This is a genomic window from Aequorivita sinensis, assembly GCF_006346335.1.
GTDB classification, from domain to species: Bacteria; Bacteroidota; Bacteroidia; order Flavobacteriales; family Flavobacteriaceae; genus Aequorivita; species Aequorivita sinensis.
This window is the reverse complement of record NZ_VDMC01000006.1, coordinates 57,672-151,815: the sequence shown is the minus strand read 5'-3', so window position 1 is coordinate 151,815 and position 94,144 is coordinate 57,672. Positions and strand designations below refer to the sequence as shown.

At 35.0% G+C, this 94,144-nt stretch carries 81 protein-coding genes and 1 tRNA gene (1 of these 82 running past the window's edge); 30 read left to right on the top strand and 52 right to left on the bottom strand.

The window, feature by feature from the left end; all coding sequences use genetic code 11:
- Positions 1–94: 94 nt before the first annotated feature.
- Together FHP04_RS08860 and FHP04_RS08855 are read right to left on the bottom strand one after the other, a co-directional pair.
- A complete protein-coding gene (locus tag FHP04_RS08860) occupies positions 95–1,405 on the bottom strand; it encodes a RagB/SusD family nutrient uptake outer membrane protein (RefSeq protein WP_158319130.1) in 1,311 nt (436 codons plus the stop codon).
- A gap of 82 nt (positions 1,406–1,487) precedes the next feature.
- Positions 1,488–4,487 carry a SusC/RagA family TonB-linked outer membrane protein gene (locus FHP04_RS08855; RefSeq protein ID WP_139855737.1) on the bottom strand — a complete coding sequence of 1,000 codons (3,000 nt, stop codon included), beginning with the start codon at positions 4,485–4,487 and terminating at the stop codon, positions 1,488–1,490.
- A gap of 571 nt (positions 4,488–5,058) precedes the next feature.
- On the opposite strand from FHP04_RS08855, the gene FHP04_RS08850 reads away from it, so the two are divergent.
- Entirely contained in the window at positions 5,059–5,538 is a 480-nt protein-coding gene (locus FHP04_RS08850; RefSeq protein ID WP_139855736.1) for a helix-turn-helix domain-containing protein, read from the top strand.
- Between the two features lie 430 nt (positions 5,539–5,968).
- Here the strand turns inward: FHP04_RS08850 and FHP04_RS08845 are convergent, their stop codons facing one another.
- A complete protein-coding gene (locus FHP04_RS08845; protein WP_139855735.1) occupies positions 5,969–6,712 on the bottom strand; it encodes a nucleotidyl transferase AbiEii/AbiGii toxin family protein in 744 nt (247 codons plus the stop codon).
- A gap of 2 nt (positions 6,713–6,714) precedes the next feature.
- Positions 6,715–7,002 carry a DUF6922 domain-containing protein gene (locus FHP04_RS08840; protein WP_139855734.1) on the bottom strand — a complete coding sequence of 96 codons (288 nt, stop codon included), beginning with the start codon at positions 7,000–7,002 and terminating at the stop codon, positions 6,715–6,717.
- Between the two features lie 252 nt (positions 7,003–7,254).
- Here FHP04_RS08840 and FHP04_RS08835 point away from each other — a divergent pair, with 252 nt between their 5' ends.
- The 4 genes from FHP04_RS08835 (at position 7,255) to FHP04_RS08820 (ending at position 10,075) form a co-directional block, all read left to right on the top strand.
- On the top strand, positions 7,255–7,614 hold the full coding sequence (locus FHP04_RS08835) for a hypothetical protein (RefSeq protein WP_246051408.1): 360 nt from the start codon (positions 7,255–7,257) through the stop codon (positions 7,612–7,614).
- Positions 7,615–7,915: 301 nt separating this feature from the next.
- Positions 7,916–8,146, top strand: a complete 231-nt coding sequence (locus FHP04_RS08830; RefSeq protein WP_139855733.1) for a DUF2188 domain-containing protein — start codon at positions 7,916–7,918, stop codon at positions 8,144–8,146.
- 2 nt (positions 8,147–8,148) lie between these two features.
- Positions 8,149–8,367 (top strand): hypothetical protein, encoded by a 219-nt coding sequence (locus FHP04_RS08825; protein ID WP_139855732.1) that lies wholly within the window; start codon positions 8,149–8,151, stop codon positions 8,365–8,367.
- A gap of 475 nt (positions 8,368–8,842) precedes the next feature.
- Positions 8,843–10,075, top strand: coding sequence for a hypothetical protein (locus FHP04_RS08820; protein WP_139855731.1), 1,233 nt, complete (start codon positions 8,843–8,845; stop codon positions 10,073–10,075).
- Positions 10,076–10,402: 327 nt separating this feature from the next.
- Here FHP04_RS08820 and FHP04_RS08815 read toward each other — a convergent pair whose 3' ends face one another.
- Entirely contained in the window at positions 10,403–10,942 is a 540-nt protein-coding gene (locus FHP04_RS08815) for a phage integrase SAM-like domain-containing protein (RefSeq protein ID WP_139855730.1), read from the bottom strand.
- A gap of 215 nt (positions 10,943–11,157) precedes the next feature.
- Positions 11,158–11,231: transfer RNA gene (locus tag FHP04_RS08810), tRNA-Pro, on the bottom strand.
- Between the two features lie 236 nt (positions 11,232–11,467).
- On the opposite strand from FHP04_RS08810, the gene trxB reads away from it, so the two are divergent.
- Positions 11,468–12,439 (top strand): thioredoxin-disulfide reductase, encoded by a 972-nt coding sequence (gene trxB, locus FHP04_RS08805; RefSeq protein WP_139855729.1) that lies wholly within the window; start codon positions 11,468–11,470, stop codon positions 12,437–12,439.
- A 72-nt stretch (positions 12,440–12,511) separates the two neighbouring features.
- On the opposite strand, the gene FHP04_RS08800 is transcribed toward trxB, so the two are convergent.
- The 5 genes from FHP04_RS08800 to FHP04_RS08780 form a co-directional block, all read right to left on the bottom strand.
- Positions 12,512–12,943, bottom strand: coding sequence for a hypothetical protein (locus FHP04_RS08800; protein ID WP_139855728.1), 432 nt, complete (start codon positions 12,941–12,943; stop codon positions 12,512–12,514).
- Between the two features lie 127 nt (positions 12,944–13,070).
- Positions 13,071–13,790 (bottom strand): head GIN domain-containing protein, encoded by a 720-nt coding sequence (locus tag FHP04_RS08795; RefSeq protein WP_139855727.1) that lies wholly within the window; start codon positions 13,788–13,790, stop codon positions 13,071–13,073.
- Positions 13,791–13,840: 50 nt separating this feature from the next.
- A complete protein-coding gene (locus FHP04_RS08790) occupies positions 13,841–15,535 on the bottom strand; it encodes a PspC domain-containing protein (RefSeq protein ID WP_139855726.1) in 1,695 nt (564 codons plus the stop codon).
- Positions 15,532–15,870, bottom strand: a complete 339-nt coding sequence (locus tag FHP04_RS08785) for a PadR family transcriptional regulator (protein WP_139855725.1) — start codon at positions 15,868–15,870, stop codon at positions 15,532–15,534. The genes FHP04_RS08790 and FHP04_RS08785 overlap by 4 nt, the downstream gene beginning before the upstream one ends.
- A 166-nt stretch (positions 15,871–16,036) precedes the next feature.
- Positions 16,037–16,537, bottom strand: a complete 501-nt coding sequence (locus tag FHP04_RS08780; RefSeq protein ID WP_139855724.1) for a DUF4870 domain-containing protein — start codon at positions 16,535–16,537, stop codon at positions 16,037–16,039.
- A gap of 363 nt (positions 16,538–16,900) precedes the next feature.
- Here FHP04_RS08780 and FHP04_RS08775 point away from each other — a divergent pair, with 363 nt between their 5' ends.
- Both FHP04_RS08775 and FHP04_RS08770 read left to right on the top strand, forming a co-directional pair.
- The gene (locus tag FHP04_RS08775) at positions 16,901–17,353 is read left to right on the top strand and encodes a DUF4442 domain-containing protein (RefSeq protein ID WP_139855723.1); all 453 of its coding nucleotides are present in this window, start codon (positions 16,901–16,903) and stop codon (positions 17,351–17,353) included.
- Positions 17,354–17,542: 189 nt separating this feature from the next.
- Entirely contained in the window at positions 17,543–17,740 is a 198-nt protein-coding gene (locus tag FHP04_RS08770) for a hypothetical protein (protein ID WP_139855722.1), read from the top strand.
- A gap of 58 nt (positions 17,741–17,798) precedes the next feature.
- Here FHP04_RS08770 and FHP04_RS08765 read toward each other — a convergent pair whose 3' ends face one another.
- Positions 17,799–19,193, bottom strand: coding sequence for a S41 family peptidase (locus FHP04_RS08765; protein ID WP_139855721.1), 1,395 nt, complete (start codon positions 19,191–19,193; stop codon positions 17,799–17,801).
- A 192-nt stretch (positions 19,194–19,385) separates the two neighbouring features.
- Between FHP04_RS08765 and FHP04_RS08760 the strand changes: the two genes are divergently transcribed.
- From FHP04_RS08760 to FHP04_RS08745, 4 genes are read left to right on the top strand one after another with little or no spacing between them, the layout of a single operon-like run.
- Positions 19,386–19,892: an RNA polymerase sigma factor gene (locus FHP04_RS08760; RefSeq protein ID WP_139855720.1), complete on the top strand. Its 507-nt coding sequence runs from the start codon at positions 19,386–19,388 to the stop codon at positions 19,890–19,892.
- The gene (locus tag FHP04_RS08755; protein ID WP_139855719.1) at positions 19,879–20,319 is read left to right on the top strand and encodes a hypothetical protein; all 441 of its coding nucleotides are present in this window, start codon (positions 19,879–19,881) and stop codon (positions 20,317–20,319) included. The genes FHP04_RS08760 and FHP04_RS08755 overlap by 14 nt, the downstream gene beginning before the upstream one ends.
- Before the next feature lie 41 nt (positions 20,320–20,360).
- A complete protein-coding gene (locus tag FHP04_RS08750; protein WP_139855718.1) occupies positions 20,361–20,900 on the top strand; it encodes a DUF4252 domain-containing protein in 540 nt (179 codons plus the stop codon).
- A gap of 1 nt (position 20,901) precedes the next feature.
- The gene (locus FHP04_RS08745; protein WP_139855717.1) at positions 20,902–21,441 is read left to right on the top strand and encodes a DUF4252 domain-containing protein; all 540 of its coding nucleotides are present in this window, start codon (positions 20,902–20,904) and stop codon (positions 21,439–21,441) included.
- 76 nt (positions 21,442–21,517) lie between these two features.
- Here the strand turns inward: FHP04_RS08745 and purB are convergent, their stop codons facing one another.
- The 13 genes from purB to FHP04_RS08680 form a co-directional block, all read right to left on the bottom strand.
- A complete protein-coding gene (gene purB / locus FHP04_RS08740) occupies positions 21,518–22,861 on the bottom strand; it encodes an adenylosuccinate lyase (RefSeq protein ID WP_139855716.1) in 1,344 nt (447 codons plus the stop codon).
- Between the two features lie 197 nt (positions 22,862–23,058).
- Positions 23,059–24,702 carry an acyl-CoA carboxylase subunit beta gene (locus FHP04_RS08735; protein WP_139855715.1) on the bottom strand — a complete coding sequence of 548 codons (1,644 nt, stop codon included), beginning with the start codon at positions 24,700–24,702 and terminating at the stop codon, positions 23,059–23,061.
- A 150-nt stretch (positions 24,703–24,852) separates the two neighbouring features.
- Entirely contained in the window at positions 24,853–26,001 is a 1,149-nt protein-coding gene (gene ribB, locus FHP04_RS08730) for a 3,4-dihydroxy-2-butanone-4-phosphate synthase (RefSeq protein ID WP_139855714.1), read from the bottom strand.
- Between the two features lie 114 nt (positions 26,002–26,115).
- Positions 26,116–27,555 carry an LptF/LptG family permease gene (locus FHP04_RS08725; protein WP_139855713.1) on the bottom strand — a complete coding sequence of 480 codons (1,440 nt, stop codon included), beginning with the start codon at positions 27,553–27,555 and terminating at the stop codon, positions 26,116–26,118.
- A gap of 10 nt (positions 27,556–27,565) precedes the next feature.
- A complete protein-coding gene (locus FHP04_RS08720; protein WP_139855712.1) occupies positions 27,566–28,204 on the bottom strand; it encodes a LolA family protein in 639 nt (212 codons plus the stop codon).
- Between the two features lies 1 nt (position 28,205).
- Positions 28,206–30,587, bottom strand: coding sequence for an FtsK/SpoIIIE family DNA translocase (locus FHP04_RS08715; RefSeq protein ID WP_139855711.1), 2,382 nt, complete (start codon positions 30,585–30,587; stop codon positions 28,206–28,208).
- Between the two features lie 160 nt (positions 30,588–30,747).
- Positions 30,748–31,107, bottom strand: a complete 360-nt coding sequence (locus FHP04_RS08710) for a diacylglycerol kinase family protein (protein ID WP_139855710.1) — start codon at positions 31,105–31,107, stop codon at positions 30,748–30,750.
- On the bottom strand, positions 31,107–31,607 hold the full coding sequence (tpx, locus tag FHP04_RS08705) for a thiol peroxidase (RefSeq protein ID WP_139855709.1): 501 nt from the start codon (positions 31,605–31,607) through the stop codon (positions 31,107–31,109). Before tpx ends, FHP04_RS08710 begins: the two co-directional genes overlap by 1 nt.
- A gap of 180 nt (positions 31,608–31,787) precedes the next feature.
- Positions 31,788–32,036, bottom strand: coding sequence for a DUF6952 family protein (locus tag FHP04_RS08700; RefSeq protein ID WP_139855708.1), 249 nt, complete (start codon positions 32,034–32,036; stop codon positions 31,788–31,790).
- A complete protein-coding gene (locus FHP04_RS08695) occupies positions 32,017–32,331 on the bottom strand; it encodes a thioredoxin family protein (protein ID WP_139855707.1) in 315 nt (104 codons plus the stop codon). The genes FHP04_RS08700 and FHP04_RS08695 overlap by 20 nt, the downstream gene beginning before the upstream one ends.
- Before the next feature lie 3 nt (positions 32,332–32,334).
- Positions 32,335–32,970: a peroxiredoxin gene (locus FHP04_RS08690; protein WP_139855706.1), complete on the bottom strand. Its 636-nt coding sequence runs from the start codon at positions 32,968–32,970 to the stop codon at positions 32,335–32,337.
- A 151-nt stretch (positions 32,971–33,121) separates the two neighbouring features.
- Entirely contained in the window at positions 33,122–34,615 is a 1,494-nt protein-coding gene (nhaC, locus tag FHP04_RS08685; RefSeq protein ID WP_139855705.1) for a Na+/H+ antiporter NhaC, read from the bottom strand.
- Between the two features lie 110 nt (positions 34,616–34,725).
- Positions 34,726–35,928: an aminotransferase class I/II-fold pyridoxal phosphate-dependent enzyme gene (locus FHP04_RS08680; protein ID WP_139855704.1), complete on the bottom strand. Its 1,203-nt coding sequence runs from the start codon at positions 35,926–35,928 to the stop codon at positions 34,726–34,728.
- Between the two features lie 168 nt (positions 35,929–36,096).
- Here FHP04_RS08680 and lpdA point away from each other — a divergent pair, with 168 nt between their 5' ends.
- Positions 36,097–37,500 (top strand): dihydrolipoyl dehydrogenase, encoded by a 1,404-nt coding sequence (gene lpdA / locus FHP04_RS08675; protein ID WP_139855703.1) that lies wholly within the window; start codon positions 36,097–36,099, stop codon positions 37,498–37,500.
- A gap of 95 nt (positions 37,501–37,595) precedes the next feature.
- Here the strand turns inward: lpdA and FHP04_RS08670 are convergent, their stop codons facing one another.
- Positions 37,596–38,180 (bottom strand): superoxide dismutase family protein, encoded by a 585-nt coding sequence (locus tag FHP04_RS08670; protein ID WP_139855702.1) that lies wholly within the window; start codon positions 38,178–38,180, stop codon positions 37,596–37,598.
- 130 nt (positions 38,181–38,310) lie between these two features.
- Entirely contained in the window at positions 38,311–39,525 is a 1,215-nt protein-coding gene (locus FHP04_RS08665) for a bifunctional alpha/beta hydrolase/OsmC family protein (protein ID WP_139855701.1), read from the bottom strand.
- Between the two features lie 178 nt (positions 39,526–39,703).
- On the opposite strand from FHP04_RS08665, the gene FHP04_RS08660 reads away from it, so the two are divergent.
- Together FHP04_RS08660 and FHP04_RS08655 are read left to right on the top strand one after the other, a co-directional pair.
- On the top strand, positions 39,704–40,825 hold the full coding sequence (locus tag FHP04_RS08660) for a vWA domain-containing protein (protein WP_139855700.1): 1,122 nt from the start codon (positions 39,704–39,706) through the stop codon (positions 40,823–40,825).
- A 74-nt stretch (positions 40,826–40,899) separates the two neighbouring features.
- A complete protein-coding gene (locus FHP04_RS08655; protein ID WP_139855743.1) occupies positions 40,900–42,363 on the top strand; it encodes a magnesium chelatase in 1,464 nt (487 codons plus the stop codon).
- A 62-nt stretch (positions 42,364–42,425) separates the two neighbouring features.
- Here the strand turns inward: FHP04_RS08655 and FHP04_RS08650 are convergent, their stop codons facing one another.
- The gene (locus tag FHP04_RS08650) at positions 42,426–42,803 is read right to left on the bottom strand and encodes a LysM peptidoglycan-binding domain-containing protein (RefSeq protein WP_139855699.1); all 378 of its coding nucleotides are present in this window, start codon (positions 42,801–42,803) and stop codon (positions 42,426–42,428) included.
- 191 nt (positions 42,804–42,994) lie between these two features.
- On the opposite strand from FHP04_RS08650, the gene FHP04_RS08645 reads away from it, so the two are divergent.
- Entirely contained in the window at positions 42,995–43,627 is a 633-nt protein-coding gene (locus tag FHP04_RS08645) for a fasciclin domain-containing protein (protein ID WP_139855698.1), read from the top strand.
- Positions 43,628–43,840: 213 nt separating this feature from the next.
- On the opposite strand, the gene FHP04_RS08640 is transcribed toward FHP04_RS08645, so the two are convergent.
- From FHP04_RS08640 to FHP04_RS08630, 3 genes are all read right to left on the bottom strand, one after another.
- The gene (locus tag FHP04_RS08640; protein WP_139855697.1) at positions 43,841–47,131 is read right to left on the bottom strand and encodes an amidohydrolase family protein; all 3,291 of its coding nucleotides are present in this window, start codon (positions 47,129–47,131) and stop codon (positions 43,841–43,843) included.
- A gap of 44 nt (positions 47,132–47,175) precedes the next feature.
- Positions 47,176–48,798: a M1 family metallopeptidase gene (locus FHP04_RS08635; RefSeq protein WP_139855696.1), complete on the bottom strand. Its 1,623-nt coding sequence runs from the start codon at positions 48,796–48,798 to the stop codon at positions 47,176–47,178.
- Positions 48,799–49,059: 261 nt separating this feature from the next.
- Positions 49,060–49,926 carry a TolB family protein gene (locus FHP04_RS08630; RefSeq protein WP_139855695.1) on the bottom strand — a complete coding sequence of 289 codons (867 nt, stop codon included), beginning with the start codon at positions 49,924–49,926 and terminating at the stop codon, positions 49,060–49,062.
- Between the two features lie 206 nt (positions 49,927–50,132).
- Between FHP04_RS08630 and FHP04_RS08625 the strand changes: the two genes are divergently transcribed.
- On the top strand, positions 50,133–51,281 hold the full coding sequence (locus FHP04_RS08625; protein ID WP_139855694.1) for a cysteine desulfurase family protein: 1,149 nt from the start codon (positions 50,133–50,135) through the stop codon (positions 51,279–51,281).
- A gap of 235 nt (positions 51,282–51,516) precedes the next feature.
- Here the strand turns inward: FHP04_RS08625 and acs are convergent, their stop codons facing one another.
- The 5 genes from acs to FHP04_RS08600 form a co-directional block, all read right to left on the bottom strand.
- On the bottom strand, positions 51,517–53,424 hold the full coding sequence (gene acs / locus FHP04_RS08620) for an acetate--CoA ligase (RefSeq protein ID WP_139855693.1): 1,908 nt from the start codon (positions 53,422–53,424) through the stop codon (positions 51,517–51,519).
- Positions 53,425–53,633: 209 nt separating this feature from the next.
- Positions 53,634–54,047, bottom strand: a complete 414-nt coding sequence (locus FHP04_RS08615) for a DUF6691 family protein (protein ID WP_139855692.1) — start codon at positions 54,045–54,047, stop codon at positions 53,634–53,636.
- A 3-nt stretch (positions 54,048–54,050) separates the two neighbouring features.
- Positions 54,051–54,608, bottom strand: coding sequence for a YeeE/YedE family protein (locus FHP04_RS08610; protein ID WP_139855691.1), 558 nt, complete (start codon positions 54,606–54,608; stop codon positions 54,051–54,053).
- Positions 54,609–54,907: 299 nt separating this feature from the next.
- Positions 54,908–55,495, bottom strand: coding sequence for a hypothetical protein (locus FHP04_RS08605; protein WP_139855690.1), 588 nt, complete (start codon positions 55,493–55,495; stop codon positions 54,908–54,910).
- Positions 55,496–55,586: 91 nt separating this feature from the next.
- Positions 55,587–56,483 (bottom strand): helix-turn-helix transcriptional regulator, encoded by an 897-nt coding sequence (locus tag FHP04_RS08600; protein ID WP_139855689.1) that lies wholly within the window; start codon positions 56,481–56,483, stop codon positions 55,587–55,589.
- A gap of 318 nt (positions 56,484–56,801) precedes the next feature.
- Between FHP04_RS08600 and FHP04_RS14510 the strand changes: the two genes are divergently transcribed.
- A complete protein-coding gene (locus FHP04_RS14510) occupies positions 56,802–56,972 on the top strand; it encodes a hypothetical protein (protein WP_158319129.1) in 171 nt (56 codons plus the stop codon).
- An 87-nt stretch (positions 56,973–57,059) separates the two neighbouring features.
- Here the strand turns inward: FHP04_RS14510 and FHP04_RS14640 are convergent, their stop codons facing one another.
- The 16 genes from FHP04_RS14640 to FHP04_RS08520 all read right to left on the bottom strand — a co-directional run bounded on the left by FHP04_RS14640 (position 57,060) and on the right by FHP04_RS08520 (position 79,312).
- Positions 57,060–57,950 carry a hypothetical protein gene (locus FHP04_RS14640; RefSeq protein ID WP_218937256.1) on the bottom strand — a complete coding sequence of 297 codons (891 nt, stop codon included), beginning with the start codon at positions 57,948–57,950 and terminating at the stop codon, positions 57,060–57,062.
- Positions 57,951–57,953: 3 nt separating this feature from the next.
- Entirely contained in the window at positions 57,954–61,034 is a 3,081-nt protein-coding gene (locus tag FHP04_RS08590) for an ATP-binding protein (RefSeq protein WP_139855688.1), read from the bottom strand.
- Positions 61,035–61,481 carry a hypothetical protein gene (locus FHP04_RS08585; RefSeq protein WP_139855687.1) on the bottom strand — a complete coding sequence of 149 codons (447 nt, stop codon included), beginning with the start codon at positions 61,479–61,481 and terminating at the stop codon, positions 61,035–61,037. It abuts the gene before it with no gap.
- Between the two features lie 3 nt (positions 61,482–61,484).
- Positions 61,485–64,724 (bottom strand): dynamin family protein, encoded by a 3,240-nt coding sequence (locus FHP04_RS08580; RefSeq protein WP_139855686.1) that lies wholly within the window; start codon positions 64,722–64,724, stop codon positions 61,485–61,487.
- Between the two features lie 12 nt (positions 64,725–64,736).
- The gene (locus FHP04_RS08575; RefSeq protein WP_139855685.1) at positions 64,737–64,946 is read right to left on the bottom strand and encodes a DUF6140 family protein; all 210 of its coding nucleotides are present in this window, start codon (positions 64,944–64,946) and stop codon (positions 64,737–64,739) included.
- 767 nt (positions 64,947–65,713) lie between these two features.
- Positions 65,714–66,292, bottom strand: a complete 579-nt coding sequence (locus tag FHP04_RS08570; protein WP_139855684.1) for a cytochrome b/b6 domain-containing protein — start codon at positions 66,290–66,292, stop codon at positions 65,714–65,716.
- 194 nt (positions 66,293–66,486) lie between these two features.
- The gene (locus FHP04_RS08565) at positions 66,487–67,653 is read right to left on the bottom strand and encodes an efflux RND transporter periplasmic adaptor subunit (protein WP_139855683.1); all 1,167 of its coding nucleotides are present in this window, start codon (positions 67,651–67,653) and stop codon (positions 66,487–66,489) included.
- Positions 67,654–67,663: 10 nt separating this feature from the next.
- On the bottom strand, positions 67,664–71,995 hold the full coding sequence (locus FHP04_RS08560; RefSeq protein ID WP_139855682.1) for a CusA/CzcA family heavy metal efflux RND transporter: 4,332 nt from the start codon (positions 71,993–71,995) through the stop codon (positions 67,664–67,666).
- A 137-nt stretch (positions 71,996–72,132) separates the two neighbouring features.
- A complete protein-coding gene (locus tag FHP04_RS08555; protein WP_139855681.1) occupies positions 72,133–72,513 on the bottom strand; it encodes a hypothetical protein in 381 nt (126 codons plus the stop codon).
- Between the two features lie 168 nt (positions 72,514–72,681).
- The gene (locus tag FHP04_RS08550) at positions 72,682–72,984 is read right to left on the bottom strand and encodes a hypothetical protein (protein WP_139855680.1); all 303 of its coding nucleotides are present in this window, start codon (positions 72,982–72,984) and stop codon (positions 72,682–72,684) included.
- A 22-nt stretch (positions 72,985–73,006) separates the two neighbouring features.
- On the bottom strand, positions 73,007–74,083 hold the full coding sequence (gene cydB / locus FHP04_RS08545) for a cytochrome d ubiquinol oxidase subunit II (protein WP_139855679.1): 1,077 nt from the start codon (positions 74,081–74,083) through the stop codon (positions 73,007–73,009).
- A gap of 2 nt (positions 74,084–74,085) precedes the next feature.
- Positions 74,086–75,420, bottom strand: a complete 1,335-nt coding sequence (locus FHP04_RS08540) for a cytochrome ubiquinol oxidase subunit I (protein ID WP_139855678.1) — start codon at positions 75,418–75,420, stop codon at positions 74,086–74,088.
- Between the two features lie 123 nt (positions 75,421–75,543).
- Positions 75,544–76,887, bottom strand: coding sequence for an MBL fold metallo-hydrolase (locus tag FHP04_RS08535; RefSeq protein WP_139855677.1), 1,344 nt, complete (start codon positions 76,885–76,887; stop codon positions 75,544–75,546).
- Between the two features lie 328 nt (positions 76,888–77,215).
- A complete protein-coding gene (locus FHP04_RS08530; protein WP_139855676.1) occupies positions 77,216–77,485 on the bottom strand; it encodes a heavy-metal-associated domain-containing protein in 270 nt (89 codons plus the stop codon).
- A 317-nt stretch (positions 77,486–77,802) separates the two neighbouring features.
- The gene (locus FHP04_RS08525) at positions 77,803–78,612 is read right to left on the bottom strand and encodes a sulfite exporter TauE/SafE family protein (protein ID WP_139855675.1); all 810 of its coding nucleotides are present in this window, start codon (positions 78,610–78,612) and stop codon (positions 77,803–77,805) included.
- Positions 78,613–78,679: 67 nt separating this feature from the next.
- Positions 78,680–79,312 (bottom strand): Crp/Fnr family transcriptional regulator, encoded by a 633-nt coding sequence (locus FHP04_RS08520; RefSeq protein ID WP_139855674.1) that lies wholly within the window; start codon positions 79,310–79,312, stop codon positions 78,680–78,682.
- Positions 79,313–79,625: 313 nt separating this feature from the next.
- On the opposite strand from FHP04_RS08520, the gene FHP04_RS08515 reads away from it, so the two are divergent.
- The 12 genes from FHP04_RS08515 to FHP04_RS08460 all read left to right on the top strand — a co-directional run.
- Entirely contained in the window at positions 79,626–81,977 is a 2,352-nt protein-coding gene (locus FHP04_RS08515; protein WP_139855673.1) for a patatin-like phospholipase family protein, read from the top strand.
- Positions 81,978–82,059: 82 nt separating this feature from the next.
- Positions 82,060–83,133 (top strand): saccharopine dehydrogenase family protein, encoded by a 1,074-nt coding sequence (locus FHP04_RS08510; protein WP_221442770.1) that lies wholly within the window; start codon positions 82,060–82,062, stop codon positions 83,131–83,133.
- A gap of 111 nt (positions 83,134–83,244) precedes the next feature.
- A complete protein-coding gene (locus FHP04_RS08505; RefSeq protein WP_139855672.1) occupies positions 83,245–83,517 on the top strand; it encodes a hypothetical protein in 273 nt (90 codons plus the stop codon).
- Complete coding sequence (locus tag FHP04_RS08500; protein WP_139855671.1) at positions 83,517–83,894, top strand: hypothetical protein; 378 nt, start codon at positions 83,517–83,519, stop codon at positions 83,892–83,894. The genes FHP04_RS08505 and FHP04_RS08500 overlap by 1 nt, the downstream gene beginning before the upstream one ends.
- A gap of 471 nt (positions 83,895–84,365) precedes the next feature.
- On the top strand, positions 84,366–84,782 hold the full coding sequence (locus FHP04_RS08495; RefSeq protein ID WP_139855670.1) for an HYC_CC_PP family protein: 417 nt from the start codon (positions 84,366–84,368) through the stop codon (positions 84,780–84,782).
- A gap of 147 nt (positions 84,783–84,929) precedes the next feature.
- A complete protein-coding gene (locus FHP04_RS08490) occupies positions 84,930–88,742 on the top strand; it encodes an efflux RND transporter permease subunit (protein ID WP_139855669.1) in 3,813 nt (1,270 codons plus the stop codon).
- A 75-nt stretch (positions 88,743–88,817) separates the two neighbouring features.
- Positions 88,818–89,183 carry a four helix bundle protein gene (locus FHP04_RS08485; protein WP_139855668.1) on the top strand — a complete coding sequence of 122 codons (366 nt, stop codon included), beginning with the start codon at positions 88,818–88,820 and terminating at the stop codon, positions 89,181–89,183.
- Positions 89,176–90,444, top strand: coding sequence for a TolC family protein (locus FHP04_RS08480; protein ID WP_246051407.1), 1,269 nt, complete (start codon positions 89,176–89,178; stop codon positions 90,442–90,444). The genes FHP04_RS08485 and FHP04_RS08480 overlap by 8 nt, the downstream gene beginning before the upstream one ends.
- A gap of 66 nt (positions 90,445–90,510) precedes the next feature.
- A complete protein-coding gene (locus FHP04_RS08475) occupies positions 90,511–92,892 on the top strand; it encodes a multicopper oxidase domain-containing protein (protein ID WP_139855667.1) in 2,382 nt (793 codons plus the stop codon).
- Between the two features lie 52 nt (positions 92,893–92,944).
- Positions 92,945–93,559 (top strand): DUF3347 domain-containing protein, encoded by a 615-nt coding sequence (locus FHP04_RS08470; RefSeq protein ID WP_139855666.1) that lies wholly within the window; start codon positions 92,945–92,947, stop codon positions 93,557–93,559.
- Positions 93,560–93,626: 67 nt separating this feature from the next.
- Complete coding sequence (locus FHP04_RS08465) at positions 93,627–94,082, top strand: heme-binding domain-containing protein (protein WP_139855739.1); 456 nt, start codon at positions 93,627–93,629, stop codon at positions 94,080–94,082.
- A 26-nt stretch (positions 94,083–94,108) separates the two neighbouring features.
- Positions 94,109–94,144: the beginning of a heavy metal translocating P-type ATPase gene (locus FHP04_RS08460; protein ID WP_139855665.1), read on the top strand. It continues 2,007 nt past the right edge of the window; 36 of the gene's 2,043 nt are visible here — the first part of the coding sequence; the start codon lies at positions 94,109–94,111; its stop codon lies beyond the right edge, outside the window.

Below are 94,144 nucleotides of genomic sequence, written 5' to 3'. Positions count from 1 at the left end.
CTACATTCATCTCTAGGGTATATTTCCCCTCTAGAAATGGAAATTAAATTAAGAGGGAAAACTAATAAAGTGGCTTAAAAAAAATGTCACAAGATTAGTAGGAATTCCAGAGTTCGTTTGCAGGCAATGGGAAAAGCACATCGGTTGCCTTCCAGCCCGGTTTCACGGGGCCTAATATTTCATTGGCGCTGTCTGATCTTTTAAGGTAAAACCATCGATGGCCTTGCTCTGTAAAATATTCATACCTCCATTGGTTTTGTACCTCTTTTCTGATTTCTTCCTGTGTATTTGCCGTTGTTGGTTCCAGCCCGGCGCGAAGCCTAATTACATTAATATCATCCCTTGCTTCCTGTAAATTTCCCAGCTTCAGTGATGCCTCAGCTCGTATAAGAAATTGTCCTGCCAAACGGAAGAGAATAGAATATTCTGTACTGCTACCACCATAATAATTTTGCTTGTATTTATAGGCGTGGTGCCAACTTTGTACTCCGTCCGTTAGCGCTCGGGTCCAAGACTCCTTTCGGAGGTCTCCTGTTTCAAAATCTTCGATAAATCGATCCGTAAGTGCATAAAGGGAAGGTGGGCCAAAGTCGAAGATTAAGGTTTCCCCTTCCTTGGTACCCGAACCTTCAAATTCTGGTTTCAACTGCCAAATGGTGGCGGGGCTCTCTTTTAGAAAGACCGAATTTAAATCGGGTTGCCAAGTATATGTTCCCTCCGTAATGACTGCCGTACTTTCACCAATTGCCTTTTCCCATTGTTGTGTAACCAAGTACAATTGTGCGAGCATCGTACTGGCCACACCTTTTGAAACTTTAAGCCTTTCCCCACTGGGTTCCACAACTGGCAACAGGTTCTTGGCAGCAAGTAAATCAGATTCCATAATTTGGTATACCTCCGTAAGCGGCATTCGGGAAACCGAAGCGTTTTCATTATAATCGGTACTTTGTATATAAGGTATGTCCCCAAACAATTGTGTAAGATAAAAGTGTAAGTAAGCCCGAAGAAATAGCGCTTCCCCCATAAAGCCATTTCGCTGTTCTTCTTCCAATGGGCAATCTTCAAGCCCTTCCACAATTTTATTTGCACTGTAGATAAGCGAATAACTATTGTTCCAAAAATTGCCCACCGCAGTATTATTGGGAAGTATCGTATGATTATAAAAGGCATTGTCAATTGGAGCATTCTCGCGATAATAAGATAGTTCATCTGCATAGAGTCCGAGGAGCACACCCATTCCGTCAACGCCTCCTGTAACCGGACTGTTGTCTCTAAGTCCAGCATATATATTGGCAAGGGCAGCATTAACTGTAGATTCGTTTTCAAAAACCGCTTCTTCCGATAGCAGGAAGTCTGGGTAATCTGGTTCCAACGCTTTTTCGCAACTGGATAATAATACTCCCACTAGCACCAAGCGTATTAGCCGTAGTAATAGCATTGGGGAGCGGGAATAGTATTTCTGTATAAATGTTTTCATAATTTAAGTATTAAAAGGTTACTGTTACGCCAGCACCCAACCATCGTAGGGCAGGGATAAAGCCCTGCGTCTGTTCAGGGTCCTGGCCTTTATATTCCGTAAGGGTGTAAAGGTTTTGTCCTTGGATAAATACCTTAGCATTTGATGTACTATGGAGAAAATTTGGAATGTTATAGGAAAGCGAAACATTCTTTAGTCGCAAATAGGTAGCATCACTGAAAGCGGCATCACTTTGCCCCAAATTATAGGCGGCTATTGAACGCTCATAGTTTCCGCCTGCGGTATAGCCTTGGGTATCTGTTTGGTCGCCGGGTGCATTCCAGGCATCCAAAACTTCAATGGGCTGATTTGCCATGGCGCCGGGGGTGGTGCCCCAACGGTTGATATTTTGCGCCATCTGTTTGCTGAACTGGAGGAAGATATCCAACTCCAGATTGCCATAGGCAATGGTATTGGACAAGCCTCCATACCATTTGGGAGCGGTGTCTATTATTGCCTTTCTATCCTCAGGCGCACTTATTTGCCCATCGCCATTATAATCCTCAAAAGTATATATACCAGTTTGGGGGTCAACCCCCGTAAAATGCAGTACCCTAACAATGGTAATGGGTTCTCCAATTACATAGCTGTTGGCATAGGTGCTGTTGGCAAGATTGGGAAACTCAATCAGCTCATTTTTTGGAAGTGTAAAATTGAAGGAGGTATTCCATTTCCAGTTGCTTGAATTAATATTTACTGTGTTCAATTCAAACTCCAAGCCTCTGTTTTCGACAAGAGCATCTAGATTGCCCAAAATCCCAGAGAATCCTGTTGTGGCAGGTAGCGGAATTTCCACTAGTTGATTTGAGGAACGGTTACGGTAAAAGTTTATGGTGGTAGTTACTCTGTTATCAAACACTCCCAATTCCAGCGCCAGTTCTGCCTTTCGGTTTTCCTCCCATCCAAAATTGGGGTTATAGAGGGCGGTGGGGTAGAGCCCAATAGTATTGTTATAGGAAATGCCCGTACTGCCATAGGAATTATAATAGCGGTAGTCGCCAATCTGGTCGTTGCCCGTACTGCCATAACTGCCCCTCAGCTTTCCATTGGAAAGAAATGGCAAGACATTCTTAACTCCCGCCTCTTCCGAAAACAGCCAAGCCACACCCACCGCCCCGAAATTGGCAAACCGGTTGTTGGGGCCAAAGCGACTAGAGCCGTCCCTACGGCCGGTAAGGTTTAGGATGTAACGATTGTTATAGGTATAATTGAAACGGCCAAAGATTGCCTGATATTTATAGATGGATTCAGCATCGCTCATCACTTTAATATAATTGGCCGTCGCCAGATTCATTATTTGGGAATTCGTGGCAAAGCCTTCAGCATATTGGGAAAAGACACTAGATGTTTCATTCTGTGCGGAATATCCCAATAGCACATCCAATCTATGGCTCCCACTGTTGTATTTGTAGTTCAACTGCGGTTCCACGATCCACGAACTTCGGGTACCATCGTTAGTATAAATGCCAGAAAAATTACTATCAAACCCATATTGGGGAGGGTAGATGGTGTGGGGGCTGGTTCGGTATTCAGATAGTTTGGTATTCTGATATCCCATGGTGGTGCGTAGCGTAAGATTGTTTAGTAGCTTAAATTCAATTAAACCATTTACTAGCAGGCTGTTTCTTTTAGACAACAGCTCCCCTTGCAACGATGCCAACGGATTGTTAAACGTTCCCTCCTCCCAATTGAGCGTCCCGTCCTCATTGTATAATTGGGGAGCATTGGGTGGCAAGATCAAGGCCTGATAGCTTAAATCGGTACTCGGGAGCTGATTGCTTTCATGGGCATAAGCAGTGGATAACGTTATTTTAAATCCATCATTTGGGGAACTGTGGGACAGTTTGGCAAGGCCATTAGCACGCTGGTAACGGTCGTTGGTGGGAAATACAGTGGTCTGCTTATGGTAATCCCCACTGAGAAAAAAGGAGGTGGAATTGCTACCCCCTGCTACCGAAGCCTGATATTCCCGTATATAGGCAGTGCCACCCAATAGTTCCTCCTGCCAATCGGTATAACGGTTTCGGTCCCAAGTGCCATTAATATCATAGGCATAGGGCGGATACTCAGTGAATCCATCATTGCTAAATGCCTGCTCCCGTAGCTGCAGATATTGTTCCGTATTAAGAAGTTTTTGTTTTTTTGCTATCTGCCCCAAGCTACTCTTTGCCGTAATGGAATATTGGGTAGTGCCAGTCTGCTTCCTTTTTGTGGTAATCAAGATGACCCCATTAGCACCACGGGAACCATAGATGGCAGTGGCATCGGCATCCTTTAGCACCTCGATACTATCAATATCGGAAGGACTTAAAAAACTAAAAGGGCTATAGTCTGCCGCGGGCAGGATAGTGCCGGAAACGTTACGACTACCCATTCCATCGGAACTAAAGGGAATGCCATCAATTATATAGAGGGGTTGGTTGCCGGCCGTAAGGCTGCTCTTTCCCCGTAACTGTACTATAAAGCCACTTCCCGCAGAGCCCGAATTTTGGACCACCTGTAAGCCAGAAATCCTTCCTTGGAGTGCTGCTATGGGATTCTGTATTATTTGACTTTCTATAGCTCCCTCAGTTATCCTCGATATACTCCCAGTCTTCTCCTTATCTGAGACTTTGTAGTAGCCCGCATTAATAACCACTTCATCCAAGGCAGTGGCGTCTAGCTGCATCGTTACGTTTAATATATTACCACTGCCAACTGCCACGTCGCGCAACTTATAGCCCACATAAGTAAATACCAGCGTATCGTTTGCAGAGGCACTTAGGGAGTACCGCCCTTCCAGATCACTAATGCTCCCCCTGGCGGTGTTTTTTACCAGTACATTGACTCCGCTTAGTGGGCCATCGGCATCGGTAATAATGCCACTAATGTTTTTAAGTGGCAGGTTCTGTGAAAAAATAGGGGAGTTGTAGGTTAAAAAAAAGGCAAAAATACCTGTAAGCGCAAAGCTGCGCCTGTAATTATTTTTCATAATTTTGCATCAGTTAAGTGTTATACAATTATTTAACTACTGGCCTGCTCCACCGGTCGTCGAAAACTGGGAGCGGGTCATTTTTTTTGTAGTGAGACGTTGGATGTGAGACGTGAGGCTTAAGACGTAAGACTTAAGACGTAGGACTTTGGACGTAAGACTTAAGACGTAGGACGGCTCTCCATACTCAATACTAACTACTGATTTACATAGTTGCGAAGCTTCTGGGTGGAAGAAACAGTTGCCTTGAAAGAAAGTTGCGGAAAGAAATACCGACCAAGCCCAATACAAAAGGGCGCGGAACTCAACTTATTGTTATCGGGGCACTGGCGGTGCCTTTACCACATATAAGAGAGTACTCACGCCCCGGGCCGTGAGCATCTTGCTTATCTTCTCGTGGTTATTTTAAACGCCAGTTTTCGATAACGAGGTTCAAAGCGAGTGCTTCAATATTTTGATTTGAAGAATCGCAAATTTAATATTCTAATTCAAATATATAAAATCTTTAGTTAACAACAAATTATAATTTTAATATATTTTTTGTTGTTGTTGATATTATTCTTTTTAAACTATGGAAGTTGACACTCTTAAAACGCTCTTAGCGACCATAGGTAAAAGAATTGAAGAGCAACGCATAAGTCAAGATTTGCAGCCAGAGGATGTTGCCGAAATGACTGGTTTAACAGCTGCTACCATTCGTAATATTGAAAATGGCAAAGAAACTTATCTTTCTACTTTTTTTGCCGTGTGCCTAGCCATTAATATGCATCCAAAAGCTATGCTCGATATTGAGATTAAGCTCAAGCCTCTTTTTGAACTTTCTGAACCAAGACGAGAGAAAAGTAGAATTACCCCAAGAATAGATAGTTTATTGGAAACTGAGTTCTTCCAGATAGACCGGACAACTAAAGATGTAGTAGAAGAACTTGCTGCGGTTTATAAAATAAAAACGAATACACCCATTGTATCTGTAATATTAAATAGAAAAGTTGATGAGGGGAAGTTGAAGGTCAGTAAGAAAGGACGGGTTAATTTTTACAAGAAGCGTTGAGCATTTGGATTAATCTCACTTTCTTTCCCATTAATTTATTACCAACATGAGGTTTTTTATAATGGGTGGGTCTGAGTTTATTTTTACAAAATAATGGCTCATAAGCAAGCTAAAAGAAAATAATGTAAACTAGCGTTCAGCCTGCTGGTTTTATTTAATAGCCATTGAAATAGTATCTTCGAACGTATTAACCTTAATTTGCATGATTATAACGCCAAAAGGTAATCCTAAAGAATTTAATAACTCTTTGAAAGTTTTCCGACCTCAAGCGCAACTAGATTCATTATTTTGTTTTGCGTTGTATTAAACTCCCTTTCGACAAAAATCCTAAATAATGCATATAATGCGACCGGGTATTTCGATTTAAATAATAGTTAATAACATCTCCTTTTGTAAAAACAAGGTCATATTGCTGGTGTTGTGAACGATTTTATAGCGGATACTTTATACCTAAAGACTGATACAAACGCCTAACCTTCATTCGCCAATGGATACTTGCTAAATGCCACGATTTACTACCTTTTATGTTTAAAATATTATCGTGAGAATGACGCAGTTTTTGTTTTGTTGCCATTCTCTTATCAAAGAGGAGTAAGAGATAAGGATCATCTATTGGGTCTGGATCCTTATCTAAATCAAAGATGTTTCTGTCTATATCCTTATTGAATTTATTTTTTTTAGATTTTAATAAATTATATAATTCAATTAAATTTTCTGTTTCAGTAATGTATTCTAAATCATAAATATCTTTTTTGGCAGGACGATTGGAACAGCTTATTAATTTAAACAAGGCAATGTCTTTTACATTGTAACAACATATATCTTCAATCATTTCAAAATCATAGAGCGCTTTCATATTTTGAAGAATATCTACTTTAATAACGACATTATCCTTTTTAACAAAAAAACGCAAAAACACAAATTGGTCATTCTCTTTCACGGGATATATGAAGTTTATAATTTTCTCACCGTATATCGCCTTTACTTCAGATTCAATTTTCTCGAATCCTTCGACACCAATTATACCTGTAGAAAATAAGTCTATATCTTCTGAAATGCGATGATTATAACGTAGCGCCAAATTTGTGCCACCGGCCAATGCAAAAGTTGATAGGCTGGGTAATTGTTGTAATTCCTTAATAGTTTGAAGGAGGGCAGGAGAAACTGCGTGCATGTTTATATAGCGTAACGGTAGAAAGGTTTCGTATTGTATCTTTTACTTACTAATGCACATACTTGATTACTAATATTTTCTTTAGTATGTTTTAGCACAGTTACAATTTCTTTTTTAGAATAATATTCCTCTAATAGCTTAATATCTTTAGAGAAAGAATCTTTATCAGTAGCATATAAAGCTCTGGGAATAATAATATCCATATCTCTTTTAAGAGATAGTTTACTACTATCCATATCCCAAAAAACATATTTAGGGAATACTTTTGATATGTCTATTCTTTTTTGCAAAACTTTTTTAACTACTTAATGTAAGAGAGAATCAAGACACAAATATATAAAATAGTATTTAATTCATTATTTATAAGTGTATTATCTTAATCTATATAATCAAGATTTATACCATTTAAAATATTATTTGTTCTACTCATACAATTATAGTTAGAGGTCTATAAATTATATGTTGCTCAATTTTTAATATTTATCCTATAGCTAGCGCCTTTCTTTTCGTCAATAAGTGAACCTAACCATAAAATAGGAAACATGGTTGAAACAGCAATTCTTTTGCAATGGATGCATCGAGAGCAACTATATTTAACCTATGCCAGATGGAAAGACGGCAGAAATGAAGGAGAAGTAGACCTTGTCTTAGTAGATGATAAGAGTTACAAACCTGTTTGGGGAGTAGAAACTAAGTGGAGTAATCGATATTTTAATAAACCACACGAATTGAAAAGTTTAATTAAATTTTGTGAAGCAAATAAACTTAAAGCTGCAGTGGTAACTTCAATTGATCAAATAGGAATGAAAGAAGCACAAGGCGTGAGATTTACTTTTTCACCAGCTTCTATTTATGCGTATAATATTGGAGAAATCACACTTAAAATGAAAGCTACTAATTAAATAAAAAACGATAGCACAACCATAGTAGCCGTGGCAGAACTCTTTAATTTTTAAATACCGAACTTATATAAGCAGTTTTAAGCGGCTTTGTTTTTTGGGTATCTTCTAAGAATGAAACAGATAGCGGTAATAATATGCAATAATTATTATACATGATATTGTTCCCAAGTAAAATTTGCTTTTAAGTAGTATTAAGTTTCACATCTGGCTATTGTTCATATCTTGTTTATAAGATGTTGTTAGTAAACATTTTAAACATAATTAATAGAGTTATATTTATGTGTAATCAAATTTTAAGAAGATGGGAAAAAATCAGCATGTTGTAAAGAATAATGATGGTTGGAGTGTAAGAGGAGAAAATAATTCAAAAGCAACTTCTAACCATACTACGCAAAAAGAAGCAATCGAACGAGCCCGAGAAATTGCCAAAAATCAGAAATCTGAAGTGGTAATTCACGGCCGGGATGGAAAAATAAGAGATAAAGATAGTTACGGGAACGATCCTAACCCACCTAAAGATAAGAAACATTAAAAATGGAAAAAATTGATTATAATTCTGTAAAAAGGAAAATTGAAAGAGAACTTTGCGTTACACATAATCAGCATCCTAAATTTGAAAAGACACATAAGGGATTTAATATTTCTGCTTGTTGTGAAGCCTTTCAAGCAAAAATTGTGAAAAAGACGGAAACTATAATGGCGGATGAGACTAAGGTAGCTATAGAAAAAATGTTATCAAAAGCGTTTCGTTGATTTTTAAGAGCCCACTCATTTAATTAAAAATTACTAGATAAGTCAATGGGAGTTGCTTTGTATATTTTGTTTATCTGAAAATAGATAGCTTATACAATTAAGTAATAAACATTGTTTCTGGTACTCTCTCCAATTAAAACCTACTTTTTTGGTTTTCCGTAATGGGTGGGTTTTTGATTGTTTTATATTTACCCAATAACGTAGCAATATAGTACTAAGCATGACCAATGGGTTGAATAATGGAACTAAAGTAGCCTATATAATCAAGTTGTAACCAATGCCGAAAAAGTGAATGGTAAGAATATATTTTGACAAACAAATCTTCAGTCACCTATTCAAACAGGAAAAAGCTCAATATGTCAAACTATTGAATCAAATCAGGAAACAAAAGGCAAGTTTATTCTGTTACTCTCATGCACATCTTCGAGATTTAAAAAACGATAAAACGAATATTAAATATTCCGAATTAGAATTTATGGATTCAATTGTGAATGATAATTACCTATCATACCACGCAATTGAAAAGAAAACTTCTTGCTATTTAGCAAGGCCTTTAGAGGCATTTGCAGATGTTGAAAAAGAAACAGATGACATTGACTTCACAAGCATCTTTGATTTTGACACGAGCGACCTAAATCCAGAAGACCAAGAAAAATTTGAAAATGCAAAAACTCTCTTAACCGAAACAAAATTAGACTTCAACTTCCCAGAAATGGAAAACTTGGACCCTTCAATAACTGACCCATTACAAAACTTTCTTCCTTTTGGTAAAGAACCCATGAGTATAATGCAATGGAGCGAACATCTTATGGGAATGCTTAAAAATATGCAGGAGGATAAATCTGTGTATAAAGGATTGAGAAACGTTACAGACAAGCATATTAACAATGGAAAGTTTACTATTGACTATGACGAGATAGATTTCAATGAAGACTTGAAAGATTCTCATCTTCAAAAGACGTTTATAGAATATGTGAATAGTAATTTAAACCCAAATGGAGACAAGGAAATATCAAAATATGACTTTTTTACAAACGCATACTTTACTCTTGACCTTTTAGGAATAAGTAAAGAACCATCTAAAAGTGTGAGATTCTATAATATGCTTAATGATGGGATTCACAGTTATTATGGAACTTACTGCGATTGTGTTGTTTCAGACGATAATGGTTTTCTGAAAAAAACCAGAGCACTTTATAAGTTACTTGGAATTGACACAAAAGTTATTCACGCTGATGAATTCATCCAATCATTTGACTTTATTGTTGAAAAGGAAGAAAAAGACCAAAATACTTTTTCCGAGCTTTTAGTGAATGATTTGAAAAATGGATTGATTGTGGATTCTTATAAATCTATTGATATTAATAGAGAGACAAATACAATTAAGCCTGTTCATAATTACTTGGGATTCTTTAATAGAATTGACAAAATCCTAGAGGATGGTAAAAGCTACCTTTTTTTTTATCGAAAAACCAATAACTATTCAAACTTTACTTTTATAAGAGAGTATGAATTAGTTGTTAATAATGCGGTTGAAATTTTTGGAGCGGATAAATATTTTAAAGAAAGATTTGAATGGGAAAAAGAAAAGGATTTGATTCAATCTAACAAATGGTATGGACGAATATGGGACTTTGAAACTTTTACGTTAAAAATTGAGACGAATAAAGGTTCGGGAAAATTAAGTATATTAATATCAATGAAATAAAAAGCACTGGTTACGACAATGGTAACCGTTGAACAACCCCATAATTTTTAAATACCGAACTAAAATAAGCCGCTTTGAGCGGCTTTGTTTTTGTGGAATCTTCTAAAAATGAAATAGATAGCGATTCTTTATCAAAAAACTTTATATTTGGTATTCTCCCTGATTTAAAAGCCCACTCTTATGGTTTTCCGTAATGGATTAATACTGCATTGACTTATATTTGAAATTATAAACAGATAGTTGCGCCCAAGTGCAATATTTAACCAATAAAGGCTGTAGTATATATTCTGCTGCACACAATTTAAAATCAAATGAATGTTTAAAAATTTATTTTCTATAAAAGAATATAACAGTAAGACAGGTTTCTTCAAAGTCGATTATAAAAGCATAATCGAGGTGCTCTAGATATATGTCATCGGTATTTCTTTGAATCTCTAGAAATCTCTTAATATAGGTTTCTGTTGTGTAATAGTTTTTTAGGGTTCCTGGTTTTAATACAGACTTCATATTGAATTTGTGGTATTCTGACCACTGGATGAGTGTTTTCCTTATTTGATCTTCCCCTCGATATCTTGCTATTACGGTTTGGGGGGTAATTAATTTTCGTTCTTTTTTAAGCTCTCTGTATGCCTCATCGATTTGGATTAGAACCTGATTTATGTGATTGTTGATTTGACGGGCCTCCGCGCTGTTTCCCTTGAGCCTAGAAACAGAAGGTTCCCACAAATCTGTAGTAAATTTTATTTGAATACTAAACCTCTTAAACTTGCCATTGACTGTTATTCTTGCATATAGAGGTGTTTTTCCTTTAGATTCTTTTTCAAATCTTGGTAGGAGCATTACAGAAAAGGTGTCGGATTTCCTCATAATATTTTACGTTTTCTAATTAATAAATCTTTGAAAACGAAGGTCAAATCAGAGGTTTCGCGAAATAATCCTTTTTAAAAAGGGTGTCCGATTAGGGTACATTTTATATGATTTCGAACCAAATTTAATGGTTTTTTGCTATGAATTCGAAAACTAAAAAACCCTGTAAACCATATGATTTACAGGGTTTTAGTGTTGTTTTGTGTTTTTTCTTGTCGAGATGACAGGATTTGAACCTGCGACCCCACGTCCCCCAGACGTGTACGCTACCAGACTGCGCTACATCTCGATTATGAGAGCACAAAAATACCCAAAATCTAAATCTTTACAAGAGGTGAGGTTTAAATTCCATAGAACACTCAACTTAATTCAACCTTTTTAAATTGAAAAGGAGTTTCAATGTTATTTTATATTAGGCACAATAGTAGTTTCCAATACTCAGATAACAAATCTTAATAAAAATTAAACGTCTTTTCCTTTAAAAGTTGCTATTTTTACCGTTCGAAAATTATTGAAGAGAATATCATGAGCGAAACTATTGAAAGAATTAAATGCCTTATCATTGGGTCTGGGCCGGCAGGTTATACGGCAGCGATTTATGCTGCTCGCGCAGACTTGAAACCTGTTGTTTACACTGGGATGGAACCAGGTGGACAGCTAACTACAACTACAGAAGTTGATAACTTCCCAGGATATCCTGAAGGTATTGATGGACCTACTATGATGGTGCAGCTACAACAACAAGCTGAGCGTTTTGGAACTGAAGTTAGAATAGGAATGGTTACTAACGTAGAGTTTAGTGATAAAGTTGGAGGAATTCATAAAATTACTGTAGATAATAGCACTCAGTTAGAGGCAGAAACAGTTATTATTTCAACTGGTGCTACAGCTAAATATTTAGGTCTTCCAAGTGAACAGAAATTACGCGGGGGTGGAGTATCTGCTTGCGCAGTTTGTGACGGATTTTTCTACAAGGGGCAAGACGTTGCAATTGTAGGAGCCGGAGATACTGCTGCTGAAGAAGCTACTTATTTATCTAATATTTGTAATAAAGTTACAATGCTTGTTCGTAAGGACTATATGCGTGCTTCAAAAGCGATGCAACACAGAGTAAACAACACTAAAAACCTTGAAGTACTATATAATACTGAAGTAGACGAGGTACTAGGAGATTCTGTGGTTGAGGGATTAAGAGTAGTAAATAATCAAACTGGAGAGAAATCTGATATAGAAATCACAGGTTTGTTTATTGCAATCGGACATAAACCTAACACTGACATATTCAAAGGACAAATTGATATGGATGAGACAGGTTACATCATCACTAAAGGAAAAACTACTAAGACAAATATCCCTGGAGTTTTTGCGAGTGGAGATGTTCAAGATAAAGATTATCGCCAAGCAGTAACAGCTGCTGGAACTGGTTGTATGGCCGCGTTAGATGCAGAGCGTTACCTTGCAACAATTGAAACAGAATCTGAAGTTACTGCAGAGTAATTTACAAACTATATAAACATAAAAATGCCGCAATTGTTGCGGCATTTTTATTTATAATGATAAGCAAACTATTTAAATTTTAGTAAAAGTTAAGAGTTCAGTGTCTCCATCCCCACCACTTATATCTGAAAGTTCTATTTTTACATTACTCACCGAAACTATATCCCAGTCGTCATTTAATTCGTCAAAAGGTTCCATTTCACTGAATTGAAGCACCAATTCTTCGCCACTGTTAGATGAGCTCTGATATGCCCAAGTTCCTGGCTCGGTTAAAATATCGTTTTTAGCGGTTACTGTACCATCTTCATTAAATGTAAATGTAAAACTTTGAAAGTCGGACGTGTGATCTGATGTACCATCAACCATTTTGGTTATTTTCCATTTTCCTTGCGGAAGCGTGGTTCTAATGTTTTCAAATTCATCTGTTTTTACGTTACCTGCATCATCATCAGAATTGCAAGAAAATAACGTTACTACTGCTAATATTAAAAGGAGTTTTTTCATAATTGATTTTTTACAAATTTCGGTTTTTATGAATAAAGAACGCTTAAAATTGTATTAAATTTTAAAAACCTAACAAATTCTTGTGAAAATGTTAGGTTTTTGATTATAATATGCTGTTTTTCAATTCTTATATCTTTTTCACACTACCTGAATGACTTTTATTACTTTCTATAGAAGATGGATCGCCGTGGTAGTTAATTTCACCTCCGCTACTTACATTCGTTTTTAAATTTTCTCGAACATTAACAATTACTTCAGCGCCACTTGATGCTTCAGCTTTACAGTTAATTACTAATAGTTTTTTCGCATTCAATTCACTGCCACTAGAAGCATCGGCGTTTAAGAAGGAAGCTTTTCCGGAAACTTCCATATCTGCCCCACTACTAGTTTTAGCATTTACCTCCTGTGCAAACACTTCTACTTTCAAATCGGCGCCGCTACTGCTTTTTAAGGTGAGGTTTTGACTTTTTATAATAGAATTTCCAACTACGTCGGCACCGCTACTAGCTTCAATAGTATTTAACTCTTTAAAAGTAACGTATACTTTTTTAGCTTTAGAGCTTCTGATATTTTCTGAAGTGGTAATGTGAAGTTTTCCATTTTCAATATCGGTTTCAATATACTGATGAAGATTTTCATCGGCTTCTACTACAATTTTGTTTTCACTACCTTCAGTAAGATACACATCTAATCCAGCACTGCCGCGAACTTCTTCAAAATTTTCTGAAACACTACGTTCTTTAGTTACAATATTTCCATTTCCTTTTTCACCTATATCGATATTAAAATTACATGCGCTTAAAAGCAATGCAATTCCAAATAAGGTGATTATTTTTGATATTTTCATAATTGATTAGTTTAATTGTTTAAAAATGAAATAGTCGTTGAATTACACTATTATATGTTTTTAAAATCTTCTTTCACCTCTTCCTCCCAGTTTTTTTGAGGTGCTGAAACAGAGTCTATTTCAATATTTATGATTTTAGTTGAATCGGTAGCATTCTTAGATTCTTCAAATGATTGACAGTCCAAGCATTGAAATGAATCTTTTAATACTCTGAAATAATGTTCATCATTACTCCATTTTTTTATCTCGTTTAACTCTGTATTGTATTTTATGTAAGAATTAATTGTTTCATCTGGATTTATTACAGTTCCTTCAGGTAGATAAATAGTTATATCAATTTCTTGATCACGAAATTTATTTGCCGTATCTGTAGTAAAATAACCATCAAGAATTAAATTGTTGTTTTCAATAGTATAATTGTATGAAATAGCTTCGGCTCGCTTTTTTGCATTCAGGTGGTTACTACCTTCTGCAGCTTTTTCGATTACTATTTTACCAATTGAATCTTTTGAAGTTTTAATGTTTAAAGAAATATCAGTCGAATAGATAATCTGCTTCTCATTCTCGTCGTACTTTAATTCCCAATCGCTATCCTGCCTAACTTCATAACTAAAAGCTTTATTAGCTCGCATTGATATCTGTAAGGTATCGTTTGATTTAATTAATAGGGCTTGCTCTTGAATAAAATTACCATCATACGCTTTTTCGGTTGCCTGCTTGATGCCGATTACTGCCAATCCAATTATCGACAATGCCCAAACTACAATAAGTAGTATTTTAACTGTTGAATTCATTGATTTCAAGTTGCTTATCAACAACTTTAATCCCAAAACAAAGAGTGCAAAAAACGGTATCCCAATAGCGAGTAATGATAATAGTGCTACTAGCCACATTAATCCATTTGTAGTGTCGACCATAGTAATGTATTCTGCTATTTCATTATTCCCCCAATAATCGATAGACCCGAAGGTAAAAAATCCAATTATTAAGCTGATAAGTGTGAATAATGAAACTATGATTATCATAATTCCGATAAACTTTACGAATACTTTAAAAAGACCGACGAATACGTTTCCCAAGGAATCGAAAAAACCTGTGGTACCCGTTTTTATTTTATTTCCATATTTGTCATAATCGACGTTTTTTACGCGATCTGCCACATTATCGAAACCCTCTTTAAACTTTCTTTCGATATTTGAAATGTTTACCGGCTCGCCTTTCATCTTCAGTTTATCAGAAGTTGTAACTGCCGCAGGAACTAATATCCACAATAAAATATATACTAATATTGGAGATCCTAAGCCTGCAACCACCAACAGGACCCAAAGCAGTCTAATCCATATAGGGTCTATTCCTATATAATGACCTATTCCTGAGGATACCCCCGATATATACTTATTGTCTATATCTCGAAATAGTTGTTTGCGTGTATTGCTATTGCTGTATGAAGCATCGGAATTTGCATCTTCAAAAATCTCATCGTCAACCTCATAATCTTCTGGCTGTCCCATAATGGCAATAACTTCATCTAGCGTTTGCTGAGTAATAACCTGAGTTGGACTCTTGGTTTTTTCAAAGAAAAGTTCTCCAATACGTGCTTCAATATCCTGCATTATTTCTTCTCTTCCATCAGCACCTTTTAGCGACTTTCTAATGGCGTCTAGGTAGCGTGAAAGCTTCTCAAAGGCATCTTCATCTATATAAAAAGAAGTGCCTGCCAAATTTATGTTTACTGTCTTGTTCATTTTTTGTTTTTTTCGCTGGTTACTATGGTTACGGCCTGTTGCAGTTCGCTCCAGGTGTTGTTCAATTCGGTTAAAAATAATTTACCTTTTTCTGTAAGGCTATAATACTTACGTGGTGGTCCGCCGGTAGATTCTTCCCAACGGTAAGCAAGTAATCCAGCATTTTTAAGCCTTGTGAGCAGCGGATATATTGTACCTTCCACGACAAGCATTTTTGCGTCTTTTAAGGTTTCAAGAATATCTGAAGTATAAGCCTCACCGTCCTTTAAGATGGATAGGATACAAAACTCCAAAACCCCTTTTCGCATCTGCGCTTTTGTGTTTTCGATTTTCATTTCTTAATTATTTGTTTTGTGTAACTCATGTTCGTTATTGATGATTATTGAATAGGGGAGTGCGCTAGTTTGTTCTTGGCATTGTTGATTAGTCAATGCACTATCATACTCCTTATGTATTGGCGTACTTATTCCCAAAAATTGAATCGTAGCAGCCAAAAGAAAATTAACTATTGTGCTCATATTGATTTATTTTTTGGCTGTCAGTTTTTATAAATGGAATGTTAAGTGGGTATTTATATAATTGGCCGCGCGATGCGTGAATAGAAGCATTTATTACAGCGTAAATTTCAAAAACAAATAATGCCAGAAATAATATTATTACAAGACTAATCAATACAAGGTATCCCGATAAATTTTGAATGTTGTTTATGGAGAACATTCCGTCATTAAGGTTGATACTTTCTGCTAACGAAATAATATCTGAAGCAAAAATTATGATAAAAGGCAAACATAACAGTCCAATTAGTATAGTATATAATAAAGTACTTAACTGAAAATTGATGGCTTGCTTTCCATGATCATCTATAAAAGCTTTTTCCTTATTAAAAGTCCATATTAATAAAGGAGCTATAAAGTTCGCAAAAGGGAAAAAGTATTTTAAGAATGTTGATAAGTGTATAAAAACACTCGTATTTTTTTGATTTTCTGTTATTGTAGTTTCCATAGCTTGATATTGTCTTATGCAAATATATGTCTAAAAGACAGTAGTATGTTACACATAGTACTATAATTAACTTTTTTTTAACATTTATAGTTTTTGTTTTTAGATGTTTAAATAAGCTTATATACTATTGAATTATAGGAGATTGGAGGTGTTTTTGTTTTCTTGAAGTTAATATATAGAGGTATTCATAAAATATCAGATGTATGAAGTGTCCTAAAAGAATAATTGACTGTAAGGAATTTAAACTCATGGGTTGCGATAAATAAAACCACCAGATATTTTTAATGGACCAAGACTTTGTTTTTAATTTTACTGAACTTTAAAACTATTATTATGAATATATTCGTGTAAAATATTCAACTGATGAAATTATCACCTAATAAAATCAACACATTTTTATTATTTAAATTACCATCTGCATACTTTACAGGTGTAAGAGTAAAATCGATTACAAATACTACTTGTGTCACCTCTGTAAAACACAGATGGATAAATCAAAATCCTTTTAATTCAATGTTTTGGGCTGTGCAAGGTATAGCTGCCGAATTGAGTACTGGTGCAATGGTGATGGATAAAATTAAAAAAAGCAATAAAGGAATTTCTATGTTAGTGCTAAATAATAAAGCTACTTTCACCAAGAAAGCAAAGGGTAGAATTATGTTTTATTGTAATGATGGTGATAAAATAGACGACGCAATAAAAAAAACGATTGCGACAGGTGAAGGTCAAACTATATGGATGAAATCTGAAGGAAAAGACTCGAACGGAGATACGGTTTCAATATTCGAATTTGAGTGGACACTAAAAGTAAAATAATTTAATAGCCCGAATGGTAAAGGGTTAGTCATGTGATTCTTTAATTAACAAATCTTTAACAGTGTTAATCTCCTTTAGAATCAATTTTAGATGACTTATAATTCTTATATTTAGATTGAATTTAAAAATAAACCCTTTGCGTATTGATTAAACTTCTACCTAATCTAATTTATTAAATTTTAATTAGCTATGGCAAGAGCAATGTTTGATTATACCAAAGCTGTACTAGCAAAAGTCAGTTTTGATGTCAATTTGTTCTGCAAGGAATTGAAAAAAGCGTTAACCCGTTTACTTCCTTATGAAATTGAGGAATTAAAACTGTGGATTGATTCGCTTATCAAGCAGAACCCCCAACTGGATAAATGTTTAATGTATTTAAAGACATGAAAATGAAAAATCCCTCTGAACTTCAGAGGGATTTTTCATTTTAGTATTTCAATTTGGCTTAATTTTCAATCATCCTACCATATATAGGAGAGCCAACTTTCCCATCGGTAAATTCATTTAATTCAATCTCATTTTTTTGAAGTGGCGCAGGTCTTCCGGCTATCTCTTGCAACGCTTGTGCTAGTAAAGGTTCGTTCAAATCACCAAGTTGTCCTAAGTTAAAATAATTTTCTTTCAAATAAATATCTGGAGCTAATCCATCAATAAAATCGGTATGGCCGTTTTTATTAGCAGTTTTAAAAACTAGTGGTAGCATGCAATAAGTATGACTTGGGTCTGAAAGTTGTTTACTAAAGCTTGGCGCCGGAGCATCATAAAGTAAGAACGAAGCTTGGAATTTTCCAGTAGTGGTATCGCCTATTTGTACAGTATTAATATATGGGTCAAGTCCGTTTAAAACCAATTCACTTGCCGAAGCAGAACGTTTCGTTGTTAGGATATACACCTTGTTTAGATTTAAACTATTAGTGTTAGAACCATTACTAATTTTGTTGTCGAATAAGCCATTTTCAGCTCTTTCATCTTGTCTGTCCTCATTCCAAAACTCCTGATAAAACAATTCACCATCAAACTGACCTGTAATCATACTGGCCAGATCTGTTGCAGTTTCTACAGAACCTCCGCCGTTATAACGCAAGTCTAAAACTAAATCGGTAACTCCTTCGGCTTGAAATTCACCAAAAGCATTATTCAGTTCTACATCATAATTTTTGGTAAAGGAATTATACATGAGATAACCAATTTTTCGGCCATTTACATCTAAGGTTGTTGCTTTATAAACTGGGTTTTCGGTGTATTGATTTTTTATTAATTGAACAGTTTCACCGGTTGGTAAAAATTCGGTTCCATTATAAGTTGCTAAGCCAATAGTATAACTTTCAGTTGATAATAATTCTTGGTAGTTGTTGTCGTTTAATTGTTGCCCATCAATTGTGGTGAAGATATCTCCTCTCTTTAGTTCCTTGTCTTCGGCATCCGTATTAGGAAGTATATACCGTACATATCCAAATACATTACCACTGCCATCCGGATAATATACTAAGCCGTATTCCATTCCATTGCTCAATGAAATTCCATTTAAAGCATTTTCGATAACATTATAGTCGTCGAAAAGGTTGCTGAAACGATCTTGTGAAGATTTTAAATAGGCAAATAAAGATTCAGGAGAGTCGTATGTTTTTAAAAAATTGTTTCTCTCTGTATCATTTACAAAGGCGTTATTCGCTAATTCTGGTGTATCCTCTTTGTAGAGATAGTAGTAATTAAGTCCACGGTACACAAAGTTTTGAATATCTAGCGAAGTAGCTGTTTGTAACGTGTCATCCATATCTTTAAAGCAAGAAGCTAAAAGAAACGAACTCATTAGGACTGCTGCAAAATGTTTTATTTTCATAAAAATGGTTTAAAGGCGTAGTGCTATAAAAACTAATAAATTAAGAATTATATTGTAATGATAAAAATAAACATTTAAGACTGATGTGTATTAAGCATATATAATATTTTAAAAATACATTATTAAAATAGAGTAACAATTGTTCAATTGACTCGTCTTTTAAATAGAGCGCCAAAATACTAAGCTTAGATTATGAATCAGGTAGAATTTTTAGAAATCGTTTCCCCTTTTAAGGATAAGCTCTATCGCTTAGCTAAAAGAATCTTGATTTCTACTGATGAAGCCGAAGATGCGGTACAAGAAGTGTATTTAAAATTGTGGAAAGCAAAGGCAAACATTAAAAGTTATAGCAATGTTGAAGCTTTCGCAATGACGATGACAAAGAATTTTTGTTTAGATAGGTTGAAGTCTAAACAAGCTTCTAATTTGAAATTGGTGCACACCAATTTTCCTACAAGTGGAAATATTGAGCGAAACTTAGAAGCAAATGAAGGTGTGGCTATGGTTTTAAAAATTCTTGAAGATCTACCAGAACAACAGCGAATTGTTATTCAGTTACGAGATGTAGAGCAACTTGAATTTTCAGAAATAGCGAAAATATTGGATAGTAACGAAACAGCAATTAGGGTAGCGTTATCCCGAGCTCGAAAAACGGTTAGAAATTTGATGATTAAAAAATATAATTATGGAATTAGCTAAAATAGAACAGCTACTTGTTGCCTATTTTGAAGGTGAAACAAATTTACAAGATGAAAAAACTCTTAGAGATTATTTTCTCAATGAAAATGTGCCAACGCATTTGCTTCAATACAAACCGATTTTTATAGGCTTAGAGGCAGCTCGGAAGGAGCGTTTTCAGAAAGAAATTGATTTGCCAAAACCTGAAACAGCTGCATTTACAAACTGGAAATATATAGCTGTAGCATTATTGGTTTTATCTTTCTTGGTTGGAGGAGTTTATTTTTCTCAATCCAATAAGTTAACACCTGAAGAAAAAGAAGCTTTAGCCGCTTTTGAAGAGAGTAAAAAAGCAATGTTGCTGCTGTCACAGAATCTTAACAAAGGAACAGAGCGACTTACTTTAGTAAATCAATTTAGCACTGCGAAAAATAAAGTATTTGAATAAACGATAAACAATTTAGAACAACAATCTTAAATAAATAAGCAATGAAAAAAATAGCAATATTAATAGCACTAGTTATAGCGCCTTTTATTTCGGGAGCTCAAAGCACATTCGACTTTCTAGAGGATGAGAAAAATGTTACATCTGTAATTGTAACTAAAAATATGTTCAAACTATTGAGTAAAATGGATTTAGACTCAAGCGATCCTGAAGCGCAGGCGTATTTAAAAATGGTTAACGATTTAGACTATATTAAAATCTATACTACCGACAATCCAGCAACGGCAAAAAAGATGAATGAAACTGTTGCGAAGTACATAAGTAGCTCAAAAAACCTAGGTGAGCTTATGCGCGTAAAAGATGAAGGAACAAATGTGAAATTCTATAGTAAAGAAGGAAAAAATGAAAACTATGTTAGCGAACTTCTTATGAATCTTGACGGAATCGTAGATGGAAAACCAACTACTGTAATAATGAGTATTACTGGGAATATCGATTTAAAAAGAATTTCAAAACTTACGCAGGATTTAAAAGTTCCTGGAAGTGAATTATTGAAAGACCTTGATAAAGCTAAAAAACAATAATATGAAATATCTTAAATATTCATTATCTATAATTTTGGTTGCTTTAACTCTGGTTTCGTGCTCGGAAAAATCACTTCAGAAATACCTTGTAGAAAAGCAAGACGATGAGCATTTTGTAAAAATGGATCTTGCAGCAAGTTTATTACAAGGAAAGGAGAACACTTTTACCGATGATGAGAAAAAGACTTTAAGTACAATTAAGAAAGTAAATATTGTAGCTTATCCATTATCTAGTGGAGATTCTGTAAATTATGAAAGTGAGCGTATTGAGGTTAAACAAATTCTTCGCCAAGACCAATATAAGGAGCTTGCGAGGTTTAATAACGATCAGTGGGATGCAACTATAAAATTTACGGGAGAAGAAGATGCTATTAATGAATTAATAGTTTTTGCAAGCGACGACAATCGTGGATTTGCAGTTTTGAGAATTCTAGGGGATGATATGCGTCCAGATGAGATTTTTGAACTTGTAAAAGGGGCTGATAAAAATGATTTAGACTTTTCGAAGTTTGGTGGTTTAGGTGAAATATTTAAAGACTAATTTTCAATAAATTAATAAAACAAAAAGGCTTCATCGCAATAGTGATGAAGCCTTTTTTTAATTTTTAGGTATAATACTAAATTCCAGTATAGTTACTTGGAGTAATTTGTCTCATCTCTTCTTTAACGCTTTCAGGAACATCTAAAGTTTCTATAAAGTTGGCCATAGAATCTTTATTTATTTGTTCGTTGGTACGTGTCAATCCTTTCAATGCTTCGTAAGGATTAGGGTACCCTTCACGTCTTAAGATTGTTTGAATCGCTTCAGCAACTACAGCCCAATTGTTTTCAAGATCTTGTTTAAACTTAGGTTCGTTTAGTAATAATTTATTCAGACCTTTAAGTGTAGATTTAAATGCGATAAAAGTATGTCCTAAAGGAACACCAACATTGCGCAACACAGTGCTATCGGTTAGGTCACGTTGAAGTCTACTAACAGGTAACTTAGCTGAAAGGTGTTCAAAAATTGCGTTTGCAATTCCTAAGTTTCCTTCGCTATTTTCAAAATCGATTGGGTTTACTTTATGTGGCATTGCGCTACTACCCACTTCACCTTTTTTAATTTTTTGTTTGAAGTAGTCCATAGATACATAAGTCCAGATATCTCTATCCAAATCGATAACTATCGTATTAATTCGTTTTAAACAATCAAATAGACCAGCCATATGGTCGTAGTGCTCAATTTGAGTGGTTGGGAAAGAATGGTGTAGGCCTAGAGTATCTTGAACCAATTTGTTTCCAAAGGAAAGCCAATCTGTATTTGGATATGCTACTTTATGAGCATTGTAGTTTCCTGTAGCACCACCAAATTTAGCGGCGTTTTTAATATTTTTTAGTATTTCAAACTGCTCTTCAATCCTAACAACAAAAACATCTAGTTCTTTCCCTAAGCGAGTAGGTGAAGCTGGTTGTCCGTGAGTACGGGCAAGCATAGGTACATCAGCCCATTCTTTTGCAAGTGCTTTAAGTTTGTCTATCACTTCGTTTAAGAGTGGAGTATAGGCCTCTACAATCGCATCTTTAATAGAAAGTGGGATAGCAGTGTTGTTTATATCTTGAGAAGTTAGTCCAAAGTGAATAAACTCCTTATATTTTTGAAGATTGAGATTGTCAAATTTTTCTTTTATAAAATATTCAACAGCTTTAACGTCGTGGTTTGTTACTTTTTCTGTCTCCTTGATTTTTAGGGCATCTTCAACCGAAAAATCTTTATAAAGTGCACGAAGCTCCTTAAAAAGAGATTTATCAAAATCTTTTAGTTGCGGTAGATCTAATTCTACTAACGCGATAAAATATTCAACTTCAATAAGAACGCGATAACGAATTAATGCCTCTTCAGAGAAATAAGGAATAAGACTAGATGTTTGATTTGTATATCTACCGTCAATAGGTGAAATAGCTTGTAGTGCCTTGATGTTCATGGGTTAAAAAAATTTAAGTTGCAAATATACAAAATGCAAGGATGTTTTTGTTGTGAGTTTATCGATTAAGATTCTTTAAATCAAAGACTAAAAGCTCACTTCGCTGTTATTAATTTAAATAGAAGACTCCGATTCAATTTTATGCGAATCGGAGCCAGTATGTATATAATGTTTAGTGCTATAGTTAAACCAGATTCTTATACTTGAAGTACTCCAAGATTAAATGGTTTTGTAATAGGTGAGTGGTCTGCTGCTTCAATTCCCATAGAAATCCATTTTCTTGTATCTAAAGGATCGATTACAGCATCTGTCCACAATCTTGCAGCTGCGTAATAAGGAGAAATTTGCTTGTCGTAACGCGCTTTAATTTTATCGTAAAGCTCTTTTTCTACTTCTTCAGTAATTTCTTTTCCTTGTTTTTTTAGTGAAGCGGTTTCAATTTGTAAAAGTACTTTTGCTGCACTATTACCACTCATTACTGCTAATTCAGCACTTGGCCAAGCAACAATTAATCGAGGGTCGTAAGCTTTTCCACACATAGCGTAGTTTCCTGCACCGTAACTATTTCCTATTACTATGGTAAACTTAGGAACAACACTGTTACTTACAGCATTAACCATTTTGGCGCCATCTTTAATAATTCCGCCATGCTCGCTTTTACTACCAACCATAAATCCTGTTACGTCTTGTAAGAAAACTAATGGAATTTTCTTTTGGTTGCAGTTAGCGATAAAACGAGTTGCTTTATCTGCACTATCACTATATATAACTCCACCAAACTGCATTTCGCTAGGTTTAGTTTTAGCTTTTGTAGTTTTTACCAAGGTTCGTTGATTAGCCACTATACCTACTGCCCAGCCATCAATTCTTGCGTATCCGGTTAAGATAGTTTGTCCGTAGCCTTCTTTGTATTCTTGAAAATCACTATCGTCTACAAGGCGTTTAATGATTTCACGCATATCGTATTGCTCACTTCTAGACTTAGGTAAAATACCGTATATATCTTGAGGGTTTTCTTTTGGTTTTACAGCTTTTTCGCGATTAAAACCAGCTTTTTCAAAAGAACCAATTTTAGACATAATATTTTTAATAGTGTCTAAAGCTTCTTTATCATCCTTCATCTTGTAATCTGTAACTCCACTAACTTCACAGTGAGTAGTAGCACCTCCAAGAGTTTCATTGTCGATGCTTTCGCCTATTGCAGCTTTTACAAGATAACTTCCTGCTAAGAAGATACTTCCAGTTTTATCTACGATTAAAGCTTCATCGCTCATAATTGGAAGATAAGCACCACCAGCAACGCAACTTCCCATAACAGCAGAAATTTGAGTAATACCCATACTACTCATTACTGCGTTGTTTCTAAATATACGGCCGAAATGCTCTTTGTCTGGGAAAATTTCATCTTGCATTGGTAAGAATACTCCTGCGCTATCCACTAAATAAATGATAGGAAGTCTGTTTTCTATTGCAATTTCTTGTGCCCGTAAGTTTTTCTTAGCTGTAATAGGAAACCAAGCTCCAGCTTTTACAGTAGCATCATTGGCAACAACTATACATTGTTTTTTCTTTACATAACCAATTTTTACAACTACACCAGCACTTGGAGCACCGCCGTATTCTTCATACATTTCATCACCGACAAATGCACCAATTTCAATACTTGGGCTGTTTGGGTCTAAGAGGTAGTCAATACGTTCGCGGGCGGTCAACTTACCTTGGGCGTGTTGTTTTTCTATTCTCTTTTTACCACCACCAAGCTTTACTTTGGCAAGTTTATTTTTTAAATCTGAAACCAGTAATTTATTGTGGTCTTCGTTTTTATTGAAGTCTAAATCCATTTTTTAATTGGTGTTTTGGCTAAAATACAAAATGCCTTTAAAATGTTTTGAATACTCTGAAAACTTTATTTTGAAGTGATTTAATTTAATGAAATCGAACTTTAAAATAGGTGGACAGCTCTATTTGTTGGTTTTATGTAAATGAAGGGTTTAGTATGAAACGTATTCTTTGATTTCTAAACCGTAACCAATCATTCCTACACGTTTAGTTTGTTCGCTATTTGAAATCAAACGAATTTTATGAATACCTAAATCGTGAAGAATCTGTGCGCCAATTCCGAAATCTTTGTTGTCCATTTCAATTCTTGGAGCTTTAGCAATTTCATTTGGTTTTTGCTTTTCTTTTAAATCTTTCAAACGGCTTAAAAGGTTTAAAGATTGGCTTTGCTGATTAATAAACACAATAGCACCTTTCCCTTCCTTATTAATTACATTGAACATGTCATCCAATTTTTGCTCTGCATTGTTGGTTAAGGTTCCTAAAATATCACTGTTTACTAAAGTAGCATTTACTCTAACCAAAACAGGTTCGTTTTCTTTCCAGTTTCCTTTGGTAAGTGCAATATGTATTTGATCGTTTGTTGTTTGTTTGTAGGCTCTAAGTCTAAATTCTCCAAACCTAGTATTGATTTTAAAATCTTCTTTTTTCTCAATTAAAGAATCGTGCTCCATTCTGTACTTCACTAAATCTTCAATAGAAATAAGTTTTAAATCAAACTTTTTAGCAACTTCCATAAGTTGTGGAAGTCTTGCCATTGTGCCGTCTTCATTTAAGATTTCAACTAAAATTCCTGCAGGTTTCAAGCCAGCAAGTCTAGCTAAATCTATAGCAGCTTCAGTATGTCCAGTTCTTCTTAATACACCACCTTCTTTAGCGCGCAAAGGGAAAATATGCCCTGGTCTGCCTAAATCGTGACTCTTAGTATTTTCATCTACTAAAGCTTTGATAGTTTTTGCTCTGTCGTGAACCGAAATTCCTGTAGTACAACCGTGACCAATTAAATCTACAGATACTGTAAATTGAGTATGATGTAAAACAGTGTTGTTTTCAACCATCATATTCAATTCAAGTTCGTTACATCTTTCTTCAGTTAAAGATGCGCAAATAAGCCCTCTACCGTGAGTGGCCATAAAATTTATCATTTCTGGCGATACCATTTCGGCAGCGGCAATAAAATCACCTTCATTTTCTCTGTTCTCATCATCAACAACAATAATTATTTTACCCATGCGGATATCCTCAATGGCTTCTTCTATAGTGTTGAGTTGAATTGAATTTTCTTTATTTGTAGAAATCATAGCTTAAAATTGTGAGTGCAAAGATAATGGAAACGCCCATAAATAAACATGAGAATGAGGTATTCTTTATTAGGTTTAAAAAAGATGTAAATCCTAATGGAATTTGTAAAAAATCTACTTCTTTTTCTTAATAAAATTGAACAAACGTCCAATTCGTTGGATGAATGAATCGAAGTCGAATATCCCTTGATCGGTAGTGGCTCTATAGGTTAGCCAAATGCTCAATGGGAACATAATTGCGGTACTTAACCAAGTAGCAATAAATGGGTGCATCGTTCCATCTTCGGCACTGTTTTTAGCAAAAATACCTATAAAATGATAGGTTAAAAACAGTAGAATAGCCACTACCATCGGCAGTCCCATTCCACCTTTTCGGATAATAGCACCAAGCGGGGCACCTACAAAAAAGAGAATGATACAAGCGAATCCTAAAACATATTTTTCGTGTAAGGCTATTTCCGTTTTATTAAGTCGCTTTGTTTTGTTTCTGAATTCAACCTTCTTAGCATCTATCGCTTGAACAGTACCTTTGGCATTGTTTAAAGCTAATTTTATAATTTGATGTTGATGAGTAGGATTGTAAATTTCTAATATGCTATTAATGGCAGGAGGTACAGAAGAGTCGTCAACCTTGATATCATTGAATTTTTCAATTCCACTCCGGTAGTACATATTTTTGGTGTACGATTCAATATCTTTTGAATAACTCTTAGAAAGCGAATCTATTTCAACTCTTAATTCGCTACTGTTATACATATTCTGATTGTCGATATTATTGTCCTTATCAATATCTTTTTCATTCAACTCGGTAAGGTCAATATTTATTGAGTATTCTTCAAAGTAGCTTTTAGCAAAAGGTTCTCTCTTTTTGGTAGCAGGTTTTTTTGATTGAATTTCTTCGTAATAGTTTCCTTCTTTCAGAATTAAGGAAAGTGTGTTACTACCTTCTTCACTTGCTAACTCACCCTTATTCGCAATAATAACAGTAAAGTTACCCGTAGGTCTATCTTCATTCTTCTTATGAATTACAACGTCTTCTAAAAATTGGCCACGGTCACCAGTTTTCTTTTCCACCTTTATGTTAAACAAATCTCCAATCTGACTAAATTGTCCTTCAGCAATAACCATAGAAGGTTTAAACTGAGAAATATTTCGTCTTAGATTTTGCCATTTATATTCAGAATATGGAATAACATTGTTAGCGAAGAAAAATGCGGTAATAGCAAGGATTCCTATAAAACCTATCACACTTCCCATAGCTCGCTGCAGAGAAATCCCAGTAGATTTCATGGCGGCAAACTCATACTTTTCAGCAAAACTTCCAAAAACCATTAAAGAGGTTACCAAAACAGTTAGTGGAAGAACTAAGGGTATTAATCGTGGAGATACGAACCAAAGAAACTTCATTACAATCCAAAAGTCAAGGTCTTTACCTGCAAGTTCGGAAATGTAGAGCCAAATGGTTTGTAGTACAAAAATGAACATTAAAATAATGAAGACGCTTATAAACGTCTTCAAAAATGTTACTAGTATGTACCTGTCAAGTATCTTCACTTATAAGGGCTTATAGGTTGTTGATGTAGTAGCCGTCTTTTTTGTACTTAGCCTCGTCAAAAGTAAATAAGGTTTTTGAAACAGGTAGGTTTGTCTTAAAAGAATTTACTGTAAGCGTGTATTTTGTTCCTTGGTTATCTGTTTGTATCAATTTGTAGATGTGTTTTGTCTGCACATCAATCCCTAATAGAATGTTTTTAATTTCTGCGTTAGAGTCGATTGGCATCAACTTTACATATTGAATTTTTCTTCCTTTTACATTTTGAACAATGTCCATTTTGTAGTTGTAACCGTTTTCGTAAAAAGTCAACATTTTTGAAGGAGTAATTTCCTTGTCATCTTTTGGGTTGTAAGAAGAAATAGTTACTTCTTCATCTTCAGGAACGATAGTATATATTTTTTTACCGTCGAAAATTCGGGTTGTCCCTAACATATTCAAAACGTATTTGTCTCCCTGTAGTGTTACGTCGCCACGAGTGTCTTGATTTACGTTTTCTTTTGAATTGTTTAAGTTGTATTTGAAATCTATTGCTATGTTATCATAGCTTTTCACTTTATCAGAAACCTCTTTAAGTAAAGATTTAGCATCTTGTGCTTGTGTGAATGTAGTGATAAAAAGAGCTATTAAAATAATGCTTAATTTTTTCATTTTAGATATTTTTTGTTTCGTTTTCTAATAATTGATTTAATGCGTCAATAGTTGGAACTAAAACTGATCTTGCTTTGCTGCCTTCAAAAGGGCCAACAATTCCAGCCGCTTCTAATTGATCTATAATTCTACCAGCTCTGTTATACCCCAACTTTAGCTTTCGCTGTAGTAATGAGGCGGAACCTTGCTGGGCAATTACAAGAACTTCGGCTGCTTCACGGAACAGTTTATCGCGTTCCTCTATGTCATTATCAAGAGTTGTGCCACCTTCCTCTCCAACGTATTCAGGAAGTAGGTGAGCATCTGGAAATGCTTTTTGCGAACCGATAAAATCTGTAATATCATCTACTTCTGGTGTATCAACAAATGCACACTGTAAACGAGTTAGCTCATTACCTTGAGTGTACAACATATCCCCACGACCAATAAGCTGATCGGCTCCAGAATTATCTAGAATGGTACGGGAGTCTATTTTACTTGTTACTCTAAAAGCAATTCTAGCAGGGAAGTTTGCTTTAATAATACCAGTAATAACATTTACAGATGGTCGTTGTGTAGCTACAATTAAGTGAATTCCAATAGCACGAGCTAACTGAGCAAGTCGAGCGATAGGAGTTTCAACTTCTTTTCCTGCAGTCATAATTAAATCTGCAAACTCATCGATTACTAATACGATATACGGTAAAAATCTATGCCCGTCATTAGGGTTTAGTTTTCTGTTTTTGAATTTAGTATTGTACTCTTTAATGTTACGCACCATTGCATCTTTTAGCAAATCGTAACGAGCATCCATTTCAATACAAAGGGAGTTTAAAGTATTGATAACCTTAGTTGTATCGGTGATAATTGCTTCTTCTGAATCTGGGAGCTTAGCTAAAAAGTGACGTTCAATTTTGTTGAAAAGCGTAAGCTCAACCTTTTTTGGATCTACTAATACAAATTTTACTTCAGCTGGATGCTTCTTGTATAAGAGGGAGGTAAGAATTGCGTTAAGTCCAACCGATTTACCTTGACCTGTAGCCCCTGCCATAAGTAAGTGAGGCATTTTTGCAAGATCAACTACAAAAGTTTCGTTGCTAATAGTCTTTCCGAAAGCAATTGGCAGTTCCATTTCAGCATTTTGAAATTTTGCCGATCCAATTACAGAACGCATTGAAACTATTTTAGGGTTTTTATTAGGAACTTCAATACCTATGGTACCGCGTCCTGGAATAGGAGCAATAATTCTAATTCCTAAGGCAGAAAGTGAAAGTGCAATATCGTCCTCTAAGTTTTTAATTTTAGAAATTCGAACTCCAGCATCAGGTACAATTTCATAAAGCGTTACAGTTGGTCCAACAGTAGCTTTAATATTTGCAATACCTATTTTATAATTGTTAAGCGTTTCTACAATTCTATTCTTGTTTTCTTCAAGTTCTTCTTGGTCAATGGTAATTGCTCCGCCTATAGTATGGTCGCGTAATAACTCTAGCGTTGGAAATCTGTATTTACTCAATTCCAATCTTGGGTCGAATTCCCCATAGTCTTTTACAAGCTTTTCACTTAAAGTGTCAACCTCTTCTTCTTCAGCTGCTTGTTCGACCTCCATTTCAACATCTCCTTCTGTTTCAGATTTTAAAATAAGTTTTTCTGAAGGAGGTGAGGGTGGAGTAGGAGTTGGCTTTTCCACAACCTCAAAAGATTTTTCTTCTGTTGGTTTTGACACTTCTTCTGAATTAGAAGTGTTTGTGTTTATACCTTCTTCAGAAATCTTAGCTTTTGGCGTAGATTCGGTTGATTTGAATTCTGAAATTATCTCATTTTTAGATTTTTTAATCGCACCAATTACTGTCTCAGGAGTAAGTTTAAGGCGGACAACTAGATAGATGATAAGGATAAATGTCATCACCAATATAGTTCCGATTAACCCTAAGTAATCTTGCATATAATCATTGGCCTCGTAACCAATGATTCCGCTTAAAAGTGTTGTTTTTTCATTGAAGAATCCGAAGAAAATGGAGAACCATAGCATTAATAATAATCCCCAGAACCAGAATCTTAACAATTGTTTTTTGGCAAAATCAAAGAAGTAATACACTCCTGTAAGACCAATGAGAATGGCTAGAAAATAGGCAGCTATTCCAAAACCGTCATATATAAAAAAGTGAGCTATGTTAGCTCCAAACTTATTTAATAAGTTTTCTGTTTGAAGTTCACGTTCGTTAAAAATACCAATTTCGCTTTGATCGATTTTCCAAGTAAAAAAATACGAGGTAAATGAAATCAAAAGAGCAGCCCCTAACAAAAATAAAAAGCTACCTAAAATTATTTTTTGTTGTTTAGATAACTTAAAACTTATTTTTTTACGCGGTGTCTTGGCGGTTTTTTTCTTTTTCTTGGCCATTAATGGAACAGTTGTCTTTTTTGCAAAAATACAAATATAGAACTTGTATTTTTCAAAATGTAAACTTCAAATTTTTAAATCGTTTTTAAATATTAAATATTAGAAGTTTATACTTTTTGCGAGTATAAACTTCTAAAATAAAGGAAACTAATCTGAATTTTTAAAATTTCGGAATATAAATAATGCATCCTATAATTACTGCTGTAATTGCAGCAAAGAATACTGCACCTGCAGCAATGTCTTTTATAAAGCCAATTTTAGTGTGAAAATTAGGATGAATAAAATCTGCTATTCCTTCAATTGCCGAATTTAGCCCCTCTAAACCTAAAACTAACCCTATCGCAAAAACCTGAAACATCCACTCCGTAGTGGAAATTTCAAAATAGAAACCTGCAATAGTCATTAATACACCTATTGTAGCTTGAACTTGAATGCTTGGTTCAGTGCGAAGCAATAAGTAAGCACCTTTTATAGCATAGCCAGCTCCTTTAAGGCGTTTACCTAAAAAGGTTTCCCACATTATAAAAGTGTTTTTAGTGCAGAAAGATAATCTGGTTCTTCTCCAATCTCTGGAACTAGTTGACTATGGATTACTTTTCCTTCTTCATCTAAAACAACAACTGCTCTTGAATGAAGACCTTTTAAAGCACCAGTAGTCATCTCCACTCCATAATTTTTTCCAAACTCTCCAGTGCGAAAGTCTGATAGGTTATTTACGTTTCTCAATTCTTCTTCACTTACAAAACGCTTATGAGCGAAAGGAAGGTCTTTTGAAATGCACAACACTTTTGTGTTGTCTAAGCCTGTAGCTTTTTCGTTGAACTTTCTTACTGAGGTAGCACAAACGTTAGTGTCAATACTCGGGAAGATGTTCATTACAACTCGGGATCCTTTGTAGTCTGATAACTTCTTAGCGCTTAAATCTTCTGAAGTTAATTCAAAATCTGGAGCCGAATCTCCAACTTGTGGTAGACTTCCAATTGTTTCGATGTCTTTTCCACCTAATTTTATATGTGCCATATTATTTCTTTTTAAATGAGGGATAAAGATAAGAATTCGTTTTTTGTTAATCTATCAACAAGTTCTTAAAGAAAAGAGTTTTTTGCTCGATTGTTAAAATAGATGTGTTTAGTATACTATATACAAAAGAAAAGGCCGTCTAAATTTAGACGGCCTTTATTGTAATTATAAAATGTAAAATTATCGGTCTATAGAGCCTATTACTTTTTGTGCAAATGCATTAGCAGCATCGCGCTCAGGCATTCCATCTTCAATCATTTTATGAACTTCTACTGCACCACAAAGGTTAGTGATAAGCTCTCCAATAACGTCCAATTCTTCATCTGTAATCCTATTGTATTCGCTAAACGATTCTAAAACTTCAATACAGCTTTCTATCTGTTCTGATGAATTGTTTCGCTGAATATGTCTAATTACCGGTAACTTCATCTATAAGACTCTTTAAAGGTTCAACTTTATTCGTTTGAACTTGGTTTACTAATTCGCCATTTTTGAAAGTTGCGAAAGTTGGTAAATTATTCACATTAGCCATCTTTCTGCTTTCAGGAAACTTCTCAGCATCTACCATAACGAATTTGTAACCTTCAGTTTCTGTCGCCAATTTTTTAAATTTTGGCTTCATCAATCTACAATTGCCACACCATCCTGCAGAATATTGAACTATTACGTTCTTTTCTTCAGATACAAATTGCTGCAGGCTATCATCTTTTAGCTCTACTACCATATCTTAATTTCTTAAATATGTAGCAACTCCTTCGCGGTTAGCAACCATTGCTTCTTTACCTTCTTCCCAGTTTGCTGGACATACTTCACCGTTTTTCTGAACGTGAGTATAAGCATCAACTAATCTTAGGTATTCGTTTACGTTTCTACCAAGTGGCATATCGTTTACACTTTCGTGGAAAACCTTTCCTTCCTCATCAATTAGGTAAGTTGCACGGTAAGTTACATTATCACCTTCTACTGTGTAAAGACCAGTTTCTTCATCGTACTTTTCATTTTTGATATCAAGGATACCTAAAGCGTTAGATAAGTTACGGTTAGTATCTGCAAGTAATGGGTAAGTAACACCTTCAATTCCACCTTCATCTTTTGGGGTGTTTAACCAAGCAAAATGAACTTCTGGAGTATCACAAGATGCACCAATTACCATTGTGTTTCTATCTTCAAATTGTGAAAGTACTTCTTGGAAAGAATGAATTTCAGTTGGGCAAACAAACGTAAAGTCTTTTGGATACCAGAAAAGTAATACTTTTTTGTTGTTCTTTTTTGCTTCTTCTAGTACATTTAACTTAAAAGTATCTCCCATTTCGTTCATTGCGTCTACTGCGATGTTTGGGAAATTTTTTCCTACTAATGACATAATTTTATTGTTTATTAAGGTTAATAATTTTCTTGTACAAAGATAAGAACTACCTTAATAATTAATAGAAATACTCAATGGATTAATTTATAATCCGATAGGTTTTGTCGATAGGTTAAAATTTTAACAATAAGAAAAAGCTATGAGTGAATTATGCGGTTTCGGTTGTAGCTAACTGTCTGATTTTTATTCTGAATGCTGCAAAAAGCAAAGTAGTAAATGGACTCAGCCAATTGAAAATAGCATAACCTGCATAATGAAGCGTGTCAACACCTAAAACGCCACTATGGTAAGCACCACAGGTATTCCAAGGGATTAATACTGAAGTTACAGTACCACTATCCTCGAGAGTTCTTGATAGGTTTTCTGGTGCCAGACCTTTATCTTTAAATGCCTGTGCATACATTTTTCCAGGAACAACAATAGCTAAATATTGATCACTTGCTGTTAGGTTTATAGCTAAACAGCTTGCAACAGTACTTGCAAAAAGTCCGAAGGTAGTGTGAAACAACTTCAACAACGCTCTACTAATTGCGGATAACGCACCAATTGCATCCATAATTCCTCCAAATGTCATGGCACATATAATTAACCATACAGTATTTAACATTCCAGACATTCCTCCGGCTGAAAATAAATCCTTTAATGATTCATTGTCCGTCGCAATAGAACTGTCAACGGTTATTGCGTTCATTATCCCTTTATAGCCAGATTCAAAAGTTAAAGAAGTTCCTCCTCCAACAGAGGCTACAATGTCTGGCTGAAAAATTAATGCGGCTACACCTCCAAGCAAGGAACCAATTAATAAGGCAATAAGTGGAGATGTTTTTTTAACAATCATAATAATCACTGCGATTGGAACTACAAACAACCACGGACTTACATTTATAGATTTTTCTACAGAAGCCAAAATAGCTTGTGTGTCTGCTGTTCCTGAAGTATCAATATTAAAGCCTAATATTATAAATACAATTAAAGTTACAGTTAATGTAGGAACGGTAGTATAGAGCATATATCTAATATGAGTAAACAAATCTGTTCCTGCCATAGCAGGAGCCAGGTTGGTGGTATCACTTAAAGGTGAAATTTTATCGCCAAAATAAGCTCCAGAAAGAATTGCTCCAGCCGTCATTCCAAGTGGAATGTTCATAGCATCTGCAATACCTATCAAGGCAATACCTACCGTTGCAGACGTTGTCCAACTACTTCCAGTTGCCACCGAAATAATAGCACATATTATAACACAAGAAGCTAGAAATATTGTCGGGTTTAATATCTGTAGTCCATAATAAATCATTGTTGGTATAATCCCGCTAATTAGCCAAGTTCCTGCCAATGCTCCAACCATTAATAAAATTAAAATAGCCCCAGCAGTCGATTTAATGTTGGAGGCCACTTCTTCTATCATTTGGTCGAACTTAACTTTGTTGAAGAAGCCAACAATAGCAGCTACAGCACCTCCCATTAAGAGTATAAACTGGTTACTTCCACTTAATGCATCATCACCATAAGCTACAAATACATTGTAAAAAAGCATTATTATTAATGCAAATACAGGTATTAAAGCCTCCCATATATTTAATTCAAAATTATCAACAACGTCATCGTTTTTTGGGTCGGTAGGCTTAATGTCTTGGCTTTGCATAGTGTAATTTATTTTTAGGAATGTAATGTTACGATTTTGAAAAAACTTACGCAAATTAAAAAAGGGAACAGATTATCTGTTCCCTTCCAAAATTATAAACAAATAAGAATTTATTTTAATATTCCAACTTTAACCATACACTCACGCATCATAGTGTAGGTGCGTTCAATGTCGTTATCTAAACCTATGCTAAAACGAATTAATCCATCGCTTAATCCCATTTCTTTTTGTTCGTCTTCTGGAATTTCAGAAGAAGTAGAAGATCCTGGAGCGCTAAACAATGTTTTATAAAATCCTAAACTTACAGCTAAATAACCAAGATTGCGTTCTTGCATTAACTCCATCAATTCATTAGCTTTATCAATGCTGCCAGCATCAACAGTTAGCATTCCACCAAAGCCGTATTCTTTGTTCATCATTTTTTTATAAATCTCGTGTCCTGAATGCGATTTTAATCCTGGATATACGGTTTTTAAGCCGTCAGCCTCAAATTTTTCAGCCAAATACAAAGCGTTTTCGCTATGTTGCTTGATTCTTATATGAAGTGTTCTAAGGTTTTTTAAAATTGAAGCGGCACGCAAACTATCCATTGCAGGACCTAGAAGCATATTTGCACCGTCGTTTACATTTCGTAAACTATCAATAAATTCTTGGGTACCACAAGTAACGCCACCCATGGTATCACTACTTCCATTTATGAATTTTGTTAAACTGTGAAGTACAACATCGGCCCCTAGTTTTGCTGGAGATAGGCTTAACGGTGAAAAAGTGTTATCTACTAATAATTGAAGGTTGTGTTTTTTTGCAATTTTTGAAAGTCCTTCAATATCGGCAACTTCCAAAAGTGGATTGCTCACTGTTTCGCAGTAAAGAACTTTAGTGTTTTCAGTAATTGCGTCTTCAACCTGATCTAGTTCAGTAATATCTACAAAAGAAGTTTCAATATTTAGTCTCGGTGCAAAGTTTTTAAGAAATGCATAAGTCCCACCGTAAATTGTACGACTAGAAACTATATGGTCTCCAGCTTTACACAGTTGTAGTAGTGCAGGAGTGATAGCGCCCATTCCGCTTGCAGCAACATTTGCTGTTTCTGTGCCTTCCATTGCAGCAAGTGCTTGCCCTAGGTATAAGTTTGATGGACTTGTGTGTCGCGAATAAAGATAACATCCGTCTGCATTTCCTTCAAAGGTATCGAACATAGTTTTTGCTGAAAGAAATGTATAAGTAGAAGAATCTGATATAGAAGGATTAACGCCTCCAAATTCGCCAAAGTATTGTAAATCTTGAATTTTATCTGCTGGTTTAAATGCCATGATTGTCTTTTTATTGTTGTTTCACAAATTTGCGAAAATTTATAGGAGTGGTCAAATTATAAAAGCAATTAGTTTTTAATGATAAAACTTTAACTTTTAAACCGCTAAACTTTTAAACTATTAAGCAGTATTGTACCTTTGCATCTTCAAATAAAAAACACATACAAGATGTCAAAATATGATGTAGCAGTAATAGGTTCTGGTCCTGGTGGCTATGTAGCAGCAATTCGTTGCGCACAATTGGGTATGAAAACCGCAATTATAGAAAAGTACGATGTATTAGGAGGTACTTGCCTTAACGTTGGCTGTATTCCTAGTAAAGCCTTATTAGACTCTTCACATCACTACGAAGATGCTATGAAGCACTTCGAAGATCACGGAATTGAAATTCCTGGCGATATTAAGCTTAATTTCAAAAAAATGATCGAGCGCAAAGCCTCTGTTGTAGATCAAACTACCAAAGGGATTGTTTATTTGATGGATAAAAATAAAATCGATGTTTATACGGGAATGGGGTCTTTTAAAGATGCTACTCATATCGATATAACCAACGGTAAGAAAACCGAAACCATCGAAGCAAAAAATACAATTATTGCCACTGGAAGTAAACCTTCAACGCTACCTTTTATTAAGTTAGATAAAGAAAGAGTAATTACTTCAACTGAAGCATTAAGCTTAAAAGAAGTGCCAAAGCACCTAGTTGTTATTGGTGGTGGAGTAATTGGTCTAGAATTAGGCCAAGTTTACCGTCGTTTAGGTGCAGAAGTTTCTGTTATTGAATATATGGACAGAATTATTCCTACTATGGACGCTGCTCAAAGTAAAGAGTTAACTAAAGCAATGAAGAAACAAGGGGTTAAATTTTATTTATCTCACAAAGTTTCTGATGTTTCTAAAAAAGGAAAAGAAGTTGTAATTACCGCAACCGATAAGAAAGATAAAGAAGTTACTTTTAAAGGTGATTACTGCTTAGTTTGTGTAGGTAGAAAACCTTATACAGATGGACTGAAAGCTGAAAACGCTGGGGTAAAAGTTACTGAGCGTGGAATGATTGATGTAAACGACCAACTTCAAACAAACATTAGCAACATTTACGCTATTGGTGATGTTGTTAGAGGTGCAATGTTAGCTCATAAAGCTTCAGAAGAAGGAACTTTAGTGGCTGAAATTATAGCGGGTCAAAAACCACATATCAATTACAACTTAATTCCAGGTGTAGTTTATACTTGGCCGGAAGTTGCTTCTGTAGGTAAAACAGAAGAGCAGCTAAAAGAAGCTAAAGTAGAATACAAAGCAGGACAATTCCCGATGCGTGCGTTAGGAAGAAGCCGTGCAAGTGGTGATATTGATGGTTTTGTAAAAATTCTTTCAGATAAAAATACAGATGAAGTGTTAGGTGTACATATGGTAGGAGCCAGAGTTGCCGATTTAATTGCTGAAGCTGTAGTAGCTATGGAATTCCGCGCTAGTGCAGAAGATATTGCTAGAATGAGTCACGCACACCCAACGTATGCCGAAGCAGTAAAAGAAGCTGCACTTGCCGCGACTGATGACAGAGCTATTCACGTATAGAAAAAGTGAATATCGATAAATGGTGAGTAACCATATAAAAAAAGCATCTTGAAATATTTCAAGATGCTTTTTTACTTTATTAGATTAATTGTGGATTATTCAATAATTCCTCCACAAGAAACACGTCCACCAGCATCACCTGTTGGTTGTGAAACAAAATCGTCTTCACCGTCGTGAACTATAATAGCTTTCCCAACAATGTTTTTGTTTTCATCATCACATCCAATACACCATTCGTCAGTTTCCATAGAAATTTTTGCCATCCCATTAGCATCAGCAACCATATTTCCTATGTCACCTTTATGGTATCCTTCGGCATCTCCCCACTTACCGTGTCTTTGATGAGTTGGGTTCCAATGACCTCCTGTTGAAGTTCCATCATCTGCACTACAGTCTGCTTTTTCGTGAATATGAATCGCGTGAGTACCTTCAGTTAAGCCTTCAAATTTTGCATCCATTTTTACTACTCCATTTTCTTCAGTAAAGACAACCTGACCAATAGCATTACTTCCACTTTTAGACTCCATCATTACTGATAGCGTTTTCGGAGCTTCCTTTACTTCTTCCACTTCAACCGATTCGGTTAATTCTTCTAAAGAATCAGTGTCTTTTTTTTCGTTTTTACAACCTACAAAAGCTAACATTGCTGTTGCTGTAAGTAATAGTCCTAATTTTTTCATTTAAAAAGTTTTTAGTTTGTGTTGATTAATAATTAATCACTAAAGATAAGATTTCACCATCCCACAAACAAGAATTTAAAAAAATCTTAGCAGTTTTTATGAATAATGAAATTCTATCAATATTTAAATACTATTCTACAAGCTTAGTGATAATTTGTGTTTTGCTATGAAGCGTTTTATGAACAGGGCATTTATCTGCAATTTGCATCAATTTCGCTTTTTGCTCATCGGTTAGATTCCCAACCAATTTAATTTCACGTTTAAAAGTGTCAATTTTTGAAGAATCTTTTTCGCATTCTTGACAATCTATAGCGTGTTCTTTTGAATAATCTATAGGCACGGAAACATTCCCTACATTCCAATTTTTTCTTCTCGCATACATTTGTATTGTCATAACTGTACAAGCAGCAAGTCCTGCCGATAAAAATTCGTAAGGCGAAGGACCGAAGTTGTTTCCGCCGAAAGATTTAGGCTCATCTGCAATTAAATAATGATCGCCAACTTTTAAATTAGTTGTAAACTTCTCGTCTTGCCCTAAACTAGCAGCAACCTTACTTTTACTTTTTATTTCTTTGGCAGGAGGTATTTCTACATATCGCGAAGCCCATCCAGCAATAACCTCACCTACATACTTAGAATCTTCTTTTTTCGAGAGTAAATGATCTACGCCGTCTAATGATACAAAACTTTTAGGATGATGAGCGGCAATGTATATTTTTTCAGCATTTTTAATACCAACCGTGTTATCTTGAGGAGAGTGTAAAATTAACAGTGCTTTTCTAAGATCACTTACAACATCTTTTAAAGTATTGTTTTCTAGATCGTCTAGAAATTGTTTTTTTATGGTGAAATCTACACCGCCTAAATTAACTCTAGCTTTTCCATTTTTAGTTATTTCTTGTTCGCTATCCTTTAATAAATGCATAACGTGCGATGGATCACTAGGAGAATTGATTACTGCAACAGCTTTTATAGATTCAAGTTTAGAAGCCGCAAAAATAGCCGCAGCCCCTCCAAGCGAATGCCCAATAATAAGTGTAGGTGCTTGATAATTTTCTTCTAAAAAGTTCGCTGCCTCTATAAGGTCATCAACATTTCCTGAGAAGTTGGTATTCTCAAAATCTCCTTCGCTTTCACCCAAACCAGTGAAATCAAATCGCAAAACTCCAAACCCTGCATTCGTTAATGCCCGACCAACATTTTTTACAGCAGTTAAGTTTTTGGTGCAAGTAAAACAATGCGCAAATATTACAAAGTTATGTGGCTTCTGATCTAATGGTAGTTCCAAACGACCAGCTAATTGCTCTTTATCTTTATTAGTAAAGGATACCTTATGGATATTCATAAAAATCGTTTTTGATTAAATTACAAATTATAAAAAATATGTAGCCTTAAAATTAAGTATTTTATAGAGGATAAACAGAAGTTTCCATGAATTAATTCAACAGCTTTCATTAGTAGTTTTAATGCTAGTTTAACGTTTACTTGTTTTATTTAAACAACAAATCCGTTACATTTATAAGATGAACAAAAAAGGACTTAAAAGCGGATTTGTCTTCACCAAGCACACTCCCAAAGAACTGTCTCCTTTCGAAAAACTCTTAGATGTTTTCCAAGAATTAATAACGCATACTTCTGGGGATGTTGATGAAGCTTTAGAGTGGTTAAAGCAATTGGATGACGAATATAAACTTACTACCGATGACTACACCTTAGATGATTTTGTAGAAGACCTTAAAAAGAAAGGTTATCTGCGTGAAGAAATTAAAGTGAATGGGAAAGGAGGTTTAGCAATTACCGATAAAACTGAAAGAGCACTTCGAAAGAGAGCTTTAGAGCAAATCTTTGGAAAACTGCGAAAAAGTGGCGCTGGAAACCACCGCACCAAACAAACAGGGAGAGGAGACGAGCAAGCAGGAGAATTTCGCTCCTATCGATTTGGGGACTCATTAGAACAGATTTCAATGACCGAGAGTTTTAAAAATGCTCAGATTAATCACGGTTTGGGTGAGTTTACACTGTCTGAAAACGATTTGATTGTTGAAGAAACGATGTACAAAACCCAGATGAGTACCGTGTTAATGATAGACATTAGCCATAGTATGATTCTTTATGGTGAAGATAGAATCACCCCCGCTAAAAAAGTGGCAATGGCTTTATCCGAATTTATAACAACGCGTTACCCAAAAGATACTTTAGATATTTTAGTATTCGGAAATGATGCTTGGCCAATTCAAATTAAAGATTTGCCTTATTTAAATGTAGGCCCTTACCATACAAATACAGTTGCTGGATTGCAATTGGCAATGGATTTGTTGCGAAGAAAAAGAAATACTAATAAACAGATATTTATGATAACCGACGGAAAACCAAGCTGTGTACGACTTCCCGATGGGCGTTATTATAAAAATAGCAATGGTTTAGATAGGTATATCGTTAATAAATGTTACGCAATGGCATCCCAAGCTAGGAAACTTCACATTCCAATAACAACCTTTATGATTGCTGAGGATCCCTATTTAATGCAGTTTATCGAACATTTTACAGCAGCAAACCAAGGGAAGGCATTTTATACAGGGTTGAAAGGATTAGGAGAAATGATTTTTAGTGATTATGAATCTAATAGAAGAAAGAGAATAAGATAAAAAGTCCTTTTCAAAGAGGTAGAAATGAAATTACCTAGGTGGTTTAAAAATTTAAGAAAGAAAAAGATATGAATATAGATATTACTAAAATAAAGACATTAGGCGACCTTCAAAAGTCAGGTTACGAATCAAAACCTGTAAAGGAGGAACTACGCAGGAACCTTCTTCAAAAAATTATGAAGAAAGAAAGTCCGTTTGTGGGAATTCACGGATATGAATTAACAGTAATTCCAGCGTTGGAAAGAGCCATATTGTCTAAGCATAATATCAACCTACTCGGATTACGCGGACAAGCAAAAACGCGGTTAGCACGACAGATGGTTGGGCTATTAGACGAGTATATACCTATTGTAGAAGGTAGCGAAGTAAATGACGATCCTTATAGCCCCATATCTCGTTATGCTAAAAATTTGATTAAAGAAGAAGGGGATAATACTCCTATAAGTTGGTTGCATCGAGATAATCGTTTTTTTGAAAAACTTGCCACACCTGATGTTACTGTTGCTGATATTATTGGTGATGTGGATCCAATTAAAGCGGCCAATTTAAAACTAAACTATGCAGATGATCGTGTAATTCATTTTGGGATGATACCGCGAAGTAATCGATGCATATTTGTAATTAATGAATTGCCAGATTTGCAACCGCGAATTCAAGTGGCATTATTTAATATTCTTCAAGAAGGAGATGTTCAAATTAGAGGTTTTGCTTTGCGATTACCATTAGATATACAATTTGTATTTACTGCAAATCCAGAAGATTATACCAACCGTGGTAGTATTGTTACACCATTAAAAGATAGAATTGGGTCGCAAATCCTCACCCATTACCCAGAAAGTATAAAAACAGCTCGTGCTATTACTGAGCAAGAGACCGACCAAGCTACAAAAGAAAAATCTGATGTTTATGTTCCTGATTTGGCAAAAGATGTTTTAGAACAAATTAGTTTTGAAGCACGAGAAAATGATTATATAGACGTTAAAAGTGGTGTAAGCGCTAGATTAAGTATTACAGCGTTTGAAAACTTATTGAGCACCGCGGAGAGAAGAGCATTGCATAACGGAGTGCAGAAAACTTCTGTTAGGTTAGGTGACTTTGTAGGAATTATACCTGCAATTACAGGTAAGATTGAATTGGTGTACGAAGGAGAACAGGAAGGAGTAAATCAAGTTGCACAGCAGTTAATAGTTGATGCAGTTGACACAACTTTTAAAGAGCGTTTTCCAAAAATTGAGAAACTTACCAAAGAAGGAGATGACGATCCGTATTCTGAAATTGTTTCTTGGTTTTTTGAAGAAAGTGATTTTGAATTGTTGGATTCTTACTCCGATGAAGAATACAGAATGGAACTTGATAGGATAACTCCTTTACAGGAATTAATAGAAACATATCAACCTGATACTTTAAAAGAGGATATTTACTTTTTAAAAGAAGTAATACTATGGGGACTGGCAGCCAATAATAAGCTAAGTAAATTTAGCATTGGTAACGGACTTCATTTTAAAGATGTTTATGGTGGTTATATAAGTGGACTATAGCTTATAAATAAAAAAGGCTGTCAAAATTTTGACAGCCTTTTATTATAAATTCTTACAGAATATTAAATGTTCGGGATCACCAACTCATCACCAGGATGAATAAGATCTGCAGACTTTAATTTACCTTTATTAGCTTCAAAGATAGCATTGTATTTGTTTGCATCACCATAGTATTTCTTAGCTATCTTACTTAAAGATTCGCCGCTTTGTACAGTGTGATGTGCAAAAACAGAACTATCGGCAACTTTAATGTCAGCCATAATGTCTGTAGGGTTTTCACCACCAACTCGCTTAATTTCATCCCAAATTAAATTTTTGTCGTATTGAGTCTTTGCAGTACCCCAAACTTTAAGTTGACCATTTTCTTCTTTTACATCACCCTCTTGGATGTTAAGTTTTTCTCCTAAATCCAGAACACTCTGGTATTTTGACTTAATCATTTTTTATAGTTTTAGTGTTAATTTCTATAAAGATACAATTTTACCCAAAATTAAATTTAACATTTAGAAAAATTTAAGACAAAAGTGTAACTATTTCATTATCAGCTAAATTTAACTAAATGTTAATGATAATTGGTAAAAACTTCACAGTTTGAACGATACCTTTGATACAAACTAAAAAACACACTATTATGAAGTTTAAACAAATTGTACTATCAATTGCAGCCGTTGGAATTCTATTGGTTGGTTGTAATGATTCGAAAAAGAAAGAAGCCGAAGCTCAAGCTCAGGCGGAAGAATTGAGAATGGAACGTGAAGCCGACTCTATATTGAAGTTAGAAGAAGAGAAAATGGCTAGAATGGAAGATATGGAAGCTAATTCTATTTCGGCTAAAGCAATGGGTAACGACAACTTATCTACTTTAGTTAGTGCGCTTCAAACTGCAGATTTAGCCGATACCTTTAAAAGTGAAGGCGAATACACAGTTTTTGCACCGACAAATGATGCATTTGAAAAAGTTTCTAAAGCAACTTTAGATAATTTGATGAAACCGGAAAACAAAGAAAAACTACAAAGTTTGCTTAAGTATCACGTGCTTCAAGGAAAATTGCCTTCAGTGGATGTCTTAGCGAAAATTAATAATGCTAATAACAAATTGGATGTTACTACCTTAAATGGAGAGATTCTTACTTTATCGGAAAAGAATGGTAAAGTAATGATTAAAGATGCTAAAGGAAATGTTGCTACTGTTACAAATGTAGATATCGATGCCTCCAATGGAGTAATTCATACTTTAGATAAAGTATTGATGCCAAAAATGTAAATCATCTTATTTTCTATTATTAAAAACCTCTGAAAAGAGGTTTTTTTATGTCTATTCTTTTCCTAAATAAGCCCAAGCATATAAGTCCTCCTTAGAATTTATGGAGTGTGAAACACTATGTTTTATTAGGTTATTTTTAGGAATAATAAAATAGGATTGGAATATATTAATTAAAAAAGGTCAGTAAAATTAGTTTACTGACCTTTTCGATTCTTAATGACAAGTACAACCGCCATCCATAAATCCTTGGGTTTCTTGATGCCAAGGGAATGCCTGGTTATAACCATCTAACTCCCAGAAAAAAGGTAGGCGCTCTTTAGGATTGTTACCTATTTCATTCATAGTTTCAGTATCGTACAATCTACCATTTACCATAACCATATTTATAGATAAGGTGTTTTCGATATCTTCTAATGGGTTTTTATCCATCACGATTAAATCTGCTAGTTTACCAACTTTTAATGAGCCTATATCTTCACCTGCACCAATATATTCAGCAGAGTTAATAGTAGCGGCTTTTAAGGTTTCAAGATTGCTAAGTCCACCTTGATTAATCATCCAGGTTTCCCAATGTGCCCCAAGACCTTGTAATTGACCGTGAGCCCCCATATTTACTTTTACGCCTGCTTCACTTAAATCTTTTACCGTTTCAGAAACTAAAATATGCCCGTTTTGGTACTCTTCCTGTGGAACTTTAATTCTATGACGAGAACGACTGTCTATAACGCCACGCGGAGTAAAGTTGAGTAGTTTTTCGTTTTCCCAAACATTGTCTCTTTCATAAAAATACATTTCTCCATTCATCCCACCATAATTTACAATAAGAGTAGGAGTGTAGCCAGTATTGCTTCTGCTCCAAACTTCTCTAATATCCTTATAAATAGGTGCTATAGGAATGTTGTGTTCTATTCCGGTGTGTCCGTCAATAACTTGCGTTATGTTGTGATAAAAAGTTGAACCTCCTTCAGGCACCACGTTAATTCCCATTTCACGCGCTGCTTGTAAAACTTGCTGACGTTGATCGCGACGCGGTTGGTTGTAACTCTTTACACTTTTAGCGCCAAAGGCTTTTGTACGGCGAATACTGCTTCTAGCATCTTCTAAATTGTTTATCACAGCTTTAAAATCGCCATCACCACCGTATAAAATAAATCCAGTAGAATATAATCTCGGCCCTACCAATTGGCCACTCTTTTGAAGTTCAGATAGTGTAAATACCGTTTCTGTATTCGCCGAAGGGTCATGTGCTGTAGTTACACCAAAGGCTAAATTGGCCATAAACGACCATTTTTGTTGCGTAGGCAATCCATATCGGAAAGCACCAACGTGAGCGTGTGCATCTACCATTCCTGGCATAATAGTTTTTCCTTCAGCAGCATAAATCTTTGTACCTGATGGAATAGAAACTTTATCTGCAGCTCCTACAGCTTCAATTTTATTACCATTAATTAATATAGTTCCGTTTTCAATTACCTTATCGCCCTCCATTGTGATGATTCTTGCATTTGTGAATGCAATTCTACCGTTAGGAATATCTACTGGAGCTTCTAAGTTAATTTTGGTTCCGGTTAATGTTACCTCTGGTAATTCATCTGGTGAACCAGGTAAAAAGGTAAATCTGTTTTTTAATTCATTACTAAAGTATTCATCTCCAAGTGTCCACATTACATTCTTACTGTTTGCTGACCAATGTATGTTGATGCCAGCATCTTTTGCAAGTTGAGAAACAGGTAATGCTTTTGTTTTATCGTCTAAGTCAATTGTTTGTCCGTTAAGCAATAAAGGCGCAACATATAACTTATGAAGATTTGTAAAAGCAACCCATTTATTGTCCGGACTTGGAACTAATCTATTTGCATATTTTGAGGTAATGTGTGTTTTTTCTTCGTTTCCTTTAAGGTTTACGCTAATTAATTTCTTCTCAATGCTCCCAAAATATGTGCCGCCCGTTTGTAAGAAAATACGTTTTCCATCTGCGCTAAACATTGGGTAATCACCTTTGTCGGTTACAAAAGTTTCATTACCTCCATTAGCATCCATTATATAAATCCCTTCTTTCTTTGTATAAGTAAAACCTTGATCGGTATTTCCACTTTCTTTTTTAAAGATAATTTGTGTTCCGTTAGAAGAGAAAGAAGGCATTCGGTAAATTCCTTTATTTGAAGTAAGTTTTACAGGATTTCCGCCGTTTACTGAAATCTTGTAAATAGCTCCTTTATCAACGTCGTTCCAAGTAACGTAAATTATTTCAGTACCATTAGGAGAGAATGTAGGTTCGAATTCAAAATTGGTACTGTTTGTTAAACGTTGAGGTTTTCCGTTAGGTAATTCTTTTTTGTATAAATGCCCTAAAGCACTAAAAACAATATGTTTTCCATCAGGTGAAGTAACCGTATGACGGATCATTTTTGGGGTGAACTTTTCAGTTTCAATTCTATTGTCAAAATGAACAGTTTCGGCTAAATCTATATTTACATTAGCTGTAAAAGGGATGTTTGTAACTTCCAATGAGTTAACATCAATCTTATTAATTTTTCCACCACTCCAAAAGATGATTTCGTTGTTATTTGGCATCCAATTAAAATTTGGATAGACTCCAAAAATCGCCCAAGCTTCTTGCTGATCTTTATTCAACTTGTCGTAGATAGGAAACTCTTCTCCTGTTTCTAGGTTGTGGATAAATAAAACACTTTTGGTGCGCACTCTTTTCACAAAAGCTAATTTTTTACCATCAGGAGAAACTGTTGGTCTTGCTGCTCCACCAGGTCCACCTGTAATAGTTTCGGTTTCTCCGGTTTCAAACTCGTAGCGTTTTATAACATAAATCTGACTGTTTGGATCTTTATTATATTGAAAATATCCGCCAGGGTACACATCTTCACTGTAGTACAAATACTTTCCATCTGAAGAAACGAAGGGTTCGTTTACGTCTTGTTGGTCATTTTTTCTTTTGGTAAGCTGAATGCCGGAGCCTCCTGTTTTGTGGTATTGCCACATCTCTCCAGCTCCTAAACTTCTACCTGATGTAAAGTGTTTTCTAGCAATTAAATAATCGCCATCTGCACTCCAAACGGCATTGTTAAGTAGTCTTAAATCTTCTTTGGTAACTTGTTTAGCATCGCTGCCATCAACATTCATTACCCAAATATTATCACCACCACCTGCATCGCTGGTAAATGAAATTTTTGTCCCATCTGGACTAAATCTCGGTTGAATTTCAAAAGGAATTCCAGTTCTAATAGCTTTGGCTGTACCTCCGGTAATTGGTAACGTATAAATATCGCCCACCATATCAAAAACTATGGTTTGCCCGTCGGGGCTAACATCAAGGTTCATCCAAGTTCCTTCATCGGTAGTAAAGGAATGTGTTTTGTAGTTAAAATCTTTACCAGGATTTGCAACTTCCCATTTTGCTTCGGATTTTTCACTGTCTTTTTTCTTTTTCTTCTGTGCTGTTAGCGTTAGTGAAATTGTAAAAATGAGGAGTGTTGAAAGTAGTTTCATATTCAATGTTTATAAATTTCGGTGTAATTATAATTGGGTGTACGTTATTCTATTTCTTCAGTAATAACATAAAAATCTTTTTTAATTTCAGCAGTTTCAATGGATGATGAAAATTCTTTTGTTTTCCATTCCGAAGTAGGTTCTACCCATTCTTCTTTTCCATTAATTATTGCAATTACAGGCATCTTAAAGTTTTTAAGGATGTCGGTATAGCGAAATTTTAACTTGTTGTCTTCAACTTTATATTCCACCTTAGGAATCATAGTTGTTCTTAGGTATTGGTTAAAAAACACATTGAGATCTAAGCCACTTTTCTGCATTATATAATCTTCAACCTGTTTGCTGCTTACAGTTTGGTGATAAAAATCTTTATTCAAACCGATTAAAATTTGTCGCCACTTTTCATCATTATCAATTAGTTGTCTAATGGTGTGGAGCATATTTGCACCTTTGTAATACTTATCGCTGCTACCTGAATGACTAACATTATAATTTCCAATTATTGGAATATCATTTAAAATACTACGGCGAAGTCCAACAACATATTCTGAAGAAGCTTTTTTTCCAAAGTGATAATCGAGATAGATATTTTCAGAATAGCAGGTAAATCCTTCGTGAACCCACATATCTGCCACATCATTATTAGTAATATTATTTGCAAACCATTCGTGACCACTTTCGTGAATTATTATAAAATCGAATTTCATTCCCCAACCCGATCTAGATAAGTCGCGGCCTAAATATCCGTTTTCAAACTGATTGCCGTAGGTAACACTACTTTGATGTTCCATTCCTAAATATGGTGCTTCCACAAGCTTGTATCCATCTTCGTAAAAAGGGTAGGGGCCAAACCAGTGTTCAAACGCTTCCATCATCATTGGGGCTTGTTTGAATTGTTCTTTGGCTTTTTCTTCATTTTCTCTAAGCACGTAGTAATCCATGTCTAAAGTTCCATTTAAACCTTGATACTTTTCACTCCAATGTACATAATCACCAATATTAATATTTACTCCGTAAGCATTGATAGGATTTACAACTTCCCACACCCAAGTTTTTGTGGTGTAGTTTTCAATTACTTTAATAAGTCGTCCGTTGCTTACATCCATTAAATGTTTTGGTGCCGTAACTGAAATTTTCATGCCATTATCAGGCTCTTCGGAAGGGTGATCTTTTAACGGCCACCAAACACTTGCCCCAATTCCTTGGTTAGCAGTGGCGATAAAGTCGTTGCCATTGCTATCCTTTGTCCATGTAAATCCACCATCCCAAGGCGCACGTCGCGCTACAGTTGGTTTTCCAGAAAAGTAAATAGTGATTTTATTCTGCTTACCTTTTTTCTGTTTCTTTTTAAGTTTTAAAAAATGCGCATTTCCTTCTGAAGTGAATGAAATCTCTTCATTGTTTTGAAGAATTTTGTCAATTTTCATCGGAGCCTGCAAGTCGATTTGCATAATGTTGTTGCGCTCTAAAACCTCATAAGTTATGGTGTTACTACCTTCAATAAATTTTTCTGAAGGATTTACGGAAACTTTTAAATCGTAATGTGTAACATTCCACCAAGCTCTTTCAGGAGTAATGCTACCTCGAAGCGTATCTGCACGTGAAAATTCTTGTGCAATGGAAACAAAATTAATGCTTAGGAATAGTAGAAAGAAAAGATTTTTCATTGAGGAGAAATTTTTGTCTAAAAATACCAAAAAAAAGACTTGAAGCTATTAGAAATACTGAAAAGTAGCTGAGTTTTATAAAAGAGAAATTATTCAGTTAGTTCAATTGAAACATTCGGTTTTGCTATAAAAAAAACTCAAGCTGTCTGAAACTTTAAAGCAAAAGGATTCATTTCAAGACTGTAATACTGAAGAATCTTCTTTTTATTTAGCCTCCGAAATAAGGCAATTAAACTTTCAATTAAAAATTGATTTCCTAATTTAATTTTCTTCAACAACTAGGGCTATTTTTTTACCATTCGGACTAATTGCCATTCTAGTTATATTTTCTATTCCGTAGTCTTCAAGTGATGCTACACGATTCCATTCGGGTTCACCCAGAGTGTCGTACATATATAGTTTATTACCGCTACCAACAAGTATTTGGGTATCGTTGATCCATACGTAATCTTGAATGCCAATAGGCAGTTCACTAACAAAATAACTTCCTAAAATATTCATTTCTAACATATAAATATCAAGGTTACCTTCATCGTTTATCAATGAATAGCTCATATAGTCCGATTTCGGAATTCTTTGAAGCGTTCTTCCTGCGTTTCGAAATAAAGTATCAACAGCTTTAGTGGTTAAGTTAATCATCACTAAATCCAATTTGTCATCCGCCAAAACAGTGGCAAGAATTAATTCGTCATTGTAAAACGCGAAATAAGCTACTTCTAAATCTTCTATAATTTCTGAAGATTTTCCCGTTTCTGAATCATATCTATAAAGTCGTTGTTTTCCGTTTTTATCCAATCTTACAGCTGCAATATCATTGCTAGAAGGAAATTTTTGTGGTGAATATTCGCCGCCCTCGGTTTCTTGATTAACCCAAGTTTTAATTTTTGAATTTAAATTGTATTCTGAAATATCTGTTTGTCCATTGTTATTTCCAGCAAAGACTAAGGTTTCATTTGAAATAAAAGAAGGCTGATTGTCGTACCCTTCATTATTTGAAACATTACGAGCGTTTAGCAGTTCCATACCCGAATAAGAAGGTGAAATATCGAATATATATACTTCAGTGTTTTGTTGAGCGAAACTTAATTGAAGGATAAATAAAGTGAGGAGGAAAAGAATCTTTTTCATAGTAAGTCATTTTTCTTCAAAAATAGCAAACTCTACGCCATATTCTAGAAGAAGTAATATTTTACAAAATTTATAACTCGTTTTTTCTTTTCGACATAATAAGCTTGAAAACTGTTTAAATATGTACTTTTGCAATCTGAAAATAATAAATAGGATTTTAGATAATTCTCACTTGTTTAAATGCCATTATTTTAAATAATTTCTAAATGAAAAAAGTATATTTCGATAGCGCCGCAACTACTCAGCTTAGAGATGAAGTGATTGACTGTATTAGTGAAGTTTTAAGAACTGAATACGGAAATCCCTCATCAACTCATTCATACGGTAGATCTTCAAAGTCGTTGTTAGAAAATGCTAGAAAAGAAATTGCTAAGCTGTTGAATGTTTCAGCAAGCGAAATTATTTTTACTTCTGGTGGTACTGAAGCTGATAATTTAATATTAAACGGTGCTGTTCGTGATCTTGGCGTTAAGCGTGTAATTTCTAGTAGAATTGAACATCACGCTGTTTTACACACTTTAGAGTGGCTTCAAGAAAAGTACGAGATTAAATTAGAATTCGTGAACTTGGATCATTGCGGACATGTAGATTACGAGCATTTAGAAAAATTATTATCAGATACATCCGAAAAAACCTTAGTGAGCTTAATGCACGTTAATAATGAGGTTGGTAATCTTCTTGATTTAAAAAAGACGGCTGAGCTTTGTAAAAAATACGATACACTTTTCCACAGTGATACAGTACAATCTGTAGGGCATTTTGAACTTGATTTTAAAGAAATTCCAATTGATTTTGCTGCCGCTGCTGCCCATAAATTTCACGGACCCAAAGGAGCTGGTTTTGCTTATGTAAGAAAAAACTCAGGGTTAAAACCATTAATTCACGGTGGTTCTCAGGAAAGAGGTCTCAGAGCTGGTACGGAAGCTGTTTATGCAATTGCAGGAATGGCTGAAGCCTTAAAATTATCTTATCACAAATTAGAAAAGGAACGCAAATATATTAGCGAACTAAAGCAATACTTTAAAACACAACTTTCAGAAAATATTCAGGGAGTAAAGTTTAACGGAGATTGCGATAATGACGAGCGCAGTACATATACCTTGTTAAATGTATGTCTTCCTATTACCTCTGAAAAAGCGATGTTGCTTTTGTTTCAATTAGATTTAAAAGGAATTGCTTGCTCTAAAGGAAGCGCTTGCCAAAGTGGTAGCGAGGGCGGATCACACGTGCTAAGCGCCATTCTTTCCGACGACGACCTTGCAAAACCATCAATTCGTTTTTCATTTTCTTCTTTCAATAAAAAAGAAGAAGTGGATTATGTAGTTGAAGTTTTAAAAGAATTTATTGAAGAATAAATTCAGATTTCAAATCAAAAATCCCGACCCACGAGCGGAGTCGAAGGATAGCTATGTTTTCAAAACACAAAATCTCTTTCCATTTGTCAGTCTAAGCCTGTCGAAGACAATGGTTGGAAATTCCAAAATCCAAATTCCAAATCCCGGATCCCGAGCGGAGCCGAAGGGAAATAATGTTTTTTAAATTTCACTTCCAACATCCAATTTCTAACTTCCAACTTCCAATATCGTCCATCTATAGCGCCTCCTTCATAATCTCTTCAACTATTTCAGGATTTAGTAGGGTAGAAATATCTCCAAGGTTTGAAGTGTCTTTTTCAGCTATCTTTCTCAATATACGACGCATGATTTTCCCGCTTCTAGTTTTAGGTAAGCCGGAAACAAATTGAATTTTATCCAATTTTGCAATGGGTCCAATGTGTTCTGTGATAATCTGATTTATCTCTTTGCGCAAATTGTCGTGCATACGGCTCTCTCCAGTTTCCTTCAGTATCACATAACCGTATAGTGCATTTCCTTTGATGCTATGAGGAAAGCCTACAATTGCACTCTCAGATACTGCTGGGTGCTCGTTTATCGAATCTTCAATAGGAGCAGTTCCTAGATTATGACCAGATACAATTATTACATCGTCAACACGGCCTGTTATTCTGTAATAACCTGTACTATCACGAAGTGCACCATCTCCAGAGAAGTACATGTCTTTATAAGCCGAAAAGTAGGTGTCGCGATATCGCTCGTGATTATTCCATATCGTTCTTGCCATGGCAGGCCAAGGGAACTTTATACATAACTTTCCACTAACAGAATTTCCTTTAAGCTCTTCTCCATTTTCACCCATTAATGCAGGTTGAATTCCCGGTAGCGGCAAGGTTGCATACGTAGGAATGGTAGGAGTGGAGTAGGGAATTGGAGAAATCATAATTCCACCAGTTTCGGTTTGCCACCATGTGTCTACTATTGGGCAGTTTTTCTTCCCAATATTATCGTTGTACCAATGCCAAGCTTCTTCATTAATTGGTTCACCAACACTACCTAAAATCTTAAGTGATGAAAGATCGTATTTTTCTGAAAAATCTGTTTTTTCTTTTGCTAAGGCACGAATTGCCGTTGGTGCGGTGTAAAACTGAGTCACTTTGTGTTTTTCTACAACATTCCAAAAACGTCCAAAATCTGGATAGGAGGGTACACCTTCAAACATTAAGGTTGTGGCTCCGTTTGCTAAGGGGCCATAAACTATATAACTATGGCCGGTTATCCATCCAATATCTGCAGTACACCAAAAAACATCGTTCTCTCGGTATTGGAACACGTTTTTAAAACTATGGGCGGTATAAACCATATATCCAGCAATAGTGTGAACCATTCCTTTTGGTTTTCCTGTACTTCCAGATGTGTACAAAATAAATAATGGATCTTCCGCATCCATAATTACAGGTACGCATTCATTCATTGCAGCGTCTAATAAAGGTTGTAACCACTTATCGCGATTTTCCTTCATCGGGATATCAGAATTTGTTCGTTTTGCTACTAAAACAGTTTTTACACCTGGACAACTTTCTAAAGCATCATCAACAATTCCTTTTAAATCTATTGTTTTATTTCCACGGAAAGAGCCATCACTGGTTATAACCATCTTACAATCGGAATCGTTAATTCTGCTAGATAAAGCAGAGGCAGAAAACCCTGCAAAAACCACAGAGTGTATCGCTCCAATTCGCGCGCATGCCAATAAGGAAATTGCCAAATCAGGTATCATTGGTAGGTATATACAAACTCGATCTCCTTTTTGAATTCCGTGATTTTGTAAAACATTGGCAAACCTACAAACCCTATCGTGAAGCTGGCGATAGCTTATGTGCTCTGCCATCTCATCGGGATTGTTGGGTTCAAAAATGATAGCTGTTTTATTGGCGTGTGTATATAAATGCCTGTCAATACAGTTTTCAGTAATATTTAGTTTTGCCCCTTTATACCAAGAGAATTCCGATTTTGAAAGGTCGTACTCTAGTACTTTATCCCATCGCTTACGCCACAAAAAGTTTTCTTCGGCTATTTCCTCCCAAAAGCTTTCTGGGTCACGAACAGATTTTCTGTAAACTTGAAAATATTCTTCTAAATTCTTTATGTGGTAATTACTCATTGCAAAACGGTTTTTATGGGTAGTGAATTTTCTAAAATTAAGACAGATTTTAATAAGCCTTAATAGAATAACGCCTTTCAAATATATTTACATTTTCAGAATATATAAATTAGAAATCAAAAAAATATGGAAATCACTATTTACAAAAACTAAAAATCCCGCAAGCAAATTTTTGTAGCGGGATTTTCAAATTATGAATAAAATCGAAATTAATGAGGAAGTTTGTTTTTTACTAATCCATAAAGAAAGGTTCCTAATAGTGCTCCGAGGATAACAATTAAAATAGGAAAATATCCTGCTCCTGCTAGAACGTACATTGGTCCTGGACAAGCGCCAGACAGTGCCCATCCTAAACCGAAAATTATACCACCAATCATATAACGGCTAAAACCTTTATCTTTTGGCTGTAATCTCATTTCACCTCCATCTATGGGCTTTATGTTCTTTCTTTTAATTAGCTGAACACCTATTATTCCAATGGCTAAAGCAGAACCCATAATTCCATACATATGAAAACTACCAAACTGGAACATTTCATAGATTCGAAACCAAGATGCAGCTTCAGATTTAAACATTATAATTCCGAAGAATATACCTACTATTAAATATGTGATGTATCTCATTTTCTAAAATATTAAAGGGTAAATAAGGTGAATCATAACTAGGCCACCAATAAAAAAACCAATTACTGCAATCAATGAAGGAAGTTGTAAATTACTCAGTCCCGAAATTGCATGACCAGAAGTACAGCCGCCTGCATATCTAGCACCAAAGCCTACTAGTAAACCACCTATTAGTAAAATCAAAATGTTTTTTGGCTGAGATATATTCTCCATACTGAAAATTTCAGTTGGTAAATACGCTTCGTTTGCGGAAGTGATGTTGTAGTCATCAGCTAACTGTTGTGCGACTTCAGGATTTATAGTAACAATATTATCGCTCATAAAATTAGAAGCTATAAAACCCCCAATTATGGCGCCTAATACAACCATTAAATTCCAACGTTGCGTCCTCCAATCGAATTTAAAAAAGTCTGCTGCTTTGCCAGCTCCTAAGGCTGAGCAGGCTGTACGTAGGTTTGATGACATTCCAAATTGCTTTCCTAAGTACAAAAGCACAAACATTACAAGCGCAATTAAAGGTCCGCCTATATACCAAGGCCAAGGATCATAAAACAAATTCATAGTTAATTATTTTTGTGCAAATTTAAGTATGATTAACCAAACAGACTGTAACCTAGATTACATTCCAACGGGTAATTAAAAAGAAAAGAGAAAAAATTAATTTTTATTTGAGGTTAACTAGCTAAAGAAGAGTAGTGTATAGCCTTTTTAAAAATTGAATAATATGAAATAAAAAATTAATAATTTAGAGTTATTGGAGTGTTTGAGAGTAAATTGGAAGGTATAAATAGCAAAAGGTGGTGTTGTGTATTAAAACAGAACACCACCTTTTTTAATAGATCTAAATATAACTATCCTTATTATTTTCTAGCAGGAGAAATCATAATATGGGAACGATGAGTGCCAGCATCCATTAACCAGGGCATTCCTGGAGCTTGTGGTTTAGTTGGTAAGCCAGTGCTTTCACCCGTCATATAAGGTTTGTAAAGTACATATCGAATTCTGCTATTTTCAATTTCACCAGTTTCAATATTAAGGTCTTTTTCTTCAGCAGCCAAAACATAAACCATTGAAGGTTCTTCGGGCATTTTTAGCCTTCCAGCTTCAATTTCTTTTTTTCGAACTTCTTGCTTTTCAGGATTAGATTTTCCTTCAGCCTCTAATTCTCTTCCTCTTGCCATAAATGGTTCTAATTCGGCGCCATAGCAGGCTACACTTATTCCTTCTTTGTTTGGATCGTCTGCTAAACAAATTAATGTATTTGTGCCTTCACGAAGTGTCACTAGTTTTCCTTCGGCGTTATAACCAAGTACTGTAGCAGCATCGCGATACATTTCAGGTGCCGCTAGAACAGCAGTCTTTATCTGAATGTCGGCTGGCAGAATTTTAGATTGGGAAAATGCTGAAAAAGCAAAAGTAAATGCAATAACAACGAGTAATTTTTTCATAATCAAGCTTTTTAAAATTAAAGTTTAAGATACGAAAAATATGGGAATGAGAAGGGAGGGGTAGAACAACGAAACCCAAATACTGATTTTTTTAGTAAGGTTTTAAAGCGTTCTCTAATTCCTTTTTAAGGTCTGCTCTAACAAATTCAGGTTCCAAAACTTCAACTAAACTTCCGTATTTTAGGATTTGCTGCTTGAGTTCGAAATTATAACTTACAAAGAGTTTAATTGTATAATATCCTTCCAATCCATCGGCCAACTCTTCCTGTGATCTGTGCAGTTTCAGAGATTCCAGATACGGTTTTTGTCTTGCTTGAAAACGCAAAACGATACGCACGGGTTCGTGATCGGTGAAATTTAAACCAACGGTATGAATTAGCTTCTCATTGGCTTCTTCGGTTTTATTTTTAAAAGGTTTGTTGTCTAATACTTGTAAACCTTCTATTCTGTCCAGACCGAATACACGAAATCCTGCATCGGTTTCTCCTACTACATACCATCTGTTTTGATATTCTTTTAGTAAATGTGGTTTTACGCTATGGGACTTTGGAGTTTTCCTTTCGATGTGATAAAAACTGGTATGCTGAAAACTTATTTCCTTTCTGCTCTTAATAGCCTCTAGGATGACATCGAAATATTGAAAGTTTTTTACCAGACTGGTTTCGTCTAAGGACAGATACTTATGATTGTCATTTTCTAAAGTGATGCTTTTGTTTAGCAGATTGGAAAAAGCAATGCGTTTAAAGAGGTTGGTTAAGAATGAAAATTTCTCGGTGTTCTCTATGTCCAATTGATAGCCTTTGGTTTTTACATTGTGAATTTTAAAACCAATACTCACTAAAAACTGATAATCTCTATTTAAAGATGATGTCGAAAAATTTAAACCTTCCCGTTTTAATCCAGCCTCAATTTCATCTGAAGTCACCAAGCCATCCGCCTCTTCTAAAAGTTCTAAAAAAACTAAATACCTCCTAATATCTTTACTCATACCGCTACATTTTTAAACTTCCCACTATCCGGGAAAGCTACGTGTTAACTTTGTATTAAACAATTAAAACAGTGCATTATGGATTTAGAAAAAACACAATTAGATCAACTAAGCCGCTTAGTACAAAGTAGCATGAACACCTCAAAAGAAATCGCTGAGATTTCTGGCCAAGACAAAGTTACCGTAACGCTTGTAACTGTAGGCTTAACTATGGCGGTGGCTGGGTTTCTGCGTTCTGTGAATGATTGATTAACAATTGGTATTAGCTGAAAGACCAATTCAAAAAATCGAGTAAGCAAATTATAAAACTACAATATTATGAAAGACGAAAAAACAACTGAAACCGGAATAGTAGCAGCCATTGGTGCTGCTGGTGCCGGCGTTGGCGCCCTAATTGCTGCTTCTGCAGGAATTGCTTTTGCCATCCCAATAGCTATTGGAGCTGGAGTGGCTTGCCTTGGTTATGCTGTTGCCAAAGCAAAAGCTTAAGTTTGATTTTAAACCCTGAAGTTGGAGGCTTTGGGGTTTAATTTTACCATTGATTTAAGCAACCCTAAAATCTATCTCGATCATTGTCTATTCCCTAGTTGACAATATTTCATTTACCTTATTTTGAATTCCTGTGTCTGCAATTGACAGGGATTTTTCCGTTAAAGTTTTATTAATATTATACTTAGAAATATTATCAGATTTTCCCATCCAATCCTCCATTTTCATTTTCCCCTTGGATTGATTAATACTACGTAAAGTCACGCCTACGTTTTCTGGGCAATTAACCACTTCTGCTATCTCATCATTTGTTAATATATCACGATATTTCATAAATACTTCTTCGGAGGAACGTTCATGTTCATAATCATATCTATCGCCTCCACGTAAAGTTTCATCGGTATAACAATCCTTATGTAGAGCTCTACCATCTCCACCTCTCTCTATAGCTTCTTGATGCATTTGAGATTTTACTTGGTTAAATTTCTTATTAATTTCATATCGGTTATAAGGTCGATTTGGATCAATATTAAGATTGTCGGAATCAAAGGAATAATCTACCTTTGATTTTAGATCTTTAGCTCTTTCCAATGAATTTTTCATCAGTCCCACTTCTTCAGCTTCAGGCGAAAAGGTTGATTCTAATTTATTCATTTGATTTGTCAACTCTTCAACCTTATTAGCCAATGACTCCGACATTTTTGATAACTCTACTTTGCTTAATTTATCATTTTCAAATTTGTTTTCAAGATCATTGATTTGCGTGGAAGATTCTTTTAATTGATCAAAATTTTCTACATTTTCAGGCAACTTAGATAATGAATTCAAACCTTCTTTAGTAGAAGATTGTTCTTTTAGATTTTTGAACTTATCGACACCCTCTTTTAAGGAGCTCAAGTTTTTGGCTCCTTCTTTTGCAACCTCTTGAACCCCTTGGATAAATTGTTTCGCTGCTACTACTCCTGCTGGTAAAGCCATAGTCTAATTTGCTTTATTTATTAATTTTCTATTCTTAACGTCTGAAAAATGAGCTTGTAAAATAGGTAAACAACAATCATGTTTTTTTGCTGTATGCGCTAAGGTTAACTCTACAATCCTCATGAAGTTTTGGCTTTTAATATCTAATCCCCATTTGTTAGACAATAGTTGTTTGTAGGTAATAAGATCTCTATAAGAAGAGGGTTCATTGGCTTCATTCATAATTATCGTCATTGTCAAAATCGAATCAATATCTAAAAGTTCACATAACTGGCTTTCTATAAAATCTTTATCTAGTTTACTATAGAGAAGTCTATTTGATACTGAATAATATTTTTTAAGTTTTATAGCCTCTTGTAGTCTCACTTTATTTAAAGAATTCTCTTCAAAGCTTTCTATTAATTGATTAGCTAGAAAATTGACCATTTCTCTTTTCTCATGATAATGGTATATATAATCGTATTCTTGATTAGTGTTTTCGTGAAAATTAAACTTACACAGCACAGCTTCTTGCCAATCATTTTGATAAATGGCAGCAACTCCAGTTTTTAACTTTGCTAACTCATTAATTTGGTCATCATTTAAATTCATGGATTTTCCCACTAATTCTCTATCTTCTTGTGATGGTAATCGTAAACATATCTTCGTATTCGTATTTCTTATTACAGAAGGATCTAATAATCCCGGTGCTTGATCTGCTAAAATAAATCCTTGACCATAAGTTCTCATCTCGGCAATTGCATTTGATATCATTTCGACTGATTTGCCTTGTAAATTTGCACTTTCTTGACCTTGTTCCGTACTTGTATTCTTCAATAAATTATGTGCTTCTTCAATTATGGTAACATGCTTTAATTTTGTATTCGCTTCTGTAGCTGTGGACATCCTATATTCTTGAAGCTTCATAAACATAATTCCCATAATTAGAGATTTTGTTTCAGATGAAGCTACTCTAGACAAATCAATAACTGTATTTCTATTAAATAGCTCCTCGGAAGCGATTTCTTCTTCAGTAAAGATTAATTGAAAAATACCATTTGTCATGCTCTTTACTCTGGTTACCAAAGCACCAGAGTAATTAGAAATCATTTCTTGAGAATAACCACTATTTGCAATTAATTTTGGCAATAATGCCGCCAAGTCTTTAAATGTAGGGTAAATTTCTTTTCCTGCTAAATTTTCAGAAGTTTTCAGATCCCAACCTTTACTTTCATAAACTTTTTCTACAGCCTCTTTTAATATTGCAGGCATTGCAGCATACATAGGCCAGGATGCATTCAAAATTTCTATAAGTCGATCTATATGTTCGTATATATGAATTTCTTCAGGAAATGTAAAAGGATTAATTTTTAACACTTGCGAATAGTTCGGGTTAGTGCCATAAACTGTTACTTCGCTTCTATTTCCAAATACATTTTTATATTCTCCTTTAGCTGGTTCAATAACCATAAATTTAATTTGCTTCTTAATTAAATTTTCAATTAAATTATAGGTTATATTAGACTTTCCAGAACCAGTACTTCCTGTTATAAAAATATGTCCTGTAAATTTTTCTAAATCTAAAGAAAACTCCAAAGGAAACTCTTTTTCGTAATTGTATAAATGTCCAACAGAAATTGTATTGGCTCCCGTATGCTTAATATTATTCCCAAAAGGAGCAGTCTCAACCACGTCTAAACCAACAAATGCTTTATGTGGCAATGAAGCCTGAATGCATAGTTCATTTGTATTTATTATTGTTGCTAATTTTATTGTGTTTTCTGAATTAGAAATTTTTGCTTTAATTGAAGGTAGGTTATAGTTTTTTAATGCATTTATTATATTAGTATGACTCATCCTATCTTGTTGTAATGTAAACGTATGAACAACAGATTTTTCTACCCCAGTATCATTCCCTTTAATTAGTCCACTATATATATTTGCAGCAACAATACTATTTTGTTGCTCTTTAGAAAAGAAAAATGTTCCTACATTCCATAACCCTAAGCTTTCTCCCTTTTTAAAACGATCAAACTGTAGGTCTAATTTCTCTAAAATATTAACAATTTTCTTATCCTGAATAATAAATTGACAACTTTCACTAGATCCTTCTGTTTTTGACTCAGAATCTGAAATAGCGATATTCTCTGTCAGACCAAAAGTTTTACCAAGCGTCTGGGCTTTTGATGCCGTTTTATTTTCAGAAGTTCCGTTAGTACTCGAACCAGTTTTAGATTTAACTGCTGCCGTACCAACAAAAGAACTTATCATTTTACGTCCAAACCATGGGTTTCTGTTTTCTGATTCTGATTTACTAACACCTTTAGATATTGAATTCGTTTCAGAAGTTGACTCTGTTGTCGAAAAAGAAGATCCTACTGTTTTTGTAATTCCTTCTGTAACAGCAATCGATTCATTAGAACTTAAATTAATTGTTTGTTCCTTTAGAGGGTGTAATCGAGTGTATATGTCTTCATATAAACTCTTAGCATCTTCAATATGTTTAGAGGCTATGGGTTCTGCTAAAAACAACGCTGAAAACTCTTTACCCTGCATAGCAATAATTAGATTTTCAATACCTTGAAAGAAATCTTCCTCTTCTTTATTCTTTAAAGTAGCTACTCCTAATGCACAAGAAACCTCATCGGCAAAATTAAACATAGTTTCCTGTAATTTTTCAATTTCTGAATTTGACAAAGATTTTTTTGTGAAAGTGGTCCCAGGAAAATTCCCTTCCATAGCTCCTTTTAGTATTTTTAAACCTTTAGCTGCATCATTTTCTTTTTTTATACCAATATAAAAATCACATTTTTCACCATTAGAAACTAATTTTAAAATAAATGATGTATTTGTAGAATAAAGTGCACTATAGACAGACAACAATTTATCGGTTATTTTAATATCTTTTTCGTAGACAAATTTATCCAAAAGAAGAAACCGAATACTTGAATTTAAGACAACCTTCTCGTTATCGGAGTTAATAATATCAAAATTTTTATCCAGAAGGTATTCTCGTGTAAGAAGAATTAAAGAGGCATCAAAATCACTAACTTGACTAATAACCTGTGTTCCATTATTCTTGTTCAAATCTTTAGTATAACTCATTTATTTTAAAAATTTATATAATATTATTCCTCCTATTATAACACCTGCTCCAATAAGCAATTGGGTCTTTGTTATTTTAGAACTTTTCTCGACTTCACTATCTATTTCATTTTTATCATTTCCCTTATTGAAAAAATTATCTTGCTCAACCATTAAAGGATACAGTCTAATAACTTCTAAAAAACGTTCTTTAGAAAAGTTAGTTTGTAATTCTGAAATCTCAGTATAAAACATATCGCTATTGGACGTTTTATCCATTGCTGTTGTTGTTTCTAAATGGTTTTCAAATTTAAAGGAAGAGTTGTTTTTAGCATATTCAACAGCTTCCATTATTTTAGCTTTTTCACCTTGAAATAACATAATCATTTCTGCTAACTGCGACTTTACCATTTGTAAGTCATTTTCTCTTACTCCATTTACGAAGGACGTGTAATTCTTAAATTCCATAATTTATTTATGTCTTTCTATTAAAGTTAAATATGTTTCTAAGGTCTTTATAGTTTTTTCAGAAGCCTCGTTTATTTCAGTTTTTTGAAGTTGTAATCTTGATAAGTTTTTTCTTGTATCTTCCAAAATGTTTTTTTCCAAACTTGCAATGAAACCTTTACCCACAGATATCCGACTGTTAACATTTGATTTATAATCTTCTCGAACCTGAAAAAGATTACTTTCAAAATTCACCTTTAATTTAGCAACCCCCATGCTTTCGTAAAGTTTAGGCAAGTCATAATATTCTTTGTCTTGAAATATCCCTTTAATTTCAACAGTTCCCCAACTAAAGGGATTGTACCATTTAGATGTACTTATCTCTTCTTCTCCTACTTTTTCAGCAACAGTTCTTTTTACTGAATTTATGGAGTGAGAGCTTAATGTAATGTTAAAATTATTTGAAATAATATTGGTCGTTTTCACCGAGAGATTCATTTCATTTAAATATTCCTTAAAATCTTTATTAATAATATTGATTATCTCTTCCCATTTTTTTTTTAAATGCTCTTCAATTTCATTATTAATACTGGTTTCTAAACTAATCTTAAGATTGCTAATGGTTGAGCTAGCTGTTCTCTGTGCATTAAGAGCTTGTGTTTTAGTGGCTTTCTTCTCTTTAAAATTTGAGTGAAGTGCTAAAAAATCTCTATTTACTCGTTTTCTTAAATTATCGATTACACTTGGTACAGTATTTATCGAAGCTAACTTCTCATCTGTATGACTAAGCTTTTTACTCAAAAGTTCTTTAGAGTCGAGTATTTTTTTAATGTCGTTTTCAATTTGTTTTTTTTGCTTATCTGACAAACCTTTTATATCATCTCTTAAAATATTAAAGTGAGATGGTAAATCCTTAAGCAAATCATGGCCTAACTCAATCTCATGGACATTTTCAATGTAGTTTTTAATGTATAATTGAAGAGCAGAAATTCCAGAGCGGTGTAAACTCTCCTTTAACTCATCCGTACTGTTTAATTCTTCTATCAGAATTTGTTTATCTCTTTCTAAGATAGGGGTATATTTAATGGTGTCAATTCCATTATAGTCATCATCATAATTTGGAAAAAAAGTTTCCCGAAAATCATTGAGCTTAGACTTTTCCTTTCTAGTAAGTTTATGATTAGATTGCTCTAAAAGCGCTAAACGAGCAAATTCAGCAGAAATCGGAAAGATTTTTGGATTTTCTATACCGATAGTATTGGTTAAGTATTCTTGTGTTGATTTAATTATATCTTCAAGAGATTCTTTTTCATGGTCGAAATCATCAATTTTATTTAAAACGAAGACAAATCTATCTTGAGTTGTACCTGCTTTATTTTTAATAAATTCAGCAATCTCCTGTAACACTTTTTGATCATCGTTTATTTTAAGAGCTGTAGCGTTTAAAACATATAAGACCAAAGGTTTATGTTCGCTATCTTTAATATAATTATAAGTTACCTTTTTATGCTCTTCGTTTTGGGAATTATTCGCCCCAGGGGTATCTACAAGAACGGCATGAATGTTTTCAGAAGGGATGTTTTTAATATCTCCTTCTATTTCAATAGTAAGAAACTCGTTATTCCCTTCTTCATTTATTTCAACTAAAGATTCTGCATCTAAATTATCTATTTTTCTAATTATAGTGTTATTATTATTTTTAACTACAGCGCTAAACCCTTCTCTTCCGTCAATATCCTTAATTTTGCATATAACAGCTGTACAAGCCTCATTCTTGCTAGGCATTAAGCTTTCACCTAACAGAGCGTTAATTAATGTTGATTTACCTGCACTCATAGTTGCTGCTACAATTATTTGGACTTCGGCACTATCAATTTCATCTAGATGACTAAACAAATCATTCTTTTCAAAATATTGAAAAACACGGTTATCTGGTTTTTCATTTTTAATTTTAGTAAGAATTTCTTTAAAATCAGTTACTAAATTAGTTTTATCAATTTCATTCGAAATTAATTCAACCATTAAGTCTCTGTCCCTATTAAATTTTAGGACAATATCATTTACAATGTCTATTTCATATTTTGTTGAAGTGAAGTTTATTTTAAATTCCTCTTCGTTTAATTCTTCTTGATACTTCTCTAAGAAATTATAAAACCAATTCTCAATACGGGAGGATTCATGGTTAGTCCTAATTACATTTTTTGATTGTTCGAAACCATTTCCTTGATTTAAAAAGTTATCTACTTCGACACCATAAGAATAAGTGTTATATTTAATATTTATACCCATTTTTTTTATCTGTTCAATTTGATATTCACTAAAAATTATGTTTTCCTCATCTATCTCTTCTGCAAGTTCATTAGACAGTTCTGAGCCTTTTATTTTGCTTTTCGATGAATTTCTTTCCGTATCATCTATGTAATTATCTTCTTTAACTTCAGAAATGATATCTTTAAAGTCATCTTCATTATTAAAACCCCCAACGTTTCGAATATTTGAATTTGTTAACTTTTCCTGTAAATCAATGATAGACGGATTATATCTTCTATTATGACTATCGCTATATTCAAAATAATCATTTATTACTGCAGAAGCCTCATTATCAAAACCCAAAGCCATCAACGCCTTAACCTTAAACTCATAGTATATTAAATATACTATTGGAAATTTATTATAATATTTATTTTTAAACCATTCTAAATCCTGTAGAATTTTCTCAAATTCTCTTTCTTCAATTAATAAATCAAAATGATCCCTGTGCTTGCTTATCGTGCTTGGCTTATTCAATATTTCATTAAATAAGTTTTCAACTTTTTTACATGCTTTAAAACTATTAGCCCCAAATTTTGAATTATATATGATTGTAGTACCTCTGTCATAGCTATAATTCAATCGTAAAGAAAGTAAACCAGCACTCTTTTCTTTGTACACTTTGAAACTTTTTAAATCCTCCCAAAAATAGAAATCAACGAAGGGATAATCATCTCCGCCAGGGACTTTCTCGTCATATAGAAAAGTCATAAGGTAATCGTCATTCACAAGGCACCCTTCATTACCTGACATAAAACCTAAATAAAATTCTTCGTCTTGTAAATTGACTTCAAAGTCTTTAGAAATTTTGGTATTAACCCTGTCGATTAGACTTCTAAACATATAATCTGTTTTAAGAAACCTTGCTTTTGAAAAGTAAATCTCTTCAAATTCATTCTTTAACTCTAAGAATATATATTTATGTCTGTTTATAATACCTAGAATTTCACTCATTCTATTCTTAATTTATATGATTTTATACTCCAAATACCCCATACTCAAATACCCCTCAGTCTTAAAATCTATCCCATGAACTCTCATAAAAGCTTTATGGATCTTATCAACCTCATCAAATGGATTAGATTGCATCGTGCTCACTTGAACAGATAAACCTTTGTCCACATATTCACCGTTTACGTTCATTCTTTCTTTTGTTTTAATTTCAAATACTGGCATTATTACTTTTTAAGTTTATGATTTTTTTATTCCAGTTATAATATTAATTATATAATGCAATATTAATAGCTGATCTTCCCACATACTGGGAAAGCTAAAAAGAATATTGTAAATGCTAAAAGGACATATAATTATCCTTGTTAAAAATCTTTCAGGATAAGTATAACCTGTAGAGGTAAATTAACACCATACAATTATTATGACATCTCAACTAATAATTAGTATTGATATAGGTTTTGGGGAGAAGCGTAAATTTTAAAATAAAAATAGAAGATTAAATTTTTAGAGTTTATTCCTTTAAATCTTCGAGTATCTATTAATAATTTAAAAATTTTTGTTAAACATAAAGTATTTATTACATATCCTCCAACACTTTTTCTGCGTCGTATTCAATGATTTCAATGCTTTTTTGAAATTATTTATAATTTATCGGATTTACATTATTGATAATGAAATAATTAATGATACAGTTTAAAATAAATCTATTTTAACATTTTTTTAAATTATTTTGATTTCATTAAGTTCAACTATTAATTTTTTTAAGTGTTATGGAGCCTTTTATGATAAGGGTTTAGGAATAGTAGTGGTTGTTCCCCGGAATACCGTTGATTAGAAAGAGAGCAATAATTAATCTTGCCAGGTACACCTACAAGGCGTATTACCAATACCTTAACAAGAAAAAAAAATTACATTTTTTAAATTGAAGTAAATTTTAAATCTAGAAATTCTCTCAATAGCTTTATATTAGTGTTTAGTAATACCAATTCTTACTCTTTTTTCCCTCCTCCACTCACTATCCGCGATATTATTCCCTTCTGGTTTGTGAATTCAGCGATTACAACTCCTGCAAGGTGAACTACGATAAAGCCCACGAGATAATAAACACCAAGTTCGTGAATTTCTTCCACTGGTTTTTTCCAGTTTTTTGGTCCCCATTCTATCAAAAGTCCAGTAATTAAAGATCCAACGACGCAGATATAAAAAATGATATAGGCCCATTTTTGAAATTTCACTTTCAACGAGAGTTCTTTGGCCAATGGGTTTTGGAGTTTCATCTTTCCAAAGAAAGGAAGTGTAAACCGAATGCTAAACAATCCAACTAAAACATAGCCCAGATAGATATGCCATTGCCACATGGGTTTCCGTATTTGTTTGGCTAGCAACACAGCTTCATCGTAGGACAAAGTCTGGTTGGTGCCTTTTAAATACTCTTGGATAATATCTGCCATATTATATTTATTCATCCAAGTCAATCGTAAAAAGATTGTAATCAATAAAAGTAGGAATGATATTGCTATTGCCCAATGGATAATTCGATAAACCTTAGTGTAGTTTGTTGTTTCCATGATTTTATTGTTTTTGAATGTTGGAGGTATGCGGACTTCTAAAATTAAACAAAAGATTACTTGGTACTTGAGTTTTACCCTTTTGATAAGGTTATTAAAGACCTACAAGGAGGCCTTTTCCGATTATCATCGGAAAAGACAACACCTTGCAGGTCAACTTCCCCCGATAACTATCGGGATCATCTTCATCTTCATCAATGCCCATGCCCACCGCCACCTTCTTCCTGTAGCAATGCAAAACCGCCTTTGGTTAAAAAACGACTGTCTTTTTTAAATTCTGAAGCATTCTCAATTATTGTATAGCCTTGGTATGTAGCTCCAACCTTTACTCTTGCAGAGTGTAATTGGTATTCGTTGTTATTTTCGTTTTCTATAAGCAATACATAATTCACTCCATCTAATTCTACTATCGCGTTTTCAGGTAAGGCCAAATGGTTTGAGGTACCTGTTACAATTTGAGCTTCTACAAACATTCCTGCGGTGAAATTCTGCGAGTCTTTTTCATCTATATGCCCGTGAATCATTGCAATTCTTGAATTAGGATCGATAGAAGTTCCAACCAAATGCACATCGCCTTTAAATGTTTCCTTTGAGGCTTCTGGCACAGAAAACAGTATTTCCTGATCTTTTTTAAGTTGTAACAAATCCTTCTCAAAAACTTTTAATTCTAAGTGAATATGGTCGGTGTTCATAATTTCCATAATCTTATCGGCTGGAGAAACATAGGTACCCGTATTCACAAAAACTTGAGTTACATTTCCATCTATGGGGCTATATATATTTACCTGTGAAAATATATTTCCCGCTGCCACGGAAGCCGGATTTATATTCAGCATCTGAAGGTTTTTCTTTAAACTATTACTACGCGCCAATGCTGTTTTGTATTCACTTTCAGCTTTTAAATAACTTTTCTGGGAAGTTATTTTCTCTTCAAACATCGTTTTTTGTCGCTCGTATTCCGAGTTTAGGTATGAAAGCTGCGCCACAGTTTCCATATAATTCTGCTGCAATGTTATAAACTCTGGATTTTCGATGGTAACCAAGCGTTGTCCTTTTGAAACTTTGCTTCCAACTAATAACGGTGTGTTTTTAATATAACCTCCAGCAAAAGCGCTAACTACCGCTCGACTTTGTGGTGGCACATCAATTACGCCATTGGTTTGTACTGTTTGAGCAAATGGTTTTTCGGTGAGTTGGCCAATTTCCATTTTGGCGTTTTCAAACTGTGCTTTTGAAAGATGAATATTTCCGTCTGCAATTTCTTCTGAAGTAGAATCAGTAGATTCCACTTCTTTTTCTGAATTGTTACACGATGCCAAAATGAAGGCTAATAGCAACAAAATTGATTTTATATAATGCATAATTAATTTTTTAAAGCGTTAAATAGTTGATAGCAATAACTGCTTGGTTGTATTTATTGAGGTTTTCTAGATGTTGTAATTCAATTTCGTAAGCGTTTTCAAGACTTTGGATGTATTGAAAAAAGTCTATTTCTCCATTTTTGAAACTGATATTGGCTGTCTTTAAAATTTCTTCTGAAAGTGATTTTCCTTCGGTTTCGTAATACTGAAGTGCATCTTCATATTTTGAAACTTCATTGAGCAACTGCACTTTTCGTGAATTCATGTGAATTTTATAATCTTCAGCTTGCTGCTGACTTACATCTGCGGCAATCTTTGATGCTTTTATTTTTGAAGCATTTCCGCCAAAAAGCAACGGAATTTTAAGTCCGATTTGATAGGCGTAAAGATTCTGACTCAAACCAGAATTGCTGCCTAAGGAATAGGAAAGACTGATATCTGGAAGTAAGCTTTGCTTTTCAAGACCGCTTTTAGCCTTAAAAAAGCTATTTCTACTTTCATAATAGTCTAATGCTGGATGTTGTTCAGAAGCTGCAATTGAAAGTTGAAGTTTCTCAAGGGGTTGCTCAGCAATCAGCAAACTATCTTTGGATTGAACTACAGTTTTTAGCTGCTCCATTGCAATTAATACATCTTCTTTAGTCTGATTGAAATCGGTTTCTAACTGTCGTTGTTTGGCACGAGCAGTTATCTTTTCTAGGTAATTTGTTTCCCCTAATTCAAAACGGCGTTGCGCTGCGTGCGCAAAATTTTGATACAAACTATCCAATCTCTCGTAAACACTTGCTCTATTTTTCTCATATTGATATTGATAATAGGCTGCTGCAACCATCCCTTCAGTTTTGCGTTTTTGAAGTTGGTATTGCTTGCTTTGCATTTCAAACTGACGCTTATTTACATTCTTTTCAGCGAAGTAAACTGTTGGGAAAAGAAAGTCTTGTTCCACACCAAAAACTTTAAGTGGTTCATTATTGGGCGCCATATTGTTTTCGTCAAATTCATAAAACACAGTGGTTTTATCAAAACTGAAAGCACTACCAATTAAAGCATTGGCTTCATCCATCTGAAGTGAGGAAGCTTTGAGTCCAGCATTGTTTTCCAAAGCCATTTGCTGTAAATCTTGCAATGACTTCGGATTCTGCTGAGCCAATCCTGAAAAACTTAGAAGTATTACTAGGATTGTAATTGGCAATGACTTTCCTAATTTCTTTTTAGGTTTTTTCTTTTTATCAGAATCAAAAATTGAAAATAACACAGGTAAAACTATTAAGGTTAGAATTGTAGCTGTTATCAAACCACCAATTACCACAGTAGCTAATGGTCTTTGAACTTCAGCCCCAGCATTTGTTGAAACAGCCATTGGTAAAAATCCGAGTGCTGCTGCCGAAGCGGTTAGTAATACTGCACGTAAACGGTCTTTTGTACCTTGTACTATAAGTTCGTTTTTATCTGTCATTCCTTCTTTTTTAAGTTCTTTAAAATGTTCTATTAAAACAATTCCGTTAAGTACGGCAATCCCAAAGAGGGCTATAAAACCAACACCTGCCGAGATGCTAAAAGGCATATCGCGAATCCAAAGCAACAACACGCCACCAACCGCTGCCAAAGGAATTGCAGAGTAAATCATCAAAGCTTCCTTTACTGAATTAAAAGCGAAATAAAGCATTATAAAAATCAGCAGTAATGCAATGGGAACGGCGATTAAAAGTCTGTTTTTTGCACTTTGAAGATTCTCAAACTGACCTCCGTAATCAATGGTGTAGCCAGCAGGGAGTTTAAGATTGTCGTCAATTATTTTTTGAACATCATCAACTACACTTTGTAGATCGCGACTTCTCACATTTACCCCAACTACAATGCGACGTTTTGTGTCGTCTCGGGAAATTTGCGCAGCACCTTTGGAGTATTTTATTTCAGCTAGTTCACTTAAAGGAACTTTCCCACCAGCAGGAATATCAACATAAAGGTTTTGAAGATTTGAAAGATCGCGACGATTATTTTCATCTAGACGAACCACTAAATCAAAACGTTTTTCACCTTCAAAAATGCTTCCCAAAGATTTTCCAGCGAAGCCCATTGAGATCATTTCATTTAAATCTTCAATGTTTAAACCGTACCGCGCAATTTTATTTCTGTCGAACTTTACATTCATTTCAGGTAGGCCGGCAACTTTTTCTACAATAATATCATCGGCACCTTCAACATTTTCTATTAGGCCTTTTATTTCGTTAGCCTTTTTATTAAGTATATCGAGGTCTTCTCCAAAAATCTTAATCGCAATATCTGCTCTAACTCCTGTAATAAGTTCATTAAAACGCATTTCGATTGGCTGGGTGAATTCCACTTCCATCCCAGGAATTATTGCTAAGGCTTCTTTAAATTTCTCAGCTAACTCATTTTTAGTTGAGGCGGATGTCCATTCCTTTATTGGTTTTAAAGTGATAATAACATCACTTTCCTCCATAGACATCGGGTCTGTAGGAACTTCTGCGGCACCAATACGGCTAACCACTTGATCAACCTCTGGGAAATTATCAATGAGAATTTTTTCAATTTGAGTAGTAATATCAATGGTATTGCTAAGAGAAGTCCCCGTTTTTAATACAGGCTGAATTACAAAATCACCTTCGTCAAGCGTAGGGACAAACTCGCCACCCATAGTAGTAAAAATATAAACAGTAACTGCAAGGATTAAAACAGCAATACTTAAAACCAGTTTTTTCGCTCCTAATGCCCAACGAATTGACGGTTCGTAAAAGCGATTTAAGAAAGTCATTATCCGAACGGAAATATTTCTTTTGGAAGCTTCCTCGGGTTTTAAAAATAGAGAAGCAGCTACAGGAACATAAGTAAAACACAAAATCATAGCTCCGATAAGTGCAAAGCTAAACGTCATCGCCATTGGTCTAAACATTTTGCCTTCCACACCGCTTAATGAAAGAATAGGAATAAAAACTATAAGAATAATAAGTTGACCAAAAATGGCAGAATTCATCATTTTTGAAGCGCTATTCCAGGTGAGGTTATCTTTTGCTAATCGTCTTTCTGATAAAGGAAGTGCATTGAGTTTTGAAGCGTTTTTACTAATTTGAAAAGCGACAAATTCAACTATAATTACTGCACCGTCAATGATAATTCCAAAGTCGATAGCGCCAAGACTCATCAAGTTTGCGTCCACACCAAATAAATACATCATCGAGAGCGTGAAAAGCAAAGACAGCGGGATAACAGAGGCTACCACTAATCCGGAACGGAAATTTCCTAATAGTAGCACCACTACAAAAATTACAATAAGTATCCCGAGAATAAGGTTTTCAGCGATTGTAAAAGTGGTTTTTCCAATCAGCACACTTCTATCCAAAAACGGATTTATATAAACCCCTTCAGGGAGAGATTCTGCTATTTCTGCTACTCTTTCTTGTACGTCATTTATTACTTGATTGGAATCGCCATCTTTCAGCATCATTATCTGTCCGAGGATTTTTTCGCCTTCTCCATTTCCGGTAATAGCACCAAAACGTGGAGCACCACCAAACTGTACTTTGGCGACATCCTTCACATAAATGGGGAAGCCATTATCGTTTTTTACTACAATATTTCCAATGTCTTCTAATGAAGTCGCCAAGCCTTCCCCGCGAATAAAATAAGCTTGATTTTCCTTTTCAATATAACCACCGCCAGAAACACTGTTGTTTTTTTCTAAGGCAGTAAATATTTCTGAAGCGGTAATATTCATCGCATTCAGCTTGTTGGTATTTATAGCAACTTCGTATTGCTTTAAATGTCCTCCCCAAGTATTTACTTCTATTACACCTGGAATTCCCGAAAGCTGTCTTCTTACAATCCAATCTTGAATGGTACGCAGTTCAGTAGTGGTATATTTATCTTCATAACCTGGCTTTACGTCTAGAATGTATTGATAAATTTCACCAAGACCAGTGGTTATCGGGCCCATTTGAGGTGTGCCAAATCCTTCGGGAATATTTTCGGATGCAGATTGAATTTTCTCTGCAATAAGTTGTCTGGGCAAGTACGTACCCATACTTTCTTCAAAAACAATAGTAACTACTGAAAGTCCAAATTTTGAAGTAGAACGAATTTCAACTACCCCAGGTAAGTTGACCATTTCCAGCTCGACAGGGTAGGTGATAAACTGTTCCATATCCTGAGTAGAAAGGTTGCGGGAAGTGGTAATAACCTGCACTTGATTGTTGGTAATATCAGGAACTGCCCCAATAGGTAATTGTGTAAGGGAAAACACACCAAAGCCAATCAGAACAAGGGTAAATAACCCGATAATGAGTTTATGGTTGATGCTAAATTGAATGATTTTTGATAACATAACTAAATTAATCTTTGAACTTCAACAGATAAATTGCTGAAGTATGAGTAAATAGAAAATTGTTGGAATACCGATCCAAGTTTGGAGCAGTAAAAACTTGCAATTGGAAATAGATAATTTCCAAAAGGTCTATTTAGTTATGCGAATTTTGGAGGTTGGAAAATTGAAATTTTTTCCAAAGAGGAATATAAATTTTGGTAATAAAATTTATGAGATTGTGGAATGTTTATTTCCACTTTTGGTAAAGTAATATCCAATGAAATAATCACAACATCGGTTAAAACGTGTTGACAAGAAATATGCTGAAATGGCAATTCTTCGTGTTCAGGTTCTTGATGATTTTCCTTTTCAATACCGTAGTGTTTTTGAACAAATGTAAAAAAGTCGTCTCCGTAATTTTCTGAATGATATTCGGCGTGTTGTACTAGTTTTCCTATTAAAAATATATCCTGAATGCCAATGCCAACGCTTTGGAAAGCGAGGAGAAAAGAAAATGATATGGCGAATATGGCTTTCATTTAAGTATCAAAAATATATATTTTTTTCTGAACTGAATATGATATGAATCAGTTAATTAATACGATTATTAGTAACTGCTGAAATTCATATAATTAAAAATATTATTTCAAAGATTGTGATTTAAAAGGATAGATACAGTGACTTTTGTTACAAAGTAGAAAAATGAATTATTTTTTCTGATTCATCTTAGTCACAATTAGCTTAGTAACTAATAAGCCAATTGCGCCTCCTACCAGTGAAACGGCCATATTTATAGCGAAGAGTGCATAGTTAACTTCTCCTGTTTTCATAATGGAAATAGGGTCGAAGCCAAGTCTTCCGAAGATTTTAATAAAAAATATACTCCCGAATATTCCAGCGATTGTATTTCCTGTGAACCCCAATGAATATTTCTTCTTAATTACACTTAAAAGCAATGCACCAAGGATTCCAATAAAAATACTGATTATAGCAATTAATGTATCTGTCATAATGGAGTAATACTAAATCTTACTAATGTTCTCCATACCCTACATCGTCCATCTTTCCTTTAAAAACGCGATACTGAATAACCATATAAATAGCTACCAACACTGCGGCAATTACAAACCAATAAACACCAACCGATAAACCATACTCGTGTGCGGCTGCGTTATAAACGGTTAGGGAAGGGTTTACATTATTTGTAGATGGTAATAAGTTGGGGAATATAGAAGATACAGTTGTAGCTAATCCGCCAAATAAAAATAAGGTTGAAAATAAAAATCCGAACCCATCCTTTTTAAAGCTTTTGACTTTAAATAAGCCGAAAATTCCAGTAAATGTGATGATCGGGAAGATCCAAAGCCAAGAGTATTTTACAAAATTATGAAATGGTTTAGGGTCGATTATATGCCAAGAAAATAGCGATATAATAACTAAGATTAACAAAACAATATTCAAGTTAAAAACTACTTGCTTAAGCTTTTGGTTTAAGTCAGAATTGGTTTTAAAAATTATCCAATTTGCCCCGTGAATAGCTAAGGCTACAACACCAATTACCCCCAGTAACAACGTAAACCAATCAATTATACCTAAGTGTTCTGCGTGCGGACTAAAAGTTGAATTCCAAAGTGGTAAAAAGAAAAAATGAGGTTCGTGCGCAGACACTCCGTCGGTAACCATCCCCAAATTTACTCCTCTTACTATGTTTCCTAAGGCTATCCCAAAAAACAAGGCTAGGAGTAGACTTGCTATTCCAAAGGCTTTATCCCAAATTGCTTCCCATATTTTGTTGTGGATTTGCCCTCTAAGTTCTAAACCAATAGCTCGAAAAATAAGTAACCACAATATCATTATCAATGGCAAATAAAATCCGCTAAACGAAGATGCGTACAAGGTTGGAAAAGCAAAAAATAAAACACCACCTACAGCTATAAGCCACACCTCATTAGCATCCCAAAATGGGCCAATAGCATTTCTAATAGCCTTTTTGTCTTTTTCTTTTTTCGCATAAAATAGATGAATAATACCAGCACCAAAATCATAACCATCTAAAATCACATAAATGGTAAACATAGCCATTAAAACGATATACCAGAATAATTCCATAGTTAGTTGAGTTTAGTGGTTTCAGGACCTTTATAGATAATTTTTCCAGCGAGCATTAAAAACAATAGCCCTAGCAGTAAATAAAGTCCGATAAATCCAAGTAAAGTAAATAATGTATTTCCTGATGACACAGTTGGGGAAATTCCATCGACGGTTCTTAATAGGTTGTAAACCAACCACGGCTGCCTTCCCAATTCGGCGGTGTACCAACCTGCAGTATTTGCGATATATGGAAAAGGAATCATAAACATCAATGACCAGAGAATCCATTTAGTTTTATAAAGTTTCTTTCTGAATAACTGAACGGCTGCTAAAAGTAATAATCCTATAAAAATAGTTCCCAAACCAACCATTATGTGGTACGAATAGTACAGGCCAGGGATGTTTGTGGGATAAACACTTTCGTCGAATTCATTAAGACCTTTAATCTCTGCATCCCATTTTTGGTAGGTTAAAAAGCTCAATATATTCGGAACTGCAATCTTGTTGTCTAGTTTTTTGTTTTCCACATCGGGTTGACCGATTAAGATAATTTCAGAACCACCTTCTTCAGTTTCGAAAATACCTTCCATGGCTGCAAAAGTTACTGGCTGATATTTTACAACGTTTTTTGCTGCCCAATCTCCTGTAGGAAAAGCGACTAATAGGCTAGAAACCAAACCAAAAATAACTCCAGTCTTCACAAAGAGCTTTCCAAATTCACTGTGTTTATTGTTTAGGATATAAAATGCACCAACTCCTGCAACTACAAAAGAAGAGGTGATTAAAGATCCCATTTGATTGTGTAAGAATGAGGGTAGCAGCCAAGGATTGGAAAACAATGCACCAAAGTTATTGAGAACAAATTTTCCGTTTTCTAATATTTCATAACCCACTGGGTGTTGCATCCACGAATGGGTTGCAATAATTAAATATCCACTAGCCCAAGAACCAAGGAAAACCAAGAAGCCAGTTAAAAAATGAAGTTTTTGTCCAAGTAGTTTTTCTCCAAATAGAAACAATCCTAAAAATGAAGATTCAAGGAAAAACGAAAACATCCCTTCCATAGCAAGGGTTTGCCCAATAATTCCTCCCGTAAGCTCAGAAAATTTAGCCCAATTTGTTCCAAATTGAAATTCCATTGGGATTCCTGTTACCACTCCCATTGCAAAATTAAGAGCGAATATCTTCATCCAAAACTTTGCAGCATCGTTGTATTTATCAATTTGAGTTCTTAAGAATTTCCATTTAAAATAGACTATCATCAGGGATAGTCCCATAGTTAATTGCGGAAATAAATAGTGGAAAGTGATAGTAAATGCAAACTGCATCCTATCGTAAAAAATCATGTCTTCCATAACTGATTGAGAGTTGGTCACTCAAATTTATGAAATCGAAATCAATGATTTAGTAATAATTACTATTAAAATAAAGAAAGGACGTTTTTAAAACGTCCTTTCTAAATAATTAATCGATTAACCTTAATTCTTAAAGTCGTTTACATCGTCGCTGAGGTCAAAAACATTTTTTGCGTTTAATTCTTTTTCAAGAATACTTGAGCCAGCTGCACTTCGGTAACCTCCTGCACAGTGAACCACTATCGGTTTATCTGTAGGTATTTCACCTACTTTTTCGCGTAATTGGTGTAGCGGAATGGTAATAGCATCGTCGAAAAACTTCCCTTCCAAAAATTCACTTTCATTACGAATATCAACTATAGTATAGTCTTTCAGATTTTGCTTGAATTCATCTACATTTAATCTATCAGATTTTTCTAAAGCTTTTTCCGCAAGTGTACTTATAGAAACTAAATTCGCTTCATATCCAATTTTAGCAGTACGCTGAAGGATTTTTTCAACATTGTCTATAGAATCAACTACTATTTGAAATTTCTCATCTGGGCGAACAATAGATCCTAACCAAGTTTCAAATTTGGAAGTATCAGAAGTAGCCATAATGTTTATACTTCCAGCAATATGATTCTTCTTAAAATCCTTTTCATCTCTAATGTCAACGATTAATAAATCGTTATCTAATTCAGTAACATTTAATTTAAGATCGATTTCACCTAGAGAAGTTCTGAGGTTTTTTGCACCGTTTTTATTTACATCAACATTATACCCAAAATAGTGTGGGATAAAAGGTTGAGAGTCTAATAAGTGATTTACAAACTGCTCTTCTGTTTGTTTTTTGAAGGCCCAGTTGCCCATACGCTCATTTCCTAAAGTACTAGAAGTTGCGTCTGCACTCATTCCTTTTCCACATAAAGAACCTGCCCCGTGAGCTGGGTATACATATGCGTTATCCGGTAGATGAGTGAATTTATTCTGAATAGTGTCAAACATCATTTTCGCCAATTCTTCACGCTTAGCTTTTACGTGACCTGCGTTTTCACGTAAATCTGGACGACCTACATCTCCTACAAAAAGTGTGTCACCTGTAAACATTGCTGTTTTGTCGCCTTCCGTAGCTACAAACGTTACACTATCTGGGGAATGTCCTGGAGTATTTATAGCTTTAAAATTAGCATTTCCAATTTTAACTTCATCACCATCGTCAAAAGCTTGATGTGGGTAATCGGCCCCAGTCTTTTGGCTGCAATATAAGGTTGCTCCAGTTTCTTTATGAATCTGAAGATGCGAACTCACAAAATCGGCGTGAGGGTGCGTTTCAAAAACGGCAACTATTTCAGCGTTGTTCTCTTCGGCATATTTATAATACTGTTGCGGATTTCTTTCTGGATCCACTAAGGCCATTTTTCCATCGCTTATAATAGCATACGAAAAATGTGAAAGTGGCTCGTATTCAAATTGTTTTATTTTCATAATTAGTTTTTTTAAGAGCAGAGAATAGAGAGAAAAGATGTGTCTTTTCTACTTAATTCTTTGACTTTGTGGTTTTCTTTAGTCTTGTTTGCTTTTATTCAGTTTTGTTTAATTCTTAAAAATCTAGAGTAATACTGCAGAATGAATTTTTCAATTTTTTCCTTAGTTAATATCTATTTCCTTATAATTATTAAAGGTAAGATAATAAATAATAAAGTACAGTAACTCAGGTTACAAAGGGTGAGAAAATTGATTTTTATAGGTTTGAAAAAAGTAATTTCGGAGTTTTTAAAGAAAAGAATCCAGTAATTAATTTTTCATCTAAAATCTAACTAGACATTTTCCCAGTCGCGCAACTTACAAACGATTTCGCTTTTGAAGTAAGTGAGTTAGCGTCGTCTACTGATGGGTAGCCTAAGCTTTTTAGTTTTTCTTTTACTTTCCATATTTCTTCAGTATCGGCAGATTCAAACGAAATTGTGCTTGATTCTACATCTACTTGCACTTCACTTATATTTTCAAATCTAGATAGGTTGTTTGTGATAGTATTTGCACATCCACCGCACTTTAAATTCTGTACTGTAATTGAGTTTTTCATATTTTTTTATTTTAAAGTAAACCTTTGGGATTTAATTATGTTCAAAAATATGACTGAAATTTATGTGGGGCAGTAACCTAGGTTACAAAAGGGGACTGTGCTATACTCTTAAGTTGAAAAAAAAGGTATTAAGATGAAATTAAACGAAAAAAACTTTACAGAAAACAATAAGCTTTACATCTTGCGTCCTACGTCCAACGTCCAACGTCCTACGTCCAACGTCCTACGTCCTACGTCCTCCCGTCCTACGTCCTACGTCCTCCCGTCCAACGTCCTACGTCCTCCCGTCCTAAGTCATACTTCTAACCTCTCACCTCTCACTTTACAACAAACTCCATATAGAAAATGAAGAAAGCCATGGCAAATATGAAATAACCGAAAGCTTTTTTAAGCTTCTTCCCGTCGATGAAATTGCTTAAATAACTACCGATAAAAATACCTACAAATGATATTCCGGTGAAAAGCATTAAGAAAGGCCAATCGATATTCATTGTTAGCGCATCTCCTAAAAAGAAACCGAGTAGTGATTTAAAAGCGATGATTATTAAAGAGGTTCCCACAGCAACTTTCATTTCAACTTTTGCTAAAATCACTAAGGCAGGAATAATTAAAAATCCGCCACCAGCACCAATCAAGCCTGTAATAGCACCTACTAGCAACCCTTCAAGAAGGATTAAGGGGTAGTTGTATTTTATTTCAGTATTCTTATTTACAGCAACATCTTTTTTAGGCTTTAGCATAGAGAAAGCTGCGGGAATCATTAGTAGCGCAAAAAAGCCAAACATTCCCATTCTTCTGGTGAGTTCAAAATCGCCAATGCTAAACAAAACTTCAGGTAGAACAGGAATTACAAAATACCTCACTAAAGATACACCGGCAATCGAAGGAATCCCGAATACAATAGCGGTTCGCCAATCTACAAAACCTTTAAGATGTTGTTTTACTCCGCCTACCAAAGCACTAGCTCCAACAATAAATAGCGAATAGGCTGTCGCTGCTTTTTCGTCTATCGAAAATAAATACGCCAAAACGGGAACGGCTAATATAGAACCACCACCGCCAATAATACCTAAAGAAATTCCAATTGCTAAGGCACTTATATATCCAAAAACTTCTATTAATTCCATAATTTTAAACTTACGCCAAAAGTAATCTTTTAAAACAGCCTGTGTTGTAACAAGTGTTACACATAGATTATAAGTTTAAAATTTTTAGATAATTTCTGCCCAGTTCAATTTTTCCCATTTGCTCCATTTTTTTAAGCAATCTTGAAATTACTACTCGGGAAGTATTGAGGTCGTAAGCAATTTCTTGATGGGTGTTTTTTATAATCTCGCTTTTATTTACCCTAGATTTTTCGCGTAAGTACTGTGCCAGCCTTTCATCCATTTGCTGAAAAGCAATACTATCCAAGGTAGCCAAAAGTTCATTTATTCTGTTGTGATAACTTTCAAAAACAAAATTTCGCCACGATTTGTATTTAGAAGTCCATTCTTCCATCTTTTGAACGGGAACCATTATTAGTTTGGCATCCGTTTCGGCTATGGCTCGAATTTCACTTTGTTTTTGGCCGAGGCAACACGTCATAGTCATTGAACAAGTTTCTCCTTTTTCTAAATAATAGAGTAGGAGCTCATCGCCTTCATTATTTTCTCTTAAAATTTTGATTGCTCCAGAAATTAGCAGCGGCATAGATTTTACGTAATCGCCTATATCCATCATTTTAGAACCTTCCGGGACTTCCTTAATAACCCCAACCTCCATAATTTCGTTGAGTAAATCATCTTCAAAAAGATGTCCGTAGCTTTGTTTTAGGTCTTCAATCATTCTAAAAATAAATATTCTTTCGGGTTTGAGAATTGTTGCCTAAGAAACTCAAGGTTAAAAACCATCAAGTAATTTCTATTAGCGCTTTATACTATACTTCAAAAATACATTATAAAATAAGTTTTGGGAGGAATTTTAAAAAAGGATTCTAGTAGTTTAAAATAAAATTAATCGATTATGATTTTTTAAAACTTTCAAGTTAATTGTGTGTAAAAAACTATAAAAATCACAATTTAGTTGTTATTCTGTTGAAATAATGCAATAACCGATGCTTAAATCTCTTTTTTCTCTATATTCACATATATAATTGAGTATGAGAAGACAATTACTATTTTTTACGGCCTTTTTGCTATTTGTGCAATTTATAGCTCACTCGCAGGATTCTACAAATTTCAAAAAGAAATCTTTCCAAGGTAAAAAACCAAAGGTAGCATTGGTTCTAAGTGGTGGAGGGGCAAAGGGAATAGCTCACGTACCCACTTTACAGGTTTTAGATTCATTAGGGATAGTGCCAGACTTAATTATTGGGAATAGCATGGGGAGTATTGTTGGCGCTTTATACGCAATGGGATATTCTGGAGATAGTATTACAAATATTCTAAAAAAGACCGAATGGGATAATTTGATTGGTGGCGGCGTGGCCCTAAAAGATGTTAGCGTGGAAGAGAAAGCAGAGTTTGGACGCTATGCCATCGAAATGGATTGGATGGATGGTAGCCTTAAACTAGGTAACTTTTTAGTAAACGACCAGGGTCTTCGAGAACTTATTACGCTATTAACCTTCCCAGTTTACGACGTTACAAATTTCGACGATTTGGCAATTCCGTATAGGGCAATTGCAACCGATATAGTCAACGGAAAAGAGCTTGTTTTAAGCAAGGGTTCGTTAGCACTTGCTATGCGCGCTAGTATGTCTATTCCAGGAGTTTTTCAAGCGGTAGATTACAAAGAAACCCTCTTGATAGATGGTGGGCTTTTAAATAACTTTCCAGTAGATGTGGCAAAAAGAATGGGTGCCGATATTATTATTGGTAGTGACGTTGGCGACGTGCCTTTTACAAAGGAAAAGTTACAAAGCCTTCCCGCTTTAATGTCACAAACTACTATGCTAAATAGTAATAAAAAAAGACCCCAAAACAGAGAGTTATGTGATGTTTTAATAGATCATAGCGGTAAGCTTTCCTATTCCTCAGCAGATTTCGATAAGGCTAATATTCTTTATGAAAATGGAAAACAAGCTGTACTAGAAAAGATGGATACGCTTAGAGCTTTGGCGAAAATGCTGAAAAACTACGAACAGATAAAAGTTAATCCTCCAAAACCAAGAGATAAATTTAGTTTTGACACTATTACCTATAACGGCGTGAGTGACGCTAACCTTGCCTTGGTAAAAGCTCATTTAAATTTAGAAACCGATACCCCTTATAATGTAAATGAAGTAATAGAAGGTGTAAATAGAGCCATGGGAACGACGATCTTTACTCAAATAGCATACGATATTGATATAAATAGTGATGCTGTTGAGTTAAACTTTAACGCAGTTGAAAGGTCGCCGCATCAACTGAAAGGTGGCTTGCATTACGATGGGTATAACGGGATTGGAGTTGTATTAAATTACACGGGTCGAAATTTATTAGGCGATGCATCACGAACTGTAATTACTGCCGATATTGCCGAACAGCCAAAACTTCGCCTTCAGTATCAAAAGAATTTCAGTAAAAATCGCAATTGGTGGTGGCGAGCAGAATTATATGGCGAACAAAAAAAGCAAAAAGTATATCTACAAGGAGACTATGTTGAGAATGTAAGAAACAGATACCATTCCTTTAACAATCAGGTTAATTGGAATATTAGTCCTATGCGTAGCTACGTGGGGCTTGGTGTAAGATATCACAACACGAATATAAAACCAACTATAAACCCGAACTTAAATGAGAATATTTTTAAGTTTAGTATGTATGATAATTACGATGTAGAACTTTATGCTCACTACAAATCTAATAGTATGAATAAAGTGTTTTTTGCTACTGAAGGTTCGGAGTTTAAAGGTTGGGTAGGAAGATCGTTGCTTGGAAATTTAAAGGTGAATTTTACAGATAAAACAATTCCAGATTACAATGGCGACACCAATGGGTTTACTAGATTGGGGGTTGATTATGAGAAAAGATTTCCAGTGTCTAATATTGTTACCGCTATTATCGGTGCTGCAGGACACTTTACGATAGACGATGCCGAATCGACTGAGGAGAAATTGTATTCAGGTTTAACGCTTAACTCAAAATATTCCTTAGGCGGGAATTTAAGATCTGCTAGAAGTGATTTCTACATTTTCCCTGGCTTGCAAGACAAAGAGTTGGTGATGAGTCAATTTATAAAACTTAATCTGGCAACGCAAATTAATGTAATGCACAAAGTATATATAACACCACATTTTAATGTTGCTTCCGTTGGGTTTGGAGATTTTAAGGATTACATAGGAGATGCGTTTTCTAACAAAGGAAAATGGTCAGATCTTGATCAGCCTAGTATTTTAATGTCCACCGGGGCAACTTTTTCATATAATTCTATTTTAGGGCCGGTAAACTTCGATATGTCCTATGTAAACAATATTAATAAACTTCGATTTTTTATAGGAATTGGTTTTCATTTAGACAGTTCCGATTAATTATTTGGTATTTACCGCTATTTTTTTCTTTGGAATGTTTGGGAGTTATCGTTAACTTTCAAGGTATCTAACAATTGACAAAATGATAAAAAATATAGGTGTTTTAGGTTTGGGAAAAGTAGGAAGTTTAGTGGCTACTTTATTAAGTTCAAAGTATCATGTGGAAGGAATGGATCAATATGAAGCCAAAGAGAAATTTCCTTTTGAAATAGTAAAAGGAGATGTTTCCAATGACAAGAGTATACGTGATTTTCTAAAAGACAAAGACGCTGTTGTTTCCTGTTTGCCTTACTTTCTGAATATAAAAATAGCCGAAACAGCTGTTGATATGGGCGTTCATTACTTCGATTTAACCGAAGATGTACCTACTTTAAATGCTATCCTAAAAATGTCAGAAAACAGCAACTCGGTGCTGGCTCCACAATGTGGATTGGCTCCAGGTTTTATCGGGATTTTAGGAGCGGGATTATACAGTAAGTTTTCTGAAGTTAGATCGGTGAAACTAAGAGTAGGAGCCTTGCCTTTGCATCCGATGGGGCAATTAGGGTATAGTTTTACTTGGAGTGCAGAAGGGGTGATTAACGAATACTTAAACGACGCTGAAGTGATTCACAACGGCGAACGTAAAATGCTCAGCTCCTTAAACGACCTAGAGATTATAAATATAAACGGCCGTCAATATGAAGCGTTTTTAACCTCTGGTGGGTTGGGAACTATGTGTGAAACTATGGAAGGAAAAGTAGATACTCTAAACTATAAAACCATAAGATATCCAGGACATAGAGATGGAATGAAATTATTGCTCTACGATTTGCTTCTAAAAGACGACCGAAAACTTGCTAAAGATATTTTAAACAATGCCTTGCCGTTGGTTGATGAAGACATAGTTCTTGTTTATGCTGCCGTTGAAGGAATGATAGATGGGAAGTTAAGAAGAGAAGAATTTTCAGAGTCCTATCGCAGAATTACATTAGATAATAAAGATTGGCGCGCCATAAGTTGGACAACAGCCTGTAGTATTTCGGCAGTGGTGGATTTGGTTTCAGAAGGGAAATTAAAAAACAAAGGTTTTATCAAGCAAGAGGAAATTCCATTCGATTTGTTTATCAATTCACATTTTGGGTCGATGTATGAAAAATATAAAGACCCTAAATAATTTTTAAAAACTATTATTCGAAGCGCATATGCTCAAAAAACTTCAAAAGGACTATAACATTCTTTTTCGATAAAAATAGTTCGTATTTTTGAAAGTTGAATTTTGATTGATATGTCGAAGAAAGAAAATGGCGAAAATACCGAACTCGAAAATGCTAATTTAGAAAAGCAAGAGTCGGAATTACCGTCGACAAATAATGAAAACAAAATTGAACCCGAAATTGTTTCAGATTCTGAAGTAGAAGAGGATTCTTTTACTGAAAAGTGGAAAAACAATCGTTTTCTGCTAATTCGCGGTACTTACTACCTATTGCATTCAATCTGGATGGTGATAATGGTTGTTGGCGGCTTTATAGCTTGGTTAATAGCGTTATTGTTTATCTAATGCGCAACTTTCCGCTTAAAATATTACATGGCTATGTGCTTTTTTCAGTAGTAGTGTTTTTATGCGTTCAAGGGTTGAAATATTTTGAAATAGTTGCGCCTAACTGGGTTTTTAATCACCTAAATGATTTTCTTGTAATACCAATGGTAGCAACGCTTGGGTTGCATACGGCTTGGTTTATTAAGAAAGATAAAAGCATTCGCATAGATTTATTTACAATTATAAGTTTAGTAGTTCTGTATTCGGTTGTTTTTGAATATTATCTTCCAAAACAATCCTATCGATATACGGGAGATATTTGGGATGTGGTTTGTTATGCTTTAGGTGGAATTGTATTTTATGTTCTTCAGAAAATGGAAAATAGAAGTGCTTCTTAATTTTTCTTTATAGATATTTTTTTAATATAAATCAAAATTGTCCTAAAGGTTTTCTCTCTTCTTATCAGATTGCCTCGTATTATTAATATTTCCACAGATTTAATATTAAAAGAGGTTGAAATTAAATGTCAAATTGGCCTATCGAAAATTTATCGTAAAATTTGAAATGAGTGCAGCGTTAAAAATTTTAGGCTGTTTGAGCATTATGAATTTTTATATTTAGCAAAAAATAACAAAGCGATCCCGATAGCTATCGGGATAAAATTTAGCTGCCGAATGATAAATTTAGATAAAGGTTCGTAAGCCTAGACTTTTTTGTTGAAGCCTGTCCTGAGCGGAGCCGAAGGGTTTTGGGCGATGCAAAAAAGAAAGGAATTAAGAAAAATTAAGAAATATTCAGTTCGGCGCAAAATTTATTTAGGATAGCATTGATTGCTAGTTATTATCTCAATTTCATTATCTTTGCGAGCAATGAATTCAATTTTCCATAAAATAGTATCTGTGTTTATGGCGATTTTAGTGATGTTTACCACTATGTCGTTTACCATAGATATGCACTATTGTGGAGAAACGTTAGTAGATTATTCGCTAACCCAAAGCGCTCACTCTTGCGGAATGGATATGGAGGTGCCTACTAGCGATTGTGAAATTCAAATTCCTGAAGACTCTTGTTGTACAGACAAACAAGTTTTGATTGAAGGTCAAGATGAGTTAAAACATTCTTTTGATACATTAAGCTTAGAGCAACAGACTTTTGTTGCTTCATTTTTCTATTCATATATAAATCTTTTTGAAGATCTAGATGCTAACATAATTCCGTTTAGGGATTATAATCCTCCCTTTCTCATACGGGACATACAGAAGCTTCACGAGACTTACCTAATTTGATTTTAAACAGTTTCCAACGCCGATAATTATCGTGGGTTTGGATAAGTCTGTCCTATGGTTTTACCATTCTAGGACAAGATTCTTGATTTTATTTTCCTGACTTCTTAGGATTTTATTCAAAGTTTAACTGTTTAATAATCAATTCAAATGCTAAATAAAAGCATAAAATTTCTCATAGAGAACAAACTGGTTGCAGTATTGTTACTCGCACTTTTTGTAGGCATGGGTGTTGTAAATGCACCTTTTAGTTGGGATACGGGCTTATTGCCTAGTAACCCTGTAGCCGTGGATGCCATTCCTGATATAGGCGAAAATCAACAAATAGTTTACACTCAATGGGAAGGGCGTTCTCCCCAAGATATTGAGGACCAAATAACCTACCCGCTTACAACTTCACTATTAGGAATTCCTGGAGTAAAGACCATTAGAAGTTCTTCTATGTTCGGATTTTCGAGCATTTACATCATTTTTGAAGAAGATGTAGAATTCTATTGGAGCCGAAGTAGGATTTTAGAAAAGCTAAACTCCCTTCCAGCTGGCTTACTTCCAGAAAATGTAAATCCGTCCTTAGGGCCAGACGCAACAGGTTTAGGACAAGTTTATTGGTACACGCTTGAAGGTAGAGATAAAGATGGTAATGTAACCGGTGGTTGGGACTTACACGAACTGCGAAGCATTCAAGATTACTATGTAAAATACGCACTGTCATCGGCTAGTGGAGTTTCAGAAGTTGCTTCCATTGGTGGGTATGTTCAAGAGTATCAAATTGATGTAAAGCCAGAGTTGATGAGGCAATACAACATCAGTCTATCACAAATTGTAAAAGCTGTAAAAGAAAGTAATAAAGACATCGGTGCTCAAACCATGGAAATAAACCAGGCTGAGTACTTAGTGCGTGGTTTGGGATATATAAAGTCTGTAGCCGATATTGAAGATGCGGTGGTTACTTCCGAAAACTACACTTCTATCCGAATCAAGGATATTGCAAATGTTAGTTTAGGACCTACACCGCGAAGAGGAATTTTGGATAAGGAAGGTGCTGAGGTTGTTGGTGGGGTTGTTACTGCTCGTTACGGAGCCAACCCTATGGAAGTTATTAATAATGTAAAAGATAAACTTGAAGAACTTAAAGCAGGATTGCCTTCAAAAGAACTTTCTGATGGAACTATTTCGCAGCTTACCGTGGTTCCTTTTTACGATAGATCGGAGCTTATTCAGGAAACATTAGACACCCTCGACGAAGCCTTAAGTTTAGAAATCCTAATTACAATTTTTGTAATTATTGTAATGGTTTTTAACCTTCGAGCGTCAATACTTATCTCCGGATTATTGCCAGTTGCGGTGTTAATGGTGTTTATCGCCATGAAGTTCTTTAATGTAGATGCTAACATTGTTGCCTTATCTGGTATTGCCATTGCCATCGGTACTATGGTGGATATTGGAGTAATACTTTCTGAAAATATAATTAGGCATTTGGAGGAAGAAAAACAACGATTTTCAGAAACAGGTGTAAAGCAATCAATCAACTCGGTTGTTTATAATGCGAGCGCAGAAGTATCAGGCGCTATATTAACTGCGGTCCTTACCACTATAATCAGTTTTATCCCGGTATTTACGATGATAGGAGCAGAGGGGAAATTATTTCGCCCACTTGCTTTTACCAAAACAGCGGCACTAGTAGCGGCATTTATGGTTGCGTTATTTTTAATTCCTCCATTTGCAGCGTATCTATTCCGAAGAAAAAACTTTAAAAAGGTTACTTCTAATTTAATTAACGGAATTCTAATAATTCTTGGGATTGCCGCCATAGTTTTTGGCTATTGGTTAGGTCTTATTTTAATCGGTTTCGGAATTACAGGACTTTTAAAAGATAAAAGAATCGCTTCTAAAATTTCTGACAAAATCTGGCTTACAGACGAACGCGCCAATATTATAAACATCTTTATTTCAGCACTAGCAGTAGTCTTTTTATTAGCTGAATTCTGGCGTCCTCTTGGTGTAGATAAAAGTATATTTTGGAACCTCTTATTTGTAGGATTTATCTGTTTTGGACTTCTTGGAGTGTTTTGGGTGTTTCAGAAATATTACGCTCGAATTCTAACTTGGGCACTAAGCAATAAAATAGTTTTCCTTTCTGTGCCAACGCTAATCGTTGTTTTCGGAGTTCTTATTTGGCAAAATACAGGAAAAGAGTTTATGCCATCACTAAATGAAGGTTCCTTCTTGCTGATGCCAACTTCAATGCCGCATTCTGGGGTAGAAGAAAATAAACGCGTCTTGCAGCAATTAGATATGGCCGTCGCAAACATACCTGAAATTAAAACAGTTGTAGGAAAAGCAGGGAGAACAGAATCAGCTTTAGACCCAGCGCCATTGTCGATGTATGAAAATATCATTTTATACAAGCCAGAATACGCAATAAACGACGAAGGAAAACGACAGAGATTTAAAGTTAATGAAGATGGACTTTTCGAGCTGAAGAAAGGTGGTCTTGTCGAAAACCCCAATACATATCTCAGTTCGAGCGCAGTCGAGAACGCTTCAGAAGAAGGGAGAGATATTTCTTCTGCGTTCAATGTAACATCAGAAGACCTTATACCCGATAACGACGGGGAGTTTTACAGGAACTGGAGACCTGAAATAAAATCTCCTGATGATATCTGGAATGAAATTGTACGAGTTACCAAAATCCCAGGGGTGACATCTGCTCCCAAATTGCAGCCTATTGAAACTAGGTTGGTGATGCTGCAAACAGGAATGCGTGCGCCTATGGGGATTAAAGTGAAAGGTCAGGATTTACGAGAGATTGAGGCTTTCGGACTTGAACTTGAAGAAATCATAAAACACGCTGAAGGGGTAAAAGTAGAAGCCGTTTTTGCCGATCGTATTGTTGGGAAACCTTATTTGTTAATAGACATTAAAAGGGAGCGTCTCGCGCGATATGGAGTTTCTATTGAAGAGGTTCAACAAATATTGCAAGTTGCTGTAGGGGGAATGCCTTTAACGCAAACAGTTGAAGGGCGTGAGCGATACGGAGTACGCGTGCGTTACCCAAGAGAGCTAAGAGCTAACCCACAGGACCTTCAGAACATCTATGTGCCAGTAGGAAAAGGAAATCCAGTACCTTTAGGAGAACTAGTGGATATACGTTACGAGCAAGGGCCGCAGGTTATTAAAAGTGAAGACACCTTCTTGGTAGGCTATGTACTTTTTGATAAGCTAAACGATTTTGCAGAAGTTGATGTGGTTGAAAACGCTCAGGCATTAATTCAAGAGAAAATAGACAGCGGAGCGCTTTCAGTCCCTAAGGGAATTAGTTATCAGTTTACGGGAACTTATGAAAATCAAATTAGAGCTGAGAAAACACTTTCAGTTATTGTTCCCTTAGCGTTGGCAATTATCTTTTTAATTCTTTATTTCCAATTCAGGTCGGTATCTACTTCGTTAATGGTGTTCACTGGAATTGCAGTGGCTTTCTCTGGAGGATTCTTAATGATTTGGTTTTATGGACAAGATTGGTTTTTAAATTTCAATTTCTTTGGTGAAAACCTAAGGCAAATGTTTCAGATGGACACTATCAATTTAAGTGTAGCTGTTTGGGTAGGATTTATAGCCCTCTTCGGAATTGCCACTGATGATGGTGTGGTAATGGCAACTTATCTAACGCAAACTTTTGATAAGAATGAACCGGAAAGCGTAAAGGAAATCCGAGCGTCTGTATTAGAAGCAGGGTTGAAGCGTATCCGTCCGTGTTTGATGACTACGGCTACTACTATTCTTGCCTTATTACCAATTTTAACATCTACAGGTAGGGGAAGCGATATAATGATTCCTATGGCTATTCCAAGTTTTGGTGGGATGTTAATTGCACTAATTACCCTATTTGTAGTTCCAATTTTATTCAGCTGGAGACGAGAAGCAAAATTGAAAAAACGTTTAAAAATTATTAAAGAAAACTAGAGTTTGGAAGTTGGAGGTTGGAGGTTGGAAATTAGAAATAGGAATTTTAAATGTTCTTTAAAAAACACAGAAGTTATGATAAAATCGTACAAGGATTTACAGGTACATAAGGAAGCGTTTTCGTTGGCTATGGATATATTTTGGCGAACAAGAAAATTTCCGAATGAAGAAATATATTCACTCACTTCACAAATCGTGCGCTCCTCGCGTTCTGTATCAGCTAACATTGATGAAGGTTGGGGAAAACGACAATACGAAGCAGTTTTTAAACAGCAGCTTATAAAGGCATTAAGCTCGAATTCCGAAACCCAAGATTGGCAAGACTATGCCTTGGCTTGTAATTATATAGAAAAAGAAGAGCATTCCGAATTTACTAAACGCAATGAACAAATAGGAAAAATGTTTACCAAATTATATCAAAACTGGAAAAGCTATGAATAAAATAAATTTCATAAAAGTAAAAGTGAATACACAAATGTTAAAGTCGCATTTCAGGCTTCCAGCTTCCAGCATCCAACTTCTATCTTTAATCTTTTTAGTGTTGATGAGTGGTTTAGGTTATTCACAAAATTTGCAAACCTATATTGAAGAAGCCCTAGAAAACAACCCAAATATTCAAGCGGTGGAAAAGCAGCATGCAATTTCAACTGAAAAAATAGCTGAGGTTAATGCCTTACCCGATACTCAGTTTTCAGGAGGGTATATGTTTGGAGAAGGAAATATGCCTATGATGCAACAAGCAGAATTTTCGGTTATGCAAATGCTGCCTTGGTTTGGAACTATTGCAGCACGTCAAAAATATGCAAATGCTATGGCGGACGCAGATTTAGTTGAGATTGAAATCGCTAAAAGAAAAATTGCCTTGGCCTTGTCGCAATCCTATTATCGTTTGTATGAAATAGCAAAAAAACAACAGGTATTAGATTCTAATATTCAGCTTTTAAAGGTTTATGAGCAAATGGCTTTAACATCTGTGGAAGTAGGACAAGCGTCTGCTGTTTCTGTATTGCGACTTCAAATGAGACAGAATGATTTAGCCGAAAGGAAAATGGTATTGGCACAGGATTTTGCTTCAGAGCAAACTGTTTTCAATAAGATTATGAATCGAAAAGAAGTTGTTGATATTCCTATTGTTGATAGCTTAACTATTCCAGAAAAAGAGGTAGCGATAGATTTTGAAAAATTAAATTTCCACCCCGAATTGGTAAAGTTTGAAGAGTTAAACAAAGTAGTTTCTCAAGCCGATGCTCTTAATAAAAAAGAAAGCGCACCGAGTTTTGGAGTAGGGGTAGAATATATGCTTTTTAATGAAGCCCCGAATATGGTAATGCCTATGGCAACACTTTCTATTCCGATTTTTAATAAGAAGTTTAAGTCTGTAGCGCGTCAGAACAAGTTGAGGTATGAGGAACTAAACATTCAAAAAGAAGCCTCGCAGAACAGTTTGTTTACACAACTTCAAACTGCATTAAGAAGTAGAGATGCAGCGCGAATCCGGCTTGAAACTCAAGATAAAAACTTGAAACAAGCAGAAAATGCAAATGAAATTCTATTGAGGAATTACGAAACAGGCACTATCAATTTTAATGAAGTTTTAGATGTACAGGAATTACAACTTCAGTTTCAAATAAAGCGCATTGAAGCTGTCGCAGAGTATTTTAAACAAAGCAGCATCATTAATTACTATATCCCGTTCATTTAAATTTTAAATAAGAGGTGTTAACAGAATACTTTATCAACATCGATTAATAATCTAAAGGTCTAGAAAATGAATAACTTAATATTTTATACAATTCTCCTATTAATAGGCTGCAGTCAAATGACTGCGCAAATGGTTGAAGGCAATTCTGATAATTTACCAGTTCGTGAATATACGCTTGTTATAAAGGAAGAAATGGTCAACAAAGCAGGTAAATCAGTCAAGGGAATGACGGTAAACGGAACTATTCCAGGACCAACTTTAGAGTTTACGGAAGGTGAATACGCCGTTATTTATGTGAAAAACGAAATGAAGGTAGAGACTTCCATTCACTGGCACGGATTGTTGTTGCCAAATTTTATGGATGGGGTGCCTTATTTAACCACGCCACCAATCAAACCAGGAACAACTTTTAAGTATGAATTTCCTATTAGGCAATCGGGTACGTATTGGTATCACTCGCATACCATGCTGCAGGAACAAAGTGGGGTTTTTGGGTCCTTATTGATTCATCCAAAGGAAAAAACAATGGAATACGATCACGATTTAATAGTGATGTTATCCGATTGGACCAATGAAAATCCGCATAGTATACTGCAAAACTTAAAGCGTGGCAACGAATGGTACCAGATGAAAAAAGGTACTTCAACACCATTAAATAAAGTGATAGCTCGTGGCGCATTTGGCGCACAGCTAGATTTTTGGCGCCAACGGATGGGAGGCGCAGATATAGCCGATGTATATTATCCAGCATTTTTGATTAACGGAGAGCAATCTGTGGAATATCCCAATTTTAAACCTGGAGATAAAGTGCGTTTACGAATTATAAACGGTTCCGCATCCTCACAATTCTGGATGACATTTGGTGGAGAGTCTCCTTTATTGGTGTCTTCAGATGGAATGGACGTGGTTCCGGTTGCACAGAGCAAAACTTTTATTGCCACTGCTGAAACCTATGACTTTATAATTACGATTCCTCCAAAGGGAAAGATAGAATTACGGGCAATGGCACAGGACGGTTCGGGAACCACCACAGCTTATTTTGGTGACGGAGAGATTTTGCCAGCTGAAGTTATCGCTAAACCAGACAAGATTGAGATGATGCAGGAAATGGCAAAAATGGATATGAAAATGGGAGCGCATGCCTTGAAATTCCGTCCCAAAAAAGATGAGCGATATAAAATGAAGGAAGAGTATGGTATGCAAATGGACCATATGAACCCGCCTACGGAACAGGAAGGTATGTCTAAAAATTCTGAATTGGATGATAAAATGGACCATTCTAAAACGGAAATGAAAATGGATTCATCTAAAACCAAGGCAGGGATGGAAATGGATCATTCCAAGATGGATCATTCCAATAAAGGGAAGAGATCAGATTCGCCTTCAAAAATGGCGGGCATGGATCATTCAACTATGGATGAAATAAACATGTTTGCAGAATATAACTACGATTATCTAAAGTCCCCAGAAAAAACGGATTATGATAAGGACCTTCCTATTAAGGAAATACTACTAAATCTAACAGGGAATATGCAACGCTATGTTTGGAGTATAAACGGGGTTCCTTTAAGCGAAACGGATAACATAAAAATAAGTGGCAAGGAGGTTACCAGGATTACTTTTAACAACCTAACCATGATGCACCACCCAATGCATCTTCACGGACATTTTTTTAGGGTCATAAACAAAAATGGAGAATATTCCCCTTTAAAACACACCGTAAACGTTGCGCCTATGCAAGAAGTAACCATAGAATTCAGCGGCAACGACGGTGATGAAAATGGCGATTGGTTTTTTCACTGTCATATATTATATCATATGATGAGCGGAATGGCGAGAGTGGTTAGTTATGAGACTCCTCGTGATCCACGAATGGAGCCATATCCCGTAAAAAAATTAATTAAGGAGGCAGACGAGTTTTATACTTGGTCTACCCTTGACGCTGCTTCGCACATGGCGGAATTTAAATTTGTGGCTTCAAACATTCGAAATCAATTTAATATTTCTGCGGAGTATGGTTGGAACCAAAATTTGGAAGCCGAAGTAAGTTATGAACGTTATCTACACGATTATTTTAGAGTGTTTGGGGGTGTGAATTTTGAAAACGAAATGGACGATAGTCTAGATGAAATATCCACCACCGCCATTGCAGGAATTAGGTTTTTAACGCCCTACCTCTTCAATCTTGACGTTCGAATTGACAGCAAATTAAGACCGCAAATAAGTCTGAGTAAAGAAATCCTCATTTTCCCACGGACTGCCATTTTTGGTAGCTATGAATATCAAGCAGATTTTGGATGGGTGAACGACCTTCCTATGGGAGATAATTTTATGAATGAAGTTACTTGGAAGGCAGGAATAGAATATTATTTATCACGAGACTTTTCATTGATGGCAAGCTATGACAACCGATTTGGCGCAGGTGGCGGTCTTTCGATGAGGTTTTAATCAATAATTATAAATCAATTAAAAACGAGTACTAATTTAAATCAAAATAAAAATGAAGAAAGTAAGAGTAACAACAGCAATGATTGCAATGGCTTTTATAAGCCTAACAGCAATGTCGTGTAAAGACGGAAAGACGGAGCATAACGAAGAGACAGGTATGCATTCTGAAATGAATCACGAGGAAGGTATGAACCATGACAATATGAGTGCCTCTAATACTGGGATGGATTCCAACACTCAAAACTCCCAAGCTAAGCAAGTGTTGACAGAATATATGACGCTTAAAGACGCATTAGTAGCGACGGATGAAAAAGCTGCTGCCGATGCAGGTAAGAAGCTTCAAAATACTTTGCAAGCTTTTGATGTGAGTAGTTTTACTGCTGAACAACAAACGGAGTTGAAAGATATTATTGAAGTAGCAACGGAGCACGCAGAGCATATTAGTAGAAGCGATATGGCTCATCAACGCGAACATTTCCAAATGTTGACAAAGGATGTTACAGATATGGTTGCAATTACTGGCACGGAAAACACCTTATACCAGCAATTTTGCCCGATGTACGCTGATGGTGGTGGCGCATGGTTAAGTATGGAGAAAGAAATTAAAAATCCATATTTCGGAAGCAAAATGATGAAGTGTGGAAAAGTGCAAAAGGAGATAAATTAATTACAACCTGCAAGGTATTCCCCGCCCTTCAGCGGGGTTCCTTGTAGGTTTTACAGAAAAATAAATGATAAAACTCCTAAAAATCATAGCGCTAATTTTACTGGTAGCTTTTGTGGGAATTCAGTTTATACCCTCAGAACGCAACCAAAGCGAATTTGTGCCAAAAACCGATTTTTTAACAGTAAACAATACTCCGGATAATATCGGCAAATTGTTGCAAGTAGCCTGTTATGATTGTCATAGCAATAATACGGCCTATCCCTGGTACAACAAAGTGCAACCCATTGCTTGGTTTTTAGAGGATCATGTAGTAGAAGGAAAAAAAGAATTGAATTTCAGTGAATGGGACGAATATTCCAACCGCCGAAAGAACAGCAAGCTAAAATCAATTATTAGCCAAATTGAAGATGACGAGATGCCGCTCTTCTCATATACTTTGCTTCACAGAGATGCTGTGTATTCTGATTCTGAAAAAGAAGAGGTAATAAATTATATGAAGGCCATAAAAGGCAGTTTACAATAATTACTCAATGAATTAAGCGCAAGACTATGGAACACCAAGAACGTACCAATCATCCAAATCCA

Excerpts from the sequence above, each read along its gene's own strand:
- FHP04_RS08855 (WP_139855737.1), bottom strand. The coding sequence starts at position 4,487 with ATGAAAAATAATTACAGGCGCAGCTTTGCGCTTACAGGTATTTTTGCC.
- FHP04_RS08850 (WP_139855736.1), top strand. The coding sequence starts at position 5,059 with ATGGAAGTTGACACTCTTAAAACGCTCTTAGCGACCATAGGTAAAAGA.
- FHP04_RS08845 (WP_139855735.1), bottom strand. The coding sequence starts at position 6,712 with ATGCACGCAGTTTCTCCTGCCCTCCTTCAAACTATTAAGGAATTACAA.
- FHP04_RS08835 (WP_246051408.1), top strand. The coding sequence starts at position 7,255 with ATGGTTGAAACAGCAATTCTTTTGCAATGGATGCATCGAGAGCAACTA.
- FHP04_RS08830 (WP_139855733.1), top strand. The coding sequence starts at position 7,916 with ATGGGAAAAAATCAGCATGTTGTAAAGAATAATGATGGTTGGAGTGTA.
- FHP04_RS08825 (WP_139855732.1), top strand. The coding sequence starts at position 8,149 with ATGGAAAAAATTGATTATAATTCTGTAAAAAGGAAAATTGAAAGAGAA.
- FHP04_RS08820 (WP_139855731.1), top strand. The coding sequence starts at position 8,843 with ATGGATTCAATTGTGAATGATAATTACCTATCATACCACGCAATTGAA.
- FHP04_RS08815 (WP_139855730.1), bottom strand. The coding sequence starts at position 10,942 with ATGAGGAAATCCGACACCTTTTCTGTAATGCTCCTACCAAGATTTGAA.
- trxB (WP_139855729.1), top strand. The coding sequence starts at position 11,468 with ATGAGCGAAACTATTGAAAGAATTAAATGCCTTATCATTGGGTCTGGG.
- FHP04_RS08800 (WP_139855728.1), bottom strand. The coding sequence starts at position 12,943 with ATGAAAAAACTCCTTTTAATATTAGCAGTAGTAACGTTATTTTCTTGC.
- FHP04_RS08795 (WP_139855727.1), bottom strand. The coding sequence starts at position 13,790 with ATGAAAATATCAAAAATAATCACCTTATTTGGAATTGCATTGCTTTTA.
- FHP04_RS08790 (WP_139855726.1), bottom strand. The coding sequence starts at position 15,535 with ATGAACAAGACAGTAAACATAAATTTGGCAGGCACTTCTTTTTATATA.
- FHP04_RS08785 (WP_139855725.1), bottom strand. The coding sequence starts at position 15,870 with ATGAAAATCGAAAACACAAAAGCGCAGATGCGAAAAGGGGTTTTGGAG.
- FHP04_RS08780 (WP_139855724.1), bottom strand. The coding sequence starts at position 16,537 with ATGGAAACTACAATAACAGAAAATCAAAAAAATACGAGTGTTTTTATA.
- FHP04_RS08775 (WP_139855723.1), top strand. The coding sequence starts at position 16,901 with ATGAAATTATCACCTAATAAAATCAACACATTTTTATTATTTAAATTA.
- FHP04_RS08770 (WP_139855722.1), top strand. The coding sequence starts at position 17,543 with ATGGCAAGAGCAATGTTTGATTATACCAAAGCTGTACTAGCAAAAGTC.
- FHP04_RS08765 (WP_139855721.1), bottom strand. The coding sequence starts at position 19,193 with ATGAAAATAAAACATTTTGCAGCAGTCCTAATGAGTTCGTTTCTTTTA.
- FHP04_RS08760 (WP_139855720.1), top strand. The coding sequence starts at position 19,386 with ATGAATCAGGTAGAATTTTTAGAAATCGTTTCCCCTTTTAAGGATAAG.
- FHP04_RS08755 (WP_139855719.1), top strand. The coding sequence starts at position 19,879 with ATGGAATTAGCTAAAATAGAACAGCTACTTGTTGCCTATTTTGAAGGT.
- FHP04_RS08750 (WP_139855718.1), top strand. The coding sequence starts at position 20,361 with ATGAAAAAAATAGCAATATTAATAGCACTAGTTATAGCGCCTTTTATT.
- FHP04_RS08745 (WP_139855717.1), top strand. The coding sequence starts at position 20,902 with ATGAAATATCTTAAATATTCATTATCTATAATTTTGGTTGCTTTAACT.
- purB (WP_139855716.1), bottom strand. The coding sequence starts at position 22,861 with ATGAACATCAAGGCACTACAAGCTATTTCACCTATTGACGGTAGATAT.
- FHP04_RS08735 (WP_139855715.1), bottom strand. The coding sequence starts at position 24,702 with ATGGATTTAGACTTCAATAAAAACGAAGACCACAATAAATTACTGGTT.
- ribB (WP_139855714.1), bottom strand. The coding sequence starts at position 26,001 with ATGATTTCTACAAATAAAGAAAATTCAATTCAACTCAACACTATAGAA.
- FHP04_RS08720 (WP_139855712.1), bottom strand. The coding sequence starts at position 28,204 with ATGAAAAAATTAAGCATTATTTTAATAGCTCTTTTTATCACTACATTC.
- FHP04_RS08715 (WP_139855711.1), bottom strand. The coding sequence starts at position 30,587 with ATGGCCAAGAAAAAGAAAAAAACCGCCAAGACACCGCGTAAAAAAATA.
- FHP04_RS08710 (WP_139855710.1), bottom strand. The coding sequence starts at position 31,107 with ATGTGGGAAACCTTTTTAGGTAAACGCCTTAAAGGAGCTGGCTATGCT.
- tpx (WP_139855709.1), bottom strand. The coding sequence starts at position 31,607 with ATGGCACATATAAAATTAGGTGGAAAAGACATCGAAACAATTGGAAGT.
- FHP04_RS08700 (WP_139855708.1), bottom strand. The coding sequence starts at position 32,036 with ATGAAGTTACCGGTAATTAGACATATTCAGCGAAACAATTCATCAGAA.
- FHP04_RS08695 (WP_139855707.1), bottom strand. The coding sequence starts at position 32,331 with ATGGTAGTAGAGCTAAAAGATGATAGCCTGCAGCAATTTGTATCTGAA.
- FHP04_RS08690 (WP_139855706.1), bottom strand. The coding sequence starts at position 32,970 with ATGTCATTAGTAGGAAAAAATTTCCCAAACATCGCAGTAGACGCAATG.
- nhaC (WP_139855705.1), bottom strand. The coding sequence starts at position 34,615 with ATGCAAAGCCAAGACATTAAGCCTACCGACCCAAAAAACGATGACGTT.
- FHP04_RS08680 (WP_139855704.1), bottom strand. The coding sequence starts at position 35,928 with ATGGCATTTAAACCAGCAGATAAAATTCAAGATTTACAATACTTTGGC.
- lpdA (WP_139855703.1), top strand. The coding sequence starts at position 36,097 with ATGTCAAAATATGATGTAGCAGTAATAGGTTCTGGTCCTGGTGGCTAT.
- FHP04_RS08670 (WP_139855702.1), bottom strand. The coding sequence starts at position 38,180 with ATGAAAAAATTAGGACTATTACTTACAGCAACAGCAATGTTAGCTTTT.
- FHP04_RS08665 (WP_139855701.1), bottom strand. The coding sequence starts at position 39,525 with ATGAATATCCATAAGGTATCCTTTACTAATAAAGATAAAGAGCAATTA.
- FHP04_RS08660 (WP_139855700.1), top strand. The coding sequence starts at position 39,704 with ATGAACAAAAAAGGACTTAAAAGCGGATTTGTCTTCACCAAGCACACT.
- FHP04_RS08650 (WP_139855699.1), bottom strand. The coding sequence starts at position 42,803 with ATGATTAAGTCAAAATACCAGAGTGTTCTGGATTTAGGAGAAAAACTT.
- FHP04_RS08645 (WP_139855698.1), top strand. The coding sequence starts at position 42,995 with ATGAAGTTTAAACAAATTGTACTATCAATTGCAGCCGTTGGAATTCTA.
- FHP04_RS08640 (WP_139855697.1), bottom strand. The coding sequence starts at position 47,131 with ATGAAACTACTTTCAACACTCCTCATTTTTACAATTTCACTAACGCTA.
- FHP04_RS08635 (WP_139855696.1), bottom strand. The coding sequence starts at position 48,798 with ATGAAAAATCTTTTCTTTCTACTATTCCTAAGCATTAATTTTGTTTCC.
- FHP04_RS08630 (WP_139855695.1), bottom strand. The coding sequence starts at position 49,926 with ATGAAAAAGATTCTTTTCCTCCTCACTTTATTTATCCTTCAATTAAGT.
- FHP04_RS08625 (WP_139855694.1), top strand. The coding sequence starts at position 50,133 with ATGAAAAAAGTATATTTCGATAGCGCCGCAACTACTCAGCTTAGAGAT.
- acs (WP_139855693.1), bottom strand. The coding sequence starts at position 53,424 with ATGAGTAATTACCACATAAAGAATTTAGAAGAATATTTTCAAGTTTAC.
- FHP04_RS08615 (WP_139855692.1), bottom strand. The coding sequence starts at position 54,047 with ATGAGATACATCACATATTTAATAGTAGGTATATTCTTCGGAATTATA.
- FHP04_RS08610 (WP_139855691.1), bottom strand. The coding sequence starts at position 54,608 with ATGAATTTGTTTTATGATCCTTGGCCTTGGTATATAGGCGGACCTTTA.
- FHP04_RS08605 (WP_139855690.1), bottom strand. The coding sequence starts at position 55,495 with ATGAAAAAATTACTCGTTGTTATTGCATTTACTTTTGCTTTTTCAGCA.
- FHP04_RS08600 (WP_139855689.1), bottom strand. The coding sequence starts at position 56,483 with ATGAGTAAAGATATTAGGAGGTATTTAGTTTTTTTAGAACTTTTAGAA.
- FHP04_RS14510 (WP_158319129.1), top strand. The coding sequence starts at position 56,802 with ATGAAAGACGAAAAAACAACTGAAACCGGAATAGTAGCAGCCATTGGT.
- FHP04_RS14640 (WP_218937256.1), bottom strand. The coding sequence starts at position 57,950 with ATGGCTTTACCAGCAGGAGTAGTAGCAGCGAAACAATTTATCCAAGGG.
- FHP04_RS08590 (WP_139855688.1), bottom strand. The coding sequence starts at position 61,034 with ATGAGTTATACTAAAGATTTGAACAAGAATAATGGAACACAGGTTATT.
- FHP04_RS08585 (WP_139855687.1), bottom strand. The coding sequence starts at position 61,481 with ATGGAATTTAAGAATTACACGTCCTTCGTAAATGGAGTAAGAGAAAAT.
- FHP04_RS08580 (WP_139855686.1), bottom strand. The coding sequence starts at position 64,724 with ATGAGTGAAATTCTAGGTATTATAAACAGACATAAATATATATTCTTA.
- FHP04_RS08575 (WP_139855685.1), bottom strand. The coding sequence starts at position 64,946 with ATGCCAGTATTTGAAATTAAAACAAAAGAAAGAATGAACGTAAACGGT.
- FHP04_RS08570 (WP_139855684.1), bottom strand. The coding sequence starts at position 66,292 with ATGGAAACAACAAACTACACTAAGGTTTATCGAATTATCCATTGGGCA.
- FHP04_RS08565 (WP_139855683.1), bottom strand. The coding sequence starts at position 67,653 with ATGCATTATATAAAATCAATTTTGTTGCTATTAGCCTTCATTTTGGCA.
- FHP04_RS08560 (WP_139855682.1), bottom strand. The coding sequence starts at position 71,995 with ATGTTATCAAAAATCATTCAATTTAGCATCAACCATAAACTCATTATC.
- FHP04_RS08555 (WP_139855681.1), bottom strand. The coding sequence starts at position 72,513 with ATGAAAGCCATATTCGCCATATCATTTTCTTTTCTCCTCGCTTTCCAA.
- FHP04_RS08550 (WP_139855680.1), bottom strand. The coding sequence starts at position 72,984 with ATGACAGATACATTAATTGCTATAATCAGTATTTTTATTGGAATCCTT.
- cydB (WP_139855679.1), bottom strand. The coding sequence starts at position 74,083 with ATGGAATTATTCTGGTATATCGTTTTAATGGCTATGTTTACCATTTAT.
- FHP04_RS08540 (WP_139855678.1), bottom strand. The coding sequence starts at position 75,420 with ATGGAAGACATGATTTTTTACGATAGGATGCAGTTTGCATTTACTATC.
- FHP04_RS08535 (WP_139855677.1), bottom strand. The coding sequence starts at position 76,887 with ATGAAAATAAAACAATTTGAATACGAGCCACTTTCACATTTTTCGTAT.
- FHP04_RS08530 (WP_139855676.1), bottom strand. The coding sequence starts at position 77,485 with ATGAAAAACTCAATTACAGTACAGAATTTAAAGTGCGGTGGATGTGCA.
- FHP04_RS08525 (WP_139855675.1), bottom strand. The coding sequence starts at position 78,612 with ATGGAATTAATAGAAGTTTTTGGATATATAAGTGCCTTAGCAATTGGA.
- FHP04_RS08520 (WP_139855674.1), bottom strand. The coding sequence starts at position 79,312 with ATGATTGAAGACCTAAAACAAAGCTACGGACATCTTTTTGAAGATGAT.
- FHP04_RS08515 (WP_139855673.1), top strand. The coding sequence starts at position 79,626 with ATGAGAAGACAATTACTATTTTTTACGGCCTTTTTGCTATTTGTGCAA.
- FHP04_RS08510 (WP_221442770.1), top strand. The coding sequence starts at position 82,060 with ATGATAAAAAATATAGGTGTTTTAGGTTTGGGAAAAGTAGGAAGTTTA.
- FHP04_RS08505 (WP_139855672.1), top strand. The coding sequence starts at position 83,245 with ATGTCGAAGAAAGAAAATGGCGAAAATACCGAACTCGAAAATGCTAAT.
- FHP04_RS08500 (WP_139855671.1), top strand. The coding sequence starts at position 83,517 with ATGCGCAACTTTCCGCTTAAAATATTACATGGCTATGTGCTTTTTTCA.
- FHP04_RS08495 (WP_139855670.1), top strand. The coding sequence starts at position 84,366 with ATGAATTCAATTTTCCATAAAATAGTATCTGTGTTTATGGCGATTTTA.
- FHP04_RS08490 (WP_139855669.1), top strand. The coding sequence starts at position 84,930 with ATGCTAAATAAAAGCATAAAATTTCTCATAGAGAACAAACTGGTTGCA.
- FHP04_RS08485 (WP_139855668.1), top strand. The coding sequence starts at position 88,818 with ATGATAAAATCGTACAAGGATTTACAGGTACATAAGGAAGCGTTTTCG.
- FHP04_RS08480 (WP_246051407.1), top strand. The coding sequence starts at position 89,176 with ATGAATAAAATAAATTTCATAAAAGTAAAAGTGAATACACAAATGTTA.
- FHP04_RS08475 (WP_139855667.1), top strand. The coding sequence starts at position 90,511 with ATGAATAACTTAATATTTTATACAATTCTCCTATTAATAGGCTGCAGT.
- FHP04_RS08470 (WP_139855666.1), top strand. The coding sequence starts at position 92,945 with ATGAAGAAAGTAAGAGTAACAACAGCAATGATTGCAATGGCTTTTATA.